Here is a 110426-nt window from a genome sequence, read left to right on the forward strand (position 1 = left end):
GGTGCGCGGTCGCTGCGCGCCCACACACCGCCCCAGGGAACGCATTCCTCCCGGCCGTGAACAGCCGGGGCTCCTGCGACTAATCAGCTGAAGTCTGGGCAGATCCGAATCCGCCCGCGCCCCCAGCCGGTTCAGCTCGGTGTGCGGGCGCGGGCGGGTCAGGCTCGGCGCAGCATCGTAGCTCGCAGGCAACCGCCATCTCCGGACCATCCTGACCAGAGGAGAACCCGAATCGGCCGTCGGGGTCCAGGGCGACGACAGCTGTCCTGTTGCGGTGGCCTTGAAAGGTCCTCAGACATCGGCCGCTGCTGATGTCCCAGAAGCGGACGGTGCCGTCGAAGGCGTATCTGCGACAGCAGCATGTCCACCTTGCTGTCGCTGACGTAGAGGTAGTACCGGGACGTCATAGCCACCCCGTCGCTGACTCGGCCACGCCCGGCCGCGTGGACGGATGCACCCCGGAGATCCGGGTATGCCCGTAACTCCGCTCAACGGGCAGCGATTCGATCAACTCTGGGATTCCGCCACGGCGCCGCGCAAAATGAGTGCGTCGGATGGGGTTTCAGTCGAACGGCGTGCCGACGTAGTTCTCGGCGAGGAGGGTCCGGCCTGCGCGGGAGCGGGTGACCGTGTCCAGCTCGGCGAGCTGGCGGTTCAGGTCGAAACCGGTCGCCTCGGGCATGCGGTGCAGCATCGAGGTCATCCACCACGAGAAGTGCTGCGCGCGCCAGACCCTGGGCAGGGCGGTCGCGGTGTAGGCGTCGAGCGCGGTGCGGTCGCTGTTGGCGAAGAACTCCGCCATCGCGCGAGACAGAACGTACACGTCGGCGATCGCGAGGTTCATGCCCTTCGCCCCGGTCGGCGGCACGGTGTGCGCGGCATCGCCGGCCAGGAACAGGCGGCCGTACTGCATCGGCTCGCACACGAAGCTGCGGAAGTGCAGGACCGACTTGGAGAAGATCGGGCCTTCCTTGATCTCCGCGCCCGCCACCCGGGTGTGCAGCTCCGACCAGATCCGGTCGTCGGACCAGTCCTCGACGGTGTCGTTGGGATCCACCTGCAGGTAGTGCCGCTGAACCGTCGCCGAACGAGTGCTCATCAGCGCGAAGCCGTTGCGGTGGTGGGCGTAGATCAGCTCCTCGGAGGACGGCGGCGCCTCGGCCAGGATGCCGAACCAGGCGAACGGGTACTGGCGGAAGTGGTCCTGCCGGGGGTTCGGGGCCGGGATCAGGAACCGGGTCGTGGTCCGCGAACCGTCGCAGCCCGCGACCAGCTCGCAGTCGAGCTCCTGCTCGGTGCCGTCCTGGGTGAACCGGATCTTGGGGCGGTCACCGGTGACGTCCTCGACCCGCACGTCCGAGACGCCGAAGCGGATGTCCCCGCCATCGGCCAGGCGCTGGGCGATCAGGTCCTTGAGCACCTCGTGCTGCGGGTAGATGGTCACCCCGCGGCCGCCGGTCAGATCGTCGAAGTCGATCCGGTGCCCCTTGCCGCCGAAGCGCAGCTCGATGCCCTGGTGCACCATGCCGAGCTCCTTGACGCGCTCGCCGATCCCGGTGTCGACCATCAGGTCCACCGAGCTCTGCTCAAGCACGCCGGCCCGGATGGTGCCCTCGATCTCCTCGCGGGTCCGGGTGTCGAGCACGACCGACTCCACGCCTCGCTGGTGCAGCAGGTGCGAGAGCATGAGCCCCGCGGGCCCCGCTCCGACGATCCCGACCTGGATCTGCATCGACCGATTCCTCCCTTGGACCTGCTGCGGGCGGTGCACCCCGATGTGACCGCCACCTCAGCCTCACGGTCAACGATCGATGCGAGCCAGGCGATTCGGAACGCCCCTTTCCGTTCACCGGAAGCCGGGATGTCGCGGCGACGCGATCAGGGGCGTTCGAGGTGGGCCGTTGGCGGGAGGGCCTGGGCGTTGGGGGAGCCGAGAGCTCTGGAGAGGCCTCGAGCGGCAGCCCGGACCGCCGGGACCAGAGTCATCGGGTCTGCTTGTTTGGCCGGGACGACGATGGACAGCGCTGCGACCACCGCGTCCGAGTCGTCGTGCACCGGGGCGGCCACCGACAGCGTCGACAGCTCGATCTGGCGGTCGCTGATCGCGAAGCCTTGCCGCCGCACGTCGGCGAGGACGCTGCGCAGCTGCCGGGCATTGGCGATGGTGCGCTCGGTGAAGCGCTTCAGCGGCGCGTCGAGCACCATTTCCTGCAGGTCGCGATCCGCGTGCGCGAGCAGCACCAGACCGACGCCGGTGGCGTGCAGGGGGAGGCGTCCGCCCGGCCGTGACACCACCGGCACCGACTCTCGCCCCGAGATGCGTTCGACGTATACCACCTCGTCGCCGTCGAGAACGCCGAGCTGCACGTTCTGGCGGGTGGCTTCGTAGAGGTCGCCGAGGAACGGCATCGCGACCTCGCGCAGGAGCGTGCCGCGCGGGGTCAGCGCCGCCAGCTCGTAGATCCGCAGCCCGATCCGGTAGCGGCCGTCGTCGGTGCGTTCCAGCGCGCGCCAGCTGGTGAGCTCGCCGACCAGGCGGTGCGTGGTGGTCAGCGCCAGGCCGCTGTGGCGGCTGATCTCCGACAGCGTCAGCGACGGGCGTTCCGGGGAGAAGGTTTCCAGGATCCGGAACAACCGGGACGCCACCGTCGGCGCAGCCGCATCGTTGTCCATCGCACCCCCACGCACCCTAGTGCCTGTTTTTGATCTTTTGCTTTGATGCGCCGTCAGGCGTATAGCCCACCCTCGGCGCTCGCACCGCCGCGGGTTCTCAGCGTTCTTCGACCGGGACATCTCATCACGGTGGCGGGTGGTGCGGACCGGTCAGGCCTCGGCGAACACGATGCGCTCCGGCTCGACGGTCAGGCGCAGGGTCTGGCGGCGGACCTCGACCAGGGTCTCCAGCTCGGTGGCGTGCCCTTCCGGCACGGTGAACAAGCGGTCGTCGCGGGTGTCGAGGTAGTGCGCGAAACCGCCCAGCGACACCCCGCCGGACTCCTCCAGCTCGAGGTAGTCGGCCAGGCGGCGGAACAGCTTCGGCAGCAGCACCGCTTCGTCGCGCAGCTGCTCGCGGGAGCGCACCCGCACGCCCTCGAGCGTGACGTCCTCGGCCCACAGGCCGCTGCGGGTTTCTCGCGCGGCGACCGCGACCTCGGCCATCGCCTGGCGCAGGTCGGGGAAGAGCTTCGAGTAGAACGTCGGGTACACCAGACCGGCCGCGAGCAGCGCGTGGTTGGCCGAGTTCGGCAGGCCGTCGGGTTCGAGGCGGACGTCGGCGCCGTCGGTGGAGCGGCCGGGCCGCTGACCTGGGAAGGCGAACGCGACGGCGCGGCCGTACTTGTCCGCGAACCGCGTCAGGATGTGGCCGGGCACCTCCTCCGGCGTGCTGGCGGTGACCCGCCTGTCCTCGTCGCGTTCGACGCTGGTGAACCCGAGATGTTTCAGCAACGCTTCGCTGGCTGCGTCGGCGAGTTTGGTCGGCTGGTGCCAGAGCTCGGCCTCGCGTGCCTGCGGCCGGTAGTGGGTTTCCAGTGCGTCGATGCCCTCTAATCGCAGCTGGACGCCGCCGCGGGAGTTCAGCCGCACGGACAGCCCGGCCTTGCGGAAGGTCTTCGGGTCCGAAGGGTAGAAGCGGATCGAGTCGCCGTCGGGTGAGCTGCCGACGATCCGGAAGGCGCCCTTGATCAAGGTGAAGGTCATGTCACCGACGCTAGTGATGTGAGCGCCCCCGATCGGCCGATCTCACCCGGAAAGCCCAGCTGCGACGCGGAGTTGTGGACAATTCCGACGTCCTGGGAACAACTTCCGCAATTTCAAGGGAAATCAGAGGTCTGACGTCCGATTTCCATTGAAATTGGGTTGGAACGGGTGCTGCGGGCCACGTTCGGGCTGTTCTCATCGGGTGTGAGCTGGGGTCTGCGCAGCATGCGAGTCCGCTGTGCTCCGAAAGGGCCTCTAAGCTCAGTGGGATTGGCTGTTGTCGGCGAGGTTAAGGATGAGGTGGCGGTTGCGTGGCTCAGCGGTCGGGGGAGATCACGCGTCACGATCCCGCTTCGAAGACTGCTCGGCGCTGGGCCGTGGTGCTCGGCCTGCTCTCGGCGCTGGCGGCGCTCGCGGTTCCGCTCCTGCCGGTCAACCACGACATCACCACCTTGAAGTGGCCGACCGCGCAGGGCACCGCCCCGGTGTCCGCGCCGCTGGTCACCCACACGCCGCTGTGGATCACCGCTGACGTTCCGTGCACCTCCGCGCGCAGCTTGGACGCGCGCAGCAACGGCTCTGCCGTGCTGGTCGCCACCAACCCGCCGTCGTCGGAGTACGGCGGCGTGACCGGCTTGAGCCTGCAGGTCGAGGACGGCAAGGTCGTGCTGTGGTCGCGGGGGCAGCAGATCGGCTCGACCGCGTTACCCGCCGGTGACTGCGCGATCTCGCTGCGCGCGGACGAGACCGGAACCCGGGCCCAGATCGGCGGCGCGGTGCTGGCCTCGGTCGACGGCGACCGGCGCCCGCAGCTGACCGGGATCTTCTCCCAGCTGGACGCGGCGGTCGATGACGTGCACGGCCTGTCGTTCCAGGCCCGCGTGGACAACCGGTTCGCCAGCACGCCCACCCCGCTGAAGGTCGCGGCGATGACGCTGGCCGTGGTCGCCTTCGCCGGTTCACTGCTGGCGCTGCGCAAGCTCGAGGTCCGCCGGGCCCCGCGGTTGTTCCAACCGGGCTGGTGGCGGCTGAAGTTCCGCGACGTCGTGGTCATCGGTGCGCTCGGCGTGTGGTGGCTGATCGGCGCGATGACCGCCGACGACGGCTACATCCTGACCATGCTGCGGGCCGCCGGGGACGCTGGTTACGTCACCAACTACTTCCGGTGGTTCGGCAACCCCGAATCGCCGTTCGGCTGGTTCTACGAGCTGTACGCGCTGTGGGTGCAGGTTTCGCCCGCCACGCCGTGGGTGCGGCTGCCCGCGCTGTTCTTCGGCGTGCTCAGCTGGCTGCTGCTCAGCCGCGGGGTGCTGCCGCGGTTGGGGCAGCAGGTCCGGCGCAGCGAATCCGCGGGCTGGGCCGCGGCGGCGGTGTTCCTGGCCTTCTGGCTGCCGTACAACAACGGTCTGCGCCCCGAACCGGTCGTCGTGGCGTTCTTCCTGCTCGCGCTGTGCGCGGTCGAGCGCGCGGTGGCGACCCGGCGGCTGACACCGGCCGCGCTGGGGCTGGTGGCCGCGGCGCTGGGCGTGGGCGCGAACCCGCACGGCATGGTCGCGGTGCTGCCGTTCGTGGTGGCCGCCAAACCGCTGCTGCAGCTGCTCTGGAAGTGCATGCGCGAGCGCGGGGTGCTGCCGGTGCTGGCGCCGATCGCGGCGTCCGGCCTGGTGATCCTGGTCTGGGTGTTCGTCGACCAGACGCTGCAGTCCGTGCTGGACTCGGTGGCGCTGAAGACCAAGTTCGGGCCGAACGAGGCCTGGTACCAGGAGCTCGTCCGCTACGACAAGCTGTTCGGGCCGTGGCCGGACGGTTCGCTGACGCGGCGGTTCCCGGTGCTGCTGGTGATCCTGTGCGTGCTGGCCTGCGGGATGCTGCTGCTGCGCCGGGGCCGGATCCGGGGCGCGGCGCTCGGACCGAGTCGACGGGTGCTCGCGGTCGCAGCGCTGTGCTTCGTAGTGCTCGCCGCCACACCGACCAAGCACACCCACCACTTCGGCATCCTCGCCGGTGTCGGCGCCGTGGTCGCGGCGCTGACCGCCTTGGCGACCAGCTCGACGGTGCTGCGCTCGCGCCGCAACCGGGCCGCGTTCTTCGCCGGGTTGATGGTCGTGTGCGCGTTCTCGGTGACCGGGACGAACTCGTGGTGGTACGTCTCGGGCTGGGGCGTGCCGTGGTTCGACCGCGCGCCCAGCCTGGACGGGCGCGACGGCAGCACCTACTTCCTGATCGCCGCCGCGATCGCCGCGGTCGTGGCGATCGTCGAGCACCTGCGCCACGACGAACTGCCGGTGATCACCCCGGACCAGCAGCGCCGGGGCATGCGGCTCGGTGCCGCTCCGCTGACGATCACCTGCGCCGTGCTGATGCTCGGCGAAGTGACGCTGTTCGCGGTCGGGATCTACCGGCAGCGCGACGGCTACAGCCTCGGAGCGGACAACGTCAAGCAGCTGGCGGGTCAGAGCTGCGGGCTGTCCGACTACGTCGACATCGAGACCGATCCGCGCAACGGCGTGCTCGCGGTGTCCGAGCACCAGCCGCGCAGCGCCGACAACCAGCTGACCAAGACCTTGGACGGTCCCGACTACATGTCAGACGTCTCGCGCGGCTTCCACCGCTTCGGCTATCCGCGGACCGAGTTTTGGACCCCGCCGTTCGGTTTCGGCGGGGACGACGCGCCGGTCTGGGGCAGCTACGACCGCGACGCCACCGGTACTGGTGAGCTGCGCAGCCCCTGGTACGACCTGCCGCCGCAGGCCACCTCCGGCGAATTCCCCGTGGTGCTGCAGTTCGCCGGTTCGGCGACCGGGGCGAACTCGCTGCGAGTCGAGCTCGGGAAGGACACCCCGGAGGGCTTCCAGATCATCGGCGAGCGCGACCTGGTGCAGAACAGCGGCACCTGGCGCGACCTACGGTTCACCGTGGACGGTGCCAGCAAGCTGCGGGTGCTGGCCGAGGACCAGAAGGTCGACGAAGGCGGCTGGCTGGCCTTCAGCGCGCCACGGGTTCCGAAGCTGACCACCATGACGGATGTGGTCGGCGGATCCCCGACGTTCGTGGAATGGCCCGCCGCCCTGGTGCACCCGTGCTTGAACCTGGCGAGCCTGCACAACGGGATCGTGGAGCTGCCGCGGTTCCGGGTGGCCGGCGGCGGGATGCTGCGCGACATGGGGCAGGGCTGGTCGGGTTCCTCCGGCGGTGGACCGTTCGGCTGGCTGAACGTGGCCGCCAGCGTGCGGGCGATGCCGAGCTACCTCAACGGCGACCTGCACCGGGACTGGGGCGTGTTCTACGTGGTCGACTCCTTCCAGCCGGACGCCTTGCCCGCCGAGGCGGCGATGGAGGTCCACCGGGAGAAGCACTGGGGCACGTGGAGCCCGGGTGCACTGCCGAAGGCGGTCAGGCTGCCGGGCGGCCCGCCCAGCTCCGACGGTCGCACCGACCTGGTGCCGCTGGAACCCGCCGTGCCCGAAGACAAGTCCTGATCGCTGACCTCGTCGACGCCGGTTGGTCCGAAGTGGACGCCGCCGTGGTTCGTCGCGAAGGTGGGCTGGTCGCCCGCCGCTCATCGACGTACCACGCGGCATAGCGTCGCGTTGAAGATCGTGCTGTTAACTTCTTGCGGCAGGGGAGTTTCCGTCGAGCCTGGTGTTCGACGACGAACTGAGGAATGCGCAGGCAGGGCTCGTTCGGGCAGCACTTTGCTTGCGGCGCGGCTGATTCCCGCAGGCTGAAACGATCTGGGTTTTTACTTCCGATTCGCCTACTTTTGGCATACCAAAAGTTGGTTCGTTATCTGGAAGAGGCGGATGGGCATGCGGTTCGTTCCGAAGGCGATAGTGGGCGCGGTGGCTGTGGCGGGGATCTTCGCGGTGGGGGCGTGCGGATCTCCTGCGGCCACGACGCAGAACGCCCCGCAGCCGCCCGCCGCGGTTCGGGTGGGGCTGCTGCTCGCCGGACCGACCCACGACGGCGGGTTCATGGAAGCGGGTTACAACGGTGCCAAGCGTGCGGAGCAGCAGTTCGGCGCCGAGATCACGGTGATCGATCGAGTGGCGCCGCAGCAGCCAGAGTTGGAGCGCGCGATGCGGGAGCTGGCCCGCGGCGGGGTCGACCTGGTCGTGGCGCAGGGCGGGCAGAACAACGCCGCGGCGAAGGTGGTGGCCGCGGAGTTCCCGCAGACGAAGTTCGTGGTGACCCAGTCCGACGTCACCGGCCCCAACCTGGCCAGCTACGAAGTGCTGCAGGAGCAGTCCGCCTGGCTCGCCGGTGCTGCCGCCGGGCTGCTGACCGAGTCCGGCGTGGTCGGTCACATGTCGGGAATCCGCCCGGTGCCCGGCCTGAAGGGCCGCGCGGCGTTCGTCGACGGTGTCGCGCACACGAATCCGGCCGCTCGGGTGCTGACCAACTTCTCCGGCGATCAGGACGACGTCGAGTTGGCCCGGCGCATCGCCACCGCCGAACTCGACGCGGGCGCGGACCAGATCTTCACCATGCTCAACGCCGGACGTCCAGGCGTCGCCGAGGCGATCAGGGCTGCCGGAAAGGGCCGCCAGTTCGGCAACGTCCGCGACTTCGCCGCCGATGATCCCGCGGTGTTCGCCGGTTCGGCCATCGCCGACTCGGGGGTGGCGGTCTTCCGCGCCATCGAGGACTTCGCGAACGGCAGGCTGCACGGCGGCGAGAACGTCCGCATCGGCCTGGAAGCGCCCGAAGCCGTCCGCCTCACCCTCGCCCCCGACGTCCCCGAGCACGTGCGCGCCGAACTCGACGCGTTGAGCAAGCGGATCGTCGACGGCGAGATCGAGGTGAACACGACCTACAGCGGACCGGAGTTCCCGAACCCGTGAGCTCAACACCCGATCGGCTGTGAGCAGTGCCATGATCGGTGCACCGGTCTGATCGCTTAGGCTTGCTAAGCGTGTGGCTCGTGCATTCGACGCGAGCCCCTGGGCGGTGGCGAAGCCCATCTGCGCGGACGAGAAGTGCGCCTCGCGCCCGACGAAGTGCCGCCCGGTCGCAACTGTCCGCAGTGGACGCTGCGGAGCTGAGCCGCGGGAGGCCTGTTGTCCGGCGTGATCGAGGGCTTCGGCGTGATCGCCGCCATCGTGCTGATCGGCTACCTGCTCGGCAGAACCGGGGTGCTCGGCGACGGTGGCCGGGAGGCGCTGACGAAGCTGTCGTTCTACGTCGGCACGCCGGCGCTGCTGCTGAAGATGCTCTCCGAGTCCGACGTCTCGGTGATCTTCTCGATCCCGCTGCTGGTCACCGCGCTGAGCACGTTCGCCGCCGCCGGGCTGTTCGTCCTGGTCGGAGTGGTGCGCCGGTGGAACATCCGGCGCACCACGATCGGCGCGCTGTGCTCCAGCTACGTCAACGCAGGCAACCTCGGCATCCCGATCGCGGTCTACGTGCTCGGCGATGCCGCCCTCGTGGCGCCGGTGCTGCTGTTCCAGCTGCTGGTCATGACGCCGATCGGGCTGACCGTCATCGACTACGCGCAGGCCGGGGAGCGCAGTTCGATGTGGCGGCGGGTGCTGGCGCCGTTCCGTAACCCCATCGTCATCTGCTCGCTGATCGGCGTCGGTCTGTCGCTGAGCGGCTTGCGCATCCCCGCACCGGTCCTGGAGCCGATCACCCTGCTCGGGCACCTGTCGGTCCCGACGGTGCTGCTGGCCTTCGGCATCTCGCTGCACGGAAGCGCGTTGCCCGCCGGTGGTGCCGAGCGCTGGCCGGTGCTGCTGTCGGTCGGGTTGAAGTCGGTGGTGCACCCGATGATCGCCTGGGCGATCGGCGCCGGCTTGTTCGGACTCTCGGGCGCTCCGCTGTTCGCCGCGGTGGTGATCTCCGGACTGCCTGCGGCGCAGAACCTCTTCGTGTACGCCTCCACCTACAACGTGGGCGTGCGGCTGGCCCGCGAATCGATCCTGCTGTCCACGATCTTGTCCGTGCCTGGCCTGTTCACCATCACCGCGCTGCTCGGCTGATCCGCTCGCCACGAGTTGCCCGCGGTCGCCGACCTGCCGACACTCTTCGCGGTGACCTTCGTCGAGCGGGGTGGTGGCGCAGATGGCGCGGTTCGGGTCCTACGACGCGGTCGTGGTCGGGGCGGGTTTCGCGGGGCTCAGCGCCGCGCACGAACTGGTGGCCGGTGGGCTGTCCGTGCGGGTGCTGGAAGCGCGTTCGCGGGTGGGCGGAAGAGTGCTGACGCGGTATCTGCCGGACGGGACCCAGCTCGACCTCGGTGGGCAGTGGATCGGGCCGACCCAGCTGAACATGGTCGAGCTCGTGGACCGCTACGGCATCCAGACCTACCCGACCCCGGGGTTCGGTCGGATGGTCGTCGACTACGGCGGTCAGCGCCTCGAGGACTCCCCGCCGGAGATCACCGAGCTGTTCGACGAGATCGACGCGATGGCCAAGCAGATCCCGGTGGACGAGCCGTGGAACGCGCTGCGGGCCAGTGAATGGGACCGCCGCACCTTCGCTTCCTGACTCGCTGACACCGGTTGTTCGGAGGTGGCTGCGACGTTCATGGCTCGCGTGATCTCCGGCGGGTTGTTGGCGGGCAGCCCGAACGAGACCTCGGTGCTCGAGACGATGTTCTACATCGCGAGTGCGGGCGGTGTGGAACCGCTGCTCAGCTACGAGGGCGCGGCGCAGGACATGCGGATCGTGGGCGGTGCGCAGGAGATCGCCATCCGCATGGCGGCCGACCTGCCGGACGGGACCGTGCACCTCAACGACCCGGTCCTGCGCATCGAGCACGACAGCTCCGGCGCGCGGCTGGTCACCAGGCTCGGTGAGCAGTGGGCTTCGCGGGTGATCATCGCGGTGCCGCCGATGCTCGCCGGGCGCATCCAGTACGACCCGCCGTTGCCGGGGCTGCACGAAGGCGTGTTCCAGCGGATGCCCGCCGGGACCGCGATGAAGGTCCACGCCGTCTACCCGGAACCGTTCTGGTGCGCCGACGGCCTGTCCGGGGTCTCCCGGTCCACCTCGGGCGTGCTCACCGAAACCGTGGACAACACGCCGCCGAACGCACCCAGGGGAGTGCTGACCGGGTTCGTCTACGGCGACGAGGCCATCCTGCTGCGCCGCCACGATCCGGCCGAGCGTCGGCGAATCGTGTTGGCGCAGCTCGGCGATCTGTTCGGCAGCCGGGCGTTGGAACCGGACGAGTTCGTCGAGTTCGACTGGCTGGCCGAGGAGTGGACGCGCGGTTGCTTCTCCGGGCACTTCATCCCGGGCGGCTGGACCGCGTTCGGTGCGACGCTGCGCCAACCGGTCGGGGCGTTGCACTGGGCCTGCACCGAGACGGCGATGCGGTGGAACGGCTACTTCGACGGCGCGGTGGAGTCCGGTCGACGGGCGGCAGGGGAGGTCCGCGCGGCCTTGTCGAGCTAGGGGATCTCGCGGGAATCCGGTTGGCGCCACCGAGTTCCCGCGAGATCGGTCCGTCAGCCGACGTCGAGGTCGACGCAGGCGTAGAAGGCGTTCTTGGTGTCGGCGATGTTCCACACCGCCAGCAGCTTCTGCTTGCCGCTGACGCCGCCGAGGTCGACGGTGTGGGACAGCTCGTGCGGGGGCTGCTCGCCGCCTTCGTCGAAGACCGCCACGCGGTTGCCGCCGATGAAGTACTCCCAGGTGGTGGTGGCGTGGTTGGCTTCGATCGTCCAGTGGAAGTTCACCGAGTTGCCGACCTTGGTGGCCGTCCAGCCCTTGCTGTCGTCGTCGAGGTCGGCGAAGCGCTCGTTGCCGCCGCTGCAGCTGGTCAGGCCCTTGGGGCCCTCCACGCTCTGCGGCTCCCACTTGATCTGCCCGCACGGGACGGTGCCCTCGGCGCACTGCGCCTGGCGGCTCGGCGGTGCGTCGATGTAGCCGTGCGCGCTGGCCGTCGAGGTGGGGATGGCCACCAGGACAGGGGCGATCGCTGCGCCGACCGCCATCGCGGCGAGCTTGCGCTTCGATTCCATGTCGACTCCCTTGTCGATCCGGCCGGGTTGTTCCCGGCCGAGCGAGCCCCCCGGGGCTCCGGTCGACCCGAAGTATGGTCTGGACCATACTGAGCGAGTCGGAAGCCGGTCAACGCTCGCGAAACCGCCTCACCGCAACGGACCAGGACCACTCGGCGAAGTGGTCAACGGAAAACCGCTGCGGTGTTGGGAGAATCGGGTGATGCGCGCGGAAAGCGCCTCCTGCGATCAGGAATCGGCGACTGGTGGGGTGCTGCAGCGCAGTTCGGGAACCGGGCCGGTGTGGAGTTCGACCTCGACGTACGCGTGCTGTCCGGAACAGCCCTGGGAAAGGCGTGAAGACGGCACATCAGCGGTGAGCACGTTGGGATTGCCGTGCGCGCAGAGGATTTCGCCCGGTCGCTCCGGATCGGGCTGCGGGTCGAACCACGCGCCTGTGGGCAGCACCACCACGCCGGGCCGGATTTCCTCGGTCACGCGTGCTCCGGCGAGGCAGGCGCCGAGGTGGTTGAACACCCGGACCACGTCACCGTCGGAAATGCTCCGCGCGGCGGCGTCCTGCGGGTGGATGCGGATCGCTTCCCGTCCTGCGACCTTGGCCTTCTGGCTGACCGCGCCCACATCGCCCTGACCATGCATCCGGGTCGCGGGCTGGTTGGCGATCAGGTGCAGCGGTCCGCCGCGCCGCTGCTGAGCGGGCAACCAGACCGGATGGCCGGGGCAGTCCGGGTAGTCGAAGGACTCGATCGTCTTGGAGAACAGCTCGATCCGACCGCTCGGCGTGCGCAGCGGGTTCTGCTGCGGGTCCGAGCGAAACGCTGCGAGCGGCGACTGCTGCCGCACGTTCGGCATCTGCAGGTCCCCGGCTTCCCAGAACTCGGCGAACGGCGGGATGTCGTGGCCCTTCGCGACGAGGCTGTCGCGCCACTTGTCGTAGATGTGCACCAGCCAATCGCGGGGCGTACGGCCTTGCGTGAACTCCTCGTGCACGCCCAGTCGCTGGGCGAGTCCGGCGAGGATGTCGTAGTCGTTGCGGGCCTGGCCGATCGGGTCCAGCACCTGGTGCATCGCGATCAGGTGGCTGTCGCGGTATCCGGCGCCGACGTCCTCCCGCTCCAGCGCGACGGTCGCCGGCAGCACCACGTCGGCGTGCCGCGCAGTCGCCGTCCAGTGCGTTTCCTGCACGACGACGGTGTCCGGGCGGCCGAAAGCCCGGCGCAGCCGGTTGAGGTCCTGGTGGTGGTGGAACGGGTTGCCGCCGGCCCAGTGCACCAGCCGGATGTCGGGGTAAGTCAGGCGCTGCCCGTCGTAGTCGTACTGCTGGCACGGGTTGAGCAGCAGATCGGCGATGCGGGCAACCGGGATGAACGTCGACACCGGATTGCGCCCCATCGGTAGCGTTGGCAGCCACAGTGCCGGGGCATCGTCGCCGACGTCGGCCATCGAACCGTAGCCGTGGCCGAAGCCGCCGCCGGGAAGACCGATCTGGCCGAGCATCGCGGCCAGCGCGAGCCCCGCCCACACCGGCTGCTCGCCGTGCTCGGTGCGCTGCAACGACCACGAGACCGTGATCAGCGTGCGCCCGGCTGCCATCCGAGCGGCCAGGGCCCGGATGTCGGCGGCGTCGATCCCGCAGATCCCGGCCGCCCAGTCGGCGGACTTCGCGGTCCCGTCATGTTTGCCGAGCAGGTATTCGGCGAACGCGTCGAACCCGGTGCAGTAGCGCTCCAGGAAGTCCTGGGCGTGGTGTCCGCCGGTGAGCAGGGTGTGCGCCAGACCGAGCTGGAGCGCGACGTCGGTGCCGGGTGCGATCGGGTGCCAGACCGCGCCGGAGCCGGTCGGGATGTCGTCGGCGAGCGGGCTGATCACCACCAGGTCGGTGCCCAGGTCGCGCAGCGCGGCGGAGCTGGTGTGCCGGGTGATGCCGCCGGAGGCGATCGAGAGGTTCTTGCTGGGCAGACCGCCGAAGGCGACCACGAGATCGGTGTGCTCGCGAATGGTGCGCCAACTGTCGGCGTAGCCCAGCAGCCCGGCCGTGCTGCCGATGACGTGCGGCAACAGCGCCTGGGAGGTGCCGAAGCTGTAGTTGTTGCGCGATGCGGTGTACCCACCGATGGTGTTGTGGAACCGGTGCAGCTGGCTCTGCGCGTGGTGGAACCGCCCGGCGCTGGACCAGCCGTAGGAGCCGCCGAAGATCGCCTCGTTACCGTGCTCGCGCCTGGTGCGGTCCAGCTCCTCGGCGACCAGGTCCAGCGCGGTGTCCCAGGCGACTTCCACGAACTCCTCGTCACCGCGCGCGTCGCTCGGGCCGGGGCCGTTCTCCAGCCAGCCGCGTCGGATCGCCGGTCGCTGGACGCGGGTGCGGTGCCGAACGGTGCCCGGCATGTTGCCCAGCAGCGGCGACGGCGCGGGGTCCGCGGGGTGCGGCTTGATGTGGAGGGTGCCGTCGGCGTCGGTCGCGGCGCGGAACGCGCCCCAGTGCGAGCTGCTCGGCAGCCACGTCCGTTCGGAAGTCATGCATTCCTCCTTCGGCGGCGTCCACCGACCTGCTCCGCGGCCGTCCACCGCACCATAACCTGATGCCCGGGCGGCCGGGTTCCTCCGTGTACCCGGGAACCACAGTTTCAATTGAAAATGTAGTTCCCCGGGCAGCTGTGGAACACTCCATTTTGAGTCCTTTGTGGAGTGTGGTGACTTCTTCTAGATCGTCGTGCAACGAGTTGTCCACAACGGACTCAGAAGTGCTTGACCAGCATTTGGAACGGGCTTGGCGGGGCTTGGTCGCGGGTAGTGTCCAGGCTCGGAAATGTTGGTGCACTTGGTGTTTCGGCGGATGGTCGAGGGGTTCGATGGCGACGTCGTCTACAAGCCGCACCCGGCACCGAACTGCTGCTGGCGGCAGCCGACGAGCTCCAGGCTGCCGGCAAGCGGATCCTGGTCGGTCTGCATCCCCGGGAAGACCCGTCGCTGTGGAGCCGCTTCGAGATCAGCGACGTTCCGTCGTTGCAGGCTTCGGCCCGGGCCGAAGCGGCGATCGGGATTCCCGGCACGGTGTTCCCGCTGATCGCTGCCGTGGGTACGCCGCTGGTGGGATGCGTCGCTCCGGCGCTGACCGTCCCGGAGCACCTCCTGGCGGTCTGCTCCAGCACCATCGCCGACGACGGGTCCGCAGTGTCCGCTATGGACAGTGCCGGACTGCCCGATCCCGAAGTGCTCGCGGACGCGGTTGGTCCCATCTGATCAGCTGAAGGTGACCTGCGCCGTCGCCATGACGTTGTCCGGTGCTGTTCGCACCGCCATGTCCCCGGCTGGTGATCCGATGATCAGCACCGGGTCGCCGGCGAAGACCGGTCGGCGCAGTCGGTAGTCGACGCCGGTCAGCTGGCGGTCGGGTGCTTGGTGGCGGGCGAGTTCGGTCATCAGCAGCACCAGGATCGGGCCGTGCACGACGAGCCCCGGGTAGGACTCGACCTCGCGGGTGTAGGGCTCGTCGTAGTGGATGCGATGTGCGTTGGCGGTCAGCGCGCTGAACCGGAACAGCCGAACCGGGTCGCCGGTGAACGCTTGCTGCCACGGCGCGTCGGAGGTCGGGAGCGCGGTGGCGCGGGAGGCGTTCGGGCTCTTGGCCGAGCTCTCCCCGCTGCGGTAGACGTAGTCCTGCTCCTCGACGAACCTCGGCTCGCCGTTCTGGCGGTACTCCGCGCGAGTCGTCACGAATGCCATCTCACCCGATCGGCCCTGCTTGACCACGACGTCGGCCAGCGATGTCGTGCGTTCGGCTGGTGTGTCCAGGAGCAGGGGAGTGGTGACGGTCAGACGGCCGCCGGCGAACATCCGTCGCCGGTCGGGGATCGGCGGGAGGAAGTGCCCGTGCGTCGGGTGCCCGTCCGCGCCGAGCTCGCTGTGCTGCGGCCAGTTCAGGAAGTGCACCCAGTGCCACAGCGGGGGCAGGTCGTCGGCGGGCGCGGTCGTCTCCAGCACTGCGGCCAGCGCACGCGACGGTTCGGAGCTCAGGGCGTCGGTCTCGACCAACGGCTCCGGCCGCCACCCCTGCAGGAAAGTGTCCAGACCCGGCACTGCTCCTCCTCGCGAATTGGGCCGTACAAACTCGCTGCCAGTCTCGACCCCGCGTCTTCCGGCGTCAACGATCAGCTGCGATGATCCTGCACGGACAGCGGGTTTTCAGTCGGTAGGCGGTCTTGACCGCACGATGTATTTGGCCGTACAAATACGGCGTAGGGTTCACCGACGCGCTGGCGGAAAGGTTCCCATGGCATCCATCGCCGAAGCACTCGCGAACTGGGCGGCCGAGCTCGAACCGAGCACCGAAGACCTGGCGCTGGCCCAGCGCTCCCTGCTCGACACCGCCGCGGTCACCCTCGCCGCGCGTGAAGACCCGCTGACCGCGATCGCCGCCGGGCTGCCGGACGCCGCCCGCTGGGCAGCCGTCGGGCACGTGCTGGACTTCGACGACTTGCACGTCGACTCCACCACCCACATCAGCGTGGTGACCGTGCCGGTGGTGCTGGCCACCGGCGGTGACGCGCGGGCGTACCTGGCCGGAGCCGGGGTGATGGCCCGCCTGGGCAACGCACTCGGCTGGTCGCACTACTCCGCGGGCTGGCATGCGACCTGCACCGCCGGAGCCCCGGCAGCGGCCGTCGCGGCCGGCACCGCACTTGGGTTGTCCGCCGAGCAGCTGGCCACTGCGATGGCGCTTGCGGTACCAGCAGCGGGTGGCGTGCAGAACGCCTTCGGCACGCACGGCAAGTCCCTGCAGGTCGGTTTCACGGCTCAGGCCGGGGTGCGCGCCGCGCAGCTGGCGCAAGCTGGAGCCACCGCCGACCCCGGCGCACTGGACGCTTGGCTGGAACTGGTCGGAGGCAGGGGAGAACTGGATCTGTCCGGACCAGCGGTCCCGGGCGGCTTGGCGATCAAGGTCTATCCCTGCTGCTACGCCATGCAGCGCCCGATCGCTGCGCTGCGCGACATCCGCGACCAGGTTCGCGGTGAAGTGCGCGGGGTTCGGGTGCGGACTCCGCTGGCCACCGTCAAACCGCTGATCCACGACCGGCCCACCACCGGCCTGGAAGGCAAGTTCAGCCTGCCGTACGCGGTCGCCACGGCACTGCTGGACGACTACCCGGACTTCGCCGCCTTCACCGGTGAAGCCGTCAACCGGAACGCGGCGCAGGAACTGCTCCGCAAGGTCGAACTCGAGCACACACCGGGCGCGGACGGCCTGCTGACCGGTGAAGTGGACATCGAGGTGGAGCACGACGATCCGACTCTGCACGTGCGGCTGGCGCACCCGCCGGGCGCCCCATCCCGGCCACCGACTTCCGCTGAACTGGGCGAGAAGTTCAAGGCCTGCGGCCCGGACGTGCCCGCCCTGCTGGCCGACGCCGACTGGACGACGGTCCGGGACCTGCTGCGCAAGACCTTCCCGCGCGCGGCCTGAGCACGACGTGCGATTTCCGTTGAAATCGCACGTCCAATTTCCATTGAATGTGCGCGGCACCGAGAGAAGGGCACTGCGGAGTGAGCACATTGGACATCCTTGGTGAGGACGAGAAGCTTGCCGTGGCAACGGTTCGGGACTTCGTCGACAAGTCCGTCAAGCCGGTGGTGCAGGAACTCGAGCACACCAACACCTACCCGGAAGCCCTCATCGAGCAGATGAAGGAGTTGGGCATCTTCGGGCTGGCCATCCCGGAGGAGCACGGCGGCACCCCGGTCTCCACCCCCTGCTACGTGCTCATCGTCGAGGAACTGGCCCGCGGCTGGATGAGCCTGGCCGGCGCGATGGGCGGGCACAGCGTGGTGTCCAAACTGCTGCTGAACTTCGGCACCGAGGAGCAGAAGCGCCGGTACCTGCCGAAGATGGCCACCGGTGAGATCCGCGCGACGATGGCGCTCACCGAACCGGGCGGCGGCTCGGACCTGCAAGCGATGACCACGACCGCTCGCCGAGATGAAGGGGGCACCTCCCGCTCGAGCGAAGCCGAGAGTGGGGGAGGGTACGTGATCAACGGTGCCAAGACCTGGATCACCAACTCCCGCCGCTCCCAGCTGATCGCGCTGCTGTGCAAGACCGACCCGGACGCGCAGCCCGCGCACAAGGGCATCTCGATCATCCTGGTCGAGCACGGACCAGGCCTGACGGTCTCCCGAGACCTGCCCAAACTCGGCTACAAGGGAGTCGAGAGCTGCGAGCTGTCCTTCAACGACTACCGCGCGCCGGTGACCGCCGTGCTCGGTGGAACGGAGGGCAAGGGCTTCGCGCAGATGATGAAAGGCCTGGAAACCGGCCGGATCCAGGTCGCCTCCCGCGCGCTCGGCGTGGGCAAGGCCGCGCTGGACGACGCGCTGCGCTACGCCCAGGAACGGGAGAGCTTCGGCCAGCCGATCTGGCAGCACCAGTCGGTGGGCAACTACCTGGCGGACATGGCCACCAAGCTCACCGCCGCCCGCCAGCTGACCTTGCACGCGGCGCGCGAGTACGACGCGGGACGCCGGGTGGACATGGAAGCGGGCATGGCCAAGCTGTTCGCCTCCGAGGTCGCCATGGAGATCGCGCTCAACGCGGTGCGCATCCACGGCGGCTACGGCTACTCCACGGAGTTCGACGTGGAACGCTACTTCCGCGACGCACCGCTGATGATCGTCGGCGAGGGCACCAACGAGATCCAGCGCAACGTGATCGCCGCTCAACTCGTCAAACGCGGTGGCCTCGACGGCTGAAGATCGGGCTCCGAGCGGTTCCGCTACGGTCGGAGGCGAAAAGTCGGGAGGTGATGACGTGGCGGACGGCCGGGAGAGCGCGTACCTGCGCCTGGCGCGCGAGTTGCGGTCGGCGATCCTGCAGCACGACTACCCGGAGGGCAAGCGGCTGCCCACCGAGGCCGAGCTCGCCGAGAGCAACCGCGTCAGCCGCCAGACGGTGCGCCGCGCTTTCCAGGACCTCGTCGCGGAGGGCATGGTCTACCGGATCCCGGGCCGCGGTACCTTCGCTGCGCCCCGCGAGGAGCAGTACCTGCGCCAGTTCGGCTCCATTGACGACCTGATGGGGCTGTCCATCGACACCACGATGCAGCTGCTCACCCCGTTGCACCGCAAGGTCGACCTCGACGCCGCCGGGCGGCTCCGGCTGGCCGCCGACCGGGTGCACGTGCTGGAGTTCCTGCGCCTGCACGACGACGTGCCGTTCTGCCTGACCACCGTGTTCCTGCCGCCCGAGGTGGGCAAGCTGGTCGAGTCGGTGCCCGAGCTGACCGAGGTCGGCGCCCGCAGCCGGCTGACCATCATCGGACTGCTCGACGACCGGCTGACCGACCCCATCGCGGAGGCGGAGCAGAGCATCACCGTCGGTACCGCGACGCCCGAGATCGCCGAGCAGCTCGGCTGCGAACCGGACCGGTCCCTGCTGCGCATCGACCGCATGTACCAATCCACGACAGGGCGGCCCGTCGAACTGGCGGTCAGCCATTTCCTGCCCGAGCACTACTCCTACCGAGTCCGCCTGCGCCGCAACGTCCGCTGAGCTCAGCTGGCGTCGGTGGCGGGGATCTCGGTCGGTTCAGGAGGGCGGTCCGGCGAGCGCACCGGCAGCATCGCGATCAGCCCGACCAGCAGGATGATGACGATGCCGCCCATCCCAGCGCGCTGGCTGCCGAAGATGGCGATGAAACCGCTGAAGGCCAGCGGACCCAGGAAGCTCACCGCGCGTCCAGTGGTGGCGTAGAGGCCGAACACCTCGCCCTCCTTGCCCGGTGTGGCGATGCGCGCCAGGAACGTACGGCTGGCCGACTGCGTTGGGCCGAGGAAGATCGCCAGCGTCAGCCCGCACACCCAGAACGCGGCCTTGCCGGATGGCAGCACCAGCAGCAGACCACCGACCAGCACCAGGCCGAACAGCGCCGCGACGATGACCGTCTTCGGCCCGAACCGGTCGTCGGCCCGGCCGCCCAGGAAAGCGCCGAGCCCGGCCACCAGGTTCGCCGAGATCGCGAAGACCACCACCTCGCTGGGGCTGAACCCGAAGGTGCCCGCGGCGATCACCCCGCCGAAGGTGAAGATCGCCGCCAGCCCGTCCCGGTAGATCGCGCTGGCCACCAGGAACCCCAGCGTGCGCCGCTCCTCGCGCCACATCCACGCCAGCCGCTTGCCGAGCACGACGTAGCTGCTCAGCAGGGCGTGGCGCACCTGCTCGCCGGAGGACGGGGCCTCGGGCACGAAGGCGAACAGCGGCAGCGCGAACACCGCGAACCACACCGCGGCGAACAGCGCGACGACGCGGATGTTGAGCCCGTCGTCCGCGGTCACCCCGAACAGGCCGATGGCGGGCTGCACGAACCCGATCAGCACGATCACCAGTGCGATGAGCCCGCCGAAGTAGCCCATGCCCCAGCCGAACCCGGAGATGCGCCCGATCGTCGCCGGGGTCGAGACCTGCAGCAGCATCGCGTTGTAGTTCACCGTGGCGAACTCGGAGAACACGCTGGCCGTGGCCAACAGCACCAGGCCCAGCATCAGGAACGACGGCTCCTTCTGGACGAAGAACAACCCTGCAGTGCAAACGATCACTAGGCCGGTGTGCACCGCCAGCCACAGCTTGCGCCGCCCGCCGGCATCGCTGCGCTGACCGGTCACCGGCGCCACCAGCGCGATGCACACCCCGGCGATGGTCAGCGCCACGCCGAGCGCCTTCGATCCGCTCTCCGGATCGACGGCGACGCCCTCGGTCAAGTACACGGTGAATACGAACGTCAAGATGACGGTGTTGAACGCTGCGGAGCCCCAGTCCCACAGCGCCCAGCTGAACACCGCTCGCCCTCGCCGATGGACCGTCGACGGGGCACCCGTAGCCACACCCACGTCAGGATCACACCAGCCCGCTACCGGGACAGCCAGTTGAAACTGCCCGTCCGAGCGGTTCGGGACCCCGCTGGGGCGACGCGGACGCGTGCGCCCCGCGCGCCACCACGCGGCGCTCCGGCAAGAGTCCGCACAGCTGCGCCACGCTCCCCACCGACCTCACCGGACACCACCCGGAGGAGCGGCGGTCCTACCCTGGATCCGCACTCTCACCTGGGCCGGAACGCCGCGGCGCGTCCGGTCCGATGCGGAATCCGAGGGGGGTCGGATCATGCAGGTCGAGAAGAAAGCGAACAGGTTTTCCACAGTTCGGCGGTGCTTCGGGATTCTGTCCGGAGTGATCGCCCTGATGGCCGCGCTGTGCGCCGGTGCGACCACGGCAGCCGCTGCGCAGCCGGCGCAGACCGGCTTTGGGCCGCCGCGGGTGGTGCCGGTCGGGATGGTCGAGTTCGCGCTGCTGCAGCCCGCCTGGTTCCCGCCGGGCCGCTACACGTTCCACGCGATCAACGAGGGACGCGCCGTGCACGTCCTGGAGATCAACGGGCCTGGCGTCAACAACGCGAAGACACCGGTGGTCCAGCCCGGCAACGCCGCTGACCTGACGGTGACCCTGGTGCCGGGCGTGTACGACTTCTGGTGCCCGGTCGGCGACCACCGGCAGGAGGGGATGCAGCTCTACGTCAGGGTCGGCTGACCCCGCTGCCACGACTCACCGCGCCGCCGCGCGCGCAACCACCGCAACCCGAGATCGAAGATCCGTAAAGTGTTGCGGACCAACGGTTTCTGCGTCAACCGATGCATCTGGTAGCGCCACGGTGGTTGCAGTCCGCAGCGCGAGGACATCGCGAAGCAGAAGTCGATCGCGTCTCGGTCGGCGTAGCGGTCGATGCTCTCGAACCAAGCCATGCTGGAGCGCGCGGCGGCCTGCGCCATGCGCATCGCGGCGTGCCCCTCGCCGTCGAACTCCTTGAGCGCGTTGCCGGTCTGCTCGTTCTCCTGCAGCTTCTCGGCGAGCACCACCGCGTCGATCATGGCCAGCCTGGTGCCCGAACCGATGGTGAAGTGCGTGGTGTGCGCGGCGTCGCCGATCAGCACCGCGTTGCCGTGCCGCCAGGTCTGGTTGTAGACCTGCGTGAAGCGCTGCCAGGTCGCGGGTTTGCCGCGCGCCGCGCTGATCAGCGCGTGCCCGGCCAGGTGCTCGTCGAAGATCTCCTCCAGCAACCGGGTGGTGGCCTTGTCGTCGAGCTGGTCGAAGCCGAGCGCCCGCCAGGTCTCCTCCTGGCACTCGACGATGAAGGTGCTGATCCCGGAGCTGGAGGGGTAGGCGTGGAACCAGATCCAGCCGTGCGGGGTTTGCTCGTAGCCGAAGGTGAACTTGTCGAACACCCGGTCGGTGCCCAGCCAGAGGTAGGGGTTGTTCCCCTGGTGCAGCTCGGTGCCGAACTGGTCGGCGTAGCGCTGCCGGTTGCGGCTGTTTGCGCCGTCGGCGATCACCACCAGGTCGGCGTCGGCGAACTCGGCGATGTCGTCCACCGCCCGTTCGAACTGCACGTCCACTCCGACGTCGACGGCGCGCTGGACGAGGACGTCCAGCAGCACTGCCCGGTTCACGCTGAACCCGTACCCGGTGAGGTAGGCGCGCCCGCCCCGCATGGCCACGACCTGGTCCTGCCACACCGTCGACGCGGCGCGGATCCGCTGCGCGCTCTCCCGGTCGTTGATGTAGAGGGTGTCGAGCAGGTCGTCCCAGTACACGACGCCCCAGCCGTAGGTGGCGCCCGGCGGATCGCGTTCGATGACAGCGATCTCGTGCCCGGCGTCGCGCAGCTTCGCGGAGATGGCGAAGTAGAGACCGGCGGGTCCGGCCCCGATGCACACGATCTTCATGGAGTCCCCCGGTAGCGGGTGCATGACTCCTTGCGTTGTACCCCGTACGGCTGCCCGCCGAACCTGCCTGAATGCTCTTGCACAAAGCCCGGAGATCCGTTCCGCCTCACCCTGCGCTGCGGGCCCGCACCGTGCCGAGCTGGGTCAGGTGCAGGTTAAAGCGCTTGCTGTGGTCGCGGATGTCGGTCTTCGCCGGTGGCGTGGACCTCGCTGCGGTCGAGCACGTCTGCAGCGGAACCGGGCTCGGCCGGGAGCGCGTCCTGGAGCTGATGGCGGCGCTGGTGGACAAGTCGATCCTCACCCGCGAGCACGTGCCCGCCGGAACCACCCGCTACCGGCTGCTGGCGACGGTCCGCGAGTACGGCCTCAGCCTGCTGGCGGAGGACGAGCGGACGCGGTTGCGCCAGCTGAACCAGGCCTGCTACCTCGACCTGGCGGAGCGGGGTGCGCGCGACTGGTTCGGGCCGGACCAGCTCCAGTGGCGCGCCCGGATCGCCGCCGAGCACGACAACCTGCGGTCCGCCCTGGAGTTCTGCGCGACGCGGCCGGGCCAGGTGCAGGTAGGTCTCCGCCTCGCAGGTGCGCTGTGGTTCTACTGGACGGCCTGCGGGCTGATCGCGGAGGGCAGGCAGTGGCTAGACCGCCTGCTGGCTTGGCGGCGGCGGTTCGGGAAAAGCCCCGACCGGCGCCGAGTCCCGCCCGGGAACCGCGCCGGGGTCCGCTGACACGCCGGGAGCTCCAGGTCGCCGAAGCCGTCGCGCAGGGGTTGTCGAACAAGGAGATCGCGGCTCAGTTGGTGATCAGCCAGCGAACTGCGGAAGCGCATGTCGAGCACATCCTGACCAAGCTCGACTTCGGTTCGCGCACGCAGATCGCCACGTGGGTCGCCGCCGGGCAGGACGCGACCGCCTAGCGGTTCACCTCGGTGCCAAACCGATCCCGGCCGGGGCGTTCTCCTCCTCGCGCATCTGGCGCAGCACGGTCTCGTTGTCGAAGTAGATGCGCTCCGCCAGCAGCTTCCCGGGCTTCTCCGGCCGGAAGATGTACACGGCGGCCAGCTCGAATGACACCCGTCGCCCCGCCGGTTGCGCGTCGCAGTACTCGCCCTGGTGCGTCCCGTCGATGGTCACCTCCCGCACGGAGGCGCCGAGGGAGTCGTACTCGGCGTTCACCGTGATCGGGAAGTCCGGGATGGCGCTGTCCAGGAGCTGGTAGAAGTCCTGCACCCCCGCGTACCGGGTGCTCAGCGGGACGACGTCGTAGAACGCGTGCTCGTGCTGGATGAAGGTGCCGAACACGCGCGGCCAGTTGTGCGCGTTCTCCGCTTCGATGTGCTCGGTGATCGTGCTGCGCTGGGCCTCGATCCGCTGCGCTTCGCGCATCGCCGTGGCAGCCCCCCTGCTTTGCCCGGCTGCAGCTCGCCTTCCGCGTCCGAGATTGCTCGCCGAGCCCGATCCCGGACGGCTACGACGGGGAACCGCGACGCTCCAGAGGCTAAAGTCCCTAAATACGTATGTCCGTACGTAGTCCTCCCGTGGTCGCCGGGGAAGCTGGGGACCAGTCTGGAACGGCACAGACGACCAGACGACCCCAGGACCCGACCAGCGATGCACCCCTCCCGACAGCCCGAAACCCGCTCCCCCCACTCCGCTCCCCGCCCACCGCACGTGTACCGGAACCTGTTCATGGGCACGTGGATCTGCGATCAGCACGGCACCAGGGCCAACCCCGGCCCGGACAGCGCCCGCACAGTGCACCGGACCCACTTCGACGCGGTGCGAGCCGCAGTCGGCGTGATCCCCGCGCAGCGGTTCGCCGCGTGAGACCCGGAGGAGAGCCGTGCTTCTGAACCGCTGCACCACCGAGGAACTAGACGACCGCGCTCGGCGCGCCGAACACCAGCTCAACCTCGCCCGCCAAGCGCGGCAGTGGCACCTCGCCGAGCGCTACCGCCACGAAATGCGCGCGGTGGCGGCGGAATGCGAACGACGCGCCACCGACCCCACCGACCCCGCTGAACCGGCCGGAACCCGCAGGACCAGGGCGATGCTTCGCACCGAAGTCGGCCTGTCCGCTGCGTGACCGCTCGCTGCCGAGGTCGACGTGTCCGGGCCCGGGGGGCCTGCATGAATTCGCGTGGACGGGTTGACCTCCAGTGAAGTGGAGAGTGGAAGCTCGTCGCATGCGAGTTGTGCGAGTGAGCGACTTCGGTGGTCCGGAGGTCTTGGTGCCCGCGCAGGCGCCGGAGCCGGTGGCCGGTCCGGGGCAAGTCGTGATCGACGTGGTGGTGGCCGCCATCGACTTCGTGCAGACCCAGTTGCGGCGCGGCTTCACGCCGGGGCCGCCGCTTCCGGAACTGCCGTACGTGCCGGGCGCGACGGTTGCGGGCACGGTGCGCTCGGTCGGGGCAGACGTCGAGCAGAGTTGGGTGGGACGTCGAGTGGTCACCCACACCGCGGACGGTCTTGGCGGCAACGCCGAGCGGGCGGTGGCCGAGGCAGCAGCGCTGATCCCCGTTCCGGATGGGCTCGGGCTGCCGGTGGCGGCGGCGTTGCAGGACGACGGCGCGACCGCGCTGGGGCTGATGGACCGAGCCGGGATCAAGCCGGGGGAGTGGGTTCTGGTCGAGGCGGCCGGCGGTGGGCTCGGCAGTCTGCTGGTGCAGCTGGCACGGGCGGCCGGCGCACACGTCATCGGCGCCGCGCGAGGTGAGCGCAAGGGTGAGCTGGTGAGGTCGCTCGGCGCGGAGCTGGTCGTGGACTACTCGGTGCCCGGCTGGACGGACCAGGTGCTGGCGGCCACCGGCGGCCGGGGAGTCGATCTGGTCTTCGACGGCGTCGGCGGCGCGCTCGGCCAGGAGGCCTTCGAGACAGTGGCCCGCGGTGGCCGCTTCTCGATCCACGGCGCTTCCAGCGGGTCCGTCAGCCAGATCGATGCCGCGCAGGCGCAGCAGCGCGACGTCGAGGTGATCGGGGCCGACCAGCTCTTCGCGCTCCACTCGGGCACGCGGGAGCGAGTTGAGCGGGCGCTTTCCCTCGCCGCGCGGGAAGAACTGGCCCCGACCATCGGTCAGACGTTCCCGCTGGAACGGGCTGCTGACGCGCACGCGGCGATGGAAACCCGTTCCGTCACCGGGAAAACACTCTTGACCACGTAACAGTCCCGCGTCAGCGCAGGTAGACCCGATCCGGGTCGACGTCGTCGCGCAGCAGGCGGAGTTCGGCTTCGGTGGGCGGTTCGACGATGATCAGGTCGTCGGCGACCGCGAGGTCCCAGCCAGTGGCCTCGCGGACCTGCTCGACCGTCACCCCGGGGTGGGTGGCGACCAGGCGCAGCTCCTCGCCGAGGCCGTCGCGGGCCAGGATGCCGAGGTCGGTGATCACCCGCGTGACTCCCGCGCCGCGTGGCCGGATTCCGTCGCGCAGCGCGCGGTCCGGTCCGGGGGAGGTGCAGAAGTCCAGTTCGGACAGGAACGAGCGCGGGTCGTGGCGGCGCATCACCACGAACACCTCGCGGGAGTTGGCCATCACCTCCATCGCACCGCCCGAACCGGGCAGCCGCACCTTCGGCGCGTGCCAGTCGCCGATCACCGAGGAGTTCAGGTTGCCCCAGCGGTCGATCTGGGCCGCCCCGAGGAAACCGACGTCGATGCGCCCGCCCTGCAGCACGTACCCGAACAGCGCGGGCATCGACAGCACCGCCTCGGAGTCGGTGATCAGCACCGAGTCCGCGATGGTCTCCGGCAGGTGCGAGGGGTGCGCGCCGCAGACCCCCGATTCGTAGACGATCTCGATGTCGGGTGCGACGGTCAGCTGTGCCAGCGACACCGCCAGCGTGGGCAGGCCGATCCCGGCGAACACGGTGTTCTTCCCGGCCAGCTCGCGCGAGGCGACCGCGGCGAGCAGTTCGGAGGACGTGGTGGTTGTCTCGGGCATCTCGATTCCTCCTGCGGGCTTCACAGCCGACGTCCGTAGTTGACCGGCTCGCTCCACGCCTCTCCGACCGACAGCCGTTCCCGGGCCTCGGATCCCAGTTTGGCCAGGTACTCGGCGTGGTCGGCGGTGCCGCGGATCCACTCGTCGAGCCACTGCTGCAGCCGCTCGGGATCCTTGCTGATGCGCGACCAGCTGCGGTAGAAGTCGCCGTCGCGGTCGTAGTAGCCCTGCGCGAAGGCCGGGTGCGCGCCGCGCGGGCACTCGACTACCGCGTCCACCGCGTGCGCCGGGATGACCGTGCGGTTCGGGTCGGAGCGGATCACCTCGTCGGCCACGACTTCCTCGACGACCACGATCGCCTTGTGCGCGGCGTAAACGGCCTCGGCCTGGATGCCGGTAAGGCCCCAGATCTGGGTGTTGCCCGCCCGGTCCGCGCGCTGCGCGTGGACGATCGTGACGTCCGGGTTCAGCGGCGGCACCACGTAGATCTGCTCCTCGCCGCCGTCCGGGCCGGGGTAGGGCGAGGTGACCTTGCGGATGTCGGGGTTGATCGTCGGCACGTCGCTGCCGGCGTAGGAGCGCAGCGGGTAGAACGGCAGTCGCTGGGCACCGGCCAGGTAGCGGCAGATCATGCCGTAGTGGCTGTACTCCTCGTACTCCAGCGGCTCGGGCTGCCCGGTCTCGATGCGACGGCGCAGCTCACCGAGCGAGCCGGCGGTGGAGTTGCCGACGAACGACGACACCAGCCTGCGCACGCAGCCACCGGCGATCAGCTGGTCGGTGACGATGTCAGCGGTCATCCGCGCCACCGTGAGGTTCCGGATCCCCTGCCGGATGATCTCGTGCCCCGCGGCAGTCGGGATCAGGTGCGTGAAGCCCTCCATCGACACGGTGGCCCCGTCGGTGACGTGAGCGGCGATCGCCTCCCGCATCGTCGCGGTCTTGTCCGGCCTGCGGACCGGCGGTTTCGACTCGTCGACCGGGTTGTGCATCGGCGGGGCTCCTCGGTGTTCGATTCGGCTCGAACTCACGCTGCCAGCCCTCATTGATAGCTGTCCAATACTGAATTAGTGTCGGATCAAGAGCATTAGTCAATGAATTCGCCGGACAATCGAGGGTCACCGTGGAGCTTCGTTACCTGACCGCGTTCGTCGCCGTCGCCGAGGAACTGCACTTCGGGCGAGCGGCCAAGCGGTTGCAGATGGCGCAGCCGCCGTTGAGCCAGCAGATCCGGCAGCTGGAACGCGAACTCGGCGTGCAGCTCTTCGACCGCAACACCAGATCGGTCCGGCTGACCAGCGCGGGTGAGTCGTTTCTGGAACCCGCCCGCGCGGTTCTCGACGACGTCGACACCGCGGTGCGAGCGGCCAAAGCGGCCGGGCGCGGCGAGTACGGCCGGGTCACCGTCGGTTTTGCCGGGGCCTCCAGCCACGAATCACTACCGCTGCTGACCCGCGCGGTGCGCGCCGCGCATCCAGGCCTGGACCTGGTGATGCTCGGGCAGACCTACGCCAACGTCGCGCTGGCCAAGGTCGCCGACGGCTCGCTCGACCTCGGCTTCGTCCGGCTCCCGGTCAACCAGCCCGGTGTCCAGACCAGGGTGATCGAGGTGGAGGAGCTGATCTGCGCGCTGCCCACCGACCACCCGCTGGCCCAGCAGGACCGCATCCGCATCGAGCAGCTCGCCGACGAACCGTTCGTCAGCTTCCCGGCCAACGCCGGATCCACCTTGCGCGACGCGCTGGTCAAGGCGTGCGTGTCAGCGGGGTTCAACCCGCGAGTCGTCCAGGAAGCACCGGACTCCTACACGATCCTCGCCCTGGTGGCGGCGGGCGTCGGCGTCACGCTGACCCTGACTTCCTGCCAGCACATACAGCAAACCGGTTTGGTGTACCGACCGCTGGTGGGCGAGCCGATCCGGATGCACGCGGCGCTCGCCTGGCGCACCGACAACAGCTCGGCGGCCCTGCGCACGGTTCTGGACATCGCCGAGGAAGCCCTCCCCACCCCGGCTCAGCCCTGAGCGGTTCGGCGCGGAGTGTCAGTTGTGCCTAGAACTGACCGGACATTCCGCGCGAGTCGGGTGCCAGTTTTAGGCAAAGCTGTCGCCTCTGGTGACCAGGGACGACTCCGCTGATTGATAAGAACTGCGTCTCACTGTCGCACTGATTCTGTATTGGACAGTCTTGGTGCGAGGTGACACGGTTGCCCCCATCACATCTCGGGGACGTGAGCGCCTGCTGAGCGCTCACCGGCACCGAAGCTTCAAGGGAGAATGCATGGGTGCGATCAGCGCGCGCGAGCAGAGCCGCACGGCCAACCGCGCCGGGATCGGAGCCTTCATCGGCTCGACCATCGAGTGGTTCGACTTCTACATCTACGGCACGGCGTCGGCCTTGGTCTTCGACAAGGTCTTCTTCCCGGAGCTCGACGGTGCGGTCGGCACCCTGGTGGCGTTCGCGACGTTCTGGGTCGGGTTCCTGGCCCGCCCGCTCGGCGGCATCATCTTCGGCCACATCGGTGACCGGTTGGGGCGGAAGAAGACCCTGGTCATCACGCTGCTGATGATGGGCATCGCGACCACCCTGATCGGCCTGCTGCCGGGCTACGCCCAGATCGGCGTGTGGGCGCCGATCCTGCTGGTGGTCATCCGCATGGTCCAGGGCATCGGCCTCGGCGGCGAGTGGGGCGGCTCGGTGCTGATCGCCTCCGAGCACGCGCCCAAGGGCAAGTCGATCCTCTACGGCGCTTTCGCCCAGCAGGGCTCGCCGGTCGGCAACACCTTGAGCACGCTGAGCTTCCTGGCCATCAGCCAACTTCCGGACGAAGCGTTCCTGGGCTGGGGCTGGCGCGTCCCGTTCCTGGCTTCCGCGCTGCTGGTACTGGTGGGCCTGTTCATTCGGCTGCGGGTCACCGAGTCGCCGGCGATGGCCAACCTGATCGAGAGCAAGAAGGTCGCCAAGTTGCCGGTCTGGGAGGTCGTGCGCTCGCACCCGACGCTGCTCCTGCTGGGCATCGGCGCCTGCACGATCGGCCTGTCGGCCACCTACTTCAAGTCGACGTTCGCGCTGTCCTGGGCCACCAGCACCCTGGAGTTCGACAAGAGCTCGTTCCTGACGATCATCCTCGTCGCCAACATCGTGCAGATCATCGCCCAGCCCTTCGGCGCGGTCATCGCCACCAGAATGCGCAGCTGGTCCCGCGCGGTGACGATCATGCTGCTGCCCGAGGTGGTGCTGCTGCCGGTGATGTTCCTGCTGATCGGCACCAACGACTACGGTCTGGCGATGTTCGGCGTGGCCATCGCGACCATCCCGCACTGCCTGTACTACGCGGCGCTGGCGGGCATGCTTGCCAGCCGCTTCCCGGCGCACGTCCGCTACACCGGCATCTCGCTGTGCTACCAGCTCTGCGGCACGATCCTCGGCGGCACGACACCGATCGTGGGCCAGTTCCTGCTGAACCTGTCGGGTTCGATCACGACGGTGATCGTCTACGCGATCTTCCAGGTCCTGCTGACCCTGGGCTGCATGCTGCTGTTCCTGCGCCGCCCGAACTACGACGACCGCGCGACCACCGAGGACTCCCGCACCGAAGCCGTGCCGGCCTGACCCGAACCGGCGCGGCTCCCTGAGCAGGGGAGCCGCGCCGTTCCTGGAGGTTTCGATGGAGAACCCGCGTTGGGTGCGTCGCCCGGAGAGATCCAACTGGCGTGACTTCGGTCCGGACGACAACCTCGGACGGCTCAACCTGATCACCCCAGAGAAGGTTCGCGAAGGCGTCGCCGAGGTCGTCGAAGGCCGGAGCTTCTGCCTGAGCCTGCCGCTGGACCTGCCCGGTGGAACTGCGTTGAACCCCAACAGGTTTCCGCCGGTGTTGCGCCCGAACCTGCGTGCTGGGCAGGTCAACTTCAACTTCGCGATGGATCGCCATCCGGGCATGCCGGGATGCCTATGAAGCGGGGGAGAAAATCCCTTCTGCGGCGGAGTTGTCGAAGCGGTTGATCACCGAGGCGAAGAACACCGCGGACCGTGGATGGTTGAGCGGGGTGTCGGCGGTGGTGTTGCAGCAGGCGCTTCGGGACGCTGATCGGGCACACAAAAATTTCTTCGACTCGCTGAGCGGGAAACGTGCGGGTCGCAAGGTGGGTGTCCCCCGGTTCAAGAGCAAGCGTGACCGGCGTCAAGCGGTGCGTTTCACCGCTAACGCCAGGTGGTCGGTTACCTCGGGCGGCAAACTGCGGCTGCCGAAGATCGGTGATGTGCCGGTGCGGTGGTCCCGTGCTCTGCCGTCGACGCCATCGAGTGTGACCGTGGTCAAGGATGCCGCGGGGCGGTACTTCGCGTCGTTCGTCGTCGACACCAATCCCGAACCCATCGACACCGATGCTCCAGAGCTCGGTGTCGATCTGGGCCTAGGTCAATTCGCGGTGCTGTCGGACGGTACGAAGATCAGCGCTCCGAAGTTCCTTCGTAACGCTGAAAAGAAGGTCAAACGGGCACAGCGAGACCTCGCTCGTAAGGAGAGGGGCAGTAAGAACAAGGACAAGGCCAAGATCAAGGTGGCCCGCGGTCACGCGCGAGTCGCCGATGCGCGCTGCGATTTCCACCACCAGCTTTCCACTCGGCTGATTCGCGAGAACCAAGCGATCGCGGTGGAAGACCTGGCGGTCTCGGGACTAGCGCGCACTCGCTTGGCCAAGTCCGTGCACGATTCCGGGTGGTCGGCGTTTGTGGGGATGTTGGAGTACAAAGCGGCGCTGTACGGGCGGAAGGTGGTTCGGATCGGCCGGTTCGAACCGACTTCTCAGGTGTGCTCGAACTGCGGCAGCAAAGACGGACCCAAACCGCTGCACATCCGCACTTGGCAATGCTCAGCGTGTGGGGCGCACTTGGATCGGGACGTGAATGCGGCGGTGAACGTCGCCAAGGCCGCCGGACTGGCGGTGACAGCCTGTGGAGCGCATGTAAGACCCGAACCAGTTCGGGCTGAGCGCGGCGAAGCAGGAACCCACCGAGGCGACCTGGCGGTGCGAAGCCCGTGCCGCCAGGCGTGGTAGGAGTCAGCGGCGTTCAGGCCGGTGAGGAAGTCAAACGGTGATCATGATGTTCTGGGCAGCCTGATCTGCGTCGCCGCGGTCCTGCTGTGCGGATTGCGCGGCCGACCAACTGAACAGGAGCGGAAATGCCTTATTTCATCGAAACGTTCGACAAGCCGGACCACCAGCAGGTGCGGCAGGACAACCGGCCGGCGCACCTGGCGTTCCTCGAGGAGCACAAGGAGCTGCTGCTGGCCTGCGGAGCCAAGCTCCCCGACGACGGCGACGCACCCACGGGCGGGGTCTACCTGGTCGACGTCGAAACCCGCGCCGAAGCCGAGGACTTCATCGCCCGGGACCCGTTCACCCGGGCCGATCTGTTCACCGAGGTCACAATCCTCCGCTGGCGAAAGGCCTACCTGTCCGGCCAGGGTTACCAGTAGTGGTCGTGAGTGCCTAGCCGTGCTCCAGCACGGCTAGGCACTCACGACATCGGGCCGGGCGCGGATCGCGAGGAAGCCGGTCGGCTCGCGGTTAAGGCGTTCGTAGCGCTCCGGCGAGATCTCCGCGGCGGCCGCGGTCGGCCGGGGTTCCCGCAGTCGTTCGATGACGAACCCGGCCTGGAACAGCTCCTCGCAGGTCACCTCCAGCGGTGCGGTCCAGTACCGCACCTGCCAGCCCTTGCTCCAGACCTCCTCGACGACGCGCGGCTCGAAGTAGTTGCCGCCGAGGCGGAGCCAGTCGCCGGTCGGATGCATCCGCGAGAGCACCAGTGCCCCACCGGGCCGCAGCACGCGGCGAAACTCGCGCATTGCGGCCACCCGGTCGTCCAGGTATTCCACGGCCAGCGCGAACAGCACCAGATCGACCGAGGCGTCCGGCAGCCAGACCAGGGGATCGGACAGGTCGTGCACTCGGAAGTCCCCTGCGGTGACCCGGTTCGAGGCCAGTTCGACCATCCGCTCACTGATGTCGCAGCCGATCACCTGCGCCCCACGCGCGACCAGCTCGGCGGCGTAGAGGCCGGGGCCGCACGCGGCGTCGAGCACCCTTCTCCCCGCGACGTCGCCGAGCAGGTCGAGGCAGGCCGGACGGTCGTAGTGGGCGTTGTAGAACCCGTCCTCGGCGTGTTCGGCGAATTCTTCGGCGAACACGTCGTACTGCGCGTCGCGCCCTACTGCTTCTCCCATACCGCCGATCTTGGCAGAGCTCAGCTCAGCACGTCTCGGACAGGATTTCGACGTAGCCGATCGTTGCGTTCACGCGGATTCGCTGCCCGTCCTTGATCAGGCGGGTGGCGTGCTCCACCCCGACGACGGCTGGCAAGCCGTACTCCCGGGCGATCACCGCGCCGTGGGTCATCAGGCCGCCCACCTCCGTCACCAGGCCTTGGGCCGTGACGAACACGGGCGACCAGCTGGGATCGGTGTAGGCGGTGACCAGGATGTCGCCCGCCTCGAGATCGGCCTCGGTCATGTCCAGGACGACGCGGGCGCGCCCCTCGACGATCCCGCTGGAAACCGGCAGGCCGACAAGTGCATCGGCTGGCACGTCCTCGCGTCGGTAGGACCCGGTGATGGTCTCGCCGTCCGATGTGAGGACTCGGGGAGGCGTGAGCGCCTGATATCCGCTGAACGCCTCCTTGCGCTGGCGGATGAGCTGGTGGTCGACCTGCCCGGTGCGCACGACGTCGTGGAGTTCCTGGAACCGGAGGTAGAAGATGTCCTCCCCGTCGCGAAGCACTCCGGTCTGCACCAGGCGCTCGGCCTCTTCCAGCAGCGCCTGCTTGTAGACGAAGTAGCGGCTGATCATGCCGTACTTCGGATACTCCCGGTACCCGACGAAGGTTCGCAGGCGGTCGATCATCGACTTGGTCTCTTCGGCTTTCCGCTCTCCGCCCGGCAGGGCCTGCAAGCGCTCCAGCAGCTCCTGCTCCTTCTTCCAGACCTCCTGCCGCCCCTGTTCGAAGCGCTGCCGGCTGGCGCCGGGCTCGAAGTTCTCGATGTTGCCGAGAATCACGGGCACGAGGGCGCTGGGGCGCTCGCTCCAGCGCGGTCTCGTGATGTCGATCTCGCCGACGCAGCGCATGCCGTACTGGTCGAGGTAGGCGCGGATCGCGTCCTGCGCCTCGCGCCCGCCCGCGAGATCGGGCAGTTCGTCCAGGAAGTCTTCGTCCTCGACGTCCTTCAGGAAGGCCACCACCTCCGGATGCGGGCGGATCGCATCTGCGACGTCCAGGAGCGCGAGCCCCATCTCCGAAGTGACGTTGTTGGGGGCGGACTGCGTGAGCACGTCGGCTGCGTTCTCCTCGCCCAGCCACACGTGCATCTCCTTGTTGAGCCACCACGTCGCCCCCATCCCAGCCATGATCACCTGAAGGCTGTGCGGGGCGAACAAGACGCGCTTGAGCTCCTGGAGGTCCTCCAGGATAAAGTCGAACAGCTCCGATCCGCGTTTCTCCCGGATGTCGTGCTTGAGCGCAGCGAGGGACGCCTGGCTCTGCGCGATCAGCTCGTCGACGATGGCAGGATCGGTTTCGATCGGATCCGGCGCGCCACCAGCGGGCGGCCCGTCCGGGGCATCCCCCGACGGCGCCGGGACGAAGTCGCCGCGGTCGAGAACGGTCTGCAGCGCATCCCTCATCAGCGGATCCGACGTCCCCATGGCTTCCAGGAGCCCGGCGCGGGTGGCCGGTGATGCCAAGCGCTTGGTGACGTCGACGAACAACCGCCCACCAGCCTCGGACATGGGCCGTGGCGTGGTCAACTGCCAGAAGGACAGGTCCAGGGGCTTCATCGGGTCGGTCATCATCTGCTGATGGCCGACGGAGAGGTACACGTGGTTCTCCTGGTCCTCGACCGGTGGGACGGGGAACAGCGTGGTGATCGGCCGGCTCTGGACGATCTGGAAGTCACCGTCGACCAGGCACCACTCGATGTCCTGGGGACGGCCGAGGTGCGCTTCGATTCGCCTGCCCAGCTGCGCGAGCTGCACCACCTGCGCATCGGTCAGCGCTGGTTGCTGCTGCAACTCCGGCTCGATCGCCTGCTGCTGCGTCCCGCCTCCTGGCACGGCGAGGATGGCCAACTGCTTGGCGGCGACCGTCTTGTCGGCGACTTCGCCGTCCCGCACCTCGTAGACGTCCGCGTTCACCAGACCGGAGACCAGGGCCTCGCCGAGGCCGAAGCTGGCCTCCACGCTGGTGACCTTCCGGTTCGACGTGACGGGGTCGGCCGTGAACAGGACGCCGGACGCGTCCGGCGAGACCATCCGCTGCACGACCACGGCCATGTGGACCTTGCGGTGGTCGAAACCATTGCGCAGGCGGTAGGTCACGGCCCGTTCGGTGAAGAGCGAGGCCCAGCACGACCGGATGTGCTCGAGGATCGCCGCAGGTCCCACGACGTTCAAGTACGTGTCCTGCTGGCCTGCGAAGGACGCCGTTGGCAGGTCTTCGGCCGTCGCGCTGGATCGGACGGCGTAGGCCCCTTTCTCGTCCAGGCTGGAGAGTGGGCGAGTGATCGCTGCCGCCAGATCGTCGGGGATGGGGATCCCCGCGACAGCGCTGCGGATCTCCGCGCTGAGCGCGGCGATCGCGCCCCGGTCGTCCGGGCTCAGGTGCGACAGCTGGTCGAGCTGATCTTCGAGCGATGGTGCGCTTGCCATGAGCCGCCGGAATGCGTCCGTCGTCACGCAGTAGCCAGCAGGCACGCGAATGCCTTCGATCCGCGAGAGCTCGCCCAGGTGTGCGCCCTTGCCCCCGACGAGCGCGATCTGGCTCTGGTCGATCTCCTGGAAACCCAGCACGTAGCGGCCAGGTGAGGAGGACATCGCCGTACTGCTGCCGGTATCAACCACTGCTTCTCCCCATGTCCGTCGGTTGGCGCGCCCGGCAGGCGCACGCATCCGCGAGTCCCTGATTTTCGCAGGTCCTGGCTTCGGACGGAGATTCTGCGGCACGACCCGGGCCTTGCCGCAAGCCCCCTGGTGCGCTATAAGTTGAAAGAGGCAGGGAGAGACGTACTTCTTCCTGCCGTTCGCGTCCGGTTCGGACGGACAATCACTTCTCAAAGCCACAGCGCTCCCGCATGGACGTGGCGCTTTGATCTGGCTGCGATGCGCGAGTTGTTCCGTCGAGCGGGTTGCGTCGCACAACCCGCTCGACAGAACCGCGGATCAGAGGTGGGCGAGCAGGGAGGCGGTCAGGGCTGCTCGTTCGGGCAGGGTCGCCGTGATGATCTGCTCGTCCAGGGCGTGTGCACCTCGGCCGACCGGGCCGAGGCCGTCGAGGCTCGGCACACCCAGGGATCCGGTCAGGTTGGTGTCGGCCGCTCCGGCCGCCGGGCGTCCCGAGACTTCCTGACCGACGGCTTGCCCAGCGCGGGCCAGCGCGTCGGTCAGTTCCCCGGTTTCCGGTTCCGTCCACACTGGACGGCTGGTGAGGATCTCCGCGGTGACGGTCGTTCCGGGGCGGACCGGCGCCAGGTCCTGCAGCGCCGCCAGCACGGAGCGTTCGGTCTCGGTGTCGGTGAAGCGCATGCCGATCTCGCACGACGCCTCGCCGGGCACCACGTTGGTCCGGCCACCGCCGGCGATCGTGCCGACGTTGCACAGCATGTCCGGATGATCGGCGGCGATCTGCCGCACGACGAGGAGCTGGTCGATCAGTTCCTCGATGGCTGACGCGCCGTCCTCGGGGGCCAGCGCGGCGTGCGATTCCCGGCCGGTCACGTGGATGCGAGCGCGGGTGCTGCCCCAGCGGGCGGTCTTCACCGCGCCGTCGGGGTGCGGGGGCTCGAAGCCCAGCGCGGCGATCGCGTCGCGGCAGTGCTCGGCGACGAGTTCCCGCGCCGAGGGCGAGCCGACTTCCTCGTCCGCGACCAGGATCATCGTGACCGGCGGGTGCGCGATCCCGTGCTGGGCGAGGAGTTCCACGGCGGTTTCGAAGACGACGAGCCCGCCCTTCATGTCGTACACGCCCGGCCCGTGGATCCGGCCGTCCCGCTCCAGCCACGGCACGGAGCCGTCGAGCGTGCCGGTGGGCCACACCGTGTCGTGGTGGCCGAGGCACAGGACCGGTCGCTCGCGGTGTTTGTCGCCGGTGCCGGGGAAGTGCGCGACCAGGTTGGCGCCGGTGGCGCTGGCGTGCAGTCCGGTGCGGGCGCCGAGTTCGTCGTAGCGCCGCTGCAGCAGATCGAGCAGGGCGTTGAGCGCGTCGGCGTCCCCGCTCGGCGTTTCCAGGTGGACGTAGCGGTGCAGCCGGTCGCGCATCCGCGCCGCGTCGACAGCTTCGCTTTCGATCAGACTCACAGATATGAAACGTATCTTTTCGAAGTGCTTCAGGCAAGACCATTGACAAACGGTGTTTCGAAACGCATCTTGTTGCAAGTTACGTTTCGTAAGATGACTGCATAGGGCGATTGTTCCGATGCAGTGCGTGAGGAGGGGCCGTGGGACGCGGACCTACATCGGAGGTCCGGGCGGCCGGTTTCGTCGTCCAGAACCTGAACACCGCCGAGCTGCAGCGGCAGGCTGCCGCGCTGTACCGGCGCGTGTTCGGCTACCGCGATTCCGACGTCGGGCTGAGCCCGCCGCTGCTGACAGCGCTGCTGCGCAACGGCGGTTCGGTCGTCGGAGCGGTGGGGGAGGACGGTGCGCTGCTCGGCTTCGCCTACGGCATGCGCGGCGGTGACGGCACGCGGATGTACCACTACTCGCAGGCCGCGGTCGTCGCGCCGGAGAGCCAGGGCATCGGGCTGGGCCGGAAGCTGAAGCAGGCGCAGGCCGAGGTCGCCCGCGACACCGGGATGCGCTTCATGCGCTGGAGCTACGACCCGCTGATCTCCCGCAACGCGCACTTCAACCTCGACGTGCTGGGTGCGGTCGGCCGCTGGTACGTCGACGACTTCTACTTGCACGAGCAGTCGGACCGGGTCGTCGTCGAATGGGACCTGGAGCAGACTCCCGAACCTTTCGCGCCAGCTGAGCCAACACCGCACTTCACGAGCGCGGATTGGGGAACCAAGCAGGACTTCGGCGACCACGGCCGGCTCGTGGTGCCTTCGGACCCGGCGCTGCTCGAACCAGCCCAGGCGGCCGAGGTGAGGTCCGCCGTGCGCGCCGGATTCCACGAGTTCCTCGCCTCCGGCCTCGCCGCCCGCTCCTGCCAGAAGGTCTCGGCGGAGACCTCGGTTTACTGGTTCACCCGTGTTCCGATCATCGGAGGTGACCATGACCGCCCATGACGTAAACCGCGACCTCAGCAGCCCGCGCCAGCGCTACGAAGCGCGCGTGCAGCGCAGCTCGGCGGCCGTCCTGCAGCAGCGGGTCGTCGAGCAGGAGATCCGGTCGCTGGACGCGGCGATGGAATCGATCGCCGGCGACGGTTCGGTCGAGCGAGCCGCCGCGCTGGTGGTGGGGGCGCGTCGCCGGTTCATCCTCGGCTCCGGCAAATCTTTCGCCTACGCGTGCCTGCTGGCCGCCGACCTAGGCGCGTCGCTGTCGAACGTGACCACCATCGACGGCCGCATCGTGCAGGCCGTCGACGTGCTGACCGAAGTGCGCTCCAGCGACGTGCTGATCGTCTTCTCGCTGCGCCGCTACCGCCGCGAGAGCATCGAGGTCGCCCGCCAGTTCACCGCCTCCGGCGGCACGCTGGTCGTGGTGACCGACTCCGAAGACGCCCCACTGGCTGCGGTCGCGGACGCGGTCATCGTCGTGCAGACCGAGAGCGCGTCCTATTCGGACTCGCCGACCGCCGTCGCCGCCGTCGCGCACGTGCTGGCCACCCTGACCACCGCTAGCGCCAAGGGGGCACAACGCCGCCTCGGCGAGCGGGACCGCTTCTCCCGCGCTCTGGGGATTTACGCGGACGAAGCAGAAAACCTCTGATCGGAGACATGATGAAGATCGCCAGCGCTACGCTGCACCGCGTCCGCCTGCCGCTGAAGCACAGCTTCCAGACCAGCTCGCACCGCAAGAACCACCTCGAGCACATCCTGGTGCAGCTGGTCGACGAGTCCGGAGCCGTGGGCTGGGGCGAGATCGCCTCGCCGAGCGACCCGTACTACGCGTCGGACACGGTCGAGACGAGCTGGTCGATCGCCACCGGATACCTGCTGCCGGCCATCCTCGGCCGCGAGGTCGAGCACCCGAGCCAGCTCGGCGAGCTCTACGGCAAGGTGCGCGGGCACCGCTTCGCCGCCGCCGGGATCGACGCCGCCGGCTGGGCGCTGTGGACCACGCAGCAGGGCGTTCCGCTGGCCCAAGCGCTCGGCGGCGAGCGGGAAACCGTGGTGGCCGGGGTGTCGCTGGGCATCGAGCCCACCATCGACGAACTGCTGGTACAGGTGCAGCGCCAGGTCGATGCCGGCTACCCGCGGGTGAAGCTGAAGATCGCCCCGGGCTGGGACGTCGAGCCGGTCAAGCAGGTCCGGGCCGCCTTCCCGAAGCTGAACCTGCACGTCGACGCCAACGGCGCCTACCTGGACATCGCCGAGCACCGCTCCGTGCTGCGCGAACTGGACCACTTCGAGCTGGCCATGATCGAGCAGCCGTTCGCGCCGCGCGCGCTGCTGCCCTCCGCTGAGCTGCAGGCGTCCCTCGAAACCCCGGTCTGCCTGGACGAATCCGTGGACACCCTGGACGATCTGCGCACCGCGATCGCGCTGAAGGCGGCGCGGATCCTCAACATCAAGGCTTCCCGCATGGGCGGGCTGACCACCGCCGTCGCCGCGCACGACCTGGCCCGCGACGCGGGCTGGCCGGTGTGGTGCGGCGGGATGCACGAGTTCGGCGTCGGCCGCATCGCCAACGTGGCGCTGTCCAGCCTGCCCGGATTCAGCTTGCCCTCCGATGTCTCGGCATCGGAGAAGTACTACGCCCGCGATGTGGTGAACCCACCGCTGGTTGCGCACGAGGGGGTCGTTGCCGTGCCCACCACCCCGGGGCTCGGTGTCGAGGTCGACGAGGACTTCATCGCCCAGCACAGCCACCAGACCCACAGAAAGCAGTCCTCATGAGCAATGTGGACAGTGCGGGTGCGCCGCCGAGAGCGGACACCCCGACCGGGCCTTTGAAGGCCCGAAGATCGATCATCACGATTACCGCCGTAGCCGGCCTGGTCCTGTCCGCGGCCCTCGGCCCGTTCGTCGAGGTCCCCACGCTGTGGGGACTCGTGCCGATCGTGCTCTACGCAGCGCTCGCGCTGCTCGGCATGGACATCATGGTGGCCACCGTCGTCGCGGTGGTCTCCGCACTGCTGATCATGATGCCCACCCCGGCCGCGATCGGGGAGATGCTTGGCGAATCGCTCGGTGACCAGGTCACCATCATCGGCCTGGTCATCATGCTCGGCGCCGGGGTCGGCGAGATCCTGCGCAGCACCGGCATCGCGGCGACCATCGTGCGCGGCGTGATGCGCGTGGTCGGAGAGCGCAACCGCTCCGCAGCCACGCTGGGCGTGATGATCTCCTGCCTGGTGCTGGTCGCCAGCCTGGGCACCCTGGCCGGTGCGCTGGCGATCGCCGCACCGCTGCTGCTGCCGATCGTCGCCCGGCTCGGCTTCACCCGCTCGGCGACGGCGGCGATGATGTTCACCGGCGGCTGCGCTGGCCTGGCGTTGGCACCTTTCGCCGGTTCCAACGTCGCGATCATGAGCGCTGCCGAGGTCGGCTACCTGCAGTACCTGCTCTACGGCGCCGGGCCGCTGGCGGTGTTGTCGCTGATCGCGGGCCTGATGATCGTGCCGTGGATGCAGCGGCGGACCGAAGGAACCGGGGACGACTACAACGCCGAAGACCTCGGCGCCGTCGACGAGGAGCCGGTGCGCGGCAGCGGGCGGGCGACCGCGGCGTTCGCCATCGTCCTGGTCGCCAGCGTCGCCTACGCGATCGTCTCCGGAGCCGGCACCACGTTCCCGCTGCTGGCTCTGCCGGTGCTCGGGATCGTCGCCGGTCTGGTCGGCGGGCTGAGCCCGACCGAGATCGCGGTCCAGATGTACCGGGGCGCGGCGCGGTTGGTGAACGTGTTCCTGCTGTTCTGGCTGTTGGCGGTGCTGTTCGCCGAGATCGACGAGCTGCAGCCGTTCCAGGTCATCCTCGACACCTACGGCACCAGCATGCAGGGCCTGTCGCCGTTCGTGTTCGCGCTGCTCATCGCCGGGCTCGGTTGGGTCGGGGTGCCGGGTGCGACTGCTGCGCAGGTGGTGCTGCTGAACAAGGTGTTTGGTGGCCTCGCGATGAGCCTCGGGATCAGCTCGGGTGCCTGGGTCGTGGTGCTGCTGTTCGCGTCCAAGGCCGACACCTACGGTCCGTTCCCCAACGCCAACATGGTCAGCGCGATGAGCTTGGCCCGCTCGACCAACTTGAAGAACATCTTGCTGACCGGCTTCGCACTCCTGGTGCCGTGCTGCCTGATGTACGCGGTGATCCTTTTCTTCGAAACCAGCTGAAGTCGGGGCCGTGCGGCGTTGCGACGTCGCACGGCCCCGCCGAGTCCGAGGAAGTGCCCGTGTTCGACATCGTGATCAACGGCGGCGAGGTGGTCGACGGGACCGGCGCGCCGCGACGACGCTGCAACGTCGGCATTGCAGGCGACCGGATCGCCGAGTTCAGCACCGAAAAGCTCTCCGGGCGGCGGGAAATCGACGCCACCGGGCAGATCGTCGCCCCTGGCTTCATCGACCTGCACTCCCACGCCGACTACACCCTGGAAGGCGATCCGGCGGCCGTCACCCAGATCCATCAGGGCGTGACGACGCTGGTGACCGGCAACTGCGGGCATTCCCCGTTCCCGTTCACCGACCTGGACCTGATCCGCCGCGCCAGCATCATCGACGACCGGGCGATGAGCTGGAAGTGGCGCGATGCGGCGGGATTCCAAGACGCGGTCGGGGGAGCGGCGGTCAACGTCGCGCTGCAGGTCGGCCACAACGCGGTGCGCCTGGCGGTGCTCGGCGACGCCGACCGAGCGCCGACCGCAGCCGAGCTGGACCGGATGTGCGAGCTGGTGAAAACCGCCGCACAGCAAGGAGTTGTCGGCTTCTCCACCGGACTGATCTACGCCCCGGGCGTGTTCGCCGACGCCGCGGAAGTGCGTGCGCTGGTGGCCGCAGCTGCATCGGCCGGACTGCTGTACTCCACGCACATGCGCAATGAAGCGGCGACGATGCTCGACGCGGTGCGCGAGGCGATCGAAGCCGCCGAACTCGCTGGCGCCCGCTTGGAGATCTCGCACCTCAAGGCGATGGGCCCGGAGAACCACGGCAAGGTCGTGGAAGCCCTCGCACTCATCGACACCGCCCGCGAACGCGGCGTGGACGTCACCGCCGACGTCTACCCCTACACCGCATCCAGCACGTCGCTGGTCTCGCGCCTGAGCCCGTGGGCTGTTGACGGCGGCAAGGACGCACTCCTGAAGCGCCTGGCGGACCCCGCCACCCGTGAGCGGATCGCCGCCGAGCTGCGCGCCAGGTTCGGCCGGGACATCGACCCGGAAGGCCTGGTCATCGCCGATCTGCCGATCGGTGCTGAAAGCGCGGACATCGGGCTGTCGGTCGCCGAGATCGGCCGCCGCGATGGCGTCGACCCGGCAGAAGCGGCGCTGCGCGTGCTGGACGAGCACTCGGCGAACGTGACGATCGTGAACCACGCGATGAGCGAAGCCGACGTCGACGCCGTGCTCCAGCACCCGTGGGTGTCGGTGGCCAGCGACGGCTGGATCATGACCGAGCAGGGCGAAGGCCGACCGCACCCGCGCAGCTTTGGCACCTTTGCCCGAGTCCTCGGCCGTTACGTGCGGGAACGCGGCGTCGTGTCCCTCGAGGACGCGGTGCGCAAGATGACCGCACTGCCCGCGGCCAGGATCAGACTGACCGACCGCGGCGTGCTGGCCGAGGGCAAAGCCGCCGATGTCGCCGTGTTCGACCCCGCCACGATCATCGACAACTCGACCTTCGAACAACCGTGGCAGTTGGCGACGGGCTGCTCAACGGTCCTGGTCAATGGCGTGCCAGTACTGCTCGACGGCAACCCCACCGGCCGCACCAGCGGAACGGTACTGACCCCGGCGGCTGGCCATACATAAGTCTGGGCACCCGCAGTCCAGGGAACGTCTGAGGTTCCGCTACCCGCACCGCCACGCAAAACGAGCTCGTCAGACAGGTTCTCAGGTCCAGCCGCTCAGCGTCCGGCGGGATTCGAAGCGTCGCTGCTCGCCGGTGATCGGGTCGGTGAGTTCCAGGACCTTGGCCAGTAGCTGCAGCGGCTGGCTGAAGTCGTCGGCGGCGCGCTCCCGCACCACCGGGTAGAGTTCGTCGCCGACGATCGGGACACCCAGGCTGTTCAAGTGCACCCGCAGCTGGTGGGTGCGCCCGGTGCGGGGGAGCAGTCGGTAGCGGCCGAGGTCGCCGCGCTGTTCGACGAGCTCCACGCGGGTCTCGCTGTTCGGCTCGCCCGGCACTTCTTCAGCGGCCAGCACACCGCGCTGCTTGTGGATCCGGCTGCGCACCGTGCGGGGAAACTCCAGGTCCGGGGTGAAACCGGCGACGGCCTCGTATTCCTTGTGCACCAAACGGTCGTGGAACAACGTCTGATACGCGCCGCGATGCTGCGGGGTGATCACGAACATGACCAACCCCGCGGTCAGTCGATCCAAGCGGTGCGCCGGGCTGAGCTGCGGGAGGTCGAGCTCGCGGCGCAACCGGACCAGCGCGGTCTCCAGGACGTGCCCGCCGCGCGGGGTGGTGGCCAGGAAGTGCGGCTTGTCCACCACCAGCAGGTGTTCGTCGCGGTGCAGAACGTCGATCGCGAACGGCACGGGTGTCTCCACCGGCAGGTCGCGGTGGAACCAGATGAACGCGCCCGGGGTGAACGGGGTGTCCAAGCCGAGCGGGCCGTCGACGCCGACGATCAGGCCCTCCCGCAGCATCGCCTCGATGCGTTCGGGCGGGAGCTTCGGGATCCGGTCGACGAGGTGGTCCCGAACGGTGCGCCACTGCCCGTCGAGGGGCAGCCGCATCCGGACCGGGTCCACGCCGTGCCGCTGCGGCAGCGGCGAAGTGAGCTTGCGTCGCATCGCGACACCAGCGTAGCCGGTGGTCACAGGGCCATTTTGAAGCCCTCGTGGGACGCGGTGAAGCCGAGCCGCTGGTAGAAGCGGTGCGCAGCAGCCCGCTGCTTGTCGGTGGTCAACTGCACCAAGGCGCAGCCGCGACGACGCGCTTCGTCGATGGCCCACTTGAACATCTCGCCGCCGAGGCCGTGGCTGCGGTGCTGCTCGTGAACGCGCACTGCTTCGATCTGAGCGCGCAGCGCACCGCGCCGGGCCAGGCCGGGGATGAACGTCAGCTGCATGGTGCCCACGACCTCGTCACCGGTGGTCACCACCAGCAGCAGTTGCGCTGGATCGGCGTCGATGGCGGCGAAAGCTGTCTGGTAGGGCGCGAGATCGTCGGCGGACTCGCGGGTGGCCCCGAGCTGATCAGCGGCCAGCAGCTCGATGACAGCGGCGAGGTCGTCCTCGGTCGCCCGGCGAAGTTGGTAGGTGACGGGTCCGACGGGCAACGTCGCGAGCATGCTCACCGAACTCTCCACAGTGGATTCCAGAGCTGATGTCCAGGCACGACGGTAGTCGATGCGCAGCCTTCACCGGAAGCGCTGGAGAGGGCTCAGCCGAGCAGTTTGGCGAAGAACCAGCCGACTCGGCTGACCTTGCGGATCCGCGGGTTGTCGGCGACTCCGTGGATCTCCCACTGCTGCCCGCACACCTCGCAGGTCCACAAGCCGATCTGGCTGGTGTCGGGTTCGCACGGGTGCCCTCGACGCCCTTTTCGCATGGCTTGATCACACCACAGCAATCCGCTGCCGTGGGGTGCTCCGCTGCGGGCGGATCGGGTGAAACCGTGACTTTTGGCCTTACCCAGCGTGCACGCTCTGGCCGTAGCGTCGTGCACGGTTGCTCATTCGGGGAGAGGAAGAGGGGCCGCAAGTGACCGTGCGAGAAATGGTGGACCAGATGGAGCGGCGCTGGGACGAGCTGATGACCCTGCGCGCGAGCCCGGACATGTACGGCAGCGAGAGCCTCGACGGCCAGCTCGCCGAATTGGAACTCTGGCTCCTCCGCATGCAGCGACTGACCACTCCAACCGCATGACCGGAGTCCGAATCAGCAGGTGAGCACCCGCCAGGGTGATCGGGGCGCAGAGGAGCTGTCCTATGCCGTTCATCGACATCAAGGTGATCGCAGGTGTGTACACCGACGAGGAGAAGCGGCGGCTGGTGGAGAACGTCTCCGAAGCCGTCATCGCCGTCGAAGGCGAAGCACTGCGACCGGCGACGCACGTGGTGATCACCGAGACGCCCAGCGGCGGGTGGGCGATCGGGGGTAAGCCCCTGACCGCCGAAGACGTCCGGGCGAAGCGGGCCTCCGGATGATCGGCAGCCCGTCACCGGGTCTGGTGGCAGGTGCAGGGGTCCTGGCAGGCGTGGTTGAGGCCCGGCAGGGGGTAGGTGTCCACGCGTTCCGAGCGGCCGATGGTGAGCCAGGACAGGACTCCGCCGGCCGCGCACAGGATCGCTGAGATCAGGAGGGCTCGGCCGAAGCCGGGACCGAGCGGGGCACCGGCCGCGGTGTGCGACAGGCCCGCGACCACGGGCAGCACCGCTACCGCGAGCAGGCCGGCCAGGCGGGACACCGCGTTGTTCACCCCGGAGGCGACTCCGGCGTTGTACTCGCTCACCGAGGCGAGCACAGCCGAGGTCAGCGGTGCCACGGTGATCGACAGGCCGAGACCGAACACCAGCACTCCGGGCAGTACCCCGGACGCGTAGGTGCTGCCGGGGACTGCCCAGGTCAGCAACGTGAGACCGGTCGCGCAGATGAGCGGGCCGAACGTCATCGGCAGCCGTGGGCCGGTGCGCTGCGCGACTGCTCCCACCCGGCCGGAGAGCAGCAGCATGATGATCGTGATCGGCAATGTCGCGATACCCGCCTGGAGCGCGCTGTAGCCCATGGACTGCTGCAACTGCAGCGACAGCAGGAACAACGCCCCGCTCAGCGCCGCGTACACGGTCAGCGTCGTGAGGTTGGCTCCGGTGAACTGCGCGGAGCGGAACAGCGACAGCGGCAGCAGCGGGCTGGGGTGGTGCAGCTCGATCAGTGGGAAGGACACCAAACCCGTTGCTCCGGCGACGGCCGCCGTGATGGTCAGCGGTGTCCAGCCCACCGTCGGGATCTCGATCAGTGCGAACACCGTCCCGGCCAGCCCGACGGTCACCGCGAGAGCGCCGAAGACGTCCAGCCGGCCCGCTGCCTGCGGGTTGCGGGTCTCCGGGACGTGTCGGAGCGCCAGCAGCGCAGCCGCGGCGATCGGCACGTTGATGAAGAACACCGCGCGCCAGGACACCGCGTCCACCAGCCAGCCACCGACGAACGGTCCGATCGCCGAGGCCACGCCGGTCAGGCCCGCCCACCGGCCCACGGCCTCACCGCGGTCCTGCTGCCGGATCGTCGAGTTGATCAGCGCCAGGCTGCCGGGCACCAGCAGCGCCCCGCCGACGCCCTGCAACAGCCGCGCCACGACGAGCGCTTCGCCGGTCGGCGCGAACCCGCATCCCAACGACGCGATGGTGAACAGCACCAGCCCGATCACGTACACGCGTCGGCGGCCGTAGCGGTCGCCGAGCGCTCCGCCGAGCAGCAGCAACGCGCTGAGGGTGAGCAGGTAGGCGTCGAGCACCCACTGCAGGACGCTGAGACCGCCGCCGACCTCGCGGCCGATCGCCGGCAGTGCGACGTTGACGACCGAACCGTCCAGGAACGCCACGCCGGAGCCCAGGATCGTGGCGAGGAGGATCCAGCGACCCGACCGCGATCGCAGCGCTGCGGCATTGCTCATCAGCTGACCATAGGCCGAGATCGGGGTGGGCTCAGCGCGGACCGAGGGTGAAGGACATCGGCAGGTGCTTGATGCCGTTGATGAAGTTCGACACCAGGTGCTGCACCGGCCCGGTCACCTGCAGGTCGCGCATCCGCCACAGCGCCTCGCGGTAGAAGGCGCGCAGCTGCAACCGCGCGAAGTGCGCGCCCAGGCAGACGTGCGGGCCATCGCCGAAGGCGACGTGGTCGTTGGGGGAGCGGCGGATGTCGAAGCGGTGCGGTTCGGGGAACCGCTCCTCGTCGAAGTGCGCCGAGCAGTGGAACACCACGACCTTGTCCCCGGCCCGGATCTGCTGCCCGCCGAGCTCGGTGTCGGTGATGGCGGTGCGGCGGAAGCTGAGCACCGGCGGGTGGAAGCGCAGCGTCTCCTCGATCGCGGAGTCGAGCAGCTCCGGTTCCGTCAGCAGCAGTCGGTGCTGGTCGGGATGCTGGGCGAAGGCGAGCACACCACCCGGCAGGGCGCTGCGCACCGTGTCGTTGCCCGCCACGGACAGCAGGAAGAAGAACATCTCCAGCTCGGCGTCGGCCAGTCCGCGCCCGTCGAGCTCGGCGTTGGCCAGCGCGGTCATCACGTCGTCCGCCGGATTGCGGCGCTTGAACGCCGCGAGGTCCTGGGCGAAGGCGAACATGTCCGCCAGCATGGCCGGGGCACGTGGGTTCACCGGTTTTCCATCGGTGTCCAGGGCGACCTCGGAGTGCTCGGGATCCTGGTAGCCGATCACCCTGTTGGTCCACTCCAGCAGCATCCCGCGATCGGTCTCCGGCACGCCGAGCAGGTCCGCGAGGTTGCGCAGCGGGTAGTCATCGGTCACCTCGACCGGCAGATCGCAGCCGCCGCGCTCGATCACCTCGTCGACCAGCAGTCGCGCCCGCTCGGCCACGGCATCGCGGAACCGGCCGACGCGCCGCGGCGTGAACGCCCGGCTGACCAGCCGCCGCAGCCGCCCGTGCTCCGGCGGGTCGAGGTTGAGCATCATGCGCCGGATGAACGGCAGGTCCTCCGGCGCGGGATCGCGGATCTGGGTGGCGCCCAACCAGGACGAGTAGAGGTCAGCGGACTTCAACACCGAGACGACATCGGAATGCCGGGTCACCGCCCAGAAACCGGGGCCCGCAGGCCAGTCGCCGACCTCGCGCTCCTGCTGCCAGCTCACCGGGGCGTGCTCGCGCAGCCACGCGAAGTCCTCGTGCGGCACGCCTGCGGCGTACTTGCGCGGGTCGAACACGTCCGGGACTTGGGTGGGCGCTGCCATCGCGACTCCTTCTCCGGTGCCGGTCCAGGCATACTCTGGCCGCCGCGCGGGCAAGCGTCAACGTCCAACCCGGTCGTCCACAGTGGATCGATGCTGCGGGACGGCGAGACCGTCCGCCGCGAGCTTCGAGGTCCGGGCGTCTGGCGCGTAGCGGCGCAGCAGGTCCAGTCCGATCTGGGCGCGGCGCACCCGCTCCCGTCCCAGTGCCACCGCGGTGGGGGTCAGGTGCGTTCCGCTGGGGTAGATGTTCGGGGCGTTGCGCAGGCCGAACTTGACGTGCACCGGTGCCGCGACGCGCACGATCTCGGCGATCTCGAAGTGCCGGACGAAACCGCCCATATCGTCGGGCGCTTCGACGTAGACGTCCAGCGGCAGGTCGGTGGCGGCGCGGATCGCGGCTAGCTGTCCGATGCTCAGATCGGTGGGCACGTTGTAGGTGTCAGCGCCCAGATCCTCGGCGATGCGCACCGAAGCCGGGTTCGCCAGTCCCATTTGGACGCTGATCTTGAACTGCAGGTCAGGCGGCAGATCGCCGGCCGCGCGCATCGCGGACGCGGTCTTGAGCACGCCGAGATCGGTGATCAGGACGCTGCGGATGCCCGCCTCGGCAGTCCGTTTGATGTCTTCGAGCGCGTGCACGAGCTGTTCGGTGCCGCGCGCTTGCGCCGCTACTGACCCGCCGCCTGAGGCGGTGGCCATCGGGCTGGTGTCCCACCCGGCGACCGGCCGGGCGAACAGGCTCAGCTCGATCGAACGCGCGGCAGCGGTATCGGCCATGGCGCGCAGTTCCGCGTCGGTGAGCAGCATTCCGCCGCTGCCTTGCGAGATGCGGTGCACCGCGACCTGGCGCGCCTCGGCCTCAGCGAGCACGGCGTCGAGGACTTCGGGACCTTCCGTGCTCGGGATCTCCACCCGGTACTGCGCACCGTCCGGAAACCGTTTTGTGCTGGTGACAGGGGCGTCCTCGCCGGGCAAGCCCTGGGAACGCAGGAACTCTCGGGTCTGGCGCACGCATCCGCTCCGTTCGAGATTCCAAACTACGTTCGGAAAATCGTATGAACTGGCGGGATGCATGGTCAAGCAGGACACCCGCTCGGCGGCCGGTATCGGATACGATGTTCGAAATATCGGTCACGCGCCGGAGATCGTCGGCGGGGAGGAGCACCAGCGGTGGCACGAGCGGTACCAGCGGTGGAGCGGGCATTCGACGTACTGGAGTTGTTCCTGGACGCCCACGAGCTCAGCGCGCCGGAGATCACCGCGCAGCTCGGCCTGCCGCGCACCACGGTGCACGAGCTGGTCGGCACGCTCAGCGAACGCGGCTACTTGATGCCCGCGGGGCGCGGCAGCAACAAGTTCCGGCTGGGGGTGCGCGGATTCCAGCTCGGCTCGGCCTACGCCGAACGCCTCGACCTGGCCAGGGAGGGGCAGCTGGTCGCGGAGGAAATCGCCGAACGCTGCCAGGAGACGGTGCACGTCGGCGTCCGCGAGGGCACCGAGGTACTCTACGTGGCCAAGGTCGACAGCAGCCACCCGGTCCGCATGGTCTCGGCGGTGGGCCGGCGACTGCCCGCGCACTGCACCGCGGTCGGCAAGGCGCTGCTGGCGCCGCTGTCGCGAGCCGAGGTCGACGAGCTCTACGGCAACCGCCGCCTCAATGCGATGACCGAGCACAGCATCACCACCCGCAAGGCACTGCGCGCCGAGCTCGACCAGATCGCCGAGGACGGGGTGGCGCGCGAGTACTGCGAATCCAACGAAGCGGCGGCGTGCGTGGCCGCACCCGTGCGCGACCACACCGGTGAGGTCGTGGCCGCCATCAGCATCGCGGTCCCGATTCTGCGCTGGAACGAGGAAACCGAAGCCGCCCTGCGCGACCTGATCCGAGAGGGCGCGGCCACCCTCTCCGAACACCTCGGCCACGCAGAACGCGACTGATCAAGGCCTGTCTGACGAACTCGTTTTGCGCGGCGGTGCGGGTAGTGGAACCTCAGCGTCCGCCTGAGCTGCGGGATCCCGGACTTATGTATGTCCGAATACACGGCGTGCGGGCTGTCCTCGTCAGGCGAACGCTGAGAACCCGCGGCGGTGCCAGCGCCGGGAGTGAGCTAAACGCCTCCGGCGATTCAAAGACAAAGACCAAGAACAGGGTTAAGACAAGCACTCTGCTCCGAACCGCTGCAGTTCAGTAGCGGACGATGACCACCGGGCACTTGGCGTGCACGGCGCAGCGTTGACTGACTGAGCCGAGCAGGGCGCCGTAGAAGCTGCCGTGCCCTCGGCTGCCGACCACCAGCAGCTCGGCACCGTCGGCGGCGTCCAGCAGCGCTTGGGCGGCGTGCCCGTGGGTGAGCGTGCGCTCGATCGGCACCTTCGGGAGGTCCTCGTCCTGGATCTGGTCGACGGCGTCGTCGAGGGCCTTGCGCGCCGCGTCCTCGAAGTCGTCCGGCGGCATCGGGCCGCCCTCCCAGCTGTAGAACGCCGGGAACTCCCAGGCCCCGACGGCGTGCACGGACCCGTCGAGCAGCGCTGCCTGCTTCACCGCCCACCGCAGCGCGCACTTCGACGGGTCCGAACCGTCCACTCCGACGACGATCTTGCGTTCGGTCATGGCACCAGCCCTCCGTCAGCTTTAGGCCTGCTCGAGCGCACGACACGCGCGTGTTCCATGGAAGTACGAACCGGTGACCTCGTCCAGTCCTGGATCCGCGATCAGGACCTGCTCCGCCGATTACCCCCAGTGTGCGGACCGGAAGTCCCCGCTGACATACCGCGCCTGCGCCCGGTACCTGAACTGACCCCATCCGGTTAAGCCCGAAAGCGTTGTGCTCTGCGGAAACCAGTGTGAATATTCGGTACCCGCGGTACGGAAAGTGCAGACCTTACCCGGCTGGGTGCTTGTGACTCAACGTAGTGCGCGATACACCTGGGAATGCTGTGGCGAAATCTGGGAACGCTGTGGCGAGCCACCGACCACATCTGAGGTGAGCAACCATGACCACCGAGGGGAACACCACCGGACGCTATCTGGTGCTACTGGAAGACAACGCGACCATCATCGGAACCCGGGAGCTGTCCCGGCTGACCGGCATCCGCTGCGCCAACACCGCCGATGCCGCTGGCGCGGCGCCCGGTGAGCTGTTCCGCAGCGCGGGCGGGATCGTGCTGCACGACCTGGGCGTCGCGCTGATCGGCGCCGACGACGACCAGTTCACGTCGCTGCAGCGGGCGGCGGGCGATCGCGGGCCGATCGCGGGAATCGAGGCCGAACGCCGCGTGTTCGCGATCGGCGACCCGTCGACCTCCGCCGAGGACGGCGAGTTCACCTGGGGGCTGCAGTCGGTGCGTGCGGATCGCACCCAGCCCACCGGCAAGGACGTCCGGGTCGCGGTGCTCGACACCGGCCTGGACCTCAAGCACCCCGACTTCGCCGACCGGGACATCGTCACCGGTTCCTTCGTCGAGGGCCAGGACGTCCAGGACGGGCACGGACATGGCACGCACGTGACTGGAACCTCCTGCGGACCGCGGGCCTCCTCGGAAGGGCCGGGCTACGGCATCGCTTCGGAAGCCAGCATCTACGCGGGCAAGGTCCTCGGCGACGACGGTTCGGGCAGTGACGGCGGCATCCTGTCCGGGATCCAGTGGGCCATCTCCAACGGCTGCGCGGTGGTGTCGATGTCGCTGGGTGCGCCCGCGCAGGCTGGCACGCCCTACTCCGATGCGTTCGAGAAGGTCGCGCAGCGGGCGATGGAGCGCGGCACGCTGATCATCGCCGCCGCGGGCAACGAGAGCGATCGTTCGGCGGGCACGATCGCACCGGTCGGACACCCGGCGAACTGCCCGTCGATCATGGCCATCGGCGCGATCGATTCGCAGCTGCAGATCGCCGACTTCTCCTCCGGCACGGTCGACGAGATCGGGCAGGTGGACCTGGTGGGTCCCGGTGTCGACGTCTACTCCAGCTGGCCGGGCGCGGAACGCTACCGCAAGCTCAGCGGAACCAGCATGGCCACCCCGCACGTCTCCGGCGTGGCCGCGCTGTACGCCCAGCAGTACGCGGAGCGGGCGTGGGGCCTGTGGGCGCGGCTGTCGCAGACGGCTCGCCGCATGCCGCTGGCCGCCACCGACGTAGGTGCCGGACTGATTCAAGCACCGTGAGCACGTGAGGACGCCTCCGGGCGAGCCGAATCACCCGGAGGCGCCCTCCGCAACGTCGGCGCGCAGGTCATTCTCCGTCGTAAATGGCCTGCGCGGCGACCTTGGTGCTGTTGCCGAGGTCCTCGGCCGCCGCGGCCGCTTGGTCGAGCGCGACGTGCACGGCCGAAGGCTCAGCAGTGTTGGGTTGCTTGAACGTGGAGGCCAGACCGTCCAGCTGCCGGGCGAGCCGCGCACTGGTCGCGGTGATGACGAGCAACGCCTCCCGCGCCTCGGCGATCGCCTCCGGCGACCTGACGAGGTCTCGGGCGCTGTGATCCAACCGGCGACCGGCCTGCTCGATCAACTCGGCGGTCGTGTCGACGTTCCGCCAGCGCGGAGTACCGCTGCTCATCTGGTCGCTCCCCACAGCATCCGATAGCTCCGCACGGGTGCCCCCGAACCGGAGAAGGCCTCATGCCATTCGGATTACCCGAGTGACCCGATCGACATGCTTCACAGGCGCGTGCGGAGGCTAACTGCGGCCACCGCGCTCACCGCCGCCGCTGCCACGCCGAACCGTCGCGGCCCGGACACCGCCACCCGGCGGCGGAACACGTCGTAGCCGGACTCCACGATGCAGTCGAGGATCTCGCCGTAGAGCGTGAACGCGGTGCGCACGCAGGGTCGCGAGCGAGGCGTGAGCAGCGCGATGCCGGGCTCCGCGCCCCGGTACAGCGCGCGAGTGCGCGCCACCTGGTCGGCGAAGGCCTGGCGCACCCGCCGGTCGGGGCGACCGGTGCGGTGGCACCACGCCAGTCGCTCGCGGTCCACGCCGAACGCGGCCAGCTCGTCCAACGGCAGGTAGACCCGACCGCGGTCGAGGTCCTCGGCGACATCGCGCAGGAAGTTCGTCAGCTGGAAGGCCTCGCCGAGCGCAGCGGCGTAAGGAGCGGCGTCCGCGGTGGGGGACACCGTGCCGAACACGGGGAGCAGCTGGAGGCCGATCACGGCAGCCGAACCGTGCACGTAGGCGTCCAGTGCGGCGCGGGTGGGGTAGTCGCGGACGGTCAGATCCATCCGCATCGAGGCCATGAAATCGGTGAACAGAGCCGGATCGATCTCGTGCCGCGACGTGGTGTCGATGAGCGCGGCGAGGATCGGGTGCTCGCTGGACCCGGTGCGCAGTCCGGCGCGCAGCTCACCGTCCAGCTCGTCGACCGCCTCCTGGCGCTCGTGCACCGTCTGCGGCCCGGTTTCGTCGACGATGTCGTCCACCCACCGCGCGAAGCCGTACAGCGCGTGCACGGACGGTCGCTGCGCTGCCGGCAGCAGGCGCGTGGCGAGGAAGTAGGTGCGGCCGTGCTGGGCGTTGAGCGTCCGGCACCGCTGGTAGGCGGGGCGCAGGTGCGGCTGGATGCGGGCGACGTCGAGCTCGCGGCGTGCCGCCGCCGACGACCTGATACCCGTGTCCATACCGGAAATCACAGCACACGGAGTGCGCCGACGTGCTCACGGTGCCGCTCGCGGTGAACCCCGTCACTATGGAATGTCCGATTAGGACAGTCGTTTGCGCTGAGGGACAGCGATACCCGCCCCGTCCGCGTTTGAAACCCCGCTAGCCGAGCCCGCTTTCGGCCAGGGCTTCGTCCAAGCCGTCGAGCAGCACCACTCCAAGGGTGTTCGCGACCGAGCCGGTCGCCAGGTCGGTGCGCAACCGCTGCGCCAGCAGTGTGACCCGCCCCGCGTCCGGCTGCTCCTGCTTGGTGGCCTCGCACAGCCGCTGAGCGGTCAACTCGATCTCGACGGTGTCGCCGTAGCGCGCGTGCACCGTCGGCAAGGCCAGCAGGACCACCTTGGCGACCCGGGTCAACCCGGAGTAGTCGATGCGACGCGGCGTGTCCTCCAGCGCCGACCGGGCCTGCGGTACGACGGACTCGGGCGGATCGTCGAGCACCGCCAACGACTGCGACCTGGCCCAGGACGTGATGTCGCCACCGTGTCGACCAGCGCAGATGAGGCCGGAACCGGTGAGCCCGGCCCTCGTCGGGGTGCCCAACTGCCCAACGCCGCTGGTGGCGATCAGCTCGCGCTCGCGCAGCGCCTCCAGCACGGCCGCGAGCTCGGTCCACGACGGCTGCACCGCGGCGGCCTCGGCCGCGGGGCTGCCGAAGAAGTCCGCGACATCCGGCCGGAACCGGTGGTCCTCGTAGAGGTACCGGAGGAAGGCGCGAGCGATCGACTCAAGCCGTGACAAAATCGCCTCCAAGTGCGTCCACGTCCGCCTGGGCGAGAGGGAGGGCGGGCCGCGGGGCTGTCGAACCAGCGGTCGGCGTGCACCACGTCGTCCCAGAAGTGCTTTCGCTGTCCCCAGTTCAGCGATCCACCTCGGCGACCGCCGGGCCCCGAACGGCCACGACGCAGGAAGCCTAAGCGGCCCGACGGCTAGATCGCAGGGGTCTTTTGTCACTCACAAGCTGATTTCCGGTGATTCGCCGGGATATCCACATTGCTCCCCAGCGGTGGGGCAGTTACCCGCGTGAGACGCGCGGGGGCCGCCGGTCGCAACTCACATCCACCCTTGCCGCGACCGGCGGCCTTTGCGCGCGGAATCCCCTCTGCGTCCCGCGCGCACGCGGGCGCTCCAGAACGCCCGCATGATCGAGACCAGCTAGGCCTTCGGGTGTGACGTGAGTTCGCGAAAATTTTTGAATCCGTCTTCGGCGGTTGATTCGCTCATCGGTGCGGGTGGGGGAACCTCAGCGCCCGCCTGATCTTATGCATGCCGATACACGGCGGTTGGGCCGTCCTGACCAGGACGAACGCTGAGAACCCGCGGCGGCGCGGGCTGCAAGGGCGGACTAAGCGGCTGCGCCGCTTCAAAGACGAAGAACCCACCGCGCAAACCGGCTGAAACCACTCCTTATGCGGGTTTTGGCGGCTCAGTGCGGAGGCCGTCGAAGGCGATCTTGGTGACCGCGTCCGCGATCTGCTCAGCGCGCATTCCACGGGTCGGCTTGTACCACTCGATGATCGAGTTGACCATGCCGAACAGGAGCTTGGTGGTCAGCGCCGGGTCGACGTCCGGGCGGATGCTGCCCTCGGCCTCGGCCTGCTTGACCAGATCGCTGACCACCAGGTCGAACTCGCGGCGGCGGGCCAGCGCCTGCCGCTCGACCCGGGTGTTGCCGCGCACCCGCAGCAGCAGCGTGACGAACGGCAGCTCGGCCACCAGCACCTCGATGCTGCGGCGCACGACGTGCTCGAGCCGGTCTATGGCCCGGCCGGTCGTGGAGGCTTCCTCCTCGGTGACCGCGAACAGCGCGTCCAGTGCCCGGTCGACGCTCAGCCGAAGCAGCTCGTCCTTGCCGGAGACGTGGTAGTAGATCGCCGACTTGGTGATGCCCAGCCGCTGCGCGAGGACCTCCATGCTGGTGCCCTCGTAGCCGCGCTCGTTGAACACGCGCACGGAGACGTCCAGCAGCCTGCCGAGGTCGTAACCAGGTCGACCTCGACGGTTCGTCCGCCCAGCGTTGTCAGCCATGGCCTCGAGTATCCCAGTCGCGTCGACCGGACGTTCGGTCAGGATTCGCGGCGGTCGACGATCCGACGCAGCTTGCCCACCGAGCGTTCCAGAGTGTCCGGATCCACCACGGTGACCTCGGTGCTGATGCCGACGCCATCCTTGATCGCGCGCGCCAGCTCAGCGCTGGCTGCCTCCCGCTGCTGCCCGGGACAGTCGGTCCGGGCCTCCACCCGCACCGTCATCCGGTCCATCCGTCCCTCCCTGGTCAGCATCAGCTGGAAGTGCGGGGAGAGCCCGTCGGTGCGCAGCACCAGTTCCTCGATCTGGGTGGGGTAGACGTTGACCCCGCGCAGGATGATCATGTCGTCGCTGCGCCCGGTGATCTTGGCCATCCGCCGCATCGGCCGCGCGGTGCCCGGCAGCAGGCGAGTCAGGTCGCGGGTGCGGTAGCGGATGATCGGCATCGCCTCCTTGGTCAGCGAGGTGAACACCAACTCGCCCTCGCTGCCATCGGGCAGCGCCTCCTCGGTGAACGGGTCGATCACCTCGGGGTAGAAGTGGTCCTCCCAGATGTGCGGACCGTCCTTGGTCTCCACGCACTCGTTGGCCACCCCGGGGCCCATCACCTCGGACAGCCCGTAGATGTCGACCGCGTTGAGGTCCAGCCGCTCCTCGATCTCCTGGCGCATCTGCTCGGTCCACGGTTCGGCGCCGAGGATCGCGACCCGCAGCGACGTGCTGCGCGGATCGATGCCCCGCCGCTCGAACTCGTCGATCAGGCTGAGCAGGTAGGACGGCGTGACCATGATGATCTCGGGCTGGAAGTCCTGGATGATCTGCACCTGCCGGGCGGTCATGCCGCCGGAGGCGGGGATGACGGTGCAGCCCAGGCGCTCGGCGCCGTAGTGCGCTCCGAGACCACCGGTGAACAGCCCGTAGCCGTAAGCGACGTGCACCCGGTGGCCGGGCCGACCGCCGGCCGCGCGGATCGAACGCGCGACCATGTTCGCCCAGTTGTTCAGGTCGCCATCGGTGTAGCCGACCACGGTCGGCTTGCCGGTGGTGCCGCTGGAGGCGTGCAACCGGCGGACCTGGTCAAGCGGGACCGCGAACATGCCGTACGGGTAGTTGTCCCGCAGGTCCTGCTTCGTGGTGTGCGGGAACTTCGCCAGGTCGGCCAGGCTGCGGCAGTCCTCCGGCCGCACCCCGGCGCGGTCGAACTTCTCCCGGTACAGCGGCACGTTCTCGTAGGCGTGCCGCAGCGTCCACTGCAGTCGCTCAAGCTGCACCGCGGCCAACTCGTCGGCCGTGTACCGCTCCGCGGGGTCGAGGTCGGCCGGGGCCGGTGCGGTGCCGATCCTGCGCGGTGCGGAGTGCGCTTCGGTGGTGGCGGTCATCGCGTGGCTCCCTCGGACTGGCTGGTCGGCGCTGCGCCGATCGTTCGGCTGTGCCCGCGGAACTCGGCGATCAGCTCCTCGCCGCGGTGCACGGAGACGTCGTAGATCCCGCTGCGCCCGAACTGGGTGCGCTCCACCGCACGGGCCACGAGCTCGTCGCCGAGCCGTGCCGGGCGGATGAAGGTGACGTCCGCGCGGGCCGCGACGGTCGTCGGTCCGTGGCTGTTGCAGGCGCAGGCGAAGGTCGTGTCGGCCAGCAGGAAGAGGTAGCCGCCGTGGGCGATCCCGTGCCCGTTGACCATCGTCTCGGTGATCGTCATCCGGGCGCGGGCGGTGCCGCTGCCGACGTCGACCAGTTCGATGCCCAGCGCCTGGGAGGCGCGGTCGTCGTCGAACATCACCTGGGCCGGATTGCGCTCCGTCGCGCTGGGTTCCTGCACTGTGCACCGCCTCGAAACCGAACGAACAGTCAGTAATTAATCCCGGTACTCGGGGAGCTGTCAAGAGCATTCGACCGAAGTGGTCTTCCTGGCTCGGTCAAGGTGGATTCACCCGCTTCGGGTGCTGTCGCGGGATGAACACCCGTGCTACTTTTTCGAATGAACGGTCAGTAAAGAAATCCGATCCAGCGGAGTTCGAGGCTTGAGGAGGTCGGGGTGCATGGCTGCCCTGCGGAGCTACGTCAACGGTGACTGGTACGCGCCGGTGGAGGACGGCGTGCCGTTGCACGACGCGGTCACCGGCGAAGAGGTCGCGCGGGTCTCCTCGGCCGGGGTCGACATGGCCGCGGCGCTGGCGCATGGCCGCGCTCGCGGCGGCCCAGCGCTGGCCGAGCTGACCTTCCACCAGCGGGCCGCGCTGCTGAAGAGCCTGGCCTCCTACCTGTTGGAGCACCGGGAGGAGCTGTACGCGCTGTCGGCGCGCACCGGTGCGACGCTCGGCGACTCGAAGTTCGACATCGACGGCGGCATCGGGGTGCTGTTCGGTTACTCCAGCAAGGGCCGGCGGGAGATGCCGAACGACACCGTCTACGTCGACGGTGCGGTGGAGCCGCTGGGCAAGGGCGGCACGTTCCTCGGCCAGCACATCTGCACCCCGCTGCGCGGTGTCGCGGTGCAGATCAACGCCTTCAACTTCCCGGTGTGGGGCCCGCTGGAGAAGTTCGCCCCAGCGTTCCTGGCGGGCGTGCCCAGCCTGATCAAGCCGGCCAGCCAGACCGCTTACCTCACCCACCGGCTGGTGGAGCTGATGATCGGTTCCGGGCTGCTGCCGGAGGGGTCGCTGCAGCTGATCTGCGGCAGCGTGGGCGACCTGTTCGAGCACCTCACCGACCAGGACCTGGTCTCGTTCACCGGATCGGCGGCGACCGGTCAGCGGTTGCGCGCGCATCCGGTGGTGGCGGCGAACTCGGTTCGCTTCAACGTCGAGGCGGACTCGCTGAACTGCTCGATCCTGGGGCCGGACGCAGAGCCCGGCAGCGCCGAGTTCGACCTGTTCGTCAAGCAGCTGGTCACCGAGATGACGGTCAAGGCGGGGCAGAAGTGCACCGCGATCCGCCGCGCCCTGGTGCCCGCCGGACGCATGGACGACGTGGTGGCCGCGGCCAAGGCCCGACTGGAGAAGGTCGTCGTCGGCAACCCGTCCTCGTCGGGAGTGCGAATGGGTGCGCTGGCCAGCCTCGAGCAACGCGAGGAGGTCCGGCGGTCGCTGAAGGCGTTGTTGGAAGCCGGAACTCTCGTGCACGGCGACCCCGAGCACGTCGAGGTCGTCGACGCGGACGCAGAGCGCGGCGCGTTCCTCTCGCCGATGCTGGTCCGCTGCGACGACCCGGACCAGCCCCAACCGCACGAGGTTGAGGCGTTCGGTCCGGTCAGCACGCTGATGCCTTACGAGAGCGCCGCGCAGGCGGTCGACCTCGCGCGGCGGGGCAAGGGCAGCTTGGTCGGATCCGTGGTGACCGCTGATCCGGACTTCGCCCGAGAAGTGGTGCTGGGCGCGGCTTCCCGACACGGTCGGATGGTGGTGCTCAACAGCGACAACGCCAAGGAGAACACCGGGCACGGTTCGCCGCTGCCGGCGCTGGTCCACGGTGGACCGGGACGGGCCGGTGGCGGTGAGGAGATGGGCGGCATTCGCGGCGTCCTGCACCACATGCAGCGCACTGCGGTGCAGGCCGATCCGGCGACGCTGACCGCGATCACCGGCCAGTGGGTGACTGGCAGCCCGCGGAACACCACCGACGTGCACCCGTTCCGCAAGCACCTGGAGGACCTGCGCGTCGGCGACACGGTGGTCGCCGGTCCGCGCCGGGTGACGTTGGAGGACGTGGAGCACTTCGCCGAGTTCACCGGCGACACGTTCTACGCCCACACCGACGAGGAAGCGGCCAGCGCCAACCCGTTCTTCGACGGCCGGGTCGCGCACGGCTACCTGGTGGTCTCCTTCGCCGCCGGCATGTTTGTGGACCCGGATCCGGGCCCGGTGCTGGCCAACTACGGGCTGGAGAACCTCCGGTTCCTCACGCCCACCTACCCCGGCGACGAGATCACCGTGACCATGACCGCCAAGCGGATCACGCCGCGGATCGGGGCCGCGCACGGCGAGGTCCGCTGGGACGTGGACGTGACCAACCAGGACCGCGATTCGGTGGCCAAGTACGACGTGCTGACCCTGGTCGCCAAGCGGCCGGAGACGCAGGGGTGACCATGACGACCACGGTGCGAGCCGACCAGCTCGACGACGACGAGCTGCAGCGGCACTTCGACGAGCGGATCTCCCACGACCAGCGCATCGAGCCGCGGGACTGGATGCCGGAGGGCTACCGCAAGACCCTGGTGCGCCAGATCGCGCAGCACGCGCACTCCGAGATCATCGGCATGCAGCCGGAGGGCAACTGGCTGACCAGGGCGCCGAGCCTGCGGCGCAAGGCGATCCTGCTGGCCAAGGTGCAGGACGAGGCCGGGCACGGGCTCTACCTGTACTCCGCAGCCGAGACACTGGGCGTCGACCGCTCGGAGCTGACCGAGAAGCTCATCGACCGGCGGCAGAAGTACTCGTCGATCTTCAACTACCCGACGCTGACCTTTGCCGACATCGGCGTGATCGGCTGGCTGGTCGACGGCGCGGCGATTTGCAACCAGGTGCCGCTGTGCCGCAGCTCGTTCGGCCCGTACGCGCGGGCGATGGTGCGCATCTGCAAGGAGGAGTCGTTCCACCAGCGGCAGGGCTACGAGCTGCTGATGACGATGATGCGCGGCACCGCCGAGCAGCAGCAGATGGTGCAGGACGCCACCGACCGGTGGTGGTGGCCATCGCTGATGATGTTCGGCCCGCCCGATGTGGATTCGCCCAACACCCAGCAGTCCATGGCGTGGCGGATCAAGCGGCACACCAACGACGAGCTCCGGCAGAAGTTCGTCGACATGACCGTCCCGCAGGCTGAAGCGCTCGGAGTCACGCTGCCGGACCCAGAGCTGCGCTGGAACGCCGAGCGTCAGCACTACGACTTCGGTGAGCCCGACTGGTCGGAGCTCAAGCGCGTCATCAGCGGTGGTGGGGTGTGCAGCGAGCAGCGGGTGGCTCGGCGCCGCGCCGCGCACGAGGAAGGGCAGTGGGTGCGCGAAGCGGCAGCCGCTCACGCCGCCAAACAAGCCGCACGCGAGGAGGTCGCGCGATGAGTTCGGACGCCGAGGTGGGCGCACCGCGTCCTTCGTGGCCGCTGTTCGAGGTCTTCGTCCGGGGCAAGCGGGGGCTCAACCACGTGCACGTGGGTTCGCTGCACGCCGCGGACGAGCAGATGGCGCTGCACAACGCGCGGAACCTGTACACCCGCCGCAACGAGGGCGTGAGCATCTGGGTGGTGCGGGCGGACGCGATCACCGCGTCCAGCCCGGACGAGAAGGACCCGTTCTTCGCGCCCAGCGGCGACAAGGTGTACCGGCACCCCACCTTCTACCGGATCCCCGACAACGTTCCGCACATGTGAGGTCGGCTCAATGTCGTTCGACAACGCCTACGAGGCGCTGACCGCCGCCGAACCGGACGGCGAGTCCCGCTGGGCATTCGGCACCGGATTCGACGATCCGCTGTCCGGTGTGGACACTGCGCTGCCCGCCGACGTCGACGGCGCCGCGTTCAGCCGCTACCTGCTGATGCTCGGCGACGACGCCTTGATCGCCGCGCACCGGCTGACCGAGTGGGTCACCCGCGCTCCGGAGCTGGAGGACGAGCTGGCGCTGGCCAACATCGCGCTGGACCTGCTCGGGCAAGCCCGGTTGTTGCTGGCCCGCGCTGGCCAGGCCGACGGCACCGGGCGCGGTGAGGACGAGCTGGCGTACTTCCGCGACGAGCGGGAGTTCCGCAACGTGCGGCTGGTCGAGCCGCCGAACGGTGATTTCGCCCAGAGCATCGCGCGGCTGCTGGTGTTCTCGACCTGGCGGCTGGCGCTGTTCAGCAGGGTCGCGGAGTCCCGCGACCCGGTGCTGGCGGCGATCGCGGCCAAGGGGCTCAAGGAGCTGGCCTACCACCGCGAGTACGCGGCGCAGTGGACGGTGCGCCTCGGTGACGGCACCGAGGTGTCGCGCGACCGGATGCAGCAGGGCCTCGACGACGTGTGGCCGCTGGTCGGAGAACTGTTCGTCCCGCACGAGACCGAGCTGCGGATGGCAGAAGCCGGAGTCGGCGTTGACCCCGCGGACGTGCGCGCCGAGTTCGACGACGTGATCGACCAGGTCTGCGCAGCGGCGACGTTGCAGCGCCCCGACGGTCAAGCGCTGGCCGGAGTGGGTGGGCGCGTCGGCCGCGACGGCATCCACACCGAGCACCTGGGCTACCTGCTGGCGGAGATGCAGAGCTTGGCCCGAGCACATCCGGAGGCGACGTGGTGACCAGCACGCAGCCGGACCTCCAGCATGCCCGGGCAGTCGCCGAGTCGGTCACTGACCCGGAGCTGCCGGTGCTGACGCTGGCCGATCTCGGTGTCCTGCGCGAAGTCCAGATGACCGACGAGGGCGCGGTGATCGTGTCCATCACCCCGACCTACTCGGGATGCCCGGCGATGCGCGAGATGCGCAGCGACCTGAGCAGTCGTCTGCGCGAAGCCGGATTCCCCGAGGTCGAGGTGCGGACGGTGCTGGATCCACCGTGGACCACGGACTGGATCAGCGAGGCCGGCCGGCGCAAGCTAGCCGACTACGGCATCGCCCCGCCCGGCGTCGCTCCGAGCCGCCCCGCCGGTCCGGTGCCGTTGATGCTGACCCCGCCGCGTTCGCAGGTCCGCTGCCCGCAGTGCGGTTCGTCGGACACTGAGCAGGTTTCGCAGTTCAGCTCGACCGCGTGCAAAGCGTTGCGCCGGTGCCGCGCGTGCCACGAGCCTTTCGAGCACATCAAGGAGATCTGACGTGGTCACTCCAGCCCCCGTCGACGCCCCCGCTCCGTCCGCGGGCCGCCGTCGCACCGCGTTCCACCTGCTGCGCGTAAGCCGGGTGGAAAGGCTGTGCGACGACGCGGTCGCGGTGAGCTTCGAGGTCCCGCCGGAGCTCACCGAGGAGTTCGCCTTCCGTCCCGGGCAGTCCTTGACGTTGCGGCGCAGCGTCGACGGCCGGGAGGAACGCCGGTCCTACTCGATCTGCGCGCCACGCGGCGCCGAGCTGCGGATCGGGGTCCGCCATGTCTCCGGCGGGCTGTTCTCGACCTGGCTGGTTCGTGAGGTCCAGCCCGGCGACGAGGTCGAGGTGCTGCCGCCCACCGGTAGCTTCACACCGGACCTGACCGCGCACGAACGGCACGTGTGCATCGCCGCCGGATCGGGGATCACCCCGGTGCTGTCCATCGTGGCCACGGTGCTGCGCGAAACCAATGCGACGGTCACCCTGCTGTACGGCAACCGCCGCAGCGACACCGTCATGTTCTCCGACGAGCTGGCCGACCTGAAAGACCGCTATCCGACCCGACTGGAACTGGTCCACGTGCTCTCCCGGGAGCCGCGCGAGTCCGAGCTGTTCACCGGCCGGTTGGACGAGGCCAAGATCCGCGCCCTGCTGTCCACAGTGCTCGATGCCGATGCGGTGGATCAGTGGTGGCTGTGCGGGCCGTTCGGCATGGTCACCGACGCCCAGGGCGTGCTGCGCGACAGCGGAGTGGTCACCGAGCGGATCCACCAGGAGCTGTTCTACGTCGAGGACGTGCCGCCAGAACCGGTGCACCACGAGGAACCGACCATCGAGGGTCCCACCAGCGACGTCACCGTGGTCCTCGACGGCCGCTCGACCTCGATGGCCCTGCCTCGCGACGTCCCGGTCCTGGACGCCGCCCAGCGAGTCCGCCCCGACCTGCCATTCGCCTGCAAGGGCGGAGTCTGCGGAACCTGCCGAGCGAAGGTGACCTGCGGCGAGGTCCGCATGCGCCGCAACTTCGCCCTGGAAGAGTCCGAAGTGGACCAGGGCTTCGTCCTCACCTGCCAGTCGCTCCCAACAACCGACGAAGTGACGGTCGACTTCGACGCCTGAAGTACCAATGAGCTTTCCATCCTCATTTTGCGTGGCGGTGCGGGTATCGGAACCTCAGCGTCCGCCTGGTCGCAGGTGCCCTGATTCATGTATGACCAATACATGGCGTCAGGGCTGTCCTCGCCAGGCGAACGCTGAGAACCTGCTGCGGTGCCAGTGCCGTAGGTGGGTTATGCGCCTGCGGCGCATGCGACCTCTCACCGGACGGCGCTGGCTGTGCTGCGAGGTCATGGACCGGACAGGATGAAGGTGCTCCGTTGGACTCGTGCGTCTGATTTCAGTGGGGATTGCTGCGTTGGGCGGTCGCTCGGTCAGGACGCTTTTCGAGTGCGGCGGCCTGCGGTGGGTTTTTCGGTGGAGGCTTCGGCGACGGCTTGTTCCAGTTCGGCGCGCTTCATCTTGGACCGGCCCTTGATGCCCAGGTCCTTCGCACGGTCTTCGAGTTCGGCCTTGGTCAGCTCGGAGAGGTCTTCCGCGCGGCGGGGTTTGCGGCCCTTGCGGGCTTCGTCGACGCTGCGGCGCAGTGCTTCGGTGAGGTCGATGACGTCGGTCGGCTGCGGTGGGGCCTCGGCAGCTGCCACTTCTCCACCGTGGGCCTTCTCCGCGAGCAGCTCCTCGACCTTCGACGTGTAGGTGTCCTCGTACTCCTCGGGCTCCCACGAACCGCTCATCGACTCGATGATGGTGGAAGCCATCTGCAGTTCCTTCGCCGACGGGCCGGCCTGCTCGGGCTGGTCGCCGACGAGGTCGGCGGGGTCGCGGATCTCGTCGGCGAAGTACAGCGTGTTCAGCGCCAGCACGTCGGTGTCGGCGCGCACCGCGGTCAGGTACTGCTTGCCGCGCAGCACGAACGTCGCGATGCCCGCCTGCCCGGTGTCCTGCATGGCCCGCCGCAGCAGGTTGTACGGGCGGAAGTGCTCCTTGCTGTTGGGGGCCAGCCAGTAGGTCTTCTGGAAGTGCACTGGATCGATCTCGGTGAGGTCGACGAACGTGGTGATGTCGATGGTGCGTGAGCGGCCGGGAGCGATCTCGTCCAGCTCGGACTGCTCGACGGTGATGACCCCGCCGTCGTAATCGCGTCCCTTGACGATGTCGTTGTAGCCGACTTCCTCACCGGTGCGCTCGTTGACGCGCTTGTAGCGGATGCGGTCGGTGGTGCCGCGTTCGTACTGGTGGAACTGCACGGTGTGGTCCTCGGTCGCGGCGTAGAGACCGACCGGGATGGTCACCAGGCCGAAGTTGATCGACCCGGTCCAGATCTTGCGCGGCATGGCAGCCTCCCATCGCCCGGCGCCCCGCCGTCCACGATGCGGTGGCGCTGGCAAGATCGCAGAACTCGCCCTGGGCTGCCCTCGGTGTTCCCGGGCCGGTCACCGGGAAACAACGCGGTGCGTGCCGTCGGGAAGCCGCCGCGTCCGACCCCGGCGGGCGAGCCGCTCAAGCAAAGGAACCGCAACGCGCCGAGAAGTGTCTAGGGCTTGTCTTGCCTGGCTGAGCGTGAACGGCGAGGGCAGTGCGGCGAGCCGTTCCAGAGCGGTCTGCTCGGCGTCGGGCAGTAGCACCAGGCCGGGAGCCACTCGCAGAAGCTCGCCGAAGCGCGCAGCCGCCGCCAATTCCCGGTCGCTGAGCCCCAAAGCGGCGAGCTCGTCAGCGGTCGGTGCGTGGAACGGGTGGTCGATCAGCGCACCGCGAACGGCCGCCACCGCGCGACGGACGCGGTCGGGCAACCGGGGTCGTCCGAGGTGCAGCCGGCCAGCGTTCAGCGTGATCCCAGCGGCTTCGGCGACCTCCGCCACCAATCCGGGATCGGGCAGGTCCAGGGCATGACGAGCAGCTTCCACAGGCATTCCGTCGGCCAGCGGGTCGTCCTCGCTCTGCTGGGTGAGCACGTCAGTCAGCCGGGCTGCGAGTTCGATGCGGTGGGACTCGGAGATCAGCCACGGACCAGCGGCCGGCGGTGTCGCGCCCATCGCGCGCAGCTCGTCCGCTTTGATCACGCGGCGCCGACGCAATTCGGCGCGACCATCGGGAATTGCTTCCATGGCAGCCAGTTCGACAGCACGCGCTCGGGCTGCTCCGCGCCTGGTCAGCTGCGGCGGCCGCACGTCGAGTACGTCCAGTCCGCCGTGGATGTGGTGGCTGCCGGGATCGCGCAGCAGAGCACGGTCGCCGATGCGCAGCGGTAGTGGGACGCGCGTGGTGAGCCGCGCATGTTCGGGGCCGAGCGGTCGAACCCGCACCGGCACGGCCGCTGCACCGATGTGCAGCATCAGCTCCGCGGGCCAAGCCGTCGGTGCCGGGTGGACGCGGACGTCGAAGACTTCGGTGGTCAGCCAGTGGTCAGGTGCGAGCAGTGCGTCGCCGCGCCGAACTTGCCCGCAGTCGACTCCCCGGAGGTTCACTGCAACCCGGGACACGGCGCTGACCTGCGGTTCGGGGGAGCCGAGGGAGTGAAGCCCGCGAACAGTGCAGGTGACACCGGCGGGGTGCAAGAGGAGGTGGTCGCCGACGCGGAGCGTGCCTGCGGTGAGCGTCCCGGTCACCACCGTGCCTGCACCGCGAACGGTGAACACCCGGTCGATCCACAACCGCACGTCGGCGTCCTGGTCCGCAGCGGGCATCCGATGGATCAGCGCGTCGAGCTCGCACCGCAGGTCGTCGAGCCCAGCCCCGGTCACGCTGCTGACCTGTACCGAAGGGATACCAGCGAGCGCGGTTTCGGACAGCCGCTCTGCGGCCAGCTCAGTTGCCGCCTGCGGATCGGTCAGGTCGCAGCGGGTCACCGCGAGCACGCCGTGCCGCACCCCAAGCGCATCGAGCGCGTCCAGGTGCTCGTCGGACTGCGGCATCCAGCCCTCGTCGGCTGCGACGACGAACAGGACTGCGGGCACCGGCCCGATCCCGGCCAGCATGTTCGGCACGAAGCGCTCGTGCCCGGGAACGTCGACGAACGCGGCGGTGCAGCCGTCGGCGAGCCGGGTCCAGGCGAAACCCAGGTCGATGGTCAACCCGCGGCGGCGTTCCTCCGCCCACCGGTCCGGTTCCATACCGGTGAGCCCGCGGACGAGCGTGGACTTGCCGTGATCGACGTGCCCGGCGGTAGCGATGACGTGCATCGCATGTCTCCGAACTCTCGGCTGCTGCGACTTGCACGACCAATACGCCACGCCAGGAGCCTCCCCGCAACGCGTCCGCGCAGAAGTCAGGCCGCGGCCAGCACCGCACGGCGCAACTCGTCGTCGTGTTCGGGTGGGACCGCGGCGAGATCGAGCAGGCACTGGTCGCGTGCGATGCAGGCAAGTACCGGTGGATTTCCGCGCCGCAACAGCTCCGCGAAGCGTTCAGGCAGCACGACCGCCGCACTGGGCAGCGTGACACCAGGTGCGCCACCACCACCCACCGTCGCTTCGCTGCCTTGGACGGAAGCAGGGATCCCCGCCGCGCTGAACCCGGCGGCCAACCGCTCGGCTCGGCGCAACAAGCTCGGCTGGCCACACCGCAGAGCCTGCTCGGTCGGTGTGCGGGGACCGAGCAGTGTTGCCTCCAGCGCGGCGAGGGTGAGCTTGTCGACGCGCATCGCCCGCGCGAGCGGGTGGCGCCGCAACTGCTGCACGATCTCCGCCCGGCCCAGCAGCAGCCCGGCCTGCGGCCCTCCGAGGAGCTTGTCTCCGCTGGCCAGGACCAGGTCAGCGCCGTCGGCCAGGGTGGTGGTGGCGTCGGGCTCCTGGGGCAGCACCGGGTGCGGGTGCAGCAGACCGGAGCCGATGTCGACCACCACCGGCACGCCGAGATCGCGCAGCGCGGCGACCGGAACGGCCGAGGTGAAGCCGGCGATCACGAAGTTGGACGGGTGGACCTTGAGGACGAACCCGGTGTCCGGCCCCACGGCCGACCGGTAGTCGTCGAGCCGGGCCCGGTTGGTGGTGCCGACCTCGCGCAGCCGCGCGCCCGTCGCGGTGAGCAGCTCGGGGATCCGGAACCCGTCACCGATCTCGACCATTTCCCCGCGCGCCAGCACGATTTCGCGCCCCTGCGCCAGCGCTGTCGCGGCCAGCGACAGCGCGGCAGCACCGTTGTTGACCACATGGGCAGCCTCCGCGAGGGGCACGGCAGCACACAGCGCGGCCAGCGCTGCGGCACCACGCGGTCCACGCCGCCCCGTGTCGAGGTCGAGTTCGACGTCGGTGGTTCCGGCAGCTCGCTCAAGCGCGTCGATGGCCGCTCGCGACAGCGGAGCCCGGCCCAGGTTGGTGTGCAGCAGAACACCGGTCGCGTTGAGCACCGGACGGCTGCTCGACGCCGAATCAGGAAGCACGACAAGGGTTTCCGCGACGACATCCGACGCTGCGATCTCACCAGCACGGGCTCGCTGCTGCGCGGTGTGCACTGCCTGCTTGACCAGCCGGTGGCCGAGGCGCTCCGCTGCGGCGGCCACCTCCGGGTGGGCCAGCACCCGGTCGGTGCCGGGTACGTGCTGCCGCGGATCAGCCATGTGCCGAACTATAAGAGCCCGCATCCGAACTCGCGGTCAGGGCCGAGCTATTCAACAACGACAACTGTAACAATGAATATTGACAATGTCGGTACGCTGCGGAGCATGGCTCGCACCCGGGAAGCGGACTCCAGCAGATGGCTCGACACCAGCGATGGACTGCGGTTGGCCGTGCGCGAGCGCGGCGATCCGGCAGCACCGACCGTGCTGGCGGTGCACGGTTATCCCGATGACCAGTCGATCTGGGAAGGCGTGGCCGAGGCGCTCGCCGGGCGCTTCCGGGTGGTCACCTACGACGTGCGCGGTGCCGGGGCGTCCGACAAGCCCCGCCGCAGCGAGGCCTACCTGCTCGACCAGCTCGCCGACGACCTCGGTCGGGTCGTGGACCTGGTCAGCCCGGACCAGCCGGTGCACCTGCTGGCGCACGACTGGGGTTCGATCCAGGCGTGGCACGCGGCGACCGAGCCGCGGCTGGCCCACCGGTTCGCCTCGTTCACCTCGATCTCCGGACCTTGCCTGGACCACGCGGGCCAGTGGATGCGCTCGAAGTTGCGGCATCCGACGCCGTGTGAGCTGCGCAAACTGGTCAACCAGCTGATCTTCTCCGGCTACATCGGCTTCTTCCAGCTCCCGGTGCTGCCGGAGCTGGCCTGGCGGACCGGCGCGATGCGACGGTTGATCGGCACAGTCGAGCGCCTGGACCCGCACACGTCCGAGAACCCGACGAAGCCTGCGGTGTCCGATGGTGTGCGTGGGCTGGGGCTGTACCGGGCGAACATGCGCAAGCGGCTGGGCTGCCCGGGGGAGCGGCGCACCGACATCCCGGTCCAGGTGCTCGCGCCCACCGGTGATCCGTTCGTCTCCACCCCGATGCAGACCGAGATCGCACCGTGGGTGTCCAACCTCCGCGTGCGCCGGGTCCCGGGCGGGCACTGGCTGCCGCGCAGCCGCCCGGAGCTCGTCGCTCGTTGCGCGGTGGAACTCGTCGAGCACGTCGATGGCGGTGCCGAGTCGCGCGGTCTGCGGCGCGGACGCTGATCGAGCGAGGTGTGAAGGCGGCCGGACCGTCAACATCGCCTCGGCCGCTGCCTACCTGCCGTCCAAGGTGCTCCCTGCCTACGGCACCACGAAGGCCGCGGTGCTGGCCCTGAGCCAGTCCTTGCGCGCCGAGCTGGCCGGCGAAGGCATCGGGGTCACCGCGGTGTGCCCAGGGCTGGTCAACACCGGTATCACGACAAGCACCCGCTTCGTCGGCGTCGACGACGCCGAGCAGGCGAACCGCAGGCAGGCCGCCAAGCAGCTCTACCAGCGGCGGAACTTCACCCCGCAGCGCGCGGCGGCCGAGATCCTGCGCGCCACCCGCCGCAACGCCGCGATCGCATCCGTCACCGCCGAGGCCAAGGCCGGTCTGGTGCTCTCCCGCCTTTCCCCGGGGTTGCTGCGAGCAGTGGCCAGGGCCGAGCTGACACCGCGTTGAAGGAGGTCGGACCATGTCTCACATCGATCCGGGTGAGCCGGACCGCGTCGCCCTGCACGCCTGGCTGATGCAGCGGTTGGCGATGATCGCGGCCATCGAGCACTACACGGCGTTCCTCGGCCAGTGGGTGCTCGACGCGAAGGCACTCGACGAGTCTGGTGCGGACCCCCGATCGTCTACCTGGCCAAGTCCCCGGCTGCGCAGGCGGCGGAGCACTGATGGCCGGAGCTCGCGCGATTCCGCCGACGCTCAACGGTCCTGGCCCGGACCGGTTCCTGTGGGCGCTGGACAAGCTCGCCACCAGCATGGAGTGGCTGCAGCGCAACAGCCGCCGCAAGCCGGTCGAGGCCGCGGTCCGCGACATCCCGCTAAAGGTCTCCGAGGTCCGGGTCGAAGCCGATGACGTGGTCAGCCTGCGGCCTCCGAGGGAGGGGCTGCTCCCGGCCTGGCAGCCTGGCGCGCACCTCGACGTCGTGCTGCCGTCGGGGCGCAAGCGCCAGTACTCGTTGTGCGGCGATCCGGGCGACCGGCGGTACTACCGGATCGCGGTGCGGCGGATCGCCGACGGGCAGGGCGGATCCCGCGAGGTCCACGACGAACTGAGGCCGGGCAGCCGGATCATCGCCCGTGGACCCCGCAACGCCTTCCCGTTCGTCACTGCGGAGAAATACCTGTTCATCGCTGGCGGCATCGGCATCACGCCGGTCCTGCCGATGGTGCGCACGGCGGCGGCGCGCGGTGCGCACTGGCGGTTCGTCTACACCGGACGGTCGCGGGAGTCGTTGCCGTTCCTGGCCGAGCTGGACCAGGATCGGGTGTGGATCCGGCCGGACACCGAGTTCGGCATTCCGGCCTCCGGCGCGGAACTGCTCGAGCACGCCCCGACCGATGCCGCGGTGTACTGCTGCGGACCGATCCCGATGATCACCGGGGTGCGGATGGACATGACTGGCAGCGCGGCGGATTCGCTGCACTGGGAACGCTTCTCGGCGCCGCCGATCGTCGACAGGCAAGCCGTTCACCGTCGAACTCGCCCGCACCGGACGCACGGTGCAGGTCCCAGCGGACCGCTCGGCGCTGGCGGCGATTAGCGAGGTCCTGCCCCAGGTTTCGTTCTCGTGCGGCCGGGGCTTCTGCGGCACCTGCCACGTCCGCGTGCTGGACGGAGCGGTGGAACACCGGGGACGCCCCGCCGACGACCACATGGCGATCTGCGTGTCCAGAGCCCCCGAACACATGGTGCTGGACCTCTGATCCGGACAGTGGCGAAAAACAACTCGGGACCGTGCCGCGACCGGCGTAGAGTCGCGCGTGGTGTCGATCTCGGGAGGATGGATGGAACTCGCCGGACTTGTGGAGATCACCTCGGAGGCGGAGCTGCGGGACGCCATCGGCGAACCGCTGCAGAGGGTGCGGGACAAGGCGCGGCCCGCGCTGCACGAGGTCGACCGGCAGTGGCTGGCCGCTTCACCGTTCTGCCTGATCGCGACTTCCGATGCGGAAGGGTCCTGCGACGTCTCGCCCAAAGGTGACCCTGCCGGGTTCACAGTGGTGTTGGACGACACCACGATCGCGATCCCGGAACGCCCGGGTAACCGGCGCGCCGACGGCTTCCGCAACATCCTGACGAACCCGCACGTCGCGCTCGTCTACTTCATCCCCGGACGCGGTGACACCCTGCGCATCAACGGCCGTGCCCGGCTAGTGCGCGACGCGCCGTTCTTCGACGACATGGTGGTCAAGGGCCACCGCCCGGTGCTGGCGCTGGTGGTGGAGATCGAGGAGATCTTCCACCACTGCGCCAAGGCCTTCCTGCGTTCCGGGCTGTGGAAGCCCGAGACCTGGCAGCCGGATGCTGCTCCCACCCGACCGCAGATCGCCAAGCTCCTGGAACGGCCGAACGACTCCCTCGCCGAACTGGAGCGCTACTACGGCGCCCAGTACGCCGACCACCTCTACTGACGTTCGAACTCAGCTCGCGTGGCGGCGCGGGTGGCGGCTGAGCTTGCAGCTGATGGCCATCGGGTTTCTCCTGGTACCACGCGTGCAGGGAGGGGTCCGATGGCCGAGTGGCTCGGCTGGCCGGTGCTCCGGCAGCTGACCGGTGCGGATCCGCTGGGCAGGGGCCCGGCGGCCCGCTCGAGGTGCACCGACGCCCGGCGGGCGCGCACCGAGGACGCCGACGCGGTGGTCCGCTCGGTGTGTCCGTACTGCGCGGTCGGGTGCGGGCAGCGGGTCTTCGTCCAGGACGGTGCGGTCACCCAGATCGAGGGTGACCCCGATTCGCCGATCAGCCGCGGCCGGTTGTGCCCGAAGGGCTCGGCCAGCCGGGAACTGGTGGCCTCACCGCTGCGGCAGACCAAGATCCGCTACCGACGTCCGCACGGCACCGAGTGGGAAGACCTCGACCTGGACACCGCGCTGGACATGATCGCCGACCGGGTGCTGGCCACCCGGGCCGCCACCTGGCAGGACGCCGACGCCGACGGGCGTCCGCTGCGCCGCACGATGGGCATCGCGAGCCTCGGAGGAGCGACCCTCGACAACGAGGAGAACTACCTCATGAAGAAGCTCTACACCGCCCTCGGCGCGATCCAGGTGGAGAACCAGGCGCGCATTTGACACTCCTCCACGGTGCCCGGTCTGGGCACCTCCTTCGGGCGCGGTGGCGCCACCACCTTCCAGCAGGACCTCGTCAACGCCGACTGCATCCTCATCCAGGGGTCCAACATGGCCGAGGCACACCCGGTCGGTTTCCAGTGGGTGGTGGAGGCCAAGCGGCGCGGCGCCACGATCATCCACGTCGACCCGCGGTTCACCCGGACCTCGGCGTTGGCGCACCGGCACGTCCCGTTGCGCGCGGGCAGCGACATCGTGTTCCTCGGCGCGCTGATCAACCACGTGCTGACCAACGACGCGTACTTCCACGACTACGTCGTCGCCTACACCAATGCGGCGATGATCGTCGGCGAGGACTTCCGCGACACCGAGGATCTGGATGGTGTCTTCTCCGGGTTCGACGCCGACGTCGGCAGCTACGACACGACCACCTGGCAGTACGAGGGCACTGCCGCGGTGCCGTCGGTCGGCAGCCACGGCCCGGAGGTCCCGACGACAGCGCACGGTCGGGAGCGGGAAACCAGCCGCCCCGAACGCACCGGTTCCGGCGGGCCCGTGTACCACGGCCGAGCAGAAACCGATCCGACGCTGCAACACCCGCGCTGCGTGTTCCAGCTGCTCAAGCGGCATTACGCCCGCTACACGCCAGAACTGGTGGAAGAGGTCTGCGGCGTCCCGCGCGCGGACTTCCAGTGGGTCGCCGAGCAGCTGGTGGCCAACTCCGGCCGGGACCGCACCACGGCGGTGGCCTACTCGGTCGGCTGGACGCACCACACCGTCGGCGTGCAGTACATCCGCGCCGCGTCGATCCTGCAGCTGCTGCTGGGCAACATCGGTCGCCCCGGCGGGGGAATCCTGGCGCTGCGCGGCCACACCAGCATCCAGGGCTCCACCGACATCCCGACCCTGTTCAACCTGCTGCCCGGCTACATCCCGATGCCGCACGCGCACACCGACTTCGATGTCGATTCCTTCGTCGAGGCCGACGAAAGGGCTTGCGGCTACTGGGCGAACATGCGCGCCTACCTGGTCAGCCTGCTCAAGGCGTGGTGGGGCGAGCACGCCACGGCCGACAACGACTACTGCTTCGACCGCCTGCCGAGGCTGACCGGTGACCACGGCACCTTCCAGACCGTGATCGACCAGATCGAGGGCCGGTGCCGGGGCTACTTCGTGGTCGGGGAGAACCCGGCCGTGGGCACCGCCAACGCCCGACAGCAGCGGCTCGGTCTGGCCAACTTGGACTGGCTGGTGGTGCGCGACCTCAACATGATCGAGACGGCCACCTTCTGGAAGGACGGCCCGGAGATCGAGACCGGTGAGCTGCGCACTGAGGACATCGGCACCGAGGTCTTCTTCCTGCCCGCCGCCGCGCACACCGAGAAGGACGGCACCTTCACCAACACCCAGCGGCTGGTGCAGTGGCACCACAAGGCCGTCGAACCGACCGGCGACCAGCGCAGCGACCTGTGGTTCTTCTACCACCTGGGGCGACGGCTGAAGCAGAAGGCGCAGGACGACGAGCGCAACCGCCCGCTGCTGGAGCTGACCTGGGACTATCCGACAGAGGGCGAGATCGACGAGCCCAGCGCGGCGGCAGTGCTGCAGGAGATCAACGGCTTCGGTGCCGACGGAGCACCGCTGTCGTCCTACACCCAGCTGCGCGCGGACGGGTCCACCCGCTGCGGCTGCTGGATCTACTGCGGGATCTTCGCCGACGGTGTCAACCAGACCGCTCGCCGTCGACCAGGAGCGGAGCAGTCGTGGGTCGCCCCGGAGTGGGGCTGGGCCTGGCCGGCGAACCGGCGGATCCTCTACAACCGCGCGTCGGCGGACCCGGACGGCCGACCGTGGAGCGACCGCAAGGCCTACGTCTGGTGGGACGCGCAGAACGGGGAGTGGACCGGGCACGACATCCCCGACTTCGACCGGACCAAGCGCCCGGACTTCGTGCCCGCACCGGACGCCACCGGACCGGAGGGCATCGCGGGCACCGATCCGTTCATCATGCAGACCGACGGCCGTGGCTGGCTCTACGTCCCGGCCGGGCTGGTCGACGGCCCGCTGCCCGCCCACTACGAACCGCAGGAATCGCCGGTCACCAACCGCATCCACCCCGAACAGCAGCGCAACCCCGCGCGTCAGGTGTTCTCCCGGCCGGAGAACCGCTACCAGCCCAGCGGGGACGAGCCGGGCAGCGACGTTTTCCCGTACGTGTTCACCACGTTCCGGCTCACCGAACACCACACCGCGGGTGGCATGAGCCGGTGGCTGACGCACTTGTCCGAGCTCGCCCCGGCGATGTTCCTGGAGGTCTCGCCGGAGCTGGCCGCCGAACGCGGCCTGCAGCACGGGGACTGGGCCACCGTCGTCACCGCGCGCAACGCCATCGAGGGCCGGGTGCTGGTCACCGCCCGGATGCGGCCGTTGCAGCTCGGCGAACGCACCGTGCACCAGGTCGGCATCCCGTGGCACTGGGGCCCGAACGGGTTGACTGCGGGCGATGCCGCGAACGAGCTGATCAACGTGGCGCTGGACCCCAACGTGCACATCATGGAGACCAAGGCGGGCGCCTGCGACGTCCGGCCGGGGCGACGACCAAGGGGTCCGGCGCTGGTCCGCTACGTCGAGGACTACCGCAGGCGAGCGGGGATCACCGAGCACACCGGCGTGGAGCACGCCGACGACCCGAGACTAGGAGGGGAGTGAGCCGCGTGGATCGGAACCGGTTGAGCGGACCGCTCGCAGACCCGGCGGGGGAGGCCGGATACCCGGTCGATCACCCCGAGCGCGTCGGGTTCTTCACCGACACCAGCGTGTGCATCGGTTGCAAGGCGTGCGAGGTCGCCTGCAAGGAGTGGAACCTGCTGCCCGAGGACGGTCTCGACTTCACCGGGATGTCCTACGACAACACCGGCGCGCTGGGCGCCACGACCTGGCGGCACGTGGCCTTCGTGGAGCAGACGTCCACTGTGGACCTGGGGATGCCGGGCATGGGCGGCGACCAGGTGCGCTGGTTGATGTCCTCGGACGTCTGCAAGCACTGCACCCACGCCGCGTGCCTCGACGTCTGCCCGACCGGGGCGCTGATTCGCACCGAGTACGGCACAGTGCTGGTCCAGGACGACGTGTGCAACGGGTGCGGGTACTGCGTGCCGGCTTGCCCGTACGGCGTGATCGACGTTCGGCCGGACACCGGCGGCGCGGCCAAGTGCACGATGTGTCAGGACCGGTTGGGCGCTGGGCTGATGCCGGCTTGCGCGACGGCGTGCCCGACGGAGTCGATCCAGTACGGCCCGCTCGACGAACTGCGCGAACGTGCCGAGCGCCGTGTTTCCGAGCTGCACGAGCAGGGGGTCACCAGCGCCCGGCTCTACGGGCAGGACCCCGCCGATGGAGTGGGTGGAACCGGGGCCTTCTTCCTGCTGCTGGACGAGCCGGAGGTCTACGGGCTGCCGCCCGACCCGGTGGTGACCACGCGGGACCTGCCGTCGATGTGGCGGCACGCGGCCGGCGCGGCGCTGACCGCAGCGGCGATGATCGCCGGATGCTTCGCGGGGAGGAAGCGGTGACCTCCGCTGGGGAGTTCGAGTCCTATTACGGCCGCCCGGTGCTCAAACCGCCGGTGTGGAAGGTCCCGGACGTGCCGCTCTACCTCTATCTCGGCGGCGTGGCCGGGGCGTCGTCGACCATGGCGCTGCTGGCCGATATCACCGGTCGCCGCAACCTCGCCCGCGCCGGCCGACTGACCGCAGCGGTGGGAGCGACAGCCAGCGTGGGCGCGCTGGTCCACGACCTGGGTCGGCCGACGCGGTTCCTGAACATGCTCCGGGTGTTCAAGCCGACCTCGCCGCTGAGCGTTGGTTCCTGGATCCTGGCTCCGTTCTCAGCGTTGTCCGGCGCGGGCGCGGTCAGCGAGCTGACCGGCCTGCTGCCCCGGTCCGGACGCACCGCGAGCACTGCTGCCGCGGTGATCGCGCCCGCGATGACCACCTACACCGCGGTGCTGCTGGCCGACACGGCGGTGCCGGGCTGGCACGAGGCGTACCGAGAGCTGCCCTTCGTCTTCGCTGGAAGCGCGGTGTCCAGCGCCGGAGCGGTCGGCATGCTCGCCGCGCCGGAGGAGTCCGCGCCAGCGCGGCGGATGGCAGCCGCGGGCGCAGCGCTGGAGTTGGTGTCGTTTCGTCGGATGCACCGCAGCGCGGGAATGGTTGGCGAGGTCTACCGGCAGGGGAGAGCAGGCGCGGTGCTTCGCGCTGCTCGGGCGCTGGCCTGCATCGGACTGGGTGCCGCCGTTCTGTCCAGCCGGAGTCGCGCAGCGCGGATCACCTCGGGGCTCTGCCTGAACGCTGCTGCGGTGGCCACCCGCTACGGGATCTTCGAAGCCGGACGCGCATCGGCCCGCGACCCCCGCTACACCGTGCAGCCGCAACACGCCGACTGACCAGCGAATTCAACGGGATCGACGCGTCTATACACTCGATATATACTTCGAGTGTATAGTCCGTCGCATGTCGATCGGTCTCACCATGCTGGGGTTGCTGGAGAGGGGCCCCGGTTACGGATACGACCTCAAACGGGCTTACGACGCCGACTTCGGGCACGCCAAGTCGCTGGCCTACGGGCAGGTCTACTCGACGTTGTCCCGGCTGCTGCGCGACGGCCTGGTCGAGGTCGACGGAGTGGAGTCCGGCGACGGTCCCGACCGCAAGCGCTACTCGATCACCGAGTCCGGCCGGCTTCGGCTGGAGGAGTGGTTGAACACGCCGGAGAAGCCCGTCGCGGAGCTGCACAACACCCTCTACACCAAGATCGTCCTCGCGGTCCGCTCCGGCCGCGACGCCACCGCGGTGCTCGACGGCCAGCGCCGCGCGCACCTCGCCCGGATGCGCGAACTGACCCGCCGCAAGACCGCCGCCGAACCCGGTGAGCAGCTGGTGCACGACTACGCGCTGTTCCACCTGGAAGCCGACCTGCGCTGGCTGGAGCTGGCCGTGACCCGACTCGAACCACTCACCAAGGAGGTCGCCCCGTGACCGAACCGCTGCTGTCCGGTGCGGATCTGCACCTGTCCTTCGGCCCCACCCCCGCCCTGCGCGGCGCCGAGCTCTCGGTCGAGGCGGGGGAGGTCGTGGCGGTCATGGGCTCGTCCGGTTCCGGGAAGTCGACGCTGCTGCACTGCCTGGCCGGGATCCGGCGGCCGGACTCCGGGCAGATCCGGTACCGGGGCACCGAGCTGACCGAGCTCACCGATGACCAGCGCAGCACCCTGCGCCGCGACGAGTTCGGGTTCGTCTTCCAGTTCGGCCAGCTGGTGCCGGAGCTGACCGTGCGGAGAACGTGGCGCTGCCGCTGCGCCTGGGCGGTGCCAAGCGCCGTGCCGCCGAGGCGAAGGCCGCCACCTGGCTGGAGGAGCTCGGCATCGCCGGGATCGCGAACTCCCGGCCCGGCGACATCTCGGGCGGCCAGAGCCAGCGGGCCGCGCTGGCGCGAGCACTGGTGGCCGAGCCCGCGGTGGTCTTCGCCGACGAGCCCACCGGCGCGCTGGACTCGGTCGGCGGCGAGCAGGTGATGGGCCTGCTCACCCGCGCCGCGCGGGACACCGGAGCAGCGGTGCTGCTGGTGACCCACGAGCCGCGGGTGGCGGCCTACGCCGACCGGGAAGTCGTGCTCCGCGACGGCAGCACCGAACTCGTCGAGGTGTCCGGATGACGAACTGGCTGCAAGACCTGACCTTCGGCTTCCGGCTGGTGTTCACCGGACACCGCCCTTGGGGACGGCTCGTGGTGACCGCGCTGGGCATCGCGCTCGGTGTCGCGCTGCTGCTCGGCGCCGCGGCGGTGCCCAACATCCACTCCGCGCGGGTCGAGCGGGAGAACATGCGCGACCCGGTCGCCGCCGCGGACGCTCCCGGTGTCGGCGTGCTGGTCGCGAACACAGCGCCGCTGCAGTTCGGGGACCACTTCATCCAAGGGCTGCAACTGCAGGACGTGCGTCCGGACGCGCCGGTGGCGCCGGGAGTGGCGCGCAATCCCGCACCGGACGAGGTAGTGGTCTCCCCGGCTCTGCAGGAGTTCCTGCAGAGCCCGGAAGGTGAGCTGCTGCGGCCCCGGTTGCCCGCCGAGATAACCGGGGTCATCGGCCAGGACGGCCTGGTCGGTCCAGGAGAGCTGTTCTACTACGCGGGCACCGACGCGTTGTCACCGCACAGCGACCAGGTGAACGGCGTCTTCGACCACTTCGGGGAAACCGCGGCGGGCAGGACGGAACTGGACGGCGATCTCCAGCTCGTGCTGGCCCTGGCCATCGCGGTGCTGCTGGCGCCGATCGTGGTCTACGTCGCGGCCACCGCCCGGCTCGCCGAGGCGGCCCGGCAGCGGCGGCTGGCGGCGATGCGGCTGGTCGGCGCCACCGGAACCCAGGTGCGCCGGATGGCGGCGGGGGAGTCCCTGGCCGGGGCAGTGCTCGGCGTCGCGCTGGGCTGGGTGCTGTTCGAGCTGGCGAAACCGGCGGTTTACGGCATTTCGACGAGCGAGTTCTCGCTCTTCAGCTCCGACGTGCGACCGGTCTTGTGGCTGGCGTCGCTGGTCACCATCGGGATTCCCGCGCTGGCCGCGCTGGTCACGATCGCCGCCCTGCGCCGCGGTATCGCCGAGCCGCTGCAGGTCACGCGCCGGGGCGCGGCGCGGCCGCGGAAGCTGCTCTGGCGGGTGGCGCCGGTCGTGGTGGGCCTGGCGGGCCTGGTGTTCATCGGCCTGCACGGCATCGCCGGTCAGCCGGCGCTCCGGCTGTTCGTGGTGTCGGTCGTGCTGGTGCTCGCCGGTGTCCCGCTGGTGCTGCCGTGGTGCGTCGAGCGGTTCGCGGGCCGGCTGGGTGGTGATTCCACCGCGTGGCAGCTCGCGGTGCGGCGGCTCCAGCTGACCAGCGGGACCGCCGCGCGTTCGGTCAGCGCCATCGCAGTGGTGGTGACCGGCGTGATCGCGCTGCAGACGCTCCTCGCGAGCGTGATCGCCTCGGATGCGAACCACGCTTCGAGACCGAGCGTCAAAGCGGTCGACTCGATGACGATCGAGGGCGGCCTGCCGGAGGATCCGGCGGCCGTGACAGAAGCGGTGCGCGAACTGCAGGCGCTGCCCGGGGTTCTCGACGCGCGCGCGATGGGCTCGTCGGTCCAGGCCAGCGACGACGAGTACACCTCGTGGACCGTGCGCGTCGTGGACTGCGCGCAGATCCACGGGCTGGCCACGGTGCCGGACTGCGCGGACGGAGATGTCTTCGCCGTCACCTCGGACCAGCGCGTCGATCACCTGGCCGGTACGACGATGCACCTGATCGCCAGCCACTTCGGTGCGACCAGCAGGCCGACCCCGGACCGGCCGGTCACCTGGAGCGTTCCCAGCACGGTGCGCTTGGCCGAGAGCCGGTCGAACGTCGGACGGGAACTGCTGGTCACGCCTGCTGCGGCGGGTGGCCTGCTGGACATCGCCCGGCAGGTCAGCATCGAGGCCGAACTCGCCCCGGCGGCGTCGCCCGACGTCGTCGAGCGCGTCCGCAACATCGCCGCGGCGCACCTGGTCGAACCGACGACCAGCAACGGGATGGGCTCGCTCGGCGCGATACCGGATCTGAACCGAGATATGGCGATGGCCGCCGTCCAGGTGGTGCTGCTGACGGGAGCGCTGGTGCTGTTCGCACTGATCGGGTGCAGCCTCTTCGTCGCGGCCACCGAGCAGATCCAGGAGCGGCGCCGGCCGCTGGCCGTGCTCGGCGCGGTCGGGGCGCCGCGCCGGACGATGGCGTGGTCCCTGCTGCTGCAGAACGCGGTTCCGATGCTGGTGGCCACCGCGCTCGCCGTGGTCACCGGACTGCTCCTCGGGGTGCTGGTGGTGCTGGTCTCCAATGAGAGCGCGGTCGTTCTCGACGTGCCCGGGATGTTCGGCCTGTTCTCCTTCGCCGCCGTATCGGTGCTGGTGGTCACCGTGCTGATCCTGCCCGCGGCGGCCCGCGCCGCCCGGCCGGACGGGCTCCGCACGGAATGACCGAGCACGGGCGCGCCCGCGAGGTCGGTGTTGCTCATAACTTCAGTGCTGACAGAAATTAATCCGGACATCGGTACACGAACCGGAGGAAGCGAAAAGGCCGCGAGCCCTGGTGCTCGCGGCCTTTTCGGCTGTGCCGGGGACTGATCGGATGCGGGTGATTGCGCTCGGTATTCCCTCAATGGGGTGAGTCGTGGCTCATGTCTCACCCTGGGTGATCGGCTTTGGGTTTTTAGCCTGCCGCATGATCAGGCGTCGAACTGGGAAAACATCGACATCGCGCCGATCTTGTCGGCGTTTCTATGACGATGGCCACTCGCTGATGGTTTGGTCTGCGGAATCTCGCTACGTAGCGTGGCCCCTCGTCGGCGCCCCCGAAGCCGACGAGCACGACCGGAAGTCCGCAGCGCCGAACCCTGCTCCAGCGGGCTTCTCGACCCCCGACACGCATCAGGGGCAGGGACCTGACCACCGCGGCGGCAGCTACTCGCCGGGCCGACACCGATCGGATCCGACAGGCCGCCACCGGTGCCAGCGCAGGCGTTGCTGGAGACGAAACATGGCTTTCTCCCGAGGCAAGCACCGCAAGTCCGCCACCGGTCGCAACATCGCCCGCGTGGCGCTGGCCGGCGCGGTCGTCGCCGCCCCGTTCGCCCTCACCGCACCGGCCAACGCCGCGTCCGAGTCCACCTGGGACGCCGTCGCGAAGTGCGAGAGCGGTGGCAACTGGTCGATCAACACCGGCAACGGCTACTACGGCGGCCTGCAGTTCAGCGCCTCCACCTGGGCCTCCTACGGCGGCACCAGCTACGCCTCGAACGCCTCGCAGGCCACCAAGGCGCAGCAGATCGCGGTCGCCGAGCGCGTGCTCCAGGGGCAGGGCCCCGGCGCCTGGCCGGTGTGCTCGAAGAAGGCCGGCCTGACCAAGGGCGGCGGCGCCGAGCACCAGGAAGTCGCTTCGGGCAGCACCACCAAGAAGGTCACCCCGAAGACCGAGACCAAGACCCAGGTCAAGAAGACCGTGTCGGTCGTGGACACCTACACCGTTCAGTCCGGCGACACGCTGGGCAAGATCGCTGAGAAGTTCGGCGTCGACTGGAAGAAGCTCTTCGAGCTGAACAACGACGTGATCAAGGACGCGAACCTGATCTTCCCGGGTCAGCAGCTGACCCTGAAGTGACCCACCCGGTCCGCTCGGACCAGGTGATCCACGGGGAACCCCGCCTGCCTCTCTCCGGCGGGGTTCCCCGTGCTGCTGCGAGGGCCCGCGGCGAACTCCGCTCATTCAGCGGTGCGCGCTGCGGGCCCTCTCAGGATTGCTGGATTCAGTGCTCACAACTTGCGTCGGCGCAAGTCGGAGCGGATGTCCCAGGCGGTCCAACCGATCCCGCCCAGAGCGATCCCGCCCATTCCGATCAACAGCAGAATCTGACCCATTCCGCCTCCCTTCGCCCGCCGCGGCGGGCCTGCGGGTGCAGTCCGAGCCTGAACGATCGCCCCGAAGATCGCCGAACGTGTTCAGCGCACCGAACCTGTTCGGGTGAGCGCCATTTGGCAGGATCGCGGTGATCGCCCAGCCACGTCCGATTGCGGTGCGCACGGTCCGTCATCGCTGATCACCGAGCTGGTGAAACCCTCCTCGATGGGGCGATTCACCGGCATGTTGGCACCCACCTCGGCCTGGTTCCGGCTGGATCATGTGCGGCGACGAGTTCCGGCACCTGGCCGGACACGACCTGCTCGCGCGGAAGGAGGGACACCACGATGTCCACCGGTCAACAGGCCGCGCTGGTCGAGTTGACCAGCGCCTTGCACGGCTGGGTGGGACCAGCGGCGATCATCGCTGGTGTCCTGCTGCTGATCGTCGCGCTGTTTCGCCGATCTCGGTCCACACTGGCGAAGAAGTGACGGACGGCGCGACCAAGTGCGGCCGAATGGTGGTGACGTGCTCGTCCCGAGCTGACCCAGGAGGCCCGCCGGCTGCGGGCACCGAGGGGGAGGGGCGCATGGCCGAGACCACGCGGGAGACCGGTGCCGTCGAGCCGACCACCGGTCGGAGTTCACCGACCGGGCAGCAGTGGCGGGTGGTACCAGCACCGGTGCAGCCGCCACATCGCAGCGGACACCGGCTCGACCTGCGGACCACGATCGCGATCGACCTGGGCCGGTTGGCCTCCTCGATGTCGAGGCGGCTCGGCCTGGGCAGCGGCGCGATGATCGGTGGCCGCCTCGCGCTGAGCCTGCAACCGCAGGCACTGCGCAGGCTGGTGGCCGGGCGGCGCGTCGTCATGGTGACCGGGACCAACGGCAAGACCACCACCACCCGGATGGTGGCCGAGGCGCTGCGCTCGCGAGCCCCGGCGGTCAGCAACGCCACCGGCGCGAACATGCTCGACGGGCACGTCGCCGCGCTGATGACCCGGCCGAGCGCACCGTTCGCCGCGTTGGAGGTCGACGAGCTGCACCTGGCGCAGGTGACCGCGCAGTTCGAACCGGCCGTGATCCTGCTGCTCAACCTCAGCCGGGACCAGCTGGACCGGGTCGGTGAGATCCGCACGGTCGCCGAGAGCTTGCGGCGAGCCCTCGCTCGAGCTCCCGGTGCGCACGTGATCGCCAACCGCGACGACCCGAACATCGTGTTCGCCGCCGCCGACCATCCCAGCGTCACGTGGATCTCCGGTGGCGCGCGGTGGAAGGGCGATGCGCTGAACTGCCCGCGCTGCGGAGCTTTCCTCGGCGATGCGGATCAGGACTGGCGCTGCACCTGCGGCCTATCGCGTCCCGAAGCGGACTGGACCGCGACGACCGAGGCCGCGGTGGCCTCCGACGGCACTCGCTGCGCGCTCGACCTGGCGCTGCCCGGCCAGGTCAACCGGGTCAACGCGACGTTCGCCCTGGCAGCAGCGGAGCACTTGGGCTGCGACCAGGGCGCCGCGGTGCAGCGCATTCAGCAGATCACCGAAGCAGCGGGCCGTTACGGCACCGTTCAGCTGGCGGGGCGGGCGGTGCGGCTGCTGCTGGCGAAGAACCCGGCGAGCTGGCTGGAGATGCTGGACCTGGCCTCCACCGAGCAGCACCCGCTGGTGCTGATGGTCAACAGCCGGGAAGCCGACGGCTACGACGTGTCCTGGCTCTGGGACGTCGACTTCGAGCTGCTCGGCGACCGCCCGGTGCGCGTCGCCGGGGATCGCGCCCTCGACCTCGCGGTGCGCCTGCACTACGCCGGGGTACCGGCCACCGTCTCCACCTCGGTGGACGACGCCTTGGCCGGGACGGACGACGGGGTGCCGGACGTCATCGCCAACTACACGGCGTTCCGCGATCTCGTCGCCCGGAGCCGCTGATGATGCGCGACCGGATCCGCCTCGCCCTGGTGCTGCCCGACTTGCTGGGCACTTACGGCGACCGCGGCAACGTCATCGTGCTGGCACAGCGGCTGAAGTGGCGCAACATCGACAGCGAGACGGTCACGGTGCTGTCATCCGCGGACTCGGTGCCGGAGTCCTGCGACCTGTACCTGATCGGTGGGGGAGAGGACGTCGCGCAGGTCGCGGCCGTGCGATTCCTGCGCCGAGGCCGGGGCCTGCGCAGCGCGGTGGACCGGGGCGTTCCGGTACTCGGCGTGTGCGGCGGGTTGCAGGTGCTGGGGACCAGCTTCGTCACTGGGGACGGTGAGCGGCACGAGGGACTCGGCTTCGTCGATGCCGACACCGAACCCGGCGACGGGCGGGCGATCGGCGAGGTCACCACGCAGTCGACGCTGATGGGCGTTGGGATGCTGACCGGGTTCGAGAACCACCTCGGTCGGACCAGCGTGGGTGGCGACTCGCGCCCGCTGGGTCGAGTGGTGCGCGGCATCGGCAACGGCCACGACTCCGCCGAAGGCGCGGTCCGCGGACACGTCGTGTGCACCTACATGCACGGCCCGGTCCTGGCGCGCAATCCGCGGTTGGCGGATTTGCTGCTGGAGTGGGCGATCGGCGAACCGCTAGAACCGCTCCCGGACCCGCCCGAGCTGCGTGCGCTCCGCGCTGAGCGGAGCCGACCGCACGTGCGCAACCGCAAGTGACGGTCAGCGCCGGAAGACGCGGGCCAGCCGGTCCACCGCGGGTTTCAGCTCCGGGGCCTGGAACAGCGCCAGCGCGATGAAGCTGACTCCCAGCACCACGACCGTGTGGATGACCAGCGACGCCCAGGCATCCGCGGCGGTGGGGAGCGGCCCGAACACGCTGCGCACCGCCGCAACGACTGCGATGGAGCAGCCGCATCCGAGCGCGGTGGCGGCGATGCTGCGCCCGATCCCGGCGAGGGTGCTCTTCGTCCGCAGGCGTCCGACCCGGCAGCGCAGCCAGATCTGCCCGGCGATCGCGCCGACCGCGAAGCTCGCCGACATCGCCGCGGTCACCCCGACGACCAGGTCGCTGGGGTCCGCGGTGGCCAGCACGAGGTAGCACAGCGCGCTGCGCACCACGACCATGATCACGTTGATCCAGGTCGGGGTGCGGGCGTCGTGCATCGCGTAGAAAGCGCGCAGCTGCAGCATCGTGATGGCGAAGGGAACCACCCCGATCGCAGCCGCGGCCAAGGCGTATCCGAGCCGGTCGGCAGCGGCCACATCGCTGGCACCCAGCGAGAAGAACGCCACTGCGAGCGGGCCGCCCGCGACGATGAGCAGTGCGCTGATCGGCATCAGCAGCACCGAACTCATGCGCGTGCCCAGCGCCAGGTCGGAGACGAACGAGCGGGTGTCGTCGGCTGCGGCGGCCTTGCTGATCCGGGGCATCAGCGCGGTCAGCAGCGAGACGCCGAGGACCCCGTAGGGGACTTGCGACAGCAGCCAGGCGTAGTTGAACGTCGCGACGCTGCCGGGCGTGCCCTGCCCGGTCACGCGGGTGATCACGACCATGCCCGCCTGGCTGACCAGCGTGTAGAGCACGACCCAACCGGCCAGCCCGCCGAATTCCGACAGCCGCCGGTCCCAGCCCCAGCGCCACCGGTAGCGGAAGCCGCTGCGCCGCAGCGACACGACCATGATCAGCGTCTGCGCGGCGATGCCCAGCGCCGTGCCGATACCCAGGACCAGCAGTTTCGGCTCGCCCATCCGCACCGGGTGGGTGGAGATCTCACCGGGCATCAGCGCGTACACCACGACCGTGCTGATCACGACGAGGTTGTTGACCACCGGTGCCCACGCGGGCGTGCCGAAAAGCCCGCGCACGTTGAGGATCGCCTGCAGCAGCGCGGACAGGCCGTAGCAGACGATGCCCGGCAGCAGCAGGTAGGCGAAAGCGGTGGTCAGAGCGGCGTTGGCGTGGGTGTCCGGGCCGAGGTAGAGCTCGGTGAGCAGGGGAGCGGCGGCGACTGCGGCTGCCGTGGCCACGAGCAGCAGCACTCCGCCCATGGTGATCATCCAGCGGGCGTACTCGGTGCCCTCCCGTTGGCTCTGCTGCTGCGCGCGAACCAGGAGCGGGACGGCGATGCTGGTGAGCACTCCGCCGAGCAGGAGTTCGTTGACCACGGTCGGCAGCGTGTTGGCCACGGTGTAGGAGTCGTTGACCACGCCGAGTCCGAGCACCGCGACCAGCAGCACCTTCGCCAGCAGGCCGCTGATCCGGCTGGTGGCGGTAGCCACGGCCATCGTCGTGCTGGCGCGGGCCAGCGAGGTGTCGCGCGCCTGCGATTCGGCCTGGTCGACCACGGTCCTCCCCAGCGTCGGCGACTTCCGGCGGAAGTCGACCAGCTTTCGCCGACCGTGCCACGGAACACCCGGCTCCGCCGCTCGAACGCGGATCGTGGCAACCTGATCGCAGCGGCGCAGGAACGGGGGACTGGCGATGATCGTGGTCGGCGGGCTGCTGCTGGTGGCCGGAGTGGTCGTCGCGGTGGTGTTCGGAGGCGACGCGGCAGGCGGCTGCCGGTCGGCTTGATCGCAGCCGGACTGGGCATGCTCCTGGCCGGTGCGATGGCTGCTGTGCGCCGTCGAGTCCCGGTGCTCGCCGCAGTGCGTGCGCACCGGGCTGCGCCGGTGGGGAACCCCCTGCGCAGGGCGCGGGCGGTCCCCGGGATGATCGCGGCCACCGCTCGCGGCCGCAATCCGGTGCTGCCGCGCTACCAGCTGCTGCTGTGGCTGCTCGCGGTCTGCTACGTGATCTCGCCGATCGACTTCATCCCGGACTTCCTGCCGCTGCTGGGCATCGGCGACGACATCGGTGTTGGTGCCTGGCTGCTGACCAGCCTGTACGCCGAGTCGGGCAACTACCTGGCCGCCCAGCAGCGCAGAGAGGTAGAAGCGGAGTAGCCGTCAGGTCGCGCTCGGTTCCGGTTCGGCCGGGGTGCTGCGGCGGCGACCGAAGAGTCCGTGGTCGATCGACCAGCGCCCGCCGTTGAACCCCAGCGCGAGCGCGGCGACCCCGATGGCCAGCGGCAGCTCGAAACCTTCGGGCGAGAACAGGCCGTGCGGCAGGTGCACGAGGACGATCGCGCCGGCCATTTCGATGGCGACCAGGATGCCGACCAGCGGCAGCAGCAGTCCGATGACCAGGAAGATCCCGCCGATCAGCTCGACCAGTCCGGCGAACCAGGCGGACACCTGCGGCAGCGGGACGTGCATCTCGGCGAAGCTGCGACCGACCGCGTCGAGCCCGTAGCCGAAGACCTTCTGCCAGCCGTGCGCGATCAGGATGATGCCGATGCCGAGCCGGCCGATGAAGGCGACGAAGTCGCGTACCGCGTGCATGCCATGCCCCCTGTCCAGTGACTGGTGGCTACCAGTCTGCTGGCTGCCCGGCCAGCGGTCATCCCGACGGATCCCGACGTCGAGGACCAGGCAGAAGGCTGGGGGTTGGGACGCCACCGTCCCAACCCCCGACCAGCTCAGCCCTTCAGGAGGGCGCGGCCCATGACCATGCGCTGGACCTGGTTGGTGCCCTCGTAGATCTGGGTGATCTTGGCGTCGCGCATCATGCGCTCCACCGGGAAGTCGCGGGTGTAGCCCGCGCCGCCGAAGAGCTGCACCGCGTCGGTGGTGACCTCCATGGCCACGTCGGACGCGAGGCACTTCGCCGCAGCGGAGATGAAGCCCAGGTTGGGCTCGCCGCGCTCGGCGCGGGCCGCCGCGAGGTAGACCATGTTGCGGGCGGCTTCGACCTTCATCGCCATGTCGGCGAGCATGAACTGCACGCCCTGGAAGTCGGCGATCGCCTTGCCGAACTGCTTGCGCTCCTTGACGTAGGCCAGCGCGGCGTCCAGTGCGCCCTGGGCGATGCCCACGGCCTGCGCACCGATGGTGGGGCGCGTGTGGTCGAGGGTGCGCAGCGCCGTCTTGAAGCCGGTGCCAGGCTCGCCGATGATCCGGTCCGCCGGGATGGTGCAGTCCTCGAAGTACAGCTCAGCCGTCGGCGAACCCTTGATCCCGAGCTTCTTCTCCTTCGGCCCCACCACGAAGCCGGGGTCGTCGGCGTGCACGACGAAGGCGCTGATGCCGTTGGCGTGCTTCTCCGGGTCGGTCACCGCCATCACGGTGTACCACTTGGACTCACCGCCGTTGGTGATCCAGCACTTGCTGCCGTTGAGCACCCAGTGGTCGCCGTCGAGCCGAGCGCGGGTCTTCATCGCGGCAGCGTCCGAGCCCGCCTCGCGCTCCGAGAGGGCGTAGGAGGCCATCGCCTCGCCCGTCGCGATCGAGGGCAGCACCTTCTTCTTGAGGTCCTCGGAGCCGGACAGCAAGATCGGCATGGTGCCGAGCTTGTTCACCGCAGGGATCAGCGAGGACGAACCGCAGACGCGGGCGACCTCCTCGATCACGATGCAGGTGGCGACCGAGTCGGCGCCCTGACCGTCGTAGGCCTCCGGGATGTGCACCGCGGCGAACCCGGATTTGACCAGTGCGTCGTGAGCCTCGCGCGGGAAGCGCTCCTGCTCATCCACCTCGGCCGCGTGCGGGGCGATCTCCTTCTCTGCCAGGTCGCGAACCGCCTCGCGCAGCGCGTCGTGCTCCTCGGCCAGCTGGTAGATGCCGAAGTTCGGGTTCACCGGGTGCCTCCTCGCTCCCGCCGCCGTGCCCGGTGGGGGTAGTCCGTCGCGGGTCCGCACAGCTCGCGGACTCTGTTCGTGAGCGCCATCGTAACGGCACTGAGTGCCACTAGCAACGCGAAACGGTGCTATATTCCGGCCATGTCCGAGGCAGCGAAACTTGCGCCCAAGCCCCGCTCCGGCCGAACTGCGCACGGCCGCCGACGGGTGCGCAGCGCCCTGGCGCTGGCCGCGCTCGAGCTGTTCGCCGCGCAGGGCTTCGAAGCGACCACTGTGGACCAGATCGCCGATGCGGCCGGTGTCGGCCGGCGCACCTTCTTCCGCTACTTCCGTTCCAAGGAAGACGTCGTGTTCCCCGGGCACGACGAGCGCCTGGCCGAGGTGGTCGAGGTGCTCGACGGCGCCGACCCGGCGGCCGACCCCATGGTGGTGCTCGGGCGCACCGCTGAGGTGGTGCTGGAGATGTACCTGGTCGAACCCGAGGTCTCGCTCAAGCGGTTCGAGCTGACCCGCGAGGTGCCTGCCTTGCGGGACAAGGAGATCGCGAGCATCGACCGCTACCAGCGGGTGTTCGCGCGGTACCTGCGCCAGTGCTACGCGGGCGAGTCCGGCGGGGACCTGCGGGCCGCAGTGGCGGCGGCGGCCGTGGTCGCAGCGCACAACCACGTGCTCCGGCAGTGGCTGAAGAGCGGGGGAGCGCTGGACGCCAAGCGGCAGCTGCACGAGGCGATCCAGCAGGTCGCCGCCGCGTTGTCCGGCCAGCGATCCACAGTGGAGCCCACTGTGACCGAAGGGGAGAACGTGGTCGTGGGCGTCGTCCGGACCGCGGCTCCGACGGACGTGGTGCTCAAGCACCTCGAGGACGCGCTCCGCGAACTCCGGTAGTTCAACGGCACTCAGTGCCGATATTTGAATGGCGCTGATCACGTTGATAAATTCTACTCTTTCAGTGCTGACTGAATCTAATCTCCTTTCCGGCGCCGGAAAGGAGGAAGCGCGGCACCGATGTCAGGCCTCAGTCCTACGGTTTCCGGTGTGACGCTTGGACCTGCCGAAATCCGCACGGACCGACTCGTCCTGCGGCGCGTCCGCGCAGAGGATCGGCCTGCCGCCGCCCAATAGTGATCACGACCGACCTGACCAACGAGCCGTCCCAGCGCGTCACCGAGAAACCGGGGTTCGCCGTCGCGGGGGAGATCCAGCGCTCGGATGGTCCGATGCTCGCCTGGCGGCGATGACATCTGGGGTCTCAGTGAACAGCACGCGCCACTATGGTGGACCGATGGCGTCGGTCAAGCAGTTCCAAGTCACCTTCGACTGCGCAGAACCTGAGCGGGTCGCTCGTTTCTGGTGCGAAGTGTTGGGGTACGTCGTACCACCGCCACCGGAGGGGTTTGCCACTTGGGATGATTTCAAGCATTCGCAGCCACCTGAGCAGCGGGATTCATGGTTCGCCTGCAGTGATCCCTCAGGTACGGGCCCGCGACTGTACTTCCAGCGCGTTCCCGAAGGCAAGGTCGTCAAGAATCGGCTGCATCTTGATGTGCGGGTCGGCACCGGGCTCGTGGGTGAAGAGCGCCTCGCCGCACTCGAGGCCGAGTGCGCACGACTGGTCGGGATCGGCGCAGTACGCGTGCGACTACTGCTTGCCGATGACGACAACGAGTCGTGCATCGTGATGCAGGACATCGAGGGCAACGAGTTCTGTCTCGACTGAGGGGCCGCGAACGTGTTCTCGTTCTGTCCCCATGGGCCAGGACGAGAACCGCCCCGCCCTGTCAGGACGCTGTAGCGCAGATCGCCGGATCATGTGCCCGCGGCGGATGCGAGAGGACACACGCGCGCGGGGGAGCATCATGAGATGCCCAGTTTCTTCCAGCGTGTTCAGTGGGGCTGCGTCTGGGGAGATCGCTGCTGATCCGCAGTTCGTGGTCGTGGACCGCTCTGTCATCGAGCGCGTCTGACTGCGAGCTCGCGGCGGTCAACAACACATCTACCTGGGCATAGGGTTGGGCGGCATGGCGCTGCGGCTCGGGATGACTCGGCACTCGGCCGGTTTTGGGGCGTGAGTAGCAGCCGACAGGATCCTCCGGCAAGGGCTGGAGGGCTGGTCACTGCGCGTCGAGCTGATCTCGGTCGTGGTCTTCGGCCTCAAGGATTGCTTCGTAGGCGTCGGGGTCGGGTGTGCTGCGCATGTTCTCGGGCCGCGTCGAGCCGCAGCCGGATCTGGTCATGGGGCACGGTGACAGCGCGGTGTTGGACACGCTTCGCGACGCGCGAGTTGCCGTTCTGAGGCGTACCGGGCTAATAGTAGGTGCCGGCCAGTGGTGCGCCGATCTGGACGTCGAGGTACGTCGCGTAGTCGGCGCCGTCGCGGGGAGCCGGCCCCCAGCGCGCGTCGACGATCACGACGGTCCCGGCCACGATCCCGGCGAAGCTGGTTCCGGAGCGGCGGCAGTCCTCGATGCGGTCGGTGACCGCGCGGCGAACCTCCTCGGTCAGGAACGTCAGCCCGCGCGGGAATTCCTGGCTGAGCAGATGCCGTTGCCGACCGCCCTCGATCCTGCTGCCGATGCCGAACTGGGCCGAGACGATCTGGTCGCCGCGCAGCGTAACTCGGAAGTAGCCGTTGGACTGGACGCGGTTGCAGGCTGCTGCGGCGGGTGGTAGCAGTCGTATCCGCCGGCCCGCAGGTCGTCGACGGCGGAGCTCATCGTCGTCGCGTAGTGCTCGGCGCCGGAGGGCCAGCGCCGGACCGAGGTGTCCCGGGAGGTGACGACCAGCCCGTCCACGGCGGACAGGAGGTAGTCGGTGTGCCTGTCCCGCCACGCCGTCCGCTGTCCGCCGTCCCGGCGCTGCGCGCGGTCGCGCTCGAAGTCTTCGGCCTCTTGCCGGATCCGGTCACCGGCGCCGGGCCAGATCGCGGACAGCGCCGGTGCCCCGGCGGCGACGACCCGGTCGCGGCCGCCAGGGGGCGTGTCGGGCAGTCCGAACCATGCCCACGCGAGCCGGTCATCGCGGTCGAGGACGAACTGCGCCACCTTGCGGGACGACCGCGCCGGTGGCGTCGCGGTGACCGATCCGGCACCACAGGGCGCGCCCGTCCGCGTTGGCCCGGACCTGCGAGCAGAACCAGCCGGCGTCGATCAAAGGGCCGGTGACCGCTGCGGCGGTGCCGCCGGGCGGGATCGGTTCGGCCTGCGAGGTCTCCCCCGTCGCGTCGTGTTCGTACACCCCGGCCGGTGGTAACTCGGGCGGCTCGGCCTCCGCGGCGCAGCCGGTCAACGCGACCACGGTCAGAGTGAGGCCCAGCCAGGGCGCTGCGAGGGTGCGTGATCGGCGCATGTGCTCATCGAAGCAGGTGACCAGGCCAGGCTGCGGGGATGGTCGTGCTGCTGCGTGCAGCGGCTGGAGTGGTCGTCGTGCTTTGACGTGTTCGCGACGCCGTAGTCCGCGGTCTTCGAATACCCGGCGGTGTCAGAGGTGCCCAGCTCGGGGCGTCGGCCGTGGCCGGGATTGAGCATCACGTCCAGCTGGTAGAGCGAATCCCGTTGCGTACCCGGCACTACCGGCGCCGATCTCGGCGACCGGGTCGTTGATCGCGTTGAGCCAGGTTGCGCCTCTGCGGTGACCGAAATAGCGCGGATTGTGGGCGGCGTAGACGGTGTTCACAGGGACGACGAACCGCAGCCCGTCCACCGAGGCGACCATGCCGCCGCCCCAGAGCTGAGCCAGGGGAATGTCGGCCTGGGCCTCGATCAGCCCGACTAGTACCTTCGGCCGGATCCGGTCCCAGGCCGGGCCTTCCAGAAGCCGTGCCGCGTGTCAACCCAGCGTTTCGAGTCCCGCGCGAACACCTCGCGGTGCCGCAGCGCGTGATGCAGGGCCTCCAGCTCGTTCGCCGAACGACTGTCACTCGACGCCGGCCTCGTCGAACTCCCAACTTCATGTGGCCCGCGCCGAGTCCCACCTCCAGGCGGCCGCCAGTGAGAAGGTCGGTGGTGGCGATTTCGCGGGCCAACAGCGCGGGATTCCAGAAGGGCGCGTTGAGCACCAGGGTGCCGACCTCGAGCCGTTCCGTCGCCTGGGCCGCGGCGATGAGGGTGGGGAAGGCGGAGGGGATGCCGAGGTGGTCCGCGGCGAAGACGGTGTCGTAGCCGTGCTGCTCCGTGAACCGCACTTGAGTTCTGTTGCTTCGTTCTTTTCAGTGTTAATTGAAATAAATTCTGACGACCAGACCCGGTGAGCCGTTCCCGCAGCTTGCAAACAGCCCGGACGAGAGAGCGCAGTGCCCCGTTTTCGGGAGTGGTGTTCGTGTCCGGCCCAGATGAAACTGGGCGCGTCGGCAGGCGGGCTGGCTCCTGCAGTTCGCCGGGGAACACCGTGCGGGGCGGAGGGTTTCGATGGATTACGACGTGTTCGAGCTCGGGGACGTCCGGTTGCAGGGCGGCGCCACGCTCCGGGAGGCGAAGCTGGCGTACAAGACCTACGGCGAGCTCAACGACGATAAGTCCAACGCGATCGTCTACCCAACGTGGTATTCGAGGCAGCACTACGACAACGAGTGGTTGATCGGCGAGGGCATGGCGCTGGACCCGTCGCGGTACTTCATCATCGTCCCGAACATGCTCGGCAACGGGTTGTCGTCGTCGCCGAGCAACACACCGCCGCCGCACGACCGGGCGCGGTTCCCGCATGTGACGATCCACGACAACGTCCGGTTGCAGCACCGCCTGGTCACCGAGCAGTTCGGGATCGAGCGCCTGGAGCTGGTGACCGGGTGGTCGATGGGGGCGGCGCAGACCTACCAGTGGGCGCTGAGCTATCCGGACATGGTGCGGCGGATGCTGCCGTTCTGCGGTGCGGCGAAGACCAGCGTGCACAACATCGTGTTCCTGGAGGGCGTCAAGGCCGCGCTCACCGCTGACTCGGCGTGGAACGGCGGTTGGTACGACGCTCAGCCCACGACCGGGCTGCGTGCTTTGGCGCGCGTGTACGCGGGTTGGGGTTTCAGCCAGCAGTTCTACCGGGAGAAGTGCTACGAGTCGGAGCCCTTGGACTACGGGAGCCTGGAGGACTTCCTGGTGGGGTACTGGGAGGCGCTGTTCCTCAAGCGGGATGCGAACAACTTGCTGGCCATGCTGTGGACCTGGCAGAACGCCGATCTCGGAGCGACCCCGGGGTACGCAGGGATCGAGGAGGCGCTGGCCGGCATCAAGGCGGCGTCGATCATCATGCCCGGTCGGCAGGATCTGTACTTCCCACCGGAGGACAACGAGTGGGAGGTCGCCCGCGTCCCGGGCGCGGAGCTCCGCGTGATTCCCGGTGCGTGGGGCCACTTCGCTGGCGGCGGGATGAATCCGGTGGACACCGCCGTGATCGACGGAGCGCTCAAGGAACTGCTGGCGCGAGACGTGTGAGGACGGGGCTGCGGCTGGTCACCACGACCAGCCGCAGCGCGCGTCAGCGGTGGCGCTGGACTGCCCGGGTGTGGGCTTGAGTGATCAGACTCAGGGCCTGGTCGGCGGTCTGCTGGCCGGGGTTGAGGATCGAGATCCAGGCTTGGGCGGCGTAGGCGGGGTGGGGGAGGAGCCGGTCCAGCGCGGTGTAGTCGAACTCGTCGTGGTGGGTCGCGTGGGCAGCGGGGCTGTGGCCGACGAGTCGTTCGAACTCGGTTCGGCCGACGTTGATGTTGAGGCGGTAGACGCCGGGCCGGTCGACGTTCGATTCGGTGTCGAAGCCGGTGTAGTCCTTGGTGACGATCGTGGCGAAGGGAAACGTCCGGTCGGCGGGGGCTGAGCCTTCCCGGTCGTAGGAGAAGAAGGTGTCGCCCCAGGCGATCTCCGGGGCGCCGGTGGCCTCGCCTGCCGTTTCCGCCAGGACGCCGGGCAGGCCGCTGGCGTGCTCGATGATCTCGTCCTGGGTCAGCTCTCGGCGGGTGTTCTCGCTGGTATCCACCCCTTCAACAGTATCGTTGAAGGACCCTTTGAAACTTTTTCAGCGCTTGCGCGGTGATGTCCCTATTCGCTGGATCTCGGCCTTCAAACAACGTTTCAGTCGTAGCCGCGGATCAGGTGGCTCTCGTCCAGCTCGTCGAACTCGAGCTCGGTGCGGTGCTGGGCGGGGAGGAGCAGTTCGTCGCGATCCGGGTCGAAGGAGGCGAAGCGCTGCTGAGCGGTGAGGGGGTCGGAGAGAGTCATGACGGGCTCCTTTCGATGCGGAAGTGACTGTCCGATGGTCCTTCTCGTCACCGGGGATCGCATCGCGACGCACTCGAGCGCTGATCGGAATCGCTCGGTCGGGCAAGTGGAGATCGTTGAAGCCCTCGGGGAGTATCGGAACGGAAATGGTCCTCGTACGCGGCCAGCGCGTCGTTGAAATCCTGGGTCAGCGGCACCGCGTCGGCCACGGGGTAGGGCTGGCTGGACGCCGGGCGGGTTAAGGCTGAGCACCGCCATGTCCTGCCCGAGCGGGTCCATCTCCCGCAGTCGGGCATCGAGATCGGTGAGCCGGGCGCGAGAGTCGGGAGGGCTTTCCCCCCGTGCGCTTCAAAGGCACTCGGTCTTGTCGCCCGGCACAAAGTCCAGGCCGTGCGCGACGGGCAGGAACGCTTCGGTGGCCATGTGCTCCTCGACCGCGATGACCCTCATGTCCTACGTCACCGCCATCGCGATCCCGGTGACGTAGGACGCGGTGTCCGAGCAGCTCCAGACCGCCGCCGCCTCCTCCGGCATGGCCAGCCGGCCGAGCGGCGTGATCGCCGACTGCCGCGCGATCATGTCGGTGCCGGCCGCCACCTCCTCGAACCTGGGAGTGAGGATCGGGCCGGGGCACACGGCGTTGACCCCGATGCCGTCCGGCGCGTAGTCGACCGCGGCGACCTTGGTGAGCCCGACGATGCCGTGCTTGGCGGCCATGTAGGCGGGGGCGGCCGGAATCGCGTACAGGCCGCCGTGGACGCGATGTTGACGATCGCACCGCCTCCACGGCCCGCAGCGCGGGCAGCGTGCTGCGCACCGCGCTGCGGCGACGGGCGAACGGGAAGTCCGTCGAGCAGATCCAGCCCGACCTGATCATCCCCACCGGCAGGGACCATGGGCAGACCCTGCCCTCCGAGGGCCGTTGATCAGCAATAATATTGCTATTAATGATTTCAGTGTTGATAAAAATTAATGCTGACGCTCAAAGTCGTCACAGCACAACTCCAAAAGATCGCCTCGACGGCGATCAGGTTCGCGGGGTGAGGCGGATTCCGCTGCGGGAGCCGAGGTACTGGCCGTCGGCGACGACGGTGCGGCCGCTCTGGCTGACCCACGGGATGCCGGCGGGTTGCTGCATCGGGTCTTGGTAGTCGCCGCGGTCGTGGACGGTCCGCGGGTCGAAGGCGACAAGGTCGGCGATCTTGCCGGGGGCGATCAGGCCGCGGTCGGGGATGCCGAAGATCTGCGCGGGCAGCCAGGTCATCCGGTGCACGGCTTCGGGGAGGGTGAGCACGGCGCGTTCGCGGGTGTAGCGGCCGAGGACGCGGGGGAAGGTGCCGGTCAGGCGCGGGTGGGGTTTGCCGCCGGTGCCGGGTGGCAGGCCGTCGGAACCGATCGCGGTGCGCGGGTCTGCCAGGGCGAGTTCGAGGTCGTCCTCGTGCATGCTGAAGTGGATCATCGCGACGCGCAGGCGTTCGCCGACCAGGACGTCGATGAGTGCGTCGACCGGTTCGACGCCGTTGGTGTCAGCGATTTCGGCGAGGGTGCGGCCTTCGTGGCGGTGGCTGGCGGTGGTGGCGATGAGGATGCGGTCCCAGTGGGTGCTGTTGGTAACCGCGGTGGCGAGTTCGTCGCGGCTGGTGGGGTTGGTCAGGCGGGTGAGGATGTCGTCGGCGCTGCCGACGAGGTAGTGGGCGGGCAGCACGGCGGTGAGCATCGTGGAGGACGCGGTGTAGGGGTAGATGTCCTGGTGGACGTGCTGGCCGTGGTGTCGGGCGTTGTTGAGCCGGTCGAGGGCGGCCTGCATCGTGCCCCAGTTGCGGGGGCCGGTGACCTTGAGGTGGGAGATGTGGGTTCGTCCGGCGATGGCTCCGATGCGCAGGGCTTCGTCGATGGAGTCGACCAGGGCGTCGCCTTCGTTGCGCATGTGCGTGACGTAGTGGCCGTTGCCGCCGAGGACGGTGGCGAGGTCGGTGAGTTCGTCGGTGGTGGCGAAGACGGCGGGTGGGTAGATCAGGCCGCTGGAGAGGCCGAAGGCGCCGGCGGTCATGCCTTCTTCGAGGGCGGTGCGCATGGTGCGGCGGGCGTCGTCGTCGGGGGCTGCGTCTGTCATGCCGGTGGCAGCGATGCGGAGGGTGCCATGGCCGATGAGGGGGCAGTAGTTGGTGACGTAGCCGGCGGCGTCGGTGGTGGTGAACAGGTCGTGGAAGCCGGTCCAGGTCAGGTCCAGGGGTGGGAACAGGCGTTGTAGGAAGGTGGCGAGGGTGTCGTGGTGGGTGTGGCTGCGCGGGGCGAGGCTGAAGCCGCAGTTGCCGACGATTTCGGTGGTGATGCCTTGGTGGATCTTGGTGGTGTCGTCGGTGGGGAGCAGGGGTGCGTTGTCGGCGTGGGAGTGGACGTCGATGAAGCCGGGGGCCAGTACTAGGCCGGTGAGGTCGCGTCGGGGCGTGTCGGGTGGGAAGGTGCCGGGTGCTTCGACGGCGGCGATGCGGTCGTCGTGGAGGAGGACGTCGGCGGGGCGCAGCGGGGTGCCGGTGCCGTCGGCGAGTTGGGCGCCGGTAAGCAGCAGTTCGGTGCGGGTCACGTGGTGGCCTCCGGGTGCGGTGGAATATTCGGGTTCGTGCGATGTTGTCCGGTGTAGTTGTCGATGTTCAGGGGTGTTCGTGGTGCACGGTGAGTACAAGGTTCCTGGTGGGAAGTTGGTCGTGGTCGATCTCGATGTGGTGGATGGCCGGTTGTCCGGGGTGCGGTTGAGCGGTGATTTCTTTTTGGAGCCGGATGAGGCGTTGGAGGCGATCAACGGTGCGTTGACGGGTGCGCCGGTGGATGCCGATGGGGAGGAGCTGGCGCGTCGGGTCCGCAGTGGACTGCCGGAGGGGGCGCGGTTGGGGGGTTTTGACGCGGATGCGGTGGCGGTGGCGGTGCGGCGGGCGTTGTCGCGGGCGTCGGACTGGTCTGATCACGAGTGGTGTTTGGTGCACGACGGGCCGCAGACGCCGTTGATGCACATGGCGTTGGACCAGGTGTTGGCGGAGGAGGTGGGTGCGGGGCGTCGGGCGCCGACGTTGCGGTTCTGGGAGTGGGCGGCGCCGTCGGTGATCATCGGGAGTTTCCAGTCGGTGCGCAACGAGGTGGATCTGGAGGGGGCGCAGCGGCACGGGATCGAGGTGGTGCGGCGGATCACCGGTGGTGGGGCGATGTTCGTGGAGCCGGGGAACACGGTGACGTATTCGCTTTACGTTCCGGCGTCGTTGGTGGCGGGGATGAGTTTCGGGGAGTCGTATGCGTTCTTGGACGACTGGGTGTTGGGTGTGTTGCGGGAGTTGGGGTTGAACGTCTGGTATCAGCCGTTGAACGACATCGCTTCGGATGCGGGCAAGATCGGTGGTGCGGCGCAGAAGCGGTTGGCGTCGGGTGCGGTGCTGCACCACGTGACGATGTCCTACAGCATCGATGCAGACAAGATGGGTGAGGTGCTGCGGGTCGGCAAGGAGAAGTTGTCCGACAAGGGTGTGGCGAGCGCGAAGAAGCGGGTGGATCCGTTGCGGCGGCAGACGGGGTTGGCTCGCGAGGTCGTGATCGATCGGTTGATTGAGGGTTTTCGGGATCGGTTCGGGTTGGTGGATGGTCCGGTGACCGATGCCGAGCGCGTGCGGGCGCAGGAGTTGATCGAGTCGAAGTTCGCGACTCGGGAGTGGTTGTTGCGGGTCCCGTGATGCTCAGGTGAGGAGTTCGGGGACGCCTGGTGTTGATCTTTTGCGGCGGAGCCAGATCTTGCGGGTTCCGTCGGCGTAGAGCAGGACGCGGGAGAGTTCCCAGCCGGAGAACTCGGCGTGGATGCTCAGTTGCATCGCTGCGCTCCAGCGGGTGACTCCTGGGGGGAGGCGCAGCGGTCGGTACTCCCAGTCGGGGTCGTTCCCTTCGGGGGATGGGGTCATGGCTTCACCACCTGGTATCCGGCGCCGTTGGCGGAGGCGACGTAGATCGTTCCGGTGTTCGGGTCGACTGCGACGCTGTTGGGTTGGGTGATGGTGGGCAGCCGGTGGCGTTCGGTGGGTTCGCCGCCGGCGATGTCGTAGCCGACGAGTTCGTTGGTCGCGGTCAGTGTGACCCAGGCTAGGTCGCGGGTGGGGTCGTAGGCGAGACCGTAGGGGGAGCCGGGGACGGGGTAGCGCTGTTTCATCACCAGGGGGTCGGTGCTGAAGGCGAGGAGTTCTTGGCCTCGGGTGTCGATGGTGATGATGCGTCCGTAGCGGTCGCCGATGGCGTTGGTGGCGCCTTGTCCGGCGCGCAGACCTGCGCCTTTTTCGCCGTTGGTGGGGTTGATGGGGGTGATGGCGGTGGTGAGGCGGTCGAGGACGTAGACGTTGTCCGGGGTGGGCAGCAGCTGTGCTGGGCCGGAGAGGTTGTCGGCGGTGGCGGCGGGTTTGCCGTTGTGCAAGATCGTCACGGTGGCGGGGTTGCGCAGGGCGACGGCGGTGCGTTCGGCGTCGAGGTCGATCGCGTAGACCGGGCCGCCGGAGACGGCGGTGCTTCGGGTTTGGGCGGTGCGCAGGTCGACGTGGGTGATCTGGTCGCTGTCGGGCAGCGCGGCGAGGACCTGGCCGTTCTGGGTGTGCAGACCCGCCGGCGGGCTGACCAGGGTGGCTTTCTGCTCGGCTCCGGTGCTGGTGTTGATCAGGGTGAGCGTGGGGCCGCTGGCCAGGACGAGGGTGCTGGTCTCCGGGTCGAAGGCGCTGAGTTGCACCGGTGGCGCGGGGCGGACCTCACCTGTTGGCGGGACTGTTGCGGCCGGTGAGGTGGCGGGCGTCGCTGCGGTCAGGGTGTTGGTGACCTGGAGGGGGTCACTGGGCCTGTCGGTCCCGCAGCTGGTGAGCAGGGTGGCGATCAGGCACGTGATGACCAGACGGCGCAACGAGGCCCTCCTAGGAAGTGCTGGCCCGCGGATGGAGTGCGGGGTGGTTCGTCTCCAGCATCCCTGATGGGCTGTTGGCCGGTGTGGTGTGGTCAGGGTTGGGTGGTGGGTTGGTCGGGGGCGCTGATGTCGTCGAGTGCGGCGCGGATGGCCGGGGGCAGGGTGAGTTCGTCGGAGCCGAGGGCGGTTTTGAGCTGTCCGGTGGTGCGGGTGCCCACGACGGGGGCGGTGACGCCGGGGCGGTCGCGGACCCAGGCGAGTGCGACGTGGGCGGGTGGGGTTCCGAGTCCTTCGGCGGCGGTGAGCACGGCGTGCACGATGCGGGCGGCGCGTTCGGTGCGGTGGTGTTCGACGTAGCTGGCCAGGGGGCCGGCGCCGCGGGAGTCGGCGGGGGTGGAGTTGCGGTATTTGCCGGTGAGCACGCCGCGACCCAGCGGTGCCCAGGCGAGCAGGCCGAGGCCGTGGTGTGCGGCGGCGGGTATGACTTCGCGTTCGGCGCTGCGGTCGAGCAGGGAGTGCTCGTGCTGGGTGGAGATCAGCGGGGTGCGGGTGGGGTGGGCGCGTTGGTGAGTGGCTGCGGTGGCCAGTTGCCATCCGGCGTAGTTGGCGATGCCGGCGTAGCGGATGCGTCCGGTGGTGGTGGCGGTGTCGATGGCGGCGAGGGTTTCCTCGAGTGGGACGGCGGGGTCCCAGGCGTGGAGTTGCCAGAGGTCGATGTGGTCGGTTTGCAGGCGGCGCAGTGAGTCGTCGAGGGCGGCGAGCAGGGAGCCGCGGGAGGCGCCGCCGCCGAAGGGGCCGGGTTTGCGGCGGGCGGCGGCGGTGGTGGCCAGGACGAGTTCGTCGCGGGGGATGTGGTGGGTGAGCAGGTTGCCGAGGATTTGTTCGGCTTGGCCGTTCTGGTAGACGTCGGCGGTGTCGATGAGGGTGCCGCCGGCGTCGTGGAAGGTCGACAGCTGTTCGGCGGCGCCGTCGGCGTCGGTGTCGAGTCCCCAGGTCATGGTGCCGAGGGCGAGGCGGGAGACGCGGAGGCCGCTGCGGCCGAGCTGTCGGTGTTCCACGGTGGGGAGGGTATTCGGTGCGGGGGGTTGTGTTGGTGAGGTTGGGACGGCGGGTCTGAACGCTGGTGTTCTGGATCACAGGGTGGGTTGGTGGTTGTTTGCCGGGTGTTTGCCCGGGGTGTGTGTGGCGGGGGTGGGGGATGCTGCAAGATTTGGGTCGGTCTTCTCGGCTGCCCCGCGTTCGGGGTTGGTGCTGGTTTTTGTCTCGACTTTTCTGGAGTGGGTTTCGTTGTCGTGGTTGCAGGCCATGGTGCTGGCCGTGGTCCAGGGGCTGACCGAGTTTCTGCCGGTTTCATCGTCGGGACATTTGCGGATCGTGTCGGAGTTGTTCTTCGGTGATGACGCGGGTGCGTCGTTCACCGCGGTGACGCAGATCGGTACTGAGTTGGCGGTGGTGATCTACTTCGCCAAGGACATCGCCCGGCTGGTGGCGGTGTGGTTCCGCGGGCTGTTCAACGCCGAGGTGCGGAGGACGCAGGACTACCGGTTGTCGTGGTACGTGATCGTGGGCAGCATTCCGATCGGGGTGCTGGGGGTGTTGTTCCAGGACTACATCCGTTCGTCGCTGCGCAGTTTGTGGGTCACCGGTGCGATGTTGATCGTGTTCGGTGTGCTGCTGGGGTTGGCCGAGCGGTTCGGGCAGCAGCGCCGCAACCAGGAGCAGCTCAAGCTCAGTGATGGTGTGGTGATGGGTTTTGCCCAGTCGCTGGCGTTGATTCCCGGTGTGTCGCGGTCGGGTGGCACGATCACGGCGGGTCTGTCGTTGGGGTTGGATCGGCCGACGGCGGTGCGGTTCTCGTTCCTGCTGGCGATTCCGGCGGTGTTCGCCGCGGGTTTGTCGGAGATTCCGCACGTGTTCGAGCCCAGCGCGCACGGTCTGCAGCCTTCGGGGGCGCAGATGATCGTGGCGACGTTGGTGGCTGGCGTGGTCGGGTACGCGGTGATCGCGTGGCTGCTGCGGTTCGTTGAGCGCCACAGCGTGTACTTGTTCGTGTGGTACCGGATCGCGTTGGGTCTGCTGGTGTTCGCGCTGCTGGGCTTCGGTGTCATGCAGCCGTGAGCTGGGGTTTCGTCGGAACGCGGTCCGTGCCCGGTGGGTGCGGGCCGCGTTTTTCGCGGGTGGCCTACCCTCGGCGGACGTGGCGACTCTCATCTTGTTGCGGCATGCGCGTTCGGCGGCCAACGGTTCGGGGATTCTGGCGGGCCGGGCGGCCGGTGTGGGGTTGGACGAGTTCGGGACGGGTCAGGCCGCGGGTCTGGTGGGCCGGTTGGCCGGTGTTCCGCTGCGCGAGGTGGTGGTTTCGCCGATGCAGCGGTGCCAGGACACGGTGGCGGGTCTGGTGGCCGAGCGGGGCGTGTCGCCGGTGGTGGAGCCGGATCTGGCCGAGGTCGATTATGGCGAGTGGACCGGCCGCAAGATCAGCGAGTTGACGCAGGAACCGCTGTGGAAGGTGGTGCAGCAGCACCCTTCGGCGGCGGTGTTCCCGGCTGGTGAGGGTTTGGCGCAGGTGCAGGCCCGGGCGGTGGCCGCGGTGCGGGAGTGGGACCGCAAGTTGGGGGCCGACGAGGTGTGGTTGGCCTGCACCCATGGCGATGTGATCAAAGCGGTGCTGGCCGATGCGCTGGGCATGCACCTGGACGCCTTCCAGCGCCTCGTGGTGGATCCGTGCTCGGTCAGCGTCGTGCGCTACACCGAGACCCGGCCGTTCGTGTTGAAGGTCAACGACACCGGTGGTGACGTGTCGGCGTTGTTGCCGCCGAAGGAGTCCGGCGGATCGGATGCCGTGGTGGGCGGCTCGACCGGCACCTCAGCATGATGAAAGAGGGGCGTGAGCGCCTCCCATGCTCACGCCCCTCTTTCATGCCGCCCTCCCAGGGGGTTTCAGGCGCACAGGTGTACGATGCGGCAGCGCGTGTCGGCGGGCAGGATGCGTTGCGTGCCGCCGACGAAGCGGATGAGGACCTTCTCGTTGGTGTTCGGCGTGACCTGCTCGACGATCCCAACTGGCCCGATCGGCCCGTAGATGCGGATCGGATCCCCCGGCAGCAGACCGTCGGCGCGGACGCGTTCGCGGTTGATCGCTGGAGACGCCGGACGCAGCCATCGAATGGCGACGAACCACCCCGTCCACGTCACTGCCGGCAGCACGGCCGGTAGCCACGTGGCGAGATCGGTGAGCGCGAATCCGGGGGCGGCGCCGGCCAGCGCGGCCCACCAGCCGGAGCTGACGCGCAAGTGGCCCAGCTGCAGCCAGCCGGTGGTGCGGATGGTGCCGTCAGGTCGCTGGCCTCGGCTGCGCGGCGCGAGTTCCTGGGGGAAGTCGAACTCGTCGGTTTCCTCGCGGGTGCTCTCCGACGTCGTTTTGCCCAGTGGCTCGCGCACCGCTTCGGCACGGACGGCAGCGATCTCCATCGTCACCTCGACCGGAGCAGGGGCAGGAGCCTGGAGCGGAACCGGAGCAGGGGCAGGAGCCTGGAGCGGAACCGGAGCAGGGGCAGGAGCCTGGAGCGGAACCGGAGCAGGGGCGGGTGCGGGAACGGGGTCAGGAATCGGGTCTGAGGTTGACTTCGGAGGCTCAGCCGGGACGGAAGCAGCGCCCGAGCGCGGAGCGGGGGCGGGGTCCGGCGAGGTCTGCAAGGGGGTGTCGAACCGCGCGGTGCCGGGGTTGAGCAACGCGTGCAGCATCGACACCTCGTTGTCCCGGCGCTGCCCGCAGACCGGGCAGCTCAGCGCAACACCTGTCGGGGACTGCTCGTCGGGGGCGGTGATCAGCGGACCGTGCCCGTTGGGGCATTGCGGTGCGTGGGGCCCGTTTTCGAGGATGTGCAGCGCGCTGATGTGCGTGCGGTCGGTATCGGAGTTCACCATTGTGAGGTCCACCTCAGCTTGCCATCGGCGGCACGTTCGCAGCGGGCGGCCGCGCCGCTGGGGGTGCGGGCGAAGTCGCCTTCTTCGGAGCAGTGCTCGTTCTCGGTGACCACCAGCACCGAGTCTTCGTCGGGGTCGCTGGGCGTGGTGGTCACCGGTGGCGGGGTGTGGTGCTGCTCGTGGTCGGGACGGGGGTGGGGGCGCGGCGGCGGGGACGGGGAGGGACTCGGCCGCTGCGTGCTGGTCGTGGTGCTGCTCGTGATCGGGGTCGGCGTGCGGCTGGTGGTCTTCGGGGACGGGGTCGGTTCTGCGCTGCTGGTCGTGGTCGGAGCCGCGGTCGTGCTCGGAACGACAGGAGGTTCGGGCGCGGGCGGTGGGGGAGCAGCCGGTGGCGGGGAGTCGGCGAGTTCGGAACTCGCGGTCATCGGCAGCGCGCTCAGGGCGCTAGTGGCGGTCACGGCGACCAGCGCGGCGGCAGGCAACAGCCTGACGGCCAAGGGGCTGCGCCACCACCAGCGGCGCAGCAGGGCGGGGTGTTCGGCTGGCAACGAGTGACTCCTGTTCGCGTTGATGCCGTGTTTCCCCGACCGGCGTGCCGAATAGTAGCGAATGCATCACGAATCCGTATCCGGAACGCAAACATCAACCCCGGCGCTCGCCCCGTTTCCCGTGGGCACATCGATGCGAACACCCGAATGTGATCTGCGCCTCGACCGGCGGAAAACGACCGCCGTGCACTGAAAACACATGACCGGACACGAACTGTCACCGCATTAATCGTCTCTTGTAGACAGTCCACAAGAGATTGTGATTTCACCCGTCCTTAAGGGCGCGTTATGCCGCGAGTCGTCAAACGATCAGTTGACCTTCCGCACCGACGTCGTGTCGACGCCAGCGGTGTTTCCGTCCGAGTCCTGATCTGCGCGGTCGCCGTCGCCAGCATCTACGCCGCCCAGATCGGAACCGGCCTCGGCGTGCCGCAGGCCCACCTGGGCTGGACCGCACGCCGCCGGACAACTCGGCTACCTGGATCGCACTCGCCGCACTCCTGGTGATCCTGGCCTGTCTCGTCCTGACCATGCTGCCGCCCGACACGTGCTGACCTCGCTGGCCGGACTGTTCGCCGGGCGCCTGTTCCTCTCGCGCGGGCTGATCGCGTTCTTCCTGTTCGCCTCATTCGGCACGCTGTGGAGCGGCCTGACGCTGCCACTCGCTGCCGCACTGTGGCACCTGAGCGCGGCGCCGATCGGCCTGTTCGGCATTGCCAGGCCTCGCCGGTGCGCTCGGCGCCGCCCGGGCAGGACGCTGGGCCGATTCAGGACTGGCCAGCGCCGTCACAGGGGGGGAGCGCTCGCACTCCTGGCCGTCTCCTGGCTGGCCATCGGGCACACATCGTGGTCGCTGTGGCCGGCCGTGATCGGCGTGCGGCTCCGCCCTCGGAGCCACCGCCACGACCACCGCGTTCGCCGCCGCCGGATGGACCGGCTCTAGCATCCTCGGCGGCTTCTCCGCTGCCTGCGCCTTCGCCGTCTGGGCAGCAAGCCGCCGCGTGGTGATCACCGCGAAGAAGCCGCAGCTGACCGGCTAGGCGGGGATGCGCTGCTCGGGTGGCCTCTGCTCGGCCAAGATCGTGCGGCGCAGCTCGTCGAGGCGCAGACCCACCGCGTCAGCCACCGCCGCGACGGTGAAGAACGCCGGGGTCGGGATCCGGCCCTTCTCGATCTTGCGCAACGTCTCGGTGGAAATGCCCGCCGCCGCGGCGATCTCGACCATGCTGCGCTCGCCGCGCGCATCCCGCAGGGCCTGGCCCAGCAGCTCGCCCCGGCGCAGCTCGTGCTCGGTGAGCGGTTCACGCACCATGACCGTGATACTAATATCGGTATAGTTCATTTTCAGCACGTCCCCCCAGGTCAGACCGCCTTTGCGCAGGTCAAGGGGGGTGAAATCCGCGAGAAACCCACCGGAAATGCTGGAGTGGACATGGCTCGACCGCCCCTGCCGATCGGCTCTCACGGCACCATCCGAGTTACCCGACAGTCTGCCGAAGGTGAGAAGCCTGAGCGGTGGAAAGCAGTGACTCGCTACCGCGACCGCGACGGGCGAACGCGACCCGTCGAGCGCTGGGGATCTACCGAGGCCAAGGCGCGCAACGCTCTCCGCGAAGCGCTCGCAGACCGGAGCTCCCCGGAAGGGGCGGAGGAGATCACCCTCACCACACGTTTCGAAGTCGCAGCGAACATGTGGCTGGATAACCGTGGTGAGGACGAACTCAGCGAGTCCTCCCGCAGGCTCTACAAGTGGATCGTCAAGGACTACCTCGTCAAGGACCTCGGCGGGCTCCAGCTCCGCGAGTGCACCGCGGGGCGCCTCAACGATCTCTTCCTCGACCTCAAGAAAAAGAAGCTCGCGGCTTCGACGCGGCGAATGGTCCGCAGCGCACTCAACGGCACAATGCGTCTTGCCGTCCTCCACGAAGCCCTTGACCACAACCCGGTCAAGGACCTGCCGCCGATCAGCGATGGCCGCAACAGCCGCAAGGGGCCGGATGCGCTCAACCCGACGGAGGTTGCCGAGCTGCTCGCTGCTGCAGACACCAGCAACTCCGCTAAGCGGGGCCGCCTTCCTGAGCTGATCCGGTTCATGTTGTGGACCGGGTGCCGAATCGGGGAGGCGCTGGCCGTGCGCTGGCGCGAAGTCAACTTCGGCAACGAGCCTGTGCTGATTGATGACGCGCTGATCCAGCCGGCGCACGTGTCGATCTCCGGCACGATCATTCACCGCAAGGGTGTCGGCGCGGTTCGGGTGCCCTGCAAAACAGAGAGCTCACATCGAGTCTTGGCGCTGCCTGAGTCGCTGCTGATGACCTTGGCCCTGATGCGGGGCGACAGCCCCGATACAGAGCCGCTGTTCCCGAGCCCTCGGACTCTTGGCTATCGCCAGCCGAGTCGCGCATGCAACCAGCTCGCCGAGTTGGTCGCGGACATGGGGTCGACGATCACGAGCCACAAGTTGCGCCGAACTGCAGCGACCGCGTTGCGGGATGCGAATTTGTCGGATGACGAGATTGCCGCACACCTGGGGCATACGGATATCTCGACGACGCGTCGGCATTACATCGAGCGTCGGACGAGTCCTGCTGCGGCGGCAGCGTTGCAGGCCGCATACGAGCAGCCGCCGAACGTGTGACATGTAGGGGTGCGCGTGTGCATCTGCTTGCGTTGAGGCCAACCGAAGGGTTGCATGGAACGCATGTTCGATTTTCGCCCGTTCGCGTCTTCTGAATCCGCCACACGGGTTGACATCACGGCTGGCGTTCGATGTCTGCACTCCATCCGTGTGGATGCAGACCGGTCCATTCGAGGGACGGATCAGTCAAGCAGGGTTCAGCACATCAGACGAGGGGACTCGCGAACTACGCTCGATTGTCCGACTGCAACGACTTCCCCGAGCGGCCGTTGCACATCTCCTACCACTGCAGCAGGGGGACGCGTGAGCTTGGATCAGTTGCGGGAGATCATGACGGATCCCGCCATGCTGATGGAGTATGCGGTGCGGGCCTACGCGGATGCCAACGGCGTTGATCCCTCCTCGATCCGCGGCGCCGTCGTCACCTTCACGGCGCCCGATCGTGAATTTCCCGAACTGATGCACAATTACATGATCACCCCAGTGGAGTCCGCTCCTCCGGAGCGGCTTCGGACACTGCGGGAGGCGGTCGCCCAGGTCGAAGAGGAGATCCGCACCTACGACGAGCAGATGTACTAACTGTCAGCCGACGTGCCGTCTCGTTCGTAGGTCGGCTCGTCGGCAACCGGCATCTCAATGCGCTCTTCGAGATCGGGATCCGTGGATTCGGCCGAGTGCAGGGTGGGGCCGGGGGAGTAGGTCATGGCCTGCATGACCCGAAAGACTGCGTCTCGCTGCTCTGGTGTGATCTGCCGCCAGAGCTCCTCCATTTGCTGAGTGAGTGCGTCGTCCGCGTCAGCTCGCGAGGGTCGACCGCGGGGGATGCCTGGATCATTGGCCAGGCCGGCGAGATTGAGTGCGTCATCAACATCCCACCCGAGTGCTTGCGCGACTCGCGACACAGTCGTTGAGGTGGGCCGGACGGGGACGTCTTCTCGGTTGACTCGCTGGATTCCGGTTTCTAGCTGCCGGATTCGCCCCTCGGAGATGCCAGACTTTTCGGCCAAGCCTCGTTTGGAGAGCTTAGCGATGGTCCGACGCCGTTCGAGCTCGCGTCCGAATTCCCAGTCGTCGCGCACGGCGTCAGTGTTACACATGCTCGACGATGTTAATGCAACCATACGTCGCACTGTCGCAGCTGCGCCGCGTGTGAAGAGCGCGAGGATAAGTGCCATGCTCGACTATGCTTGACGTTTCGCACTTGTTCGCATAAGCTGGCGCCATGCTCAAATACCCTCACGGGTGGCTGGAGCTGCAGGTCATTCGGTCCAAGGACGGCCTGTCTCTCCAAGCGCTTGCCCGTCTCGCGAACGTCTCTGCCGGTCACCTTTCTGATCTGGAGCAGGGCAATCGTCAGCCTACCGCTCCGCTGATCAAGCGCATCGCTCTCGCGCTCAACGTCCCTGTGTCGGTTCTGGAACCCAGCCCGCGGGACGAAGACGAGATTGCCTGCCGGGTCGATGTGGTTCGTGATGCCGCATGAGCGCCGTCATCACGAACCCCGACGACATCCAGCCCTACGCGGTCAACGTCGCCGTGGCAACGAAGATGCTGGGCCTGGCAAACGAATGGGCAACCCGACGCCTCATCAAGGCGGGGAAGATCCGCGTTCGGTCGACCGGTCGCCAGTACATCATCCCGATCAAGGCGATCGAGGAGTTCTTGGCTGGCGATGACGGTCCGATGCGGCACCCGGAGTCAGCATGAACCCGCAGGTCGTCATCACCTACCACGAGACCACGGATGTTTCGTCGGACTGCGAGAACTGCGGCGCCGAATACGCGGGCGTGAACGCCTTCTACTGGGGTCTGCGGTCGGAGCCGGACGGCATGGTCGAGGTCTGTGACGACGGGGCGTGTCTGCGGTTCGCGTACCGCGAGGCTGCCGAGAACGCCCCGGTAGACCAGATGGTTCGCCGCGAGATCTCTGTCTATCCCATCGCCCTGGAGGCAGCAGCATGAGCACCCCGCTCAGCAAGGAACAGCTCTCTGCTTTGCAGATGATCGTGAATGACCTGCGTACCGAGGCGGTGTTCATCGCCCCTGTCGAGCTGGCCGACCCCGCGGAGATCAGCAATCGAGACCGCGTCAAGGCGGAGGCTCTCAACGAGTACGCGGACAAGCTCGAAGGCCACATCAAGAAGTGGCGGTACGAGGCTCGGCAGGGTGGTGCTGCGGCATGACGCTCCAGCGCATCGACAACGGCAAAGGCCACTGGTACAAGCTCGACGGCCAGAAAGCCGACGGAGTCACCAAGCTCATCGGCGACGGAGTCCCCAAGCCCGCACTCATCAACTGGGCCGCCAACACCACCGCCGAATACGCCATCGACAACTGGGCCGACCTCGGAGAGATGGCGACCTCTGAGCGACTGTCGAAGCTCAAGGGCGCACGGTTCGCGGTCCTGGACAAGGCAGCGCGGCGGGGAACCGAGGTTCACAAGCTCGCCGAGAAGCTGATCCACGGCGACGAGGTCGAAGTCCCCGAAGAACTGGCAGGGCACGTCGATTCGTACGTCATGTTCCTCGATACCTGGCAGCCAACCCCGGTCCTTGTCGAAGCGCAAGTGGCTTCACGCCAGTGGAACTACTGCGGAACCGTCGACATGGTCATCGACTTGCCCGACGGTCGACGCATGATCGCCGACATCAAGACCTCCCGATCTGGGATCTTCGGCGAAACCGTGCTCCAACTCGCCGCCTACAGGTACGCCGAGTTCTACCTCGACACGGACAAGAACGAGCAGCCGATGGCCGACCTGGGCATCGTCGGCGCCCTCGCCATCTGGGTCCGCTCGGACGGATACGACGTCTACGAGCTGCCCGCCGACGAATACCAGCACAACCGTTTCCTGCACGCCGCCACCGTCGCCCGTTGGTCGAGGACCAGCCGCGATCTCATCGGTCCCGCTGTGCAGCCCACTTCTCAGGAGCGTGCCGCATGACCGAGCTCGACACCCGCCCCGACAACACCGTCGCCGAACGTCAGCCGTATGGGGAACTCACCAAGCTCGGGAAGTGGGCAATGGACGCGCAGCAGGCGAATGTGGTCGCGCAGTCTCTGGCTCGCACGAAGTTCGTTCCCGAGGCGATGCAGGGCAAGCCGGCTGAGATCACCGCCGCGATCCTCACCGGCCAGGAGATTGGTTTGGAACCGATGTCTGCGCTGCGGTCGTTGGACATCATTCAGGGCACGCCTGCGATGCGAGCCCACGCCCTGCGCGGTCTGGTGCAGTCCCGCGGGCATGAGGTGTGGATCGAAGAATCCAGCGACACCCGCGTGGTAGCGAAGGGTCGTCGGAACGGCTCGGACGTGATTCAGACGGTGACGTGGGACATCGACCGCGCCAAGAAAATGGGTCTCACGGGGAAGCCGAACTGGCAGAAGATGCCGCAGCACATGCTGATCGCCCGTGCGACCGCCGAGGTGTGCCGTCTGATTGCCTCGGATGTTCTGTTGGGCATGCCGTACGCGACGGAAGAGCTGGACGACGAGGTCCTGGCGGACGAGTCGACCGCTGTTCGTCCAGTTAAGGGTCCGCGCCGCACTGCGCAGCGGAGGCCTTTGACAACAGCTCCCGTGCACGAGCCCGCTGTTGAGGCATCGGGTGCCCAGGACGCGACGGAGGAGCCCGAGACGGATGCTCCCGCAGCTCGTGACTCCGATGACCCTTCTTTTGATCTGCACGTCGCGTGATCTCTGGGTGACGCCGCACCCGTAATTCGGCGAGCACAAACACAATTCACCGCGAATCAACGGATTCGTGGGCTGACCCAACACGTCCAAAACAGGGTGAGTTGCATGACGTCGATCACCGATTCATCACCTGCAAGTTCCTGCTCTCGCCGCACCGAGTGGGCCAGCAAGTGGCCACTCACCGCCTCGACGACACCCCATGTCGCGCGCACCGGCGCCCGCCGGCCGCGTTCCACCGACAACTGGTTCGACGAGATCGCAGTGGAGCGGGCGCTGCGGCAGCGGGAGCCGGTCGGTCGGCCGCTGACGTGGGCGGAGAAGAAGGCCGTGGCGGTCCGACTTCTCACCGACGGAGCCAGCGCCAACGAGATCGCCCGCCGAACCCGGTCCAACGGCACCACCCTGCACCGCCTTCTCGCGGACATCGAGAGGACTCACTGACATGACCGTGCCGTACCCGCTCCGCGATCCGGGACCGTGGTGGAACGTCTTCGAACGCGACTCGGTTCGTCCCGACACCTTCTATTCGATCGACCACATCCCGTTTCGCCGCAGCGAGAAGGAATCACAGGACGACCTAGCAGCTTGGGGCAACGAAGTCCCACACGCGCTGCTTGGGGTGAGCGAGTTCGATGTCCTGTGGCACGCCCGATGCGTTGTCTGCGGCACTCCGATGGATGACG

The 110426-nt window shown here is 68.8% G+C and carries 114 protein-coding genes and 7 pseudogenes (1 of these 121 only partly in view); 69 read left to right on the top strand and 52 right to left on the bottom strand.

Annotation, left to right across the window (positions count from 1 at the left end):
* Positions 1 to 79: 79 nt before the first annotated feature.
* The 5 genes and pseudogenes from ACWCO2_RS00290 to ACWCO2_RS00310 all read right to left on the bottom strand — a co-directional run bounded on the left by ACWCO2_RS00290 (position 80) and on the right by ACWCO2_RS00310 (position 3699).
* Positions 80 to 313, bottom strand: coding sequence for a hypothetical protein (locus ACWCO2_RS00290; RefSeq protein ID WP_450125770.1), 234 nt, complete (start codon positions 311 to 313; stop codon positions 80 to 82).
* Positions 314 to 338: 25 nt separating this feature from the next.
* Positions 339 to 407, bottom strand: a pseudogene (locus tag ACWCO2_RS00295) (DUF7019 family protein); the annotation flags it as partial.
* A gap of 155 nt (positions 408 to 562) precedes the next feature.
* Positions 563 to 1732, bottom strand: a complete 1170-nt coding sequence (locus tag ACWCO2_RS00300) for a 4-hydroxybenzoate 3-monooxygenase (RefSeq protein WP_450125502.1) — start codon at positions 1730 to 1732, stop codon at positions 563 to 565.
* Between the two features lie 146 nt (positions 1733 to 1878).
* Positions 1879 to 2673 carry an IclR family transcriptional regulator gene (locus tag ACWCO2_RS00305; protein WP_450125503.1) on the bottom strand — a complete coding sequence of 265 codons (795 nt, stop codon included), beginning with the start codon at positions 2671 to 2673 and terminating at the stop codon, positions 1879 to 1881.
* Positions 2674 to 2823: 150 nt separating this feature from the next.
* Positions 2824 to 3699: a thermonuclease family protein gene (locus ACWCO2_RS00310; RefSeq protein ID WP_450125504.1), complete on the bottom strand. Its 876-nt coding sequence runs from the start codon at positions 3697 to 3699 to the stop codon at positions 2824 to 2826.
* Positions 3700 to 4010: 311 nt separating this feature from the next.
* On the opposite strand from ACWCO2_RS00310, the gene ACWCO2_RS00315 reads away from it, so the two are divergent.
* From ACWCO2_RS00315 to ACWCO2_RS00335, 5 genes are all read left to right on the top strand, one after another.
* Positions 4011 to 7178, top strand: a complete 3168-nt coding sequence (locus ACWCO2_RS00315) for an arabinosyltransferase domain-containing protein (protein WP_450125505.1) — start codon at positions 4011 to 4013, stop codon at positions 7176 to 7178.
* Positions 7179 to 7508: 330 nt separating this feature from the next.
* Positions 7509 to 8543, top strand: coding sequence for a BMP family protein (locus ACWCO2_RS00320; RefSeq protein WP_450125506.1), 1035 nt, complete (start codon positions 7509 to 7511; stop codon positions 8541 to 8543).
* 225 nt (positions 8544 to 8768) lie between these two features.
* Positions 8769 to 9680 carry an AEC family transporter gene (locus tag ACWCO2_RS00325; protein WP_450125771.1) on the top strand — a complete coding sequence of 304 codons (912 nt, stop codon included), beginning with the start codon at positions 8769 to 8771 and terminating at the stop codon, positions 9678 to 9680.
* Between the two features lie 82 nt (positions 9681 to 9762).
* Positions 9763 to 10188 carry a flavin monoamine oxidase family protein gene (locus ACWCO2_RS00330; RefSeq protein ID WP_450125507.1) on the top strand — a complete coding sequence of 142 codons (426 nt, stop codon included), beginning with the start codon at positions 9763 to 9765 and terminating at the stop codon, positions 10186 to 10188.
* A gap of 39 nt (positions 10189 to 10227) precedes the next feature.
* A complete protein-coding gene (locus ACWCO2_RS00335) occupies positions 10228 to 11100 on the top strand; it encodes a flavin monoamine oxidase family protein (protein ID WP_450125508.1) in 873 nt (290 codons plus the stop codon).
* 53 nt (positions 11101 to 11153) lie between these two features.
* Here the strand turns inward: ACWCO2_RS00335 and ACWCO2_RS00340 are convergent, their stop codons facing one another.
* Both ACWCO2_RS00340 and ACWCO2_RS00345 read right to left on the bottom strand, forming a co-directional pair.
* Positions 11154 to 11669: a lytic polysaccharide monooxygenase auxiliary activity family 9 protein gene (locus tag ACWCO2_RS00340; protein WP_450125509.1), complete on the bottom strand. Its 516-nt coding sequence runs from the start codon at positions 11667 to 11669 to the stop codon at positions 11154 to 11156.
* Positions 11670 to 11897: 228 nt separating this feature from the next.
* The gene (locus ACWCO2_RS00345; protein ID WP_450125510.1) at positions 11898 to 14186 is read right to left on the bottom strand and encodes a molybdopterin-dependent oxidoreductase; all 2289 of its coding nucleotides are present in this window, start codon (positions 14184 to 14186) and stop codon (positions 11898 to 11900) included.
* Between the two features lie 273 nt (positions 14187 to 14459).
* On the opposite strand from ACWCO2_RS00345, the gene ACWCO2_RS00350 reads away from it, so the two are divergent.
* Positions 14460 to 14909 carry a hypothetical protein gene (locus tag ACWCO2_RS00350; protein WP_450125511.1) on the top strand — a complete coding sequence of 150 codons (450 nt, stop codon included), beginning with the start codon at positions 14460 to 14462 and terminating at the stop codon, positions 14907 to 14909.
* Here the strand turns inward: ACWCO2_RS00350 and ACWCO2_RS00355 are convergent, their stop codons facing one another.
* On the bottom strand, positions 14910 to 15746 hold the full coding sequence (locus ACWCO2_RS00355) for a hypothetical protein (RefSeq protein ID WP_450125512.1): 837 nt from the start codon (positions 15744 to 15746) through the stop codon (positions 14910 to 14912).
* Between the two features lie 193 nt (positions 15747 to 15939).
* Here ACWCO2_RS00355 and ACWCO2_RS00360 point away from each other — a divergent pair, with 193 nt between their 5' ends.
* Genes ACWCO2_RS00360 through ACWCO2_RS00370 form a run of 3 tightly spaced genes read left to right on the top strand, consistent with a single transcriptional unit; the run spans position 15940 to position 19212 of the window.
* Positions 15940 to 17130 (top strand): MmgE/PrpD family protein, encoded by a 1191-nt coding sequence (locus tag ACWCO2_RS00360; RefSeq protein WP_450125513.1) that lies wholly within the window; start codon positions 15940 to 15942, stop codon positions 17128 to 17130.
* 47 nt (positions 17131 to 17177) lie between these two features.
* Positions 17178 to 18413: an acyl-CoA dehydrogenase family protein gene (locus ACWCO2_RS00365; protein ID WP_450125514.1), complete on the top strand. Its 1236-nt coding sequence runs from the start codon at positions 17178 to 17180 to the stop codon at positions 18411 to 18413.
* 58 nt (positions 18414 to 18471) lie between these two features.
* Positions 18472 to 19212, top strand: a complete 741-nt coding sequence (locus ACWCO2_RS00370) for a GntR family transcriptional regulator (protein ID WP_450125515.1) — start codon at positions 18472 to 18474, stop codon at positions 19210 to 19212.
* A 2-nt stretch (positions 19213 to 19214) separates the two neighbouring features.
* Here ACWCO2_RS00370 and ACWCO2_RS00375 read toward each other — a convergent pair whose 3' ends face one another.
* A complete protein-coding gene (locus tag ACWCO2_RS00375) occupies positions 19215 to 20495 on the bottom strand; it encodes an MFS transporter (protein ID WP_450125516.1) in 1281 nt (426 codons plus the stop codon).
* A 388-nt stretch (positions 20496 to 20883) separates the two neighbouring features.
* On the opposite strand from ACWCO2_RS00375, the gene ACWCO2_RS00380 reads away from it, so the two are divergent.
* Positions 20884 to 21240 carry a cupredoxin domain-containing protein gene (locus ACWCO2_RS00380; RefSeq protein ID WP_450125517.1) on the top strand — a complete coding sequence of 119 codons (357 nt, stop codon included), beginning with the start codon at positions 20884 to 20886 and terminating at the stop codon, positions 21238 to 21240.
* Here ACWCO2_RS00380 and ACWCO2_RS00385 read toward each other — a convergent pair.
* Positions 21222 to 22457, bottom strand: coding sequence for an FAD-dependent monooxygenase (locus ACWCO2_RS00385; protein ID WP_450125518.1), 1236 nt, complete (start codon positions 22455 to 22457; stop codon positions 21222 to 21224). The genes ACWCO2_RS00380 and ACWCO2_RS00385 overlap by 19 nt on opposite strands.
* 140 nt (positions 22458 to 22597) lie before the next feature.
* Between ACWCO2_RS00385 and ACWCO2_RS00390 the strand changes: the two genes are divergently transcribed.
* Together ACWCO2_RS00390 and ACWCO2_RS00395 are read left to right on the top strand one after the other, a co-directional pair.
* The gene (locus tag ACWCO2_RS00390; RefSeq protein ID WP_450125519.1) at positions 22598 to 23158 is read left to right on the top strand and encodes a hypothetical protein; all 561 of its coding nucleotides are present in this window, start codon (positions 22598 to 22600) and stop codon (positions 23156 to 23158) included.
* Positions 23125 to 23346: pseudogene (locus tag ACWCO2_RS00395) on the top strand (response regulator transcription factor); the annotation flags it as partial. The gene ACWCO2_RS00390 and the pseudogene ACWCO2_RS00395, both read left to right, overlap by 34 nt.
* 4 nt (positions 23347 to 23350) lie before the next feature.
* On the opposite strand, the gene ACWCO2_RS00400 reads toward ACWCO2_RS00395, so the two are convergent.
* On the bottom strand, positions 23351 to 23815 hold the full coding sequence (locus ACWCO2_RS00400) for an ester cyclase (RefSeq protein WP_450125520.1): 465 nt from the start codon (positions 23813 to 23815) through the stop codon (positions 23351 to 23353).
* A 225-nt stretch (positions 23816 to 24040) separates the two neighbouring features.
* On the opposite strand from ACWCO2_RS00400, the gene ACWCO2_RS00405 reads away from it, so the two are divergent.
* The 3 genes from ACWCO2_RS00405 to ACWCO2_RS00415 all read left to right on the top strand — a co-directional run bounded on the left by ACWCO2_RS00405 (position 24041) and on the right by ACWCO2_RS00415 (position 25590).
* Positions 24041 to 24256, top strand: a complete 216-nt coding sequence (locus ACWCO2_RS00405) for a hypothetical protein (protein WP_450125521.1) — start codon at positions 24041 to 24043, stop codon at positions 24254 to 24256.
* Between the two features lie 16 nt (positions 24257 to 24272).
* Positions 24273 to 24515, top strand: coding sequence for a hypothetical protein (locus tag ACWCO2_RS00410; RefSeq protein ID WP_450125522.1), 243 nt, complete (start codon positions 24273 to 24275; stop codon positions 24513 to 24515).
* A gap of 100 nt (positions 24516 to 24615) precedes the next feature.
* Positions 24616 to 25590 carry a zinc-binding dehydrogenase gene (locus tag ACWCO2_RS00415; RefSeq protein WP_450125523.1) on the top strand — a complete coding sequence of 325 codons (975 nt, stop codon included), beginning with the start codon at positions 24616 to 24618 and terminating at the stop codon, positions 25588 to 25590.
* A 10-nt stretch (positions 25591 to 25600) separates the two neighbouring features.
* Here ACWCO2_RS00415 and ACWCO2_RS00420 read toward each other — a convergent pair whose 3' ends face one another.
* Positions 25601 to 26368, bottom strand: a complete 768-nt coding sequence (locus ACWCO2_RS00420; RefSeq protein WP_450125524.1) for a CoA-transferase subunit beta — start codon at positions 26366 to 26368, stop codon at positions 25601 to 25603.
* Positions 26369 to 26388: 20 nt separating this feature from the next.
* Positions 26389 to 27360, bottom strand: a complete 972-nt coding sequence (locus ACWCO2_RS00425; protein ID WP_450125525.1) for a CoA transferase subunit A — start codon at positions 27358 to 27360, stop codon at positions 26389 to 26391.
* 131 nt (positions 27361 to 27491) lie between these two features.
* On the opposite strand from ACWCO2_RS00425, the gene ACWCO2_RS00430 reads away from it, so the two are divergent.
* The 5 genes from ACWCO2_RS00430 (at position 27492) to ACWCO2_RS00450 (ending at position 31849) form a co-directional block, all read left to right on the top strand.
* Positions 27492 to 28391, top strand: coding sequence for a LysR family transcriptional regulator (locus ACWCO2_RS00430; RefSeq protein ID WP_450125526.1), 900 nt, complete (start codon positions 27492 to 27494; stop codon positions 28389 to 28391).
* 256 nt (positions 28392 to 28647) lie between these two features.
* Entirely contained in the window at positions 28648 to 29979 is a 1332-nt protein-coding gene (locus ACWCO2_RS00435; RefSeq protein WP_450125527.1) for an MFS transporter, read from the top strand.
* Between the two features lie 55 nt (positions 29980 to 30034).
* A complete protein-coding gene (locus ACWCO2_RS00440) occupies positions 30035 to 30325 on the top strand; it encodes a hypothetical protein (protein ID WP_450125528.1) in 291 nt (96 codons plus the stop codon).
* Positions 30261 to 31427: an RNA-guided endonuclease InsQ/TnpB family protein gene (locus ACWCO2_RS00445; protein ID WP_450125529.1), complete on the top strand. Its 1167-nt coding sequence runs from the start codon at positions 30261 to 30263 to the stop codon at positions 31425 to 31427. Before ACWCO2_RS00440 ends, ACWCO2_RS00445 begins: the two co-directional genes overlap by 65 nt.
* A gap of 125 nt (positions 31428 to 31552) precedes the next feature.
* A complete protein-coding gene (locus tag ACWCO2_RS00450; protein WP_450125530.1) occupies positions 31553 to 31849 on the top strand; it encodes a YciI family protein in 297 nt (98 codons plus the stop codon).
* A 33-nt stretch (positions 31850 to 31882) separates the two neighbouring features.
* Here ACWCO2_RS00450 and ACWCO2_RS00455 read toward each other — a convergent pair whose 3' ends face one another.
* The 3 genes from ACWCO2_RS00455 to ACWCO2_RS00465 form a co-directional block, all read right to left on the bottom strand.
* Entirely contained in the window at positions 31883 to 32596 is a 714-nt protein-coding gene (locus tag ACWCO2_RS00455; RefSeq protein ID WP_450125531.1) for a class I SAM-dependent methyltransferase, read from the bottom strand.
* A 25-nt stretch (positions 32597 to 32621) separates the two neighbouring features.
* Entirely contained in the window at positions 32622 to 35264 is a 2643-nt protein-coding gene (gene rph, locus ACWCO2_RS00460) for a rifamycin-inactivating phosphotransferase (protein ID WP_450125532.1), read from the bottom strand.
* A 318-nt stretch (positions 35265 to 35582) separates the two neighbouring features.
* A complete protein-coding gene (locus tag ACWCO2_RS00465) occupies positions 35583 to 36716 on the bottom strand; it encodes a M20/M25/M40 family metallo-hydrolase (RefSeq protein ID WP_450125533.1) in 1134 nt (377 codons plus the stop codon).
* Positions 36717 to 36856: 140 nt separating this feature from the next.
* Here ACWCO2_RS00465 and ACWCO2_RS00470 point away from each other — a divergent pair, with 140 nt between their 5' ends.
* From ACWCO2_RS00470 to ACWCO2_RS00490, 5 genes are read left to right on the top strand one after another with little or no spacing between them, the layout of a single operon-like run.
* Entirely contained in the window at positions 36857 to 37651 is a 795-nt protein-coding gene (locus ACWCO2_RS00470; RefSeq protein ID WP_450125534.1) for a GNAT family N-acetyltransferase, read from the top strand.
* Positions 37638 to 38297: a MurR/RpiR family transcriptional regulator gene (locus ACWCO2_RS00475; protein WP_450125535.1), complete on the top strand. Its 660-nt coding sequence runs from the start codon at positions 37638 to 37640 to the stop codon at positions 38295 to 38297. The genes ACWCO2_RS00470 and ACWCO2_RS00475 overlap by 14 nt, the downstream gene beginning before the upstream one ends.
* Before the next feature lie 8 nt (positions 38298 to 38305).
* Positions 38306 to 39427, top strand: a complete 1122-nt coding sequence (menC, locus tag ACWCO2_RS00480) for an o-succinylbenzoate synthase (protein ID WP_450125536.1) — start codon at positions 38306 to 38308, stop codon at positions 39425 to 39427.
* Positions 39424 to 40857 (top strand): Na+/H+ antiporter NhaC family protein, encoded by a 1434-nt coding sequence (locus tag ACWCO2_RS00485; protein ID WP_450125537.1) that lies wholly within the window; start codon positions 39424 to 39426, stop codon positions 40855 to 40857. Before menC ends, ACWCO2_RS00485 begins: the two co-directional genes overlap by 4 nt.
* Before the next feature lie 59 nt (positions 40858 to 40916).
* Positions 40917 to 42491: an N-acyl-D-amino-acid deacylase family protein gene (locus ACWCO2_RS00490; protein WP_450125538.1), complete on the top strand. Its 1575-nt coding sequence runs from the start codon at positions 40917 to 40919 to the stop codon at positions 42489 to 42491.
* 81 nt (positions 42492 to 42572) lie between these two features.
* Here the strand turns inward: ACWCO2_RS00490 and ACWCO2_RS00495 are convergent, their stop codons facing one another.
* The 3 genes from ACWCO2_RS00495 to ACWCO2_RS00505 form a co-directional block, all read right to left on the bottom strand.
* Complete coding sequence (locus ACWCO2_RS00495) at positions 42573 to 43481, bottom strand: RluA family pseudouridine synthase (protein WP_450125772.1); 909 nt, start codon at positions 43479 to 43481, stop codon at positions 42573 to 42575.
* A 23-nt stretch (positions 43482 to 43504) separates the two neighbouring features.
* Complete coding sequence (locus tag ACWCO2_RS00500; RefSeq protein ID WP_450125773.1) at positions 43505 to 43981, bottom strand: N-acetyltransferase family protein; 477 nt, start codon at positions 43979 to 43981, stop codon at positions 43505 to 43507.
* A gap of 92 nt (positions 43982 to 44073) precedes the next feature.
* Positions 44074 to 44241, bottom strand: a complete 168-nt coding sequence (locus tag ACWCO2_RS00505) for a hypothetical protein (protein ID WP_450125539.1) — start codon at positions 44239 to 44241, stop codon at positions 44074 to 44076.
* Positions 44242 to 44393: 152 nt separating this feature from the next.
* On the opposite strand from ACWCO2_RS00505, the gene ACWCO2_RS00510 reads away from it, so the two are divergent.
* Together ACWCO2_RS00510 and ACWCO2_RS00515 are read left to right on the top strand one after the other, a co-directional pair.
* On the top strand, positions 44394 to 44558 hold the full coding sequence (locus tag ACWCO2_RS00510) for a hypothetical protein (RefSeq protein ID WP_450125540.1): 165 nt from the start codon (positions 44394 to 44396) through the stop codon (positions 44556 to 44558).
* A gap of 62 nt (positions 44559 to 44620) precedes the next feature.
* A complete protein-coding gene (locus ACWCO2_RS00515) occupies positions 44621 to 44839 on the top strand; it encodes a tautomerase family protein (protein ID WP_450125541.1) in 219 nt (72 codons plus the stop codon).
* An 11-nt stretch (positions 44840 to 44850) separates the two neighbouring features.
* Here ACWCO2_RS00515 and ACWCO2_RS00520 read toward each other — a convergent pair whose 3' ends face one another.
* From ACWCO2_RS00520 to ACWCO2_RS00530, 3 genes are read right to left on the bottom strand one after another with little or no spacing between them, the layout of a single operon-like run.
* Positions 44851 to 46302: an MFS transporter gene (locus tag ACWCO2_RS00520; protein ID WP_450125542.1), complete on the bottom strand. Its 1452-nt coding sequence runs from the start codon at positions 46300 to 46302 to the stop codon at positions 44851 to 44853.
* Between the two features lie 31 nt (positions 46303 to 46333).
* Positions 46334 to 47596: a cytochrome P450 gene (locus ACWCO2_RS00525; protein ID WP_450125543.1), complete on the bottom strand. Its 1263-nt coding sequence runs from the start codon at positions 47594 to 47596 to the stop codon at positions 46334 to 46336.
* A gap of 57 nt (positions 47597 to 47653) precedes the next feature.
* Positions 47654 to 48607 (bottom strand): U32 family peptidase, encoded by a 954-nt coding sequence (locus ACWCO2_RS00530; protein WP_450125544.1) that lies wholly within the window; start codon positions 48605 to 48607, stop codon positions 47654 to 47656.
* A gap of 159 nt (positions 48608 to 48766) precedes the next feature.
* Here ACWCO2_RS00530 and ACWCO2_RS00535 point away from each other — a divergent pair, with 159 nt between their 5' ends.
* Entirely contained in the window at positions 48767 to 49534 is a 768-nt protein-coding gene (locus tag ACWCO2_RS00535) for an IclR family transcriptional regulator (protein WP_450125545.1), read from the top strand.
* Positions 49535 to 49781: 247 nt separating this feature from the next.
* Here the strand turns inward: ACWCO2_RS00535 and ACWCO2_RS00540 are convergent, their stop codons facing one another.
* Entirely contained in the window at positions 49782 to 50207 is a 426-nt protein-coding gene (locus tag ACWCO2_RS00540) for a universal stress protein (protein ID WP_450125546.1), read from the bottom strand.
* Positions 50208 to 50590: 383 nt separating this feature from the next.
* Here ACWCO2_RS00540 and ACWCO2_RS00545 point away from each other — a divergent pair, with 383 nt between their 5' ends.
* Positions 50591 to 51757 (top strand): S8 family serine peptidase, encoded by a 1167-nt coding sequence (locus tag ACWCO2_RS00545; RefSeq protein ID WP_450125547.1) that lies wholly within the window; start codon positions 50591 to 50593, stop codon positions 51755 to 51757.
* Between the two features lie 67 nt (positions 51758 to 51824).
* Here ACWCO2_RS00545 and ACWCO2_RS00550 read toward each other — a convergent pair whose 3' ends face one another.
* The 6 genes from ACWCO2_RS00550 to paaI all read right to left on the bottom strand — a co-directional run bounded on the left by ACWCO2_RS00550 (position 51825) and on the right by paaI (position 57054).
* The gene (locus ACWCO2_RS00550) at positions 51825 to 52148 is read right to left on the bottom strand and encodes a hypothetical protein (RefSeq protein ID WP_450125548.1); all 324 of its coding nucleotides are present in this window, start codon (positions 52146 to 52148) and stop codon (positions 51825 to 51827) included.
* A gap of 101 nt (positions 52149 to 52249) precedes the next feature.
* Entirely contained in the window at positions 52250 to 53209 is a 960-nt protein-coding gene (locus tag ACWCO2_RS00555) for a phytoene/squalene synthase family protein (protein WP_450125549.1), read from the bottom strand.
* Between the two features lie 142 nt (positions 53210 to 53351).
* On the bottom strand, positions 53352 to 53990 hold the full coding sequence (locus ACWCO2_RS00560; protein WP_450125550.1) for a hypothetical protein: 639 nt from the start codon (positions 53988 to 53990) through the stop codon (positions 53352 to 53354).
* A gap of 666 nt (positions 53991 to 54656) precedes the next feature.
* Positions 54657 to 55277 carry a TetR/AcrR family transcriptional regulator gene (locus tag ACWCO2_RS00565; protein WP_450125551.1) on the bottom strand — a complete coding sequence of 207 codons (621 nt, stop codon included), beginning with the start codon at positions 55275 to 55277 and terminating at the stop codon, positions 54657 to 54659.
* A 38-nt stretch (positions 55278 to 55315) separates the two neighbouring features.
* Positions 55316 to 56656, bottom strand: coding sequence for a phenylacetate--CoA ligase PaaK (paaK, locus tag ACWCO2_RS00570; protein ID WP_450125552.1), 1341 nt, complete (start codon positions 56654 to 56656; stop codon positions 55316 to 55318).
* The gene (gene paaI, locus ACWCO2_RS00575) at positions 56653 to 57054 is read right to left on the bottom strand and encodes a hydroxyphenylacetyl-CoA thioesterase PaaI (RefSeq protein ID WP_450125774.1); all 402 of its coding nucleotides are present in this window, start codon (positions 57052 to 57054) and stop codon (positions 56653 to 56655) included. Before paaI ends, paaK begins: the two co-directional genes overlap by 4 nt.
* Positions 57055 to 57316: 262 nt before the next feature.
* On the opposite strand from paaI, the gene paaZ reads away from it, so the two are divergent.
* Genes paaZ through paaE form a run of 6 tightly spaced genes read left to right on the top strand, consistent with a single transcriptional unit; the run spans position 57317 to position 63162 of the window.
* A complete protein-coding gene (gene paaZ, locus ACWCO2_RS00580) occupies positions 57317 to 59359 on the top strand; it encodes a phenylacetic acid degradation bifunctional protein PaaZ (RefSeq protein ID WP_450125553.1) in 2043 nt (680 codons plus the stop codon).
* Positions 59360 to 59361: 2 nt separating this feature from the next.
* Positions 59362 to 60333 carry a 1,2-phenylacetyl-CoA epoxidase subunit PaaA gene (gene paaA, locus ACWCO2_RS00585; RefSeq protein WP_450125554.1) on the top strand — a complete coding sequence of 324 codons (972 nt, stop codon included), beginning with the start codon at positions 59362 to 59364 and terminating at the stop codon, positions 60331 to 60333.
* Complete coding sequence (gene paaB, locus ACWCO2_RS00590; protein ID WP_270953516.1) at positions 60330 to 60641, top strand: 1,2-phenylacetyl-CoA epoxidase subunit PaaB; 312 nt, start codon at positions 60330 to 60332, stop codon at positions 60639 to 60641. Before paaA ends, paaB begins: the two co-directional genes overlap by 4 nt.
* Before the next feature lie 10 nt (positions 60642 to 60651).
* The gene (paaC, locus tag ACWCO2_RS00595) at positions 60652 to 61542 is read left to right on the top strand and encodes a 1,2-phenylacetyl-CoA epoxidase subunit PaaC (RefSeq protein WP_450125555.1); all 891 of its coding nucleotides are present in this window, start codon (positions 60652 to 60654) and stop codon (positions 61540 to 61542) included.
* Positions 61536 to 62054, top strand: coding sequence for a 1,2-phenylacetyl-CoA epoxidase subunit PaaD (paaD, locus tag ACWCO2_RS00600; RefSeq protein WP_450125556.1), 519 nt, complete (start codon positions 61536 to 61538; stop codon positions 62052 to 62054). The genes paaC and paaD overlap by 7 nt, the downstream gene beginning before the upstream one ends.
* Position 62055: 1 nt before the next feature.
* Positions 62056 to 63162: a 1,2-phenylacetyl-CoA epoxidase subunit PaaE gene (paaE, locus tag ACWCO2_RS00605; RefSeq protein ID WP_450125557.1), complete on the top strand. Its 1107-nt coding sequence runs from the start codon at positions 62056 to 62058 to the stop codon at positions 63160 to 63162.
* A 311-nt stretch (positions 63163 to 63473) separates the two neighbouring features.
* On the opposite strand, the gene ku is transcribed toward paaE, so the two are convergent.
* The 3 genes from ku to selA all read right to left on the bottom strand — a co-directional run bounded on the left by ku (position 63474) and on the right by selA (position 67654).
* A complete protein-coding gene (gene ku / locus ACWCO2_RS00610) occupies positions 63474 to 64433 on the bottom strand; it encodes a non-homologous end joining protein Ku (protein ID WP_450125558.1) in 960 nt (319 codons plus the stop codon).
* Between the two features lie 99 nt (positions 64434 to 64532).
* A complete protein-coding gene (selB, locus tag ACWCO2_RS00615) occupies positions 64533 to 66278 on the bottom strand; it encodes a selenocysteine-specific translation elongation factor (protein ID WP_450125559.1) in 1746 nt (581 codons plus the stop codon).
* Between the two features lie 86 nt (positions 66279 to 66364).
* On the bottom strand, positions 66365 to 67654 hold the full coding sequence (gene selA / locus ACWCO2_RS00620; protein WP_450125560.1) for an L-seryl-tRNA(Sec) selenium transferase: 1290 nt from the start codon (positions 67652 to 67654) through the stop codon (positions 66365 to 66367).
* A 105-nt stretch (positions 67655 to 67759) separates the two neighbouring features.
* Between selA and ACWCO2_RS00625 the strand changes: the two are divergent.
* The 15 genes and pseudogenes from ACWCO2_RS00625 (at position 67760) to ACWCO2_RS00695 (ending at position 83858) form a co-directional block, all read left to right on the top strand.
* Positions 67760 to 69131 (top strand): annotated as a pseudogene (locus tag ACWCO2_RS00625) (alpha/beta fold hydrolase).
* A 61-nt stretch (positions 69132 to 69192) separates the two neighbouring features.
* Positions 69193 to 69300: pseudogene (locus ACWCO2_RS00630) on the top strand (metal-dependent hydrolase); the annotation flags it as partial.
* Positions 69301 to 69349: 49 nt separating this feature from the next.
* Positions 69350 to 70222, top strand: coding sequence for a ferredoxin reductase (locus ACWCO2_RS00635; RefSeq protein WP_450125780.1), 873 nt, complete (start codon positions 69350 to 69352; stop codon positions 70220 to 70222).
* Positions 70182 to 70385 carry a 2Fe-2S iron-sulfur cluster-binding protein gene (locus tag ACWCO2_RS00640; protein ID WP_450125561.1) on the top strand — a complete coding sequence of 68 codons (204 nt, stop codon included), beginning with the start codon at positions 70182 to 70184 and terminating at the stop codon, positions 70383 to 70385. The genes ACWCO2_RS00635 and ACWCO2_RS00640 overlap by 41 nt, the downstream gene beginning before the upstream one ends.
* Positions 70386 to 70466: 81 nt before the next feature.
* Positions 70467 to 71093 carry a pyridoxamine 5'-phosphate oxidase family protein gene (locus ACWCO2_RS00645; RefSeq protein ID WP_450125775.1) on the top strand — a complete coding sequence of 209 codons (627 nt, stop codon included), beginning with the start codon at positions 70467 to 70469 and terminating at the stop codon, positions 71091 to 71093.
* 99 nt (positions 71094 to 71192) lie between these two features.
* The gene (fdh, locus tag ACWCO2_RS00650) at positions 71193 to 74459 is read left to right on the top strand and encodes a formate dehydrogenase (RefSeq protein ID WP_450125562.1); all 3267 of its coding nucleotides are present in this window, start codon (positions 71193 to 71195) and stop codon (positions 74457 to 74459) included.
* Positions 74460 to 74464: 5 nt separating this feature from the next.
* Positions 74465 to 75322: a 4Fe-4S dicluster domain-containing protein gene (locus tag ACWCO2_RS00655; RefSeq protein ID WP_450125776.1), complete on the top strand. Its 858-nt coding sequence runs from the start codon at positions 74465 to 74467 to the stop codon at positions 75320 to 75322.
* Positions 75298 to 76194: an NrfD/PsrC family molybdoenzyme membrane anchor subunit gene (nrfD, locus tag ACWCO2_RS00660; protein ID WP_450125563.1), complete on the top strand. Its 897-nt coding sequence runs from the start codon at positions 75298 to 75300 to the stop codon at positions 76192 to 76194. Before ACWCO2_RS00655 ends, nrfD begins: the two co-directional genes overlap by 25 nt.
* 67 nt (positions 76195 to 76261) lie before the next feature.
* Positions 76262 to 76786 (top strand): PadR family transcriptional regulator, encoded by a 525-nt coding sequence (locus ACWCO2_RS00665; RefSeq protein WP_450125564.1) that lies wholly within the window; start codon positions 76262 to 76264, stop codon positions 76784 to 76786.
* Positions 76783 to 77462: pseudogene (locus ACWCO2_RS00670) on the top strand (ABC transporter ATP-binding protein). The gene ACWCO2_RS00665 and the pseudogene ACWCO2_RS00670 overlap by 4 nt, the downstream one beginning before the upstream one ends.
* Entirely contained in the window at positions 77459 to 79789 is a 2331-nt protein-coding gene (locus ACWCO2_RS00675) for an FtsX-like permease family protein (RefSeq protein WP_450125565.1), read from the top strand. The pseudogene ACWCO2_RS00670 and the gene ACWCO2_RS00675 overlap by 4 nt, the downstream one beginning before the upstream one ends.
* Before the next feature lie 559 nt (positions 79790 to 80348).
* On the top strand, positions 80349 to 80969 hold the full coding sequence (locus ACWCO2_RS00680) for a transglycosylase family protein (protein WP_450125566.1): 621 nt from the start codon (positions 80349 to 80351) through the stop codon (positions 80967 to 80969).
* Positions 80970 to 81553: 584 nt separating this feature from the next.
* On the top strand, positions 81554 to 81697 hold the full coding sequence (locus ACWCO2_RS00685) for a hypothetical protein (RefSeq protein WP_450125567.1): 144 nt from the start codon (positions 81554 to 81556) through the stop codon (positions 81695 to 81697).
* Between the two features lie 98 nt (positions 81698 to 81795).
* Positions 81796 to 83133, top strand: coding sequence for a MurT ligase domain-containing protein (locus ACWCO2_RS00690; protein ID WP_450125568.1), 1338 nt, complete (start codon positions 81796 to 81798; stop codon positions 83131 to 83133).
* The gene (locus ACWCO2_RS00695) at positions 83133 to 83858 is read left to right on the top strand and encodes a type 1 glutamine amidotransferase (RefSeq protein WP_450125569.1); all 726 of its coding nucleotides are present in this window, start codon (positions 83133 to 83135) and stop codon (positions 83856 to 83858) included. Before ACWCO2_RS00690 ends, ACWCO2_RS00695 begins: the two co-directional genes overlap by 1 nt.
* Positions 83859 to 83861: 3 nt before the next feature.
* Here the strand turns inward: ACWCO2_RS00695 and murJ are convergent, their stop codons facing one another.
* Complete coding sequence (gene murJ, locus ACWCO2_RS00700; protein ID WP_450125570.1) at positions 83862 to 85487, bottom strand: murein biosynthesis integral membrane protein MurJ; 1626 nt, start codon at positions 85485 to 85487, stop codon at positions 83862 to 83864.
* A gap of 225 nt (positions 85488 to 85712) precedes the next feature.
* Between murJ and ACWCO2_RS00705 the strand changes: the two genes are divergently transcribed.
* Positions 85713 to 86087: a YkvA family protein gene (locus ACWCO2_RS00705; RefSeq protein ID WP_450125571.1), complete on the top strand. Its 375-nt coding sequence runs from the start codon at positions 85713 to 85715 to the stop codon at positions 86085 to 86087.
* Positions 86088 to 86090: 3 nt separating this feature from the next.
* Here the strand turns inward: ACWCO2_RS00705 and ACWCO2_RS00710 are convergent, their stop codons facing one another.
* A complete protein-coding gene (locus ACWCO2_RS00710; protein WP_450125572.1) occupies positions 86091 to 86525 on the bottom strand; it encodes a DoxX family protein in 435 nt (144 codons plus the stop codon).
* Between the two features lie 137 nt (positions 86526 to 86662).
* Entirely contained in the window at positions 86663 to 87820 is a 1158-nt protein-coding gene (locus ACWCO2_RS00715) for an acyl-CoA dehydrogenase (protein ID WP_450125573.1), read from the bottom strand.
* Positions 87821 to 87961: 141 nt separating this feature from the next.
* On the opposite strand from ACWCO2_RS00715, the gene ACWCO2_RS00720 reads away from it, so the two are divergent.
* Positions 87962 to 88705 (top strand): TetR family transcriptional regulator, encoded by a 744-nt coding sequence (locus tag ACWCO2_RS00720; RefSeq protein WP_450125574.1) that lies wholly within the window; start codon positions 87962 to 87964, stop codon positions 88703 to 88705.
* A 397-nt stretch (positions 88706 to 89102) separates the two neighbouring features.
* On the top strand, positions 89103 to 89537 hold the full coding sequence (locus ACWCO2_RS00725) for a VOC family protein (RefSeq protein WP_450125575.1): 435 nt from the start codon (positions 89103 to 89105) through the stop codon (positions 89535 to 89537).
* 394 nt (positions 89538 to 89931) lie between these two features.
* On the opposite strand, the gene ACWCO2_RS00730 is transcribed toward ACWCO2_RS00725, so the two are convergent.
* The 5 genes and pseudogenes from ACWCO2_RS00730 to ACWCO2_RS00750 all read right to left on the bottom strand — a co-directional run.
* Positions 89932 to 90054, bottom strand: a complete 123-nt coding sequence (locus tag ACWCO2_RS00730) for a hypothetical protein (RefSeq protein ID WP_450125576.1) — start codon at positions 90052 to 90054, stop codon at positions 89932 to 89934.
* A gap of 70 nt (positions 90055 to 90124) precedes the next feature.
* Positions 90125 to 90649: a hypothetical protein gene (locus ACWCO2_RS00735; RefSeq protein ID WP_450125577.1), complete on the bottom strand. Its 525-nt coding sequence runs from the start codon at positions 90647 to 90649 to the stop codon at positions 90125 to 90127.
* A gap of 183 nt (positions 90650 to 90832) precedes the next feature.
* Entirely contained in the window at positions 90833 to 91165 is a 333-nt protein-coding gene (locus ACWCO2_RS00740; RefSeq protein WP_450125578.1) for a hypothetical protein, read from the bottom strand.
* 116 nt (positions 91166 to 91281) lie between these two features.
* Positions 91282 to 91582 (bottom strand): annotated as a pseudogene (locus tag ACWCO2_RS00745) (Tn3 family transposase); the annotation flags it as partial.
* A gap of 247 nt (positions 91583 to 91829) precedes the next feature.
* Positions 91830 to 92000, bottom strand: a pseudogene (locus ACWCO2_RS00750) (LLM class flavin-dependent oxidoreductase); the annotation flags it as partial.
* Positions 92001 to 92223: 223 nt separating this feature from the next.
* Here ACWCO2_RS00750 and ACWCO2_RS00755 point away from each other — a divergent pair.
* Positions 92224 to 93240: an alpha/beta fold hydrolase gene (locus ACWCO2_RS00755; RefSeq protein ID WP_450125579.1), complete on the top strand. Its 1017-nt coding sequence runs from the start codon at positions 92224 to 92226 to the stop codon at positions 93238 to 93240.
* Positions 93241 to 93283: 43 nt separating this feature from the next.
* Here ACWCO2_RS00755 and ACWCO2_RS00760 read toward each other — a convergent pair whose 3' ends face one another.
* From ACWCO2_RS00760 to ACWCO2_RS00775, 4 genes are all read right to left on the bottom strand, one after another.
* The gene (locus ACWCO2_RS00760) at positions 93284 to 93778 is read right to left on the bottom strand and encodes a DUF6194 family protein (RefSeq protein WP_450125580.1); all 495 of its coding nucleotides are present in this window, start codon (positions 93776 to 93778) and stop codon (positions 93284 to 93286) included.
* 95 nt (positions 93779 to 93873) lie between these two features.
* Positions 93874 to 94020: a hypothetical protein gene (locus ACWCO2_RS00765; protein ID WP_450125581.1), complete on the bottom strand. Its 147-nt coding sequence runs from the start codon at positions 94018 to 94020 to the stop codon at positions 93874 to 93876.
* Between the two features lie 453 nt (positions 94021 to 94473).
* Positions 94474 to 94737, bottom strand: coding sequence for an SDR family NAD(P)-dependent oxidoreductase (locus ACWCO2_RS00770; protein ID WP_450125582.1), 264 nt, complete (start codon positions 94735 to 94737; stop codon positions 94474 to 94476).
* A 310-nt stretch (positions 94738 to 95047) separates the two neighbouring features.
* On the bottom strand, positions 95048 to 96604 hold the full coding sequence (locus ACWCO2_RS00775) for an N-acyl-D-amino-acid deacylase family protein (RefSeq protein ID WP_450125583.1): 1557 nt from the start codon (positions 96602 to 96604) through the stop codon (positions 95048 to 95050).
* Positions 96605 to 96686: 82 nt separating this feature from the next.
* On the opposite strand from ACWCO2_RS00775, the gene ACWCO2_RS00780 reads away from it, so the two are divergent.
* Complete coding sequence (locus tag ACWCO2_RS00780) at positions 96687 to 97736, top strand: lipoate--protein ligase family protein (protein ID WP_450125584.1); 1050 nt, start codon at positions 96687 to 96689, stop codon at positions 97734 to 97736.
* 3 nt (positions 97737 to 97739) lie between these two features.
* On the opposite strand, the gene ACWCO2_RS00785 is transcribed toward ACWCO2_RS00780, so the two are convergent.
* From ACWCO2_RS00785 to ACWCO2_RS00795, 3 genes are all read right to left on the bottom strand, one after another.
* Complete coding sequence (locus tag ACWCO2_RS00785) at positions 97740 to 97958, bottom strand: DUF5703 family protein (protein WP_450125585.1); 219 nt, start codon at positions 97956 to 97958, stop codon at positions 97740 to 97742.
* Positions 97955 to 98935, bottom strand: coding sequence for a YncE family protein (locus ACWCO2_RS00790; RefSeq protein WP_450125586.1), 981 nt, complete (start codon positions 98933 to 98935; stop codon positions 97955 to 97957). The genes ACWCO2_RS00785 and ACWCO2_RS00790 overlap by 4 nt, the downstream gene beginning before the upstream one ends.
* 92 nt (positions 98936 to 99027) lie before the next feature.
* A complete protein-coding gene (locus ACWCO2_RS00795) occupies positions 99028 to 99993 on the bottom strand; it encodes an aldo/keto reductase (protein ID WP_450125587.1) in 966 nt (321 codons plus the stop codon).
* A 229-nt stretch (positions 99994 to 100222) separates the two neighbouring features.
* On the opposite strand from ACWCO2_RS00795, the gene ACWCO2_RS00800 reads away from it, so the two are divergent.
* Positions 100223 to 101053, top strand: coding sequence for an undecaprenyl-diphosphate phosphatase (locus ACWCO2_RS00800; RefSeq protein ID WP_450125588.1), 831 nt, complete (start codon positions 100223 to 100225; stop codon positions 101051 to 101053).
* Positions 101054 to 101132: 79 nt separating this feature from the next.
* Entirely contained in the window at positions 101133 to 101810 is a 678-nt protein-coding gene (locus ACWCO2_RS00805) for a histidine phosphatase family protein (protein ID WP_450125589.1), read from the top strand.
* A gap of 65 nt (positions 101811 to 101875) precedes the next feature.
* Here the strand turns inward: ACWCO2_RS00805 and ACWCO2_RS00810 are convergent, their stop codons facing one another.
* On the bottom strand, positions 101876 to 102862 hold the full coding sequence (locus ACWCO2_RS00810; protein WP_450125590.1) for a hypothetical protein: 987 nt from the start codon (positions 102860 to 102862) through the stop codon (positions 101876 to 101878).
* Positions 102856 to 103017, bottom strand: coding sequence for a hypothetical protein (locus ACWCO2_RS00815; protein WP_450125591.1), 162 nt, complete (start codon positions 103015 to 103017; stop codon positions 102856 to 102858). The genes ACWCO2_RS00810 and ACWCO2_RS00815 overlap by 7 nt, the downstream gene beginning before the upstream one ends.
* Here ACWCO2_RS00815 and ACWCO2_RS00820 point away from each other — a divergent pair.
* Positions 103007 to 103417, top strand: a complete 411-nt coding sequence (locus ACWCO2_RS00820; RefSeq protein WP_450125592.1) for a hypothetical protein — start codon at positions 103007 to 103009, stop codon at positions 103415 to 103417. The two genes, ACWCO2_RS00815 and ACWCO2_RS00820, sit on opposite strands and share 11 nt — an antisense overlap.
* Positions 103418 to 103719: 302 nt before the next feature.
* Here ACWCO2_RS00820 and ACWCO2_RS00825 read toward each other — a convergent pair whose 3' ends face one another.
* On the bottom strand, positions 103720 to 103851 hold the full coding sequence (locus tag ACWCO2_RS00825) for a hypothetical protein (protein ID WP_450125593.1): 132 nt from the start codon (positions 103849 to 103851) through the stop codon (positions 103720 to 103722).
* Positions 103852 to 103957: 106 nt separating this feature from the next.
* Here ACWCO2_RS00825 and ACWCO2_RS00830 point away from each other — a divergent pair, with 106 nt between their 5' ends.
* Positions 103958 to 104353 (top strand): hypothetical protein, encoded by a 396-nt coding sequence (locus ACWCO2_RS00830; protein WP_450125594.1) that lies wholly within the window; start codon positions 103958 to 103960, stop codon positions 104351 to 104353.
* 93 nt (positions 104354 to 104446) lie between these two features.
* On the opposite strand, the gene ACWCO2_RS00835 is transcribed toward ACWCO2_RS00830, so the two are convergent.
* Positions 104447 to 104722, bottom strand: a complete 276-nt coding sequence (locus ACWCO2_RS00835) for a helix-turn-helix domain-containing protein (protein WP_450125595.1) — start codon at positions 104720 to 104722, stop codon at positions 104447 to 104449.
* 213 nt (positions 104723 to 104935) lie between these two features.
* Between ACWCO2_RS00835 and ACWCO2_RS00840 the strand changes: the two genes are divergently transcribed.
* Together ACWCO2_RS00840 and ACWCO2_RS00845 are read left to right on the top strand one after the other, a co-directional pair.
* A complete protein-coding gene (locus tag ACWCO2_RS00840; RefSeq protein ID WP_450125596.1) occupies positions 104936 to 106048 on the top strand; it encodes a tyrosine-type recombinase/integrase in 1113 nt (370 codons plus the stop codon).
* Positions 106049 to 106351: 303 nt separating this feature from the next.
* A complete protein-coding gene (locus tag ACWCO2_RS00845; protein ID WP_450125597.1) occupies positions 106352 to 106627 on the top strand; it encodes a hypothetical protein in 276 nt (91 codons plus the stop codon).
* Here the strand turns inward: ACWCO2_RS00845 and ACWCO2_RS00850 are convergent.
* Positions 106624 to 107127 carry a helix-turn-helix domain-containing protein gene (locus ACWCO2_RS00850; RefSeq protein ID WP_450125598.1) on the bottom strand — a complete coding sequence of 168 codons (504 nt, stop codon included), beginning with the start codon at positions 107125 to 107127 and terminating at the stop codon, positions 106624 to 106626. The two genes, ACWCO2_RS00845 and ACWCO2_RS00850, sit on opposite strands and share 4 nt — an antisense overlap.
* A gap of 143 nt (positions 107128 to 107270) precedes the next feature.
* Between ACWCO2_RS00850 and ACWCO2_RS00855 the strand changes: the two genes are divergently transcribed.
* The 8 genes from ACWCO2_RS00855 to ACWCO2_RS00890 all read left to right on the top strand — a co-directional run.
* The gene (locus tag ACWCO2_RS00855) at positions 107271 to 107531 is read left to right on the top strand and encodes a helix-turn-helix domain-containing protein (RefSeq protein ID WP_450125599.1); all 261 of its coding nucleotides are present in this window, start codon (positions 107271 to 107273) and stop codon (positions 107529 to 107531) included.
* Positions 107528 to 107755: a hypothetical protein gene (locus tag ACWCO2_RS00860; RefSeq protein ID WP_450125600.1), complete on the top strand. Its 228-nt coding sequence runs from the start codon at positions 107528 to 107530 to the stop codon at positions 107753 to 107755. The genes ACWCO2_RS00855 and ACWCO2_RS00860 overlap by 4 nt, the downstream gene beginning before the upstream one ends.
* Positions 107752 to 108009, top strand: a complete 258-nt coding sequence (locus tag ACWCO2_RS00865; RefSeq protein ID WP_450125601.1) for a hypothetical protein — start codon at positions 107752 to 107754, stop codon at positions 108007 to 108009. The genes ACWCO2_RS00860 and ACWCO2_RS00865 overlap by 4 nt, the downstream gene beginning before the upstream one ends.
* Positions 108006 to 108230, top strand: coding sequence for a hypothetical protein (locus ACWCO2_RS00870; RefSeq protein WP_450125602.1), 225 nt, complete (start codon positions 108006 to 108008; stop codon positions 108228 to 108230). The genes ACWCO2_RS00865 and ACWCO2_RS00870 overlap by 4 nt, the downstream gene beginning before the upstream one ends.
* Positions 108227 to 108991, top strand: coding sequence for a hypothetical protein (locus ACWCO2_RS00875; RefSeq protein WP_450125603.1), 765 nt, complete (start codon positions 108227 to 108229; stop codon positions 108989 to 108991). The genes ACWCO2_RS00870 and ACWCO2_RS00875 overlap by 4 nt, the downstream gene beginning before the upstream one ends.
* Positions 108988 to 109743, top strand: a complete 756-nt coding sequence (locus ACWCO2_RS00880) for a hypothetical protein (protein WP_450125604.1) — start codon at positions 108988 to 108990, stop codon at positions 109741 to 109743. Before ACWCO2_RS00875 ends, ACWCO2_RS00880 begins: the two co-directional genes overlap by 4 nt.
* 105 nt (positions 109744 to 109848) lie before the next feature.
* Positions 109849 to 110184 (top strand): hypothetical protein, encoded by a 336-nt coding sequence (locus ACWCO2_RS00885; RefSeq protein ID WP_450125605.1) that lies wholly within the window; start codon positions 109849 to 109851, stop codon positions 110182 to 110184.
* A gap of 1 nt (position 110185) precedes the next feature.
* On the top strand, positions 110186 to 110426 hold the 5' portion of the coding sequence (locus ACWCO2_RS00890) for a hypothetical protein (protein ID WP_450125606.1). Its footprint extends 140 nt past the window's final position; only the first 241 of its 381 coding nucleotides appear in the window; its start codon is at positions 110186 to 110188; its stop codon lies beyond the right edge, outside the window.

It is taken from the genome of Saccharopolyspora sp. NPDC002376, assembly GCF_053593195.1.

Excerpts from the sequence above, each read along its gene's own strand:
- ACWCO2_RS00300 (WP_450125502.1), bottom strand. The coding sequence starts at position 1,732 with ATGCAGATCCAGGTCGGGATCGTCGGAGCGGGGCCCGCGGGGCTCATG.
- ACWCO2_RS00305 (WP_450125503.1), bottom strand. The coding sequence starts at position 2,673 with ATGGACAACGATGCGGCTGCGCCGACGGTGGCGTCCCGGTTGTTCCGG.
- ACWCO2_RS00310 (WP_450125504.1), bottom strand. The coding sequence starts at position 3,699 with ATGACCTTCACCTTGATCAAGGGCGCCTTCCGGATCGTCGGCAGCTCA.
- ACWCO2_RS00320 (WP_450125506.1), top strand. The coding sequence starts at position 7,509 with ATGCGGTTCGTTCCGAAGGCGATAGTGGGCGCGGTGGCTGTGGCGGGG.
- ACWCO2_RS00330 (WP_450125507.1), top strand. The coding sequence starts at position 9,763 with ATGGCGCGGTTCGGGTCCTACGACGCGGTCGTGGTCGGGGCGGGTTTC.
- ACWCO2_RS00335 (WP_450125508.1), top strand. The coding sequence starts at position 10,228 with ATGGCTCGCGTGATCTCCGGCGGGTTGTTGGCGGGCAGCCCGAACGAG.
- ACWCO2_RS00340 (WP_450125509.1), bottom strand. The coding sequence starts at position 11,669 with ATGGAATCGAAGCGCAAGCTCGCCGCGATGGCGGTCGGCGCAGCGATC.
- ACWCO2_RS00345 (WP_450125510.1), bottom strand. The coding sequence starts at position 14,186 with ATGACTTCCGAACGGACGTGGCTGCCGAGCAGCTCGCACTGGGGCGCG.
- ACWCO2_RS00360 (WP_450125513.1), top strand. The coding sequence starts at position 15,940 with ATGGCATCCATCGCCGAAGCACTCGCGAACTGGGCGGCCGAGCTCGAA.
- ACWCO2_RS00365 (WP_450125514.1), top strand. The coding sequence starts at position 17,178 with ATGTGCGCGGCACCGAGAGAAGGGCACTGCGGAGTGAGCACATTGGAC.
- ACWCO2_RS00385 (WP_450125518.1), bottom strand. The coding sequence starts at position 22,457 with ATGCACCCGCTACCGGGGGACTCCATGAAGATCGTGTGCATCGGGGCC.
- ACWCO2_RS00400 (WP_450125520.1), bottom strand. The coding sequence starts at position 23,815 with ATGCGCGAAGCGCAGCGGATCGAGGCCCAGCGCAGCACGATCACCGAG.
- ACWCO2_RS00405 (WP_450125521.1), top strand. The coding sequence starts at position 24,041 with ATGCACCCCTCCCGACAGCCCGAAACCCGCTCCCCCCACTCCGCTCCC.
- ACWCO2_RS00415 (WP_450125523.1), top strand. The coding sequence starts at position 24,616 with ATGCGAGTTGTGCGAGTGAGCGACTTCGGTGGTCCGGAGGTCTTGGTG.
- ACWCO2_RS00420 (WP_450125524.1), bottom strand. The coding sequence starts at position 26,368 with ATGCCCGAGACAACCACCACGTCCTCCGAACTGCTCGCCGCGGTCGCC.
- ACWCO2_RS00425 (WP_450125525.1), bottom strand. The coding sequence starts at position 27,360 with ATGCACAACCCGGTCGACGAGTCGAAACCGCCGGTCCGCAGGCCGGAC.
- ACWCO2_RS00435 (WP_450125527.1), top strand. The coding sequence starts at position 28,648 with ATGGGTGCGATCAGCGCGCGCGAGCAGAGCCGCACGGCCAACCGCGCC.
- ACWCO2_RS00440 (WP_450125528.1), top strand. The coding sequence starts at position 30,035 with ATGGAGAACCCGCGTTGGGTGCGTCGCCCGGAGAGATCCAACTGGCGT.
- ACWCO2_RS00450 (WP_450125530.1), top strand. The coding sequence starts at position 31,553 with ATGCCTTATTTCATCGAAACGTTCGACAAGCCGGACCACCAGCAGGTG.
- ACWCO2_RS00455 (WP_450125531.1), bottom strand. The coding sequence starts at position 32,596 with ATGGGAGAAGCAGTAGGGCGCGACGCGCAGTACGACGTGTTCGCCGAA.
- ACWCO2_RS00475 (WP_450125535.1), top strand. The coding sequence starts at position 37,638 with ATGACCGCCCATGACGTAAACCGCGACCTCAGCAGCCCGCGCCAGCGC.
- menC (WP_450125536.1), top strand. The coding sequence starts at position 38,306 with ATGATGAAGATCGCCAGCGCTACGCTGCACCGCGTCCGCCTGCCGCTG.
- ACWCO2_RS00485 (WP_450125537.1), top strand. The coding sequence starts at position 39,424 with ATGAGCAATGTGGACAGTGCGGGTGCGCCGCCGAGAGCGGACACCCCG.
- ACWCO2_RS00495 (WP_450125772.1), bottom strand. The coding sequence starts at position 43,481 with ATGCGACGCAAGCTCACTTCGCCGCTGCCGCAGCGGCACGGCGTGGAC.
- ACWCO2_RS00500 (WP_450125773.1), bottom strand. The coding sequence starts at position 43,981 with ATGCTCGCGACGTTGCCCGTCGGACCCGTCACCTACCAACTTCGCCGG.
- ACWCO2_RS00505 (WP_450125539.1), bottom strand. The coding sequence starts at position 44,241 with ATGCGAAAAGGGCGTCGAGGGCACCCGTGCGAACCCGACACCAGCCAG.
- ACWCO2_RS00515 (WP_450125541.1), top strand. The coding sequence starts at position 44,621 with ATGCCGTTCATCGACATCAAGGTGATCGCAGGTGTGTACACCGACGAG.
- ACWCO2_RS00520 (WP_450125542.1), bottom strand. The coding sequence starts at position 46,302 with ATGAGCAATGCCGCAGCGCTGCGATCGCGGTCGGGTCGCTGGATCCTC.
- ACWCO2_RS00525 (WP_450125543.1), bottom strand. The coding sequence starts at position 47,596 with ATGGCAGCGCCCACCCAAGTCCCGGACGTGTTCGACCCGCGCAAGTAC.
- ACWCO2_RS00540 (WP_450125546.1), bottom strand. The coding sequence starts at position 50,207 with ATGACCGAACGCAAGATCGTCGTCGGAGTGGACGGTTCGGACCCGTCG.
- ACWCO2_RS00545 (WP_450125547.1), top strand. The coding sequence starts at position 50,591 with ATGACCACCGAGGGGAACACCACCGGACGCTATCTGGTGCTACTGGAA.
- ACWCO2_RS00550 (WP_450125548.1), bottom strand. The coding sequence starts at position 52,148 with ATGAGCAGCGGTACTCCGCGCTGGCGGAACGTCGACACGACCGCCGAG.
- ACWCO2_RS00555 (WP_450125549.1), bottom strand. The coding sequence starts at position 53,209 with ATGGACACGGGTATCAGGTCGTCGGCGGCGGCACGCCGCGAGCTCGAC.
- ACWCO2_RS00565 (WP_450125551.1), bottom strand. The coding sequence starts at position 55,277 with ATGGCTGACAACGCTGGGCGGACGAACCGTCGAGGTCGACCTGGTTAC.
- paaK (WP_450125552.1), bottom strand. The coding sequence starts at position 56,656 with ATGACCGCCACCACCGAAGCGCACTCCGCACCGCGCAGGATCGGCACC.
- paaI (WP_450125774.1), bottom strand. The coding sequence starts at position 57,054 with ATGTTCGACGACGACCGCGCCTCCCAGGCGCTGGGCATCGAACTGGTC.
- paaZ (WP_450125553.1), top strand. The coding sequence starts at position 57,317 with ATGGCTGCCCTGCGGAGCTACGTCAACGGTGACTGGTACGCGCCGGTG.
- paaA (WP_450125554.1), top strand. The coding sequence starts at position 59,362 with ATGACGACCACGGTGCGAGCCGACCAGCTCGACGACGACGAGCTGCAG.
- paaB (WP_270953516.1), top strand. The coding sequence starts at position 60,330 with ATGAGTTCGGACGCCGAGGTGGGCGCACCGCGTCCTTCGTGGCCGCTG.
- paaC (WP_450125555.1), top strand. The coding sequence starts at position 60,652 with ATGTCGTTCGACAACGCCTACGAGGCGCTGACCGCCGCCGAACCGGAC.
- ku (WP_450125558.1), bottom strand. The coding sequence starts at position 64,433 with ATGCCGCGCAAGATCTGGACCGGGTCGATCAACTTCGGCCTGGTGACC.
- selB (WP_450125559.1), bottom strand. The coding sequence starts at position 66,278 with ATGCACGTCATCGCTACCGCCGGGCACGTCGATCACGGCAAGTCCACG.
- selA (WP_450125560.1), bottom strand. The coding sequence starts at position 67,654 with ATGGCTGATCCGCGGCAGCACGTACCCGGCACCGACCGGGTGCTGGCC.
- ACWCO2_RS00635 (WP_450125780.1), top strand. The coding sequence starts at position 69,350 with ATGGCCGGAGCTCGCGCGATTCCGCCGACGCTCAACGGTCCTGGCCCG.
- ACWCO2_RS00645 (WP_450125775.1), top strand. The coding sequence starts at position 70,467 with ATGGAACTCGCCGGACTTGTGGAGATCACCTCGGAGGCGGAGCTGCGG.
- nrfD (WP_450125563.1), top strand. The coding sequence starts at position 75,298 with ATGCTTCGCGGGGAGGAAGCGGTGACCTCCGCTGGGGAGTTCGAGTCC.
- ACWCO2_RS00665 (WP_450125564.1), top strand. The coding sequence starts at position 76,262 with ATGTCGATCGGTCTCACCATGCTGGGGTTGCTGGAGAGGGGCCCCGGT.
- ACWCO2_RS00675 (WP_450125565.1), top strand. The coding sequence starts at position 77,459 with ATGACGAACTGGCTGCAAGACCTGACCTTCGGCTTCCGGCTGGTGTTC.
- ACWCO2_RS00680 (WP_450125566.1), top strand. The coding sequence starts at position 80,349 with ATGGCTTTCTCCCGAGGCAAGCACCGCAAGTCCGCCACCGGTCGCAAC.
- ACWCO2_RS00685 (WP_450125567.1), top strand. The coding sequence starts at position 81,554 with ATGTCCACCGGTCAACAGGCCGCGCTGGTCGAGTTGACCAGCGCCTTG.
- ACWCO2_RS00690 (WP_450125568.1), top strand. The coding sequence starts at position 81,796 with ATGGCCGAGACCACGCGGGAGACCGGTGCCGTCGAGCCGACCACCGGT.
- ACWCO2_RS00695 (WP_450125569.1), top strand. The coding sequence starts at position 83,133 with ATGATGCGCGACCGGATCCGCCTCGCCCTGGTGCTGCCCGACTTGCTG.
- ACWCO2_RS00710 (WP_450125572.1), bottom strand. The coding sequence starts at position 86,525 with ATGCACGCGGTACGCGACTTCGTCGCCTTCATCGGCCGGCTCGGCATC.
- ACWCO2_RS00720 (WP_450125574.1), top strand. The coding sequence starts at position 87,962 with ATGTCCGAGGCAGCGAAACTTGCGCCCAAGCCCCGCTCCGGCCGAACT.
- ACWCO2_RS00725 (WP_450125575.1), top strand. The coding sequence starts at position 89,103 with ATGGCGTCGGTCAAGCAGTTCCAAGTCACCTTCGACTGCGCAGAACCT.
- ACWCO2_RS00730 (WP_450125576.1), bottom strand. The coding sequence starts at position 90,054 with ATGACCAGATCCGGCTGCGGCTCGACGCGGCCCGAGAACATGCGCAGC.
- ACWCO2_RS00740 (WP_450125578.1), bottom strand. The coding sequence starts at position 91,165 with ATGCGCCGATCACGCACCCTCGCAGCGCCCTGGCTGGGCCTCACTCTG.
- ACWCO2_RS00755 (WP_450125579.1), top strand. The coding sequence starts at position 92,224 with ATGGATTACGACGTGTTCGAGCTCGGGGACGTCCGGTTGCAGGGCGGC.
- ACWCO2_RS00765 (WP_450125581.1), bottom strand. The coding sequence starts at position 94,020 with ATGACTCTCTCCGACCCCCTCACCGCTCAGCAGCGCTTCGCCTCCTTC.
- ACWCO2_RS00770 (WP_450125582.1), bottom strand. The coding sequence starts at position 94,737 with ATGGCCGCCAAGCACGGCATCGTCGGGCTCACCAAGGTCGCCGCGGTC.
- ACWCO2_RS00785 (WP_450125585.1), bottom strand. The coding sequence starts at position 97,958 with ATGACCCCATCCCCCGAAGGGAACGACCCCGACTGGGAGTACCGACCG.
- ACWCO2_RS00810 (WP_450125590.1), bottom strand. The coding sequence starts at position 102,862 with ATGGTGAACTCCGATACCGACCGCACGCACATCAGCGCGCTGCACATC.
- ACWCO2_RS00835 (WP_450125595.1), bottom strand. The coding sequence starts at position 104,722 with ATGGTGCGTGAACCGCTCACCGAGCACGAGCTGCGCCGGGGCGAGCTG.
- ACWCO2_RS00855 (WP_450125599.1), top strand. The coding sequence starts at position 107,271 with ATGCTCAAATACCCTCACGGGTGGCTGGAGCTGCAGGTCATTCGGTCC.
- ACWCO2_RS00860 (WP_450125600.1), top strand. The coding sequence starts at position 107,528 with ATGAGCGCCGTCATCACGAACCCCGACGACATCCAGCCCTACGCGGTC.
- ACWCO2_RS00865 (WP_450125601.1), top strand. The coding sequence starts at position 107,752 with ATGAACCCGCAGGTCGTCATCACCTACCACGAGACCACGGATGTTTCG.
- ACWCO2_RS00870 (WP_450125602.1), top strand. The coding sequence starts at position 108,006 with ATGAGCACCCCGCTCAGCAAGGAACAGCTCTCTGCTTTGCAGATGATC.
- ACWCO2_RS00875 (WP_450125603.1), top strand. The coding sequence starts at position 108,227 with ATGACGCTCCAGCGCATCGACAACGGCAAAGGCCACTGGTACAAGCTC.
- ACWCO2_RS00880 (WP_450125604.1), top strand. The coding sequence starts at position 108,988 with ATGACCGAGCTCGACACCCGCCCCGACAACACCGTCGCCGAACGTCAG.
- ACWCO2_RS00885 (WP_450125605.1), top strand. The coding sequence starts at position 109,849 with ATGACGTCGATCACCGATTCATCACCTGCAAGTTCCTGCTCTCGCCGC.